115 protein-coding genes and 1 pseudogene (2 of these 116 only partly in view) are annotated in these 111,474 nt (G+C 71.8%); 71 read left to right on the top strand and 45 right to left on the bottom strand.

Annotated elements, in window-relative coordinates; all coding sequences use genetic code 11:
* The 3 genes in view from ABH929_RS01730 to ABH929_RS01720 are tightly spaced (at most 58 nt apart) and all read right to left on the bottom strand, a layout consistent with a single transcriptional unit that may run on beyond the window.
* Window positions 1-539, bottom strand: partial view of an FAD-binding oxidoreductase gene (locus ABH929_RS01730; protein ID WP_404559900.1) — the beginning only. Its footprint begins 1,012 nt before the window's first position; 539 of the gene's 1,551 nt are visible here — the first part of the coding sequence; the start codon lies at window positions 537-539; the stop codon falls past the left edge of the window.
* Entirely contained in the window at window positions 536-772 is a 237-nt protein-coding gene (locus ABH929_RS01725) for a hypothetical protein (RefSeq protein WP_205463416.1), read from the bottom strand. Before ABH929_RS01725 ends, ABH929_RS01730 begins: the two co-directional genes overlap by 4 nt.
* Before the next feature lie 58 nt (window positions 773-830).
* Window positions 831-1,370 (bottom strand): acyl-CoA thioesterase, encoded by a 540-nt coding sequence (locus ABH929_RS01720; RefSeq protein WP_404559898.1) that lies wholly within the window; start codon window positions 1,368-1,370, stop codon window positions 831-833.
* A 128-nt stretch (window positions 1,371-1,498) separates the two neighbouring features.
* Between ABH929_RS01720 and ABH929_RS01715 the strand changes: the two genes are divergently transcribed.
* Together ABH929_RS01715 and ABH929_RS01710 are read left to right on the top strand one after the other, a co-directional pair.
* A complete protein-coding gene (locus ABH929_RS01715) occupies window positions 1,499-2,485 on the top strand; it encodes an aldo/keto reductase (protein WP_404559896.1) in 987 nt (328 codons plus the stop codon).
* 178 nt (window positions 2,486-2,663) lie between these two features.
* Entirely contained in the window at window positions 2,664-4,094 is a 1,431-nt protein-coding gene (locus ABH929_RS01710; protein ID WP_263055293.1) for a nucleobase:cation symporter-2 family protein, read from the top strand.
* On the opposite strand, the gene pucL is transcribed toward ABH929_RS01710, so the two are convergent.
* The 7 genes from pucL to ABH929_RS01675 form a co-directional block, all read right to left on the bottom strand.
* The gene (gene pucL / locus ABH929_RS01705; protein WP_404559894.1) at window positions 4,091-5,008 is read right to left on the bottom strand and encodes a factor-independent urate hydroxylase; all 918 of its coding nucleotides are present in this window, start codon (window positions 5,006-5,008) and stop codon (window positions 4,091-4,093) included. The two genes, ABH929_RS01710 and pucL, sit on opposite strands and share 4 nt — an antisense overlap.
* A 6-nt stretch (window positions 5,009-5,014) precedes the next feature.
* Window positions 5,015-5,812 (bottom strand): 2-oxo-4-hydroxy-4-carboxy-5-ureidoimidazoline decarboxylase, encoded by a 798-nt coding sequence (gene uraD, locus ABH929_RS01700; RefSeq protein WP_404559893.1) that lies wholly within the window; start codon window positions 5,810-5,812, stop codon window positions 5,015-5,017.
* Between the two features lie 167 nt (window positions 5,813-5,979).
* Entirely contained in the window at window positions 5,980-6,462 is a 483-nt protein-coding gene (locus tag ABH929_RS01695) for an FBP domain-containing protein (protein WP_404559892.1), read from the bottom strand.
* Between the two features lie 181 nt (window positions 6,463-6,643).
* A complete protein-coding gene (locus tag ABH929_RS01690) occupies window positions 6,644-7,426 on the bottom strand; it encodes a class I SAM-dependent methyltransferase (protein ID WP_404559890.1) in 783 nt (260 codons plus the stop codon).
* 40 nt (window positions 7,427-7,466) lie between these two features.
* A complete protein-coding gene (locus ABH929_RS01685; RefSeq protein ID WP_404559889.1) occupies window positions 7,467-8,378 on the bottom strand; it encodes a helix-turn-helix transcriptional regulator in 912 nt (303 codons plus the stop codon).
* Window positions 8,379-8,492: 114 nt separating this feature from the next.
* The gene (locus tag ABH929_RS01680; RefSeq protein ID WP_111083594.1) at window positions 8,493-9,752 is read right to left on the bottom strand and encodes a hemolysin family protein; all 1,260 of its coding nucleotides are present in this window, start codon (window positions 9,750-9,752) and stop codon (window positions 8,493-8,495) included.
* Between the two features lie 153 nt (window positions 9,753-9,905).
* Window positions 9,906-10,949, bottom strand: coding sequence for a M23 family metallopeptidase (locus ABH929_RS01675; protein ID WP_404559888.1), 1,044 nt, complete (start codon window positions 10,947-10,949; stop codon window positions 9,906-9,908).
* Window positions 10,950-11,110: 161 nt separating this feature from the next.
* Between ABH929_RS01675 and ABH929_RS01670 the strand changes: the two genes are divergently transcribed.
* Complete coding sequence (locus ABH929_RS01670; protein WP_111083592.1) at window positions 11,111-11,605, top strand: hypothetical protein; 495 nt, start codon at window positions 11,111-11,113, stop codon at window positions 11,603-11,605.
* A 33-nt stretch (window positions 11,606-11,638) separates the two neighbouring features.
* Here ABH929_RS01670 and ABH929_RS01665 read toward each other — a convergent pair whose 3' ends face one another.
* Together ABH929_RS01665 and ABH929_RS01660 are read right to left on the bottom strand one after the other, a co-directional pair.
* Window positions 11,639-13,330 (bottom strand): cation:proton antiporter, encoded by a 1,692-nt coding sequence (locus ABH929_RS01665; RefSeq protein ID WP_404559886.1) that lies wholly within the window; start codon window positions 13,328-13,330, stop codon window positions 11,639-11,641.
* Between the two features lie 27 nt (window positions 13,331-13,357).
* Complete coding sequence (locus ABH929_RS01660) at window positions 13,358-13,723, bottom strand: hypothetical protein (RefSeq protein WP_404559885.1); 366 nt, start codon at window positions 13,721-13,723, stop codon at window positions 13,358-13,360.
* Between the two features lie 193 nt (window positions 13,724-13,916).
* On the opposite strand from ABH929_RS01660, the gene ABH929_RS01655 reads away from it, so the two are divergent.
* On the top strand, window positions 13,917-16,127 hold the full coding sequence (locus ABH929_RS01655) for an NADP-dependent isocitrate dehydrogenase (protein ID WP_404559883.1): 2,211 nt from the start codon (window positions 13,917-13,919) through the stop codon (window positions 16,125-16,127).
* Window positions 16,128-16,435: 308 nt separating this feature from the next.
* Here ABH929_RS01655 and ABH929_RS01650 read toward each other — a convergent pair whose 3' ends face one another.
* Window positions 16,436-16,888 (bottom strand): DUF3817 domain-containing protein, encoded by a 453-nt coding sequence (locus ABH929_RS01650; RefSeq protein WP_404559881.1) that lies wholly within the window; start codon window positions 16,886-16,888, stop codon window positions 16,436-16,438.
* 89 nt (window positions 16,889-16,977) lie between these two features.
* On the opposite strand from ABH929_RS01650, the gene ABH929_RS01645 reads away from it, so the two are divergent.
* Window positions 16,978-17,754: a ThuA domain-containing protein gene (locus tag ABH929_RS01645; RefSeq protein WP_404559880.1), complete on the top strand. Its 777-nt coding sequence runs from the start codon at window positions 16,978-16,980 to the stop codon at window positions 17,752-17,754.
* Window positions 17,751-18,908 carry a PP2C family protein-serine/threonine phosphatase gene (locus ABH929_RS01640; RefSeq protein WP_404559878.1) on the top strand — a complete coding sequence of 386 codons (1,158 nt, stop codon included), beginning with the start codon at window positions 17,751-17,753 and terminating at the stop codon, window positions 18,906-18,908. Before ABH929_RS01645 ends, ABH929_RS01640 begins: the two co-directional genes overlap by 4 nt.
* 22 nt (window positions 18,909-18,930) lie before the next feature.
* Here ABH929_RS01640 and ABH929_RS01635 read toward each other — a convergent pair whose 3' ends face one another.
* Window positions 18,931-19,374: a hypothetical protein gene (locus ABH929_RS01635; protein WP_205463403.1), complete on the bottom strand. Its 444-nt coding sequence runs from the start codon at window positions 19,372-19,374 to the stop codon at window positions 18,931-18,933.
* 73 nt (window positions 19,375-19,447) lie between these two features.
* On the opposite strand from ABH929_RS01635, the gene ABH929_RS01630 reads away from it, so the two are divergent.
* The 8 genes from ABH929_RS01630 (at window position 19,448) to ABH929_RS01595 (ending at window position 26,349) form a co-directional block, all read left to right on the top strand.
* Window positions 19,448-20,098 (top strand): ScbR family autoregulator-binding transcription factor, encoded by a 651-nt coding sequence (locus ABH929_RS01630; protein ID WP_404559876.1) that lies wholly within the window; start codon window positions 19,448-19,450, stop codon window positions 20,096-20,098.
* 116 nt (window positions 20,099-20,214) lie between these two features.
* The gene (locus ABH929_RS01625) at window positions 20,215-21,093 is read left to right on the top strand and encodes an aminoglycoside phosphotransferase family protein (protein ID WP_404559874.1); all 879 of its coding nucleotides are present in this window, start codon (window positions 20,215-20,217) and stop codon (window positions 21,091-21,093) included.
* 58 nt (window positions 21,094-21,151) lie between these two features.
* Window positions 21,152-21,763: a hypothetical protein gene (locus ABH929_RS01620; protein ID WP_404559872.1), complete on the top strand. Its 612-nt coding sequence runs from the start codon at window positions 21,152-21,154 to the stop codon at window positions 21,761-21,763.
* Entirely contained in the window at window positions 21,760-22,464 is a 705-nt protein-coding gene (locus ABH929_RS01615) for a DinB family protein (RefSeq protein ID WP_404559870.1), read from the top strand. Before ABH929_RS01620 ends, ABH929_RS01615 begins: the two co-directional genes overlap by 4 nt.
* Before the next feature lie 208 nt (window positions 22,465-22,672).
* A complete protein-coding gene (locus tag ABH929_RS01610) occupies window positions 22,673-23,320 on the top strand; it encodes an ABC transporter permease (protein ID WP_404559868.1) in 648 nt (215 codons plus the stop codon).
* Window positions 23,307-24,584: an ABC transporter ATP-binding protein gene (locus ABH929_RS01605; protein WP_111083580.1), complete on the top strand. Its 1,278-nt coding sequence runs from the start codon at window positions 23,307-23,309 to the stop codon at window positions 24,582-24,584. Before ABH929_RS01610 ends, ABH929_RS01605 begins: the two co-directional genes overlap by 14 nt.
* Window positions 24,581-25,342 (top strand): ABC transporter permease, encoded by a 762-nt coding sequence (locus ABH929_RS01600; RefSeq protein WP_111083579.1) that lies wholly within the window; start codon window positions 24,581-24,583, stop codon window positions 25,340-25,342. The genes ABH929_RS01605 and ABH929_RS01600 overlap by 4 nt, the downstream gene beginning before the upstream one ends.
* Window positions 25,339-26,349 carry a glycine betaine ABC transporter substrate-binding protein gene (locus ABH929_RS01595; RefSeq protein ID WP_263055409.1) on the top strand — a complete coding sequence of 337 codons (1,011 nt, stop codon included), beginning with the start codon at window positions 25,339-25,341 and terminating at the stop codon, window positions 26,347-26,349. Before ABH929_RS01600 ends, ABH929_RS01595 begins: the two co-directional genes overlap by 4 nt.
* Here the strand turns inward: ABH929_RS01595 and ABH929_RS01590 are convergent.
* Entirely contained in the window at window positions 26,336-26,965 is a 630-nt protein-coding gene (locus ABH929_RS01590) for a TetR/AcrR family transcriptional regulator (RefSeq protein ID WP_404559865.1), read from the bottom strand. The two genes, ABH929_RS01595 and ABH929_RS01590, sit on opposite strands and share 14 nt — an antisense overlap.
* Before the next feature lie 80 nt (window positions 26,966-27,045).
* Here ABH929_RS01590 and ABH929_RS01585 point away from each other — a divergent pair, with 80 nt between their 5' ends.
* From ABH929_RS01585 to ABH929_RS01575, 3 genes are read left to right on the top strand one after another with little or no spacing between them, the layout of a single operon-like run.
* Complete coding sequence (locus tag ABH929_RS01585; protein WP_404559863.1) at window positions 27,046-27,792, top strand: ABC transporter ATP-binding protein; 747 nt, start codon at window positions 27,046-27,048, stop codon at window positions 27,790-27,792.
* Window positions 27,789-29,066: an ABC transporter permease gene (locus ABH929_RS01580; RefSeq protein WP_404559861.1), complete on the top strand. Its 1,278-nt coding sequence runs from the start codon at window positions 27,789-27,791 to the stop codon at window positions 29,064-29,066. Before ABH929_RS01585 ends, ABH929_RS01580 begins: the two co-directional genes overlap by 4 nt.
* Window positions 29,067-29,092: 26 nt before the next feature.
* Window positions 29,093-29,620: a GNAT family N-acetyltransferase gene (locus tag ABH929_RS01575; protein ID WP_404559859.1), complete on the top strand. Its 528-nt coding sequence runs from the start codon at window positions 29,093-29,095 to the stop codon at window positions 29,618-29,620.
* A gap of 32 nt (window positions 29,621-29,652) precedes the next feature.
* Here ABH929_RS01575 and ABH929_RS01570 read toward each other — a convergent pair whose 3' ends face one another.
* The gene (locus tag ABH929_RS01570) at window positions 29,653-29,928 is read right to left on the bottom strand and encodes a hypothetical protein (RefSeq protein ID WP_123671362.1); all 276 of its coding nucleotides are present in this window, start codon (window positions 29,926-29,928) and stop codon (window positions 29,653-29,655) included.
* A gap of 102 nt (window positions 29,929-30,030) precedes the next feature.
* Here ABH929_RS01570 and ABH929_RS01565 point away from each other — a divergent pair, with 102 nt between their 5' ends.
* The 3 genes from ABH929_RS01565 to ABH929_RS01555 are packed head-to-tail and all read left to right on the top strand — an operon-like array spanning window position 30,031 to window position 32,634.
* Window positions 30,031-30,699, top strand: coding sequence for a hypothetical protein (locus tag ABH929_RS01565; RefSeq protein WP_111083572.1), 669 nt, complete (start codon window positions 30,031-30,033; stop codon window positions 30,697-30,699).
* A 40-nt stretch (window positions 30,700-30,739) separates the two neighbouring features.
* A complete protein-coding gene (locus tag ABH929_RS01560) occupies window positions 30,740-32,185 on the top strand; it encodes a phytoene desaturase family protein (protein ID WP_404559857.1) in 1,446 nt (481 codons plus the stop codon).
* A gap of 5 nt (window positions 32,186-32,190) precedes the next feature.
* Window positions 32,191-32,634 carry an SRPBCC family protein gene (locus ABH929_RS01555; protein WP_205463395.1) on the top strand — a complete coding sequence of 148 codons (444 nt, stop codon included), beginning with the start codon at window positions 32,191-32,193 and terminating at the stop codon, window positions 32,632-32,634.
* Window positions 32,635-32,709: 75 nt separating this feature from the next.
* Here ABH929_RS01555 and ABH929_RS01550 read toward each other — a convergent pair whose 3' ends face one another.
* Complete coding sequence (locus ABH929_RS01550; RefSeq protein WP_404559855.1) at window positions 32,710-33,528, bottom strand: shikimate 5-dehydrogenase; 819 nt, start codon at window positions 33,526-33,528, stop codon at window positions 32,710-32,712.
* 78 nt (window positions 33,529-33,606) lie between these two features.
* On the opposite strand from ABH929_RS01550, the gene ABH929_RS01545 reads away from it, so the two are divergent.
* From ABH929_RS01545 to ABH929_RS01535, 3 genes are all read left to right on the top strand, one after another.
* Window positions 33,607-34,545, top strand: coding sequence for an NADP-dependent oxidoreductase (locus ABH929_RS01545; RefSeq protein ID WP_404559854.1), 939 nt, complete (start codon window positions 33,607-33,609; stop codon window positions 34,543-34,545).
* Between the two features lie 92 nt (window positions 34,546-34,637).
* A complete protein-coding gene (locus ABH929_RS01540; protein WP_111083567.1) occupies window positions 34,638-34,832 on the top strand; it encodes a PspC domain-containing protein in 195 nt (64 codons plus the stop codon).
* Window positions 34,833-34,959: 127 nt separating this feature from the next.
* Window positions 34,960-36,357, top strand: a complete 1,398-nt coding sequence (locus ABH929_RS01535; protein WP_404559852.1) for an L-serine ammonia-lyase — start codon at window positions 34,960-34,962, stop codon at window positions 36,355-36,357.
* Between the two features lie 28 nt (window positions 36,358-36,385).
* Here ABH929_RS01535 and ABH929_RS01530 read toward each other — a convergent pair whose 3' ends face one another.
* The 5 genes from ABH929_RS01530 to ABH929_RS01510 are packed head-to-tail and all read right to left on the bottom strand — an operon-like array spanning window position 36,386 to window position 41,061.
* Window positions 36,386-37,222, bottom strand: a complete 837-nt coding sequence (locus tag ABH929_RS01530) for a class II fructose-bisphosphate aldolase (protein ID WP_404559850.1) — start codon at window positions 37,220-37,222, stop codon at window positions 36,386-36,388.
* Window positions 37,219-38,166 (bottom strand): 1-phosphofructokinase family hexose kinase, encoded by a 948-nt coding sequence (locus tag ABH929_RS01525; protein ID WP_404559849.1) that lies wholly within the window; start codon window positions 38,164-38,166, stop codon window positions 37,219-37,221. Before ABH929_RS01525 ends, ABH929_RS01530 begins: the two co-directional genes overlap by 4 nt.
* Complete coding sequence (gene nagA / locus ABH929_RS01520) at window positions 38,163-39,281, bottom strand: N-acetylglucosamine-6-phosphate deacetylase (protein WP_404559848.1); 1,119 nt, start codon at window positions 39,279-39,281, stop codon at window positions 38,163-38,165. The genes ABH929_RS01525 and nagA overlap by 4 nt, the downstream gene beginning before the upstream one ends.
* Window positions 39,278-40,183, bottom strand: coding sequence for an ROK family protein (locus tag ABH929_RS01515; protein WP_404559846.1), 906 nt, complete (start codon window positions 40,181-40,183; stop codon window positions 39,278-39,280). The genes nagA and ABH929_RS01515 overlap by 4 nt, the downstream gene beginning before the upstream one ends.
* Window positions 40,183-41,061: an SIS domain-containing protein gene (locus ABH929_RS01510; protein WP_404559845.1), complete on the bottom strand. Its 879-nt coding sequence runs from the start codon at window positions 41,059-41,061 to the stop codon at window positions 40,183-40,185. The genes ABH929_RS01515 and ABH929_RS01510 overlap by 1 nt, the downstream gene beginning before the upstream one ends.
* Before the next feature lie 132 nt (window positions 41,062-41,193).
* Between ABH929_RS01510 and ABH929_RS01505 the strand changes: the two genes are divergently transcribed.
* From ABH929_RS01505 to ABH929_RS01450, 12 genes are all read left to right on the top strand, one after another.
* Window positions 41,194-41,982 carry a DeoR/GlpR family DNA-binding transcription regulator gene (locus ABH929_RS01505; protein ID WP_165901013.1) on the top strand — a complete coding sequence of 263 codons (789 nt, stop codon included), beginning with the start codon at window positions 41,194-41,196 and terminating at the stop codon, window positions 41,980-41,982.
* 148 nt (window positions 41,983-42,130) lie between these two features.
* Entirely contained in the window at window positions 42,131-43,381 is a 1,251-nt protein-coding gene (locus tag ABH929_RS01500; protein ID WP_205463389.1) for a Gfo/Idh/MocA family protein, read from the top strand.
* 23 nt (window positions 43,382-43,404) lie between these two features.
* Window positions 43,405-44,730: a sugar ABC transporter substrate-binding protein gene (locus ABH929_RS01495; protein WP_263089344.1), complete on the top strand. Its 1,326-nt coding sequence runs from the start codon at window positions 43,405-43,407 to the stop codon at window positions 44,728-44,730.
* On the top strand, window positions 44,727-45,719 hold the full coding sequence (locus ABH929_RS01490; RefSeq protein WP_404559842.1) for a carbohydrate ABC transporter permease: 993 nt from the start codon (window positions 44,727-44,729) through the stop codon (window positions 45,717-45,719). The genes ABH929_RS01495 and ABH929_RS01490 overlap by 4 nt, the downstream gene beginning before the upstream one ends.
* The gene (locus ABH929_RS01485) at window positions 45,716-46,576 is read left to right on the top strand and encodes a carbohydrate ABC transporter permease (protein WP_165901014.1); all 861 of its coding nucleotides are present in this window, start codon (window positions 45,716-45,718) and stop codon (window positions 46,574-46,576) included. The genes ABH929_RS01490 and ABH929_RS01485 overlap by 4 nt, the downstream gene beginning before the upstream one ends.
* Window positions 46,573-47,346: a hypothetical protein gene (locus tag ABH929_RS01480; protein WP_404559840.1), complete on the top strand. Its 774-nt coding sequence runs from the start codon at window positions 46,573-46,575 to the stop codon at window positions 47,344-47,346. Before ABH929_RS01485 ends, ABH929_RS01480 begins: the two co-directional genes overlap by 4 nt.
* A gap of 34 nt (window positions 47,347-47,380) precedes the next feature.
* Window positions 47,381-47,587: a hypothetical protein gene (locus tag ABH929_RS01475; RefSeq protein WP_111083557.1), complete on the top strand. Its 207-nt coding sequence runs from the start codon at window positions 47,381-47,383 to the stop codon at window positions 47,585-47,587.
* A 48-nt stretch (window positions 47,588-47,635) separates the two neighbouring features.
* Entirely contained in the window at window positions 47,636-49,321 is a 1,686-nt protein-coding gene (locus ABH929_RS01470) for a bifunctional 3'-5' exonuclease/DNA polymerase (RefSeq protein WP_404559838.1), read from the top strand.
* Between the two features lie 48 nt (window positions 49,322-49,369).
* Complete coding sequence (locus tag ABH929_RS01465) at window positions 49,370-50,170, top strand: phosphatase PAP2 family protein (protein WP_263055080.1); 801 nt, start codon at window positions 49,370-49,372, stop codon at window positions 50,168-50,170.
* Window positions 50,171-50,256: 86 nt separating this feature from the next.
* Entirely contained in the window at window positions 50,257-51,864 is a 1,608-nt protein-coding gene (locus tag ABH929_RS01460) for a protein kinase (protein WP_404559837.1), read from the top strand.
* A gap of 47 nt (window positions 51,865-51,911) precedes the next feature.
* Window positions 51,912-55,064: a GH92 family glycosyl hydrolase gene (locus tag ABH929_RS01455; RefSeq protein WP_404559836.1), complete on the top strand. Its 3,153-nt coding sequence runs from the start codon at window positions 51,912-51,914 to the stop codon at window positions 55,062-55,064.
* 60 nt (window positions 55,065-55,124) lie between these two features.
* Entirely contained in the window at window positions 55,125-55,343 is a 219-nt protein-coding gene (locus tag ABH929_RS01450) for a hypothetical protein (protein ID WP_205463379.1), read from the top strand.
* 93 nt (window positions 55,344-55,436) lie between these two features.
* On the opposite strand, the gene ABH929_RS01445 is transcribed toward ABH929_RS01450, so the two are convergent.
* From ABH929_RS01445 to ABH929_RS01425, 5 genes and pseudogenes are all read right to left on the bottom strand, one after another.
* Complete coding sequence (locus ABH929_RS01445) at window positions 55,437-55,964, bottom strand: GNAT family N-acetyltransferase (protein ID WP_404559835.1); 528 nt, start codon at window positions 55,962-55,964, stop codon at window positions 55,437-55,439.
* 22 nt (window positions 55,965-55,986) lie between these two features.
* Window positions 55,987-56,925, bottom strand: a complete 939-nt coding sequence (locus ABH929_RS01440; protein WP_404559834.1) for an aldo/keto reductase family oxidoreductase — start codon at window positions 56,923-56,925, stop codon at window positions 55,987-55,989.
* Between the two features lie 74 nt (window positions 56,926-56,999).
* Window positions 57,000-57,260: an SDR family oxidoreductase gene (locus tag ABH929_RS01435; protein ID WP_404560466.1), complete on the bottom strand. Its 261-nt coding sequence runs from the start codon at window positions 57,258-57,260 to the stop codon at window positions 57,000-57,002.
* Window positions 57,261-57,388: 128 nt separating this feature from the next.
* Window positions 57,389-57,517, bottom strand: a pseudogene (locus tag ABH929_RS01430) (SDR family NAD(P)-dependent oxidoreductase); the annotation flags it as partial.
* A 29-nt stretch (window positions 57,518-57,546) separates the two neighbouring features.
* On the bottom strand, window positions 57,547-57,813 hold the full coding sequence (locus ABH929_RS01425; RefSeq protein ID WP_263055074.1) for an SDR family NAD(P)-dependent oxidoreductase: 267 nt from the start codon (window positions 57,811-57,813) through the stop codon (window positions 57,547-57,549).
* Window positions 57,814-57,848: 35 nt separating this feature from the next.
* On the opposite strand from ABH929_RS01425, the gene ABH929_RS01420 reads away from it, so the two are divergent.
* Window positions 57,849-58,658 carry a putative RNA methyltransferase gene (locus tag ABH929_RS01420; RefSeq protein WP_404559833.1) on the top strand — a complete coding sequence of 270 codons (810 nt, stop codon included), beginning with the start codon at window positions 57,849-57,851 and terminating at the stop codon, window positions 58,656-58,658.
* A gap of 13 nt (window positions 58,659-58,671) precedes the next feature.
* On the opposite strand, the gene ABH929_RS01415 is transcribed toward ABH929_RS01420, so the two are convergent.
* The gene (locus tag ABH929_RS01415; protein ID WP_404559832.1) at window positions 58,672-59,205 is read right to left on the bottom strand and encodes a hypothetical protein; all 534 of its coding nucleotides are present in this window, start codon (window positions 59,203-59,205) and stop codon (window positions 58,672-58,674) included.
* A gap of 96 nt (window positions 59,206-59,301) precedes the next feature.
* Window positions 59,302-59,721: a VOC family protein gene (locus tag ABH929_RS01410; RefSeq protein ID WP_404559831.1), complete on the bottom strand. Its 420-nt coding sequence runs from the start codon at window positions 59,719-59,721 to the stop codon at window positions 59,302-59,304.
* A 62-nt stretch (window positions 59,722-59,783) separates the two neighbouring features.
* Between ABH929_RS01410 and ABH929_RS01405 the strand changes: the two genes are divergently transcribed.
* Window positions 59,784-60,731, top strand: coding sequence for a helix-turn-helix transcriptional regulator (locus ABH929_RS01405; protein WP_404559830.1), 948 nt, complete (start codon window positions 59,784-59,786; stop codon window positions 60,729-60,731).
* A 19-nt stretch (window positions 60,732-60,750) separates the two neighbouring features.
* On the opposite strand, the gene ABH929_RS01400 is transcribed toward ABH929_RS01405, so the two are convergent.
* Window positions 60,751-61,101: a hypothetical protein gene (locus ABH929_RS01400; protein WP_263089347.1), complete on the bottom strand. Its 351-nt coding sequence runs from the start codon at window positions 61,099-61,101 to the stop codon at window positions 60,751-60,753.
* A gap of 93 nt (window positions 61,102-61,194) precedes the next feature.
* On the opposite strand from ABH929_RS01400, the gene ABH929_RS01395 reads away from it, so the two are divergent.
* From ABH929_RS01395 to ABH929_RS01360, 8 genes are all read left to right on the top strand, one after another.
* Window positions 61,195-61,365, top strand: a complete 171-nt coding sequence (locus ABH929_RS01395; RefSeq protein ID WP_181437361.1) for a hypothetical protein — start codon at window positions 61,195-61,197, stop codon at window positions 61,363-61,365.
* Window positions 61,362-61,451: a potassium-transporting ATPase subunit F gene (locus tag ABH929_RS01390; RefSeq protein ID WP_017887940.1), complete on the top strand. Its 90-nt coding sequence runs from the start codon at window positions 61,362-61,364 to the stop codon at window positions 61,449-61,451. Before ABH929_RS01395 ends, ABH929_RS01390 begins: the two co-directional genes overlap by 4 nt.
* Entirely contained in the window at window positions 61,451-63,139 is a 1,689-nt protein-coding gene (kdpA, locus tag ABH929_RS01385; protein WP_263055068.1) for a potassium-transporting ATPase subunit KdpA, read from the top strand. The genes ABH929_RS01390 and kdpA overlap by 1 nt, the downstream gene beginning before the upstream one ends.
* Window positions 63,136-65,229 (top strand): potassium-transporting ATPase subunit KdpB, encoded by a 2,094-nt coding sequence (gene kdpB / locus ABH929_RS01380; RefSeq protein ID WP_263055067.1) that lies wholly within the window; start codon window positions 63,136-63,138, stop codon window positions 65,227-65,229. Before kdpA ends, kdpB begins: the two co-directional genes overlap by 4 nt.
* Window positions 65,230-65,231: 2 nt before the next feature.
* Window positions 65,232-65,837: a potassium-transporting ATPase subunit KdpC gene (kdpC, locus tag ABH929_RS01375; protein WP_404559829.1), complete on the top strand. Its 606-nt coding sequence runs from the start codon at window positions 65,232-65,234 to the stop codon at window positions 65,835-65,837.
* Window positions 65,838-65,963: 126 nt separating this feature from the next.
* Window positions 65,964-68,456, top strand: coding sequence for an ATP-binding protein (locus tag ABH929_RS01370; RefSeq protein ID WP_263055065.1), 2,493 nt, complete (start codon window positions 65,964-65,966; stop codon window positions 68,454-68,456).
* The gene (locus ABH929_RS01365; RefSeq protein ID WP_263055064.1) at window positions 68,453-69,133 is read left to right on the top strand and encodes a response regulator; all 681 of its coding nucleotides are present in this window, start codon (window positions 68,453-68,455) and stop codon (window positions 69,131-69,133) included. Before ABH929_RS01370 ends, ABH929_RS01365 begins: the two co-directional genes overlap by 4 nt.
* A gap of 252 nt (window positions 69,134-69,385) precedes the next feature.
* The gene (locus ABH929_RS01360) at window positions 69,386-72,874 is read left to right on the top strand and encodes an SdrD B-like domain-containing protein (protein WP_263089348.1); all 3,489 of its coding nucleotides are present in this window, start codon (window positions 69,386-69,388) and stop codon (window positions 72,872-72,874) included.
* A 3-nt stretch (window positions 72,875-72,877) separates the two neighbouring features.
* Here the strand turns inward: ABH929_RS01360 and ABH929_RS01355 are convergent, their stop codons facing one another.
* Complete coding sequence (locus ABH929_RS01355; protein WP_263055062.1) at window positions 72,878-73,723, bottom strand: LuxR C-terminal-related transcriptional regulator; 846 nt, start codon at window positions 73,721-73,723, stop codon at window positions 72,878-72,880.
* Between the two features lie 111 nt (window positions 73,724-73,834).
* Here ABH929_RS01355 and hxlB point away from each other — a divergent pair, with 111 nt between their 5' ends.
* The 5 genes from hxlB to ABH929_RS01330 all read left to right on the top strand — a co-directional run bounded on the left by hxlB (window position 73,835) and on the right by ABH929_RS01330 (window position 79,338).
* Window positions 73,835-74,398 carry a 6-phospho-3-hexuloisomerase gene (gene hxlB / locus ABH929_RS01350; RefSeq protein ID WP_205463368.1) on the top strand — a complete coding sequence of 188 codons (564 nt, stop codon included), beginning with the start codon at window positions 73,835-73,837 and terminating at the stop codon, window positions 74,396-74,398.
* An 11-nt stretch (window positions 74,399-74,409) separates the two neighbouring features.
* A complete protein-coding gene (hxlA, locus tag ABH929_RS01345; protein ID WP_263089349.1) occupies window positions 74,410-75,033 on the top strand; it encodes a 3-hexulose-6-phosphate synthase in 624 nt (207 codons plus the stop codon).
* Window positions 75,034-75,156: 123 nt separating this feature from the next.
* Window positions 75,157-75,897, top strand: a complete 741-nt coding sequence (locus tag ABH929_RS01340) for an alpha/beta hydrolase (protein WP_263055060.1) — start codon at window positions 75,157-75,159, stop codon at window positions 75,895-75,897.
* An 85-nt stretch (window positions 75,898-75,982) separates the two neighbouring features.
* The gene (locus ABH929_RS01335; protein ID WP_263055059.1) at window positions 75,983-76,750 is read left to right on the top strand and encodes an HAD family phosphatase; all 768 of its coding nucleotides are present in this window, start codon (window positions 75,983-75,985) and stop codon (window positions 76,748-76,750) included.
* Between the two features lie 77 nt (window positions 76,751-76,827).
* Window positions 76,828-79,338 carry a glycoside hydrolase family 65 protein gene (locus ABH929_RS01330; RefSeq protein ID WP_263055058.1) on the top strand — a complete coding sequence of 837 codons (2,511 nt, stop codon included), beginning with the start codon at window positions 76,828-76,830 and terminating at the stop codon, window positions 79,336-79,338.
* Between the two features lie 40 nt (window positions 79,339-79,378).
* Here ABH929_RS01330 and ABH929_RS01325 read toward each other — a convergent pair whose 3' ends face one another.
* Both ABH929_RS01325 and ABH929_RS01320 read right to left on the bottom strand, forming a co-directional pair.
* Window positions 79,379-79,765 carry a VOC family protein gene (locus ABH929_RS01325; protein ID WP_263055057.1) on the bottom strand — a complete coding sequence of 129 codons (387 nt, stop codon included), beginning with the start codon at window positions 79,763-79,765 and terminating at the stop codon, window positions 79,379-79,381.
* The gene (locus ABH929_RS01320; protein ID WP_263055056.1) at window positions 79,762-80,277 is read right to left on the bottom strand and encodes a DUF1697 domain-containing protein; all 516 of its coding nucleotides are present in this window, start codon (window positions 80,275-80,277) and stop codon (window positions 79,762-79,764) included. The genes ABH929_RS01325 and ABH929_RS01320 overlap by 4 nt, the downstream gene beginning before the upstream one ends.
* 90 nt (window positions 80,278-80,367) lie before the next feature.
* Here ABH929_RS01320 and ABH929_RS01315 point away from each other — a divergent pair, with 90 nt between their 5' ends.
* Complete coding sequence (locus tag ABH929_RS01315; RefSeq protein ID WP_263089350.1) at window positions 80,368-80,940, top strand: transcriptional regulator; 573 nt, start codon at window positions 80,368-80,370, stop codon at window positions 80,938-80,940.
* Entirely contained in the window at window positions 80,937-82,196 is a 1,260-nt protein-coding gene (locus ABH929_RS01310) for an MFS transporter (RefSeq protein WP_263055054.1), read from the top strand. The genes ABH929_RS01315 and ABH929_RS01310 overlap by 4 nt, the downstream gene beginning before the upstream one ends.
* Before the next feature lie 19 nt (window positions 82,197-82,215).
* On the opposite strand, the gene ABH929_RS01305 is transcribed toward ABH929_RS01310, so the two are convergent.
* Window positions 82,216-82,479 (bottom strand): hypothetical protein, encoded by a 264-nt coding sequence (locus tag ABH929_RS01305; protein ID WP_111083527.1) that lies wholly within the window; start codon window positions 82,477-82,479, stop codon window positions 82,216-82,218.
* Between the two features lie 132 nt (window positions 82,480-82,611).
* On the opposite strand from ABH929_RS01305, the gene ABH929_RS01300 reads away from it, so the two are divergent.
* Window positions 82,612-83,064, top strand: a complete 453-nt coding sequence (locus ABH929_RS01300; RefSeq protein WP_205463359.1) for a hypothetical protein — start codon at window positions 82,612-82,614, stop codon at window positions 83,062-83,064.
* A 142-nt stretch (window positions 83,065-83,206) separates the two neighbouring features.
* Here the strand turns inward: ABH929_RS01300 and ABH929_RS01295 are convergent, their stop codons facing one another.
* On the bottom strand, window positions 83,207-84,679 hold the full coding sequence (locus tag ABH929_RS01295) for an NCS2 family permease (protein ID WP_404559828.1): 1,473 nt from the start codon (window positions 84,677-84,679) through the stop codon (window positions 83,207-83,209).
* Between the two features lie 275 nt (window positions 84,680-84,954).
* Here ABH929_RS01295 and ABH929_RS01290 point away from each other — a divergent pair, with 275 nt between their 5' ends.
* From ABH929_RS01290 to ABH929_RS01265, 6 genes are all read left to right on the top strand, one after another.
* The gene (locus ABH929_RS01290) at window positions 84,955-85,878 is read left to right on the top strand and encodes a hypothetical protein (protein WP_404559827.1); all 924 of its coding nucleotides are present in this window, start codon (window positions 84,955-84,957) and stop codon (window positions 85,876-85,878) included.
* Between the two features lie 114 nt (window positions 85,879-85,992).
* The gene (gene folE / locus ABH929_RS01285; RefSeq protein ID WP_404560465.1) at window positions 85,993-86,586 is read left to right on the top strand and encodes a GTP cyclohydrolase I; all 594 of its coding nucleotides are present in this window, start codon (window positions 85,993-85,995) and stop codon (window positions 86,584-86,586) included.
* Window positions 86,583-87,521 carry a dihydropteroate synthase gene (gene folP / locus ABH929_RS01280; RefSeq protein WP_404559826.1) on the top strand — a complete coding sequence of 313 codons (939 nt, stop codon included), beginning with the start codon at window positions 86,583-86,585 and terminating at the stop codon, window positions 87,519-87,521. The genes folE and folP overlap by 4 nt, the downstream gene beginning before the upstream one ends.
* Window positions 87,518-88,288 (top strand): pyrimidine reductase family protein, encoded by a 771-nt coding sequence (locus ABH929_RS01275; RefSeq protein ID WP_404559825.1) that lies wholly within the window; start codon window positions 87,518-87,520, stop codon window positions 88,286-88,288. The genes folP and ABH929_RS01275 overlap by 4 nt, the downstream gene beginning before the upstream one ends.
* 150 nt (window positions 88,289-88,438) lie before the next feature.
* Window positions 88,439-89,092, top strand: a complete 654-nt coding sequence (locus tag ABH929_RS01270; protein WP_205463356.1) for an HAD-IA family hydrolase — start codon at window positions 88,439-88,441, stop codon at window positions 89,090-89,092.
* A 115-nt stretch (window positions 89,093-89,207) separates the two neighbouring features.
* Window positions 89,208-89,750, top strand: coding sequence for a type 1 glutamine amidotransferase domain-containing protein (locus ABH929_RS01265; RefSeq protein ID WP_404559824.1), 543 nt, complete (start codon window positions 89,208-89,210; stop codon window positions 89,748-89,750).
* Window positions 89,751-89,784: 34 nt separating this feature from the next.
* On the opposite strand, the gene ABH929_RS01260 is transcribed toward ABH929_RS01265, so the two are convergent.
* Entirely contained in the window at window positions 89,785-90,342 is a 558-nt protein-coding gene (locus tag ABH929_RS01260; protein WP_404560464.1) for a molybdenum cofactor biosysynthesis protein, read from the bottom strand.
* A 303-nt stretch (window positions 90,343-90,645) separates the two neighbouring features.
* On the opposite strand from ABH929_RS01260, the gene ABH929_RS01255 reads away from it, so the two are divergent.
* The 7 genes from ABH929_RS01255 (at window position 90,646) to ABH929_RS01225 (ending at window position 96,872) form a co-directional block, all read left to right on the top strand.
* Window positions 90,646-92,244 carry an AlkA N-terminal domain-containing protein gene (locus ABH929_RS01255; protein ID WP_404559823.1) on the top strand — a complete coding sequence of 533 codons (1,599 nt, stop codon included), beginning with the start codon at window positions 90,646-90,648 and terminating at the stop codon, window positions 92,242-92,244.
* A complete protein-coding gene (locus ABH929_RS01250; protein ID WP_404559822.1) occupies window positions 92,241-92,753 on the top strand; it encodes a methylated-DNA--[protein]-cysteine S-methyltransferase in 513 nt (170 codons plus the stop codon). Before ABH929_RS01255 ends, ABH929_RS01250 begins: the two co-directional genes overlap by 4 nt.
* Before the next feature lie 28 nt (window positions 92,754-92,781).
* Window positions 92,782-93,042: a type II toxin-antitoxin system Phd/YefM family antitoxin gene (locus tag ABH929_RS01245; protein ID WP_404559821.1), complete on the top strand. Its 261-nt coding sequence runs from the start codon at window positions 92,782-92,784 to the stop codon at window positions 93,040-93,042.
* Window positions 93,039-93,299 carry a type II toxin-antitoxin system RelE/ParE family toxin gene (locus tag ABH929_RS01240; protein ID WP_263055045.1) on the top strand — a complete coding sequence of 87 codons (261 nt, stop codon included), beginning with the start codon at window positions 93,039-93,041 and terminating at the stop codon, window positions 93,297-93,299. The genes ABH929_RS01245 and ABH929_RS01240 overlap by 4 nt, the downstream gene beginning before the upstream one ends.
* A 152-nt stretch (window positions 93,300-93,451) precedes the next feature.
* Window positions 93,452-94,270, top strand: coding sequence for an alpha/beta fold hydrolase (locus ABH929_RS01235; protein WP_404559820.1), 819 nt, complete (start codon window positions 93,452-93,454; stop codon window positions 94,268-94,270).
* A gap of 62 nt (window positions 94,271-94,332) precedes the next feature.
* Window positions 94,333-95,205, top strand: a complete 873-nt coding sequence (locus tag ABH929_RS01230; RefSeq protein ID WP_404559819.1) for a hypothetical protein — start codon at window positions 94,333-94,335, stop codon at window positions 95,203-95,205.
* A 191-nt stretch (window positions 95,206-95,396) separates the two neighbouring features.
* Window positions 95,397-96,872, top strand: a complete 1,476-nt coding sequence (locus ABH929_RS01225; RefSeq protein WP_111083514.1) for an APC family permease — start codon at window positions 95,397-95,399, stop codon at window positions 96,870-96,872.
* A gap of 14 nt (window positions 96,873-96,886) precedes the next feature.
* Here ABH929_RS01225 and ABH929_RS01220 read toward each other — a convergent pair whose 3' ends face one another.
* Window positions 96,887-97,606: a LysE/ArgO family amino acid transporter gene (locus ABH929_RS01220; protein ID WP_404559818.1), complete on the bottom strand. Its 720-nt coding sequence runs from the start codon at window positions 97,604-97,606 to the stop codon at window positions 96,887-96,889.
* A 70-nt stretch (window positions 97,607-97,676) separates the two neighbouring features.
* On the opposite strand from ABH929_RS01220, the gene ABH929_RS01215 reads away from it, so the two are divergent.
* On the top strand, window positions 97,677-98,603 hold the full coding sequence (locus tag ABH929_RS01215) for a LysR family transcriptional regulator ArgP (RefSeq protein ID WP_263055041.1): 927 nt from the start codon (window positions 97,677-97,679) through the stop codon (window positions 98,601-98,603).
* A 31-nt stretch (window positions 98,604-98,634) separates the two neighbouring features.
* On the opposite strand, the gene ABH929_RS01210 is transcribed toward ABH929_RS01215, so the two are convergent.
* Window positions 98,635-99,414: an Fpg/Nei family DNA glycosylase gene (locus ABH929_RS01210; RefSeq protein ID WP_404559817.1), complete on the bottom strand. Its 780-nt coding sequence runs from the start codon at window positions 99,412-99,414 to the stop codon at window positions 98,635-98,637.
* Entirely contained in the window at window positions 99,407-104,197 is a 4,791-nt protein-coding gene (locus ABH929_RS01205) for a DEAD/DEAH box helicase (RefSeq protein ID WP_404559816.1), read from the bottom strand. Before ABH929_RS01205 ends, ABH929_RS01210 begins: the two co-directional genes overlap by 8 nt.
* A gap of 162 nt (window positions 104,198-104,359) precedes the next feature.
* Here ABH929_RS01205 and ABH929_RS01200 point away from each other — a divergent pair, with 162 nt between their 5' ends.
* Window positions 104,360-105,016: a PadR family transcriptional regulator gene (locus tag ABH929_RS01200; RefSeq protein ID WP_404559815.1), complete on the top strand. Its 657-nt coding sequence runs from the start codon at window positions 104,360-104,362 to the stop codon at window positions 105,014-105,016.
* Between the two features lie 138 nt (window positions 105,017-105,154).
* On the opposite strand, the gene ABH929_RS01195 is transcribed toward ABH929_RS01200, so the two are convergent.
* Entirely contained in the window at window positions 105,155-105,775 is a 621-nt protein-coding gene (locus ABH929_RS01195; RefSeq protein ID WP_404559814.1) for an alpha/beta hydrolase, read from the bottom strand.
* 73 nt (window positions 105,776-105,848) lie between these two features.
* Here ABH929_RS01195 and ABH929_RS01190 point away from each other — a divergent pair, with 73 nt between their 5' ends.
* Window positions 105,849-106,391 carry an NUDIX hydrolase family protein gene (locus tag ABH929_RS01190; protein WP_205463352.1) on the top strand — a complete coding sequence of 181 codons (543 nt, stop codon included), beginning with the start codon at window positions 105,849-105,851 and terminating at the stop codon, window positions 106,389-106,391.
* A 102-nt stretch (window positions 106,392-106,493) separates the two neighbouring features.
* Here the strand turns inward: ABH929_RS01190 and ABH929_RS01185 are convergent, their stop codons facing one another.
* Both ABH929_RS01185 and ABH929_RS01180 read right to left on the bottom strand, forming a co-directional pair.
* Window positions 106,494-106,703 (bottom strand): CsbD family protein, encoded by a 210-nt coding sequence (locus ABH929_RS01185; protein WP_111083508.1) that lies wholly within the window; start codon window positions 106,701-106,703, stop codon window positions 106,494-106,496.
* A 142-nt stretch (window positions 106,704-106,845) separates the two neighbouring features.
* Window positions 106,846-108,453 carry a DEAD/DEAH box helicase gene (locus ABH929_RS01180; protein WP_404559813.1) on the bottom strand — a complete coding sequence of 536 codons (1,608 nt, stop codon included), beginning with the start codon at window positions 108,451-108,453 and terminating at the stop codon, window positions 106,846-106,848.
* Between the two features lie 288 nt (window positions 108,454-108,741).
* On the opposite strand from ABH929_RS01180, the gene ABH929_RS01175 reads away from it, so the two are divergent.
* Window positions 108,742-109,575, top strand: coding sequence for an endo alpha-1,4 polygalactosaminidase (locus tag ABH929_RS01175; protein ID WP_404559812.1), 834 nt, complete (start codon window positions 108,742-108,744; stop codon window positions 109,573-109,575).
* 115 nt (window positions 109,576-109,690) lie between these two features.
* Here the strand turns inward: ABH929_RS01175 and ABH929_RS01170 are convergent, their stop codons facing one another.
* The 3 genes from ABH929_RS01170 to ABH929_RS01160 all read right to left on the bottom strand — a co-directional run bounded on the left by ABH929_RS01170 (window position 109,691) and on the right by ABH929_RS01160 (window position 111,247).
* Window positions 109,691-110,050, bottom strand: a complete 360-nt coding sequence (locus tag ABH929_RS01170; protein WP_165901018.1) for a GntR family transcriptional regulator — start codon at window positions 110,048-110,050, stop codon at window positions 109,691-109,693.
* A 10-nt stretch (window positions 110,051-110,060) separates the two neighbouring features.
* On the bottom strand, window positions 110,061-110,633 hold the full coding sequence (locus ABH929_RS01165) for a DUF1684 domain-containing protein (protein WP_404560463.1): 573 nt from the start codon (window positions 110,631-110,633) through the stop codon (window positions 110,061-110,063).
* A gap of 131 nt (window positions 110,634-110,764) precedes the next feature.
* Window positions 110,765-111,247: a hypothetical protein gene (locus ABH929_RS01160; protein ID WP_173168952.1), complete on the bottom strand. Its 483-nt coding sequence runs from the start codon at window positions 111,245-111,247 to the stop codon at window positions 110,765-110,767.
* 74 nt (window positions 111,248-111,321) lie between these two features.
* Here ABH929_RS01160 and ABH929_RS01155 point away from each other — a divergent pair, with 74 nt between their 5' ends.
* Window positions 111,322-111,474: the 5' end (the start) of a carbonic anhydrase gene (locus tag ABH929_RS01155; protein WP_404559811.1), read on the top strand. The gene runs 615 nt beyond the window's last position; 153 of the gene's 768 nt are visible here — the first part of the coding sequence; the start codon lies at window positions 111,322-111,324; the stop codon falls past the right edge of the window.

The following is a 111,474-nucleotide window of genomic DNA, read 5'->3' as shown; positions in this document are numbered from 1 at the left end:
TAGACGTCACCGAGCTGCGCACCCGGGCCGATCGTGACGGTGTCGTCGTCGTGCAGTTCGATGCCGTCGAGGTCCTGCGTGCTGATCACGAGCGACCGCGGGACGTCGGTGCCTGGGGCGCCGCCGGCCGACCAGCCCGTGTACGAGTGTCCGCCCGCGCGCAGTGCGACGGGGGTGCGGGTGTTCCGCGCGAACGCGAGACCGGCCTGCACGTCGGCCACGCCGGCAGCGCGCAGGATGCCCTGCGGGTCGGCGTCGTCGTAGCGCGGGTTCTCGAGCACGCGGGCGCTGTCCCAGCCGTTCGATCCGGACCGGAGCACCGTGCCCGAGACGGCGGCGGCGAGGGCGTCCCACGAGTCGGGGCCGCCGGGCGTCGGCGTGCTCGACGGCGTCCTGGTCGGCTGTGCGGAGCCGCTCGAGGTCGGTCGCGGCGAACCCGACGGAGCGGGGCTCGGCCGGCTGCACGCTGCCAGGACCCCGGCGAGCCCGAGTCCGACGCCCCCGGCGAGCAGGATCCGCCTGGTCGGGCGGTGCGTCACGACCCGGCGAGTCCGCCGCCGGCACCGGTGATGCCGGGGTGTGCGGACTTCGCGAGGCCCTCGGTCATCGAGTGCGCCGCTTCGGCGTCGGCGAGGGATCGGGCTCCGAGGGTCGGGTCGACGGGTTCGAGGTGGGCGAGGCGCTTCGCACGACGACGGTTCTGCACCTCGAGCACGGTGAGCAGCGCGGCGATGGCCACGACCACTCCGATGACGATCCACACCACGACCATGACGTTCCCCTTCCGTCCCGGGGTGTCCACCCCGTCCCCGAGCGTACCGCCGCCGTGACTACGCCGCGCTGCTGATCCGGACGGCGCCAGCCCACCCGTGCACCCACTCGGGCAGGTCGCGGTCGGCCGGTGCTCCGCCCACGGCGTCGAGCAGGTCCGTCATCGGGACGGTCCCGCCGGAGCGTCGCAGGAACCGCGCCTGCACGACGGCACGGGCGACGACGGCTCCGCGACGGACGAAGGTCTGCTCCAGGTACACGGCCCGGTCGTCGACGCCGAGCACCCGGGTCACGAGCTCGAACCGCTGCCCGAGCGTCAGGGACCGCTTGTACGTGATGGTCTGCGCCGAGACGACCGGGTACCAGCCGCGCTCCGCGATCGCGCCCCAGAACCCCGACCGCAGCATCAGGTCGAGCCGCCCGAGGTCGAGCATCGACAGGTACTTCCCGTTGTTGACGTGCCGCAGCGGGTCGAGGTCGGTCAGGGTCACGCGGAACGGGGTGCGGACCTCGTCCCAGAGCGACGGCCGCCGTCCACCGATCGTCGGGCGGAGCCGGACACGCAGGCGCAGCAGGAACAGCCGGAAGTACAGGTTCACGCCCCGATCACACCAGAAGGCCGCGCTGCCCCGCGTGGACCTTGGAGGATCCACACGAAGGGCGCCCGTGTCTGACCGGCACCGGCAGTGCCTTCCTCCGAGCGGCGCACCCGGAGTAGACCTGCACCATGCAGACACGCAAGCTCGCAGACCTCGAGGTCGGACCCGTCGGCCTCGGCACCATGGGCATGAGCGCCTTCTACACGGGCGCCGGCACCGACGACGCGGGGTCGATCCGCACGATCCACCGCGCGATCGACCTCGGCGTCACCCTGTTCGACACGGCCGAGGCGTACGGCCCCTACACGAACGAGGACCTGCTCCGCCGGGCCCTCGCCGACCGCCGCGACGACGTCGTGATCGCGACGAAGTTCGGCCTCATCACTCACACCATCGGTGAGGAGACGCCCGCCACCGGCCGCGGCATCAGCTCCGCACCCGAGTCCGTGCGCGAGGCGCTCGAGGGGTCCCTCCGTCGGCTCGGCACCGACCACATCGACCTGTACTACCAGCACCGCGTCGACCCGGCCGTCCCGATCGAGGACGTCATCGGGCAGCTCGCCGGCTTCGTGCAGGAGGGCAAGATCCGGCACATCGGCCTGTCCGAGGCCGGTCCGGAGACGATCCGCAAGGCCCACGCCGTGCACCCGATCACGGCCCTGCAGAGCGAGTACTCGCTGTGGACGCGCGACCCCGAGGGTGCGGTGCTCGACACCCTGCGCGAGCTCGGCATCGGACTGGTGCCGTACTCGCCGCTCGGCCGCGGGTTCCTGACCGGTGCGATCACGAAGCCGTCCGACCTGGACTCCGACGACTTCCGCCTGGCGAACCCCCGGTTCCAGGAGGAGGCGTTCGCGCAGAACATGCGCATCGTCGACGCCGTCAAGGAGATCGCCGCCGAGGCCGAGGCGACCCCGGCACAGATCTCCCTCGCCTGGCTGCTCGCCCAGGGCGACGACATCGTGCCGATCCCGGGCACGAAGCGTGTGTCGCGCCTCGAGGAGAACGTCGGAGCCGCCGACCTGACCCTCACCGCGGACCAGGTCGCGCGCCTGTCGGCGCTCCCGGTCCCGACCGGCGACCGCTACCCCGACATGTCGACCATCGGTCGCTGACACAACCGGATGACGGCCGGGAGGCCCGTGGCGGATCCGCCACGGGCCTCCCGTCTCGTCTCGGCGTGCGTTTCGGGCCGGAGCCCGGTGACCGACGCGACCCACGCCCGTCATCCCGGGGAAACACGGGCTGCATAGCGTCCGGAGCACAGGGAAACCACCGCTCGAAGGGGACGCCATGACGACCGAGAAGACACCGCGCACGACCCGGAGTGACGACGGCGTCGACTCCGTCCCACCGCTCGCCAGGCTCCTGCCGCTCGGACTGCAGCACGTGCTCGCGATGTACGCGGGCGCGATCGCCGTCCCGCTCATCGTCGGCGGAGCCCTCGGCTTCGACAGCGCCGACCTGGCCTTCCTCATCAGCGCCGACCTGTTCGTCGCGGGCCTCGCCACGATCGTGCAGTCCGTCGGCTTCTGGCGGTTCGGGGTCCGGCTGCCGCTCGTGCAGGGCGTCACGTTCGCCGCGGTCGGCCCGATGATCGCGATCGGCACCGAGCACGGCATCACCGCCGTCTACGGGGCGACGATCGCGTGCGGGGTCTTCATGGTGGTGGTCGCGCCGTGGTTCGCGCAGCTCGTCCGGCTGTTCCCGCCGATCGTCACCGGCACGGTCATCCTCATCATCGGTCTGTCGCTCATGAGCGTCGCGGCCGGCTGGGTCACCGACGGTGGGAAGGACGGTGCTGCGGACCCGCTCGACGTGGCGTTCGCGGCCGGGGTGCTGCTCGCGATCGTCCTGGTCGAACGGTTCGCACCGCGCGGCCTCGCGCGGGTGTCGGTGCTGTTCGGGCTGCTGCTCGGTACCGTCGTGGCGCTGTTCGTCCCCGGCATGGTCGACGGGTCGGGCATCGGCGACGCGGGCTGGTTCGCCTTCGTCACGCCGTTCCACTTCGGGCTGCCGACGTTCGACCTCGCCTCGATCGTGTCGATGCTCGTCGTCGGGCTCGTGATCATGACCGAGACCACCGGCGACATGATCGCGGTCGGCGAGGTCACCGGGCGTCCCGTGTCGAAGCGCACGCTCGCCGACGGCCTGCGGGCGGACGGACTCGGCACCGTCGTCGGCGGGGTGTTCAACACGTTCCCGTACACGGCGTTCGCGCAGAACGTCGGGCTCGTCGCACTGACCGGCGTGCGCTCCCGGTACGTGGCGACGGCGGCCGGCGGCATCCTCGTCGTGCTCGGCCTGGTGCCGAAGGTGGCCGCGGTGGTCGAGGCGATCCCGCACGCGGTGCTCGGCGGCGCCGGCGTCGCCCTGTTCGGCATGGTGGCGGCGTCGGGCATCAGGACGCTGTCGAAGGTGCGGTTCGACAACCGGAACGTGCTCGTCGTGGCGCTGCCCCTCGGTATCGCGCTGCTGCCGACCGTCGCCCCGGAGATCTACGGGCAGTTCCCGACCTGGTTCACCCTGGTGTTCGACTCGGGGATCTCGGCCGGTGCCGTCGCGGCGATCCTGCTCAACCTGCTGCTCGGCTCGCGTTCCGTGGCCGAGCGGTACGGCGAGGACCCGGCGGTCGGTTCGTACGACGGGGTGCGGTCGACGGCGCCGATCGCACTGCCCGACCCGCACGGATCGCGCGAGCCGAGCAGCGAGCCCTCGGCCTAGACGAAGGCGGGCAGGTGCTCCCACGCACCGGGCGCCTCGGCCACGCCGTCGCGGACGACCGTCCCCTCGATCAGCCCGTAGGGACGGTCGGCCGCGATGAACACCTCGTTCTCGTTCGTCAGGTCGAACGGCGACAGGTCCACGACGAAGTGGTGCTTGTTCGGCATCGCGAACCGCACCTCGGCGAGCTCCGGCCGCAGCTCGATCGCCGCGCGGCCCATCTCCCACAGCGTCTGCTGCAGGGCGAGTGAGTGCACGGTGGCGAACTGCTCGAGCATCACCGCGACGACCTCCTCGTACAGGGCGTCGTAGGCGATCCCGGCCTCGACGGCGGACGGCAGGTACCGCCACCGCGCCGTGACCTCGGTCGCCATGATCCGGTCGGTCGTCTCCGGCAGGGTCGTGAACCGCGACCGCGGGAAGCCGTGGAACTCGGAGCCGGTCGACTTCAGGACGACCAGGTCCTTCACGCCGCCGGTGACGTGGCGCTCGCCGGCCTCGACGTGCACCGTCGCCAGGCGGGTGCCGGTGCCGGTGCGGCGGAACGAGTGGTCGTGCGGCTGCCCGTCGACCGTGATGCGTTCCCACGGGTGCACCTCGGCCTGCCAGAGCCCGCCCTCGACCCAGTCGAACTCGCTCGTGAACTGGTCGGCGAGCAGTGCGAGGAAGTCCTCCGGGGCGCCGACCCCGTGCTCCTTCGCCAGGGCGAACACGGTGTTCTTCTGGGTGTCCGTCGCGACGATCCGGGAGTTGTCGCCGCTGGTGAACGACCCGGCGAACGCCTCGCCGATGAGCTGCGACGTCACGGTCAGGTCGGCGATCTCGTGCCGGTCACCGTGCCGGGTCACCCGCACCAGGCGGTTCTCGGCCTTGCCGTACTTGTTCGGTCCCAGGTGGACGGTGGTCTCCGACATGGCGGGTCAACTCCCTCGGTAGGTGCTGTAGGCGAAGGGGCTCAGCAGCAGTGGGACGTGCAGGTGCTCGGTTCCCGTGACGCGGAACGCCACGGTCACGAACGGGTGGAAGGTCGGCACCCCGGCAGCGGCGAAGTACGCCCCGGTGTCGAAGCGCAGCACGTGGTCGGTGCGCGCGAGCACGTCGGGGCCGAGTGCCGCACGGCCGTCGGCGTCGGTCGAGCCGGTCGCGACGACGTCACCGTCGACGGTGCTGAGGGTCAGGCCGACGCCGACCGCCGGGGTCCCGGTGGTGGCGTCGAGCACGTGCGTGGTCAGGTGCGGCACGGCGAAGGTCGCACGGATGCGGTGCAGGGCGATGTCGGACAGGGCAGCGGCGGCCTCGCGCGTCTCGACCGCCGGGTCGCCCGCGAGGCGCCGGTCGAGCTCGGCCAGCAGCTCCTCGGGGGTCCGGCCGGCGGCCCGCACCAGGAACACCCGCCCGAACCGCTGCTCGTACGCGGCGTTGCCGTCGGCGATCCGACCGGTCACCGCGTCGTCGGCGCTGCGCATCGACGACTGTTCGCGGGCCGACGAGGCATCGGTCGTCCGTTCGCCGATCCGCGGGTGCTGCGCGAGGGCGTGGTCGAGCTCGGGCACACCCCACGACGCCGACTCGGCACGCGCCCGGTCGAGCAGCGCCGGCACCGTGCCGAACGGGCGCGCGGCCACCAGGGCGTCGACCCACGCGGGCACGTCGGCCCAGCGCCGGATCACCGCGGCAGCGTCGGGGGCGGTCGCGTCGTCGAGGTCGCCGAGATCCATGTGCCGAGGCTATGGAACGCCCGTTTCACCCGCGTTACCGGGCGGTTTCCCCCGCAACGCGACCGGCGGCCCTGAAACGCCCCCGGGGAGACGTTCCGCGCGTACGAGGACGGAAGAAACGTCCTCCGACGCGCGGAACGTCCTCCGACGCGCGGAACGGCCCCGGCTCAGACCTCCGTGGCGAAGGACGCTGCGCGCAGCTGCAGGTCCTCGATGCGCCGCAGGCGCGCGGCCTCGACGTCGTAGCCCTCGTAGGCGGGCGGCGGCAGCTTCCGGACGTTCCGCGAGCACTGGAAGTCCTGGCAGACGAGCGTGCCGACGGTGTCGCCGTTCCGTCCCGCCTTGCCGGACCGCTTCGCGCTGTAGAACACGACGTCGTTCGGCAGCTTGACGTCCTGGCACCACGAGCACTGGGCCCGTGAGCGCGACGAGGCCTCGGCCTGCCGGAACACGATGCCGACGAGCGTTCCGTCGAGCGTCGGCAGGACGGCGTACGCACGCCGACCGATCTTCGGGTCGCGCCAGCCGAGGAAGTCGAGCGCGTCCCAGTCGATCGTCTCGAAGTCGGCGGGCAGCGTGATGTCGGTCGTCTCCTTGCGGGAGGCGTTGACGAAGGACGTGCGGAGGGTCTTCTCCGTGATGGGGAGCATGGTGCATCGCTTTCGAGCGGGCCCGGGGCGTGCGGAAGCACACCGCACCGGGCGGAAGGAGGTCAGGGTTCGACGAGGGCGGCCGTGCCTGCGGCACGACCGGGGGCCTCACGCCCTGATGCCGGCGTCACGGGCGCCGACCACCTCCTGGAAGCTCACCCGACCAGCCTACGTCGACGTGTCAAGCGGCGGGGACGGCCGTCACGAGGACGAGGGCGCCCTCGTAGGTCGGCCGGATCCGCAGCGCCCCGTGGCGCCGGTCCCACTCGCCGGAGTCGAGCGCGGTGCGGAGGGCGGCCACCGATCGCCGTGCGGTGAGCTCGTCGACGAAGCTCCACGCCGAGTTCGCCTTCCGGGCGCCCGGGTCGAGCAGGCGCTCCGGTCGGGCGTAGTACGCCTCGGAGAAGCCGTCGACGCACGTGAACGGGATCGGCAGCGGGGTGGTCGTGACGGTGTCGTCGCCAAGTGCGGCGGCGATGCGGTCGAGCGCGGGGTAGCGCCGGGCCTCGGTCGCCATCACCTCTGGTGCGTACTCCGCGAGCCAGAAGTCCTCGACGCGGGCCGGGTCGCACGTCAGGATCACGATCGGACCCCGGGTCACCCGGCGCAGCTCGGCGAGCCCGCGTTCGAGGTCGCCCCACTGGTGCACCGAGAACGTCGTCATCGCCGCGTCGAACGAGTCGTCGTCGAAGGGCAGGTCATCGGCGGTCGCGTCGATCGCCGTCGACAGGGTGTCCGGTCGTTGGGCGCGCATCGACGCCGAGGGTTCGACGGCCGTGACCTGTCGGTCGGTCGGCTCGTAGGACCCGGCACCGGCCCCCACGTTGAGCACGGTGCGAGCGTCGCCGAGGGCCTTCGCGATCGCCCGTGCGAACGTCGGTTCGGGACGGCGGTACTGCCGGTAATCCTGGCCGATGCGGGAGTAGTCGGCGTCCCCCGCTGATCCGTCCGTCGTCCTGGTCACGTCCCCAGCCTACGAACCCCGCACCGGGCCGACCAGCGGTTCAGTCGACCGACTCGGACTCGGACTCCGCCGCGCGCAGGGCCGCGTACTGCTCGGCCCGTTCCGTCGCGGCCCAGGTGCCGAGCAGGGCCAGTGACCGCTCGGACTCGCTGCCCGGCTCGGCCGAGTACGTGAACAGGGTCAGGCCGGGGTCGGCGACCAGGTCAAGCGCCTCGTACGACAACCGGAGCTCGCCGACGATCGGGTGGTCGATGCGCTTCCCGCCGGCGCGCTGCAGCCGGACGTCGTGCGCGGCCCACCAGCCGCGGAACTCCTCGCTGCGCGTGGAGAGCTCTCCGACCAGGGTGATGAGTCCGGGCTCGCACGGGTTCGACACCGCGGCTGCCCGGAGCACGGCGACGGCGTCCTTCGCGGTCTGCGCCCAGTCCGGGAAGAAGTCGCGGGCCGCGGGGTCGAGGAACGTGAAGCGTGCGGTGTTCACGGGGCGCCCCGGGCCGGCGAACATCGGCGAGTACAGCGCGCGACCGAGCTCGTTCGTCGCGACGACGTCACCGCGTTCGTTCCGCACCCAGGCAGGCGCTCCGGTGATGGCGTCGAGCAGGCGCTGGACGCCGGGGCGGACCCGGGTGGGGACGGTGCGGTGCATCGTCTTGGCGCCGGAGTTCGCCAGTCGGGTGAGGTCCCACAGGTGGACGCGCTCGTCCTCGTCGAGCTGCAGGGCGCTCGCGAGGCCCTCGAGCACGCTGTCCGAGACCCCCTTGAGCGATCCGCGCTCGAGGCGTGTGTAGTAGTCGACGCTCACACCGGCGAGCATCGCGACCTCGTGCCGCCGCAGCCCGGGGACGCGTCGGACCCCGCCGCCGAACGACGGCATGCCGACCTGCTCGGGGGTGAGCCGCGCTCGCCGGGAGGACAGGAAGTCGCGGATCTCGTTGCGCACGTCGATACCCATGGGGAGAGCGTACGTGGCAGTGCTGTCCGTCCGGCAGGCCCTGGCGGTACCCGCCGGGCGGACGGGAGGCCCGTGGCGGCGCCGCCACGGGCCTCCCGGTCAGCTGCGCGGAGTTCAGAGCGTGACGTCGGCCGTGATCCGCACGCGCGCCACCCGGTGACCGTCCATGGCGGTCACCTCGAGGCGGTGTCCGCCGGCGGCGACCACGTCGCCGACCTCCGGCACGCGGTCCAGGTGGACCTGGACGAGCCCGCCGACGGTCTCGTAGTCGCCGTCGGGCAGTGCCGGGCCGCCGTCGGCGACGAGGTCCTCGAGCACCGTGGACCCGTCCACGCCGTCGTGCTCGGCCGTCGGTTCGTCGTACTCGTCGCGAATGCGGCCGACGAGGTCCTCGAGCAGCGCCTCGAGCGTGACCATGCCCGCGCTGCCGCCGTACTCGTCCACGACCAGGGCGATCTGGTGCCCGTCGGTCCGCATGTCCGCGATCGCGCTCGACAACGACTTCGTCTCCGGCAGTGCGAGCACCGGGCGCACCAGGGTCGACACCGGTGCGGACGGGTCGCTCGGCCGGAGCAGGTCGCGGAGGTGCACGAAGCCGTCGACCTCGTCGCGTCCGCCGGAGGTCACGAGGTACCGGGTGTGTCCGACCTCGATCGCGTGGTCGGTGGCCTCGGCGATGGTCAGTGCGGCGTCGATCGTGGACACGTCGTACCAGGGGCGCATCGACTCGCGCAGGATCCGGTCACCGGCGTCCAGCGCGCTCCGGGCGATCCGGCGGCCCTGCTCGTCGACACCCGTGTGCTCGTCGACGAGGCCGCGGAGCTCCTCGGTGCTCATCGACTCGCTGCGGGCGTTCGGGTCGCCGCCGAGTGCGCGGACGACGAGGTTCGTCGAGGCCGACAGCACCCAGATCACGGGGCGCATCAGGGTCGCGAAGCGGTCGAGGGTCGGCGCGACGAGCATCGAGAAGCCCTCGGCCCGCTGCAGGGCGAGTCGCTTCGGCACCAGCTCGCCGAACACGAGCGACAGGTAGGCGATGACGAGGGTCATCAGCACGAGGGCGACCGTCTCGGCGGCTCCCTGGCCGAGTCCGAGCCCGGTGAACAGGGGCGCGACGTCGGGCGCGATCGACGAGGCGCCGTACGCGGCGGAGAAGAACCCGGCGACGGTCACACCGATCTGCACGGCCGCGAGGAACCGGTTCGGGTCACGCCCGAGTTCGGCGACCCGCAGGCCACGGGAGCCCCGGCGTTCGAGCTGCTGCAGCTGCGACTCACGGAGCGAGACGAGCGCGATCTCGGCGGCGGCGAAGACCCCGCCGACGAGCACGAAGAGGATGACGAGCCCGAAGGCGATCCAGGTGTCGGCGCCCATCAGCGGGCAGCTTCCTCGGATCGACGACGGGCGGGCGGTCTGTGGTGATCGTCCATGCCTGTGAGTCTGCACAGGGCGGCTGGGACGTCACCCCACCAGCGCTCGACGTCTGCTGTGCATCCGGGGTGCGTGCGGGGTGGGTGGTGTCGGGGGCTACGTCGTCAGCGAGCGGCCGATGCGAGCTTCGAGCCACGCCTCGGGGTCGATCGGGGTCACGCCGTCCATCAGGACCTCGAGGTGCAGGTGCGCGCCGGTCGAGACGCCGGAGGAACCCACGAGTCCGATGAACTCACCGGCCTCGACCTGGTCGCCGACCTTGAGCGGTGACGACCCCGGGATCATGTGCCCGTAGAGCGTCGACACCTGGCGGCCGTCGATCTCGTGGTCGATGATCACGGCGTTGCCGTACGAGAAGTACGTGCCCGAGATCCGGACGGTGCCCGCGGCGACGGCACCGATGGCCGTGCCCATACCGGGCGTGAAGTCGAGGCCCTGGTGCAGCGAGGAGCACGCGCCGCACGGTGCCGAGCGGTAGCCGAAGCCCGAGCTCATCTGCACCGGGCCGGGGAACGGGGAGCGGACCGCGCCGCCGTACGAGACGGCTTCGCCGGCGATGCCACTCGTGTCGGCCGTGCCGCCGGTGGTGACGACCCGGCGCGGAGTGCCGCCGCCGACGGTGAACCCGTCGCGGTCGAGCCCGGTCGCGGTGACCGCCTGGGTGACCGCGTAGTCCTGGGTGCGCACGATCGGCGCGATGGTCGAGGTCGCCATCGAGGTGCCGGCGCTGGCGTGGGCGGGCATCGCCGAGGCGGCGAACATCGCGATCGCAGCGGCCGCGCTGGTCAGGGTGATCCGTCCGGCACGACCGGACCGGGAGGCCCGTGGGGCCTTCGCGACGCTCGTCACGGCGGCAGCGGGGCGGCGGACCACGCGCGTGATGCGGGTGTCGACGTGCTCGGTCGTCGCGCGGGCTGCGGTGGCGCGGCGGCCGACGGACTTCGCGACCGTTGCTGCCTTGGCGGGCTTCGCGACCTGCACTGCCTTGGCCGGCTTCGCGACCTTGGCGGGCTTCTCCGGCTTGTCCGCTCGGCGCTGGGGCTTCCGGGCTGCAGCGCGCTCGGCCTCGAGGGCAGCGCGACGGGACAGGTGCACCACCGGGGTCTCCGGGTGCTGGTCGAGTTCGGGTGCAGTCGTCATGGCCGCCCACCATTCTGCACGACTCTGTCGCTTTGTACAGGCCCCACCGTGATCTTTTCGTTACCGCGGGGCTGGGAGGCACCTGATCACCGAGAGCTCGGACGTCCCCCGACCGTCCGCCATCGGTACCGTCGTGGGAAAGCGACGGAAGGACCCGCACCATGGCCCGATCGCCGCGAGAGCGGCCCGCGCAGGTCGACCTCGGCACCGCCGACGTCGTGCTCGCCGGCACCCAGGAACTCCTGCCCGTGCTCCGCGCCGCCGCGGTGCGCGCGGGCATCGACGCCGCCCGCATGCGGGTCATCGGTGTCGACGACCTGCCGGATCCCGAGGAGACCTGGGACGCCGAACTCGCGGTCATCGCGATCCGGCGCCCCGGTGACGACCCCGCGTTCCACCGTGCGCAGGCAGCCGCTGAGCTCATCGATCCGCTGCTCGTGCCGCACGCCGTCCGGATCGTGGTGACGGTCTCGGGGCTGACACGGTTGGCACCCAAGGTCGAGCGCACCCTGACGTCCGAGGTGCTCCACCAGATCGACGCCGCATCGGCGCCGTCGGGGTTCGAGCGGCCGTTCCGCAGCATGCGCATGCGGCTCGGGCTCGCAGCACTCCGGGCCGCCGGCGTCCGGGTGTTCCGGGTGTCGATCGGTACCTGATCGGCCAGACGGGGCCTGATCGGCTGGCCGTCGTCAGCGGGCAGGCGCCCCGCGGAGCTCGAGGGCGATCTGCTCGGCGTCGAGGTTCTGCAGCATCGACTCGAGCACCTCGGCGTCGAAGGAACCGTCGTCGCGGGCGTCGAGGATCGCCGCGCGCTGCGCCTCGAGCACCGCGAGTCGTCGGGCCTTCTCGCGTCCCATCCACGCCCGGAGCTCGGCCGGGTCGGCTGCCTCGAGTTCTTCGCGTGCCCGAGGGCCGGCCTCGCGGGTCCCGGGGACGTCCTCTGCCGCCGTCCGCATGAGCTCGAGCAGCCGCTTGCGCTCCTCGGTGTCCTGCGCCGATGTGTCGGGTGCGGGGGCGGCGATCCGACGGAGCAGTGGGCCGATCGTGCCGCCCTGGACCACGAGCGAGAGCAGTGCCACCGCGAACGCGATGAACACCAGGAGCGATCGTTGCGGCGTCCCCTCGGGCAGGGTCTGCGCGGCGGCGACGGTCACCGCCCCGCGCATGCCGGCCCAGACCACGGCGGTGCCCTCGCGCCAGCCCAGTGGCGCCTTCGTGTAGTACGCGATGTCCGCCAGGGTGCGGCGGACGCGCGTCGTGAACCGGTCGAGTTCCCGCTCCGAGGGTGCTCGGTTGCCCGGCCGGTGCTCGCGGATCACCTCGCTCATCGCGTCGCGGTCGCCGGCGTGCATCTCGGCGAAGCGTTCCTGCATCCGCTCGCCGCGCTTGGCGGCCGCCGACAGCGCGAACAGCAGCGGGACGACGTACGCGGCCCGTACCAGCACGGTGAGCACGAGGGCCCCGACGGCGATGAGCAGCGCGGGACCGATGCCCGCGTGCTCCCGCTGCACGTCGCCGAGGATCCTCGCGAGTTCGAGCCCCATCGTCAGGAACACCGCGCCCTCGAGCACGAGCTCGATGGTCTGCCAGTTCTGCGCGTCCGACAGGCGGTGCCCCGGCGGGAGCCTGCGCGGCCCGACGATCCCGGTGAACAGGCCGGCGACGACCGCGGCCACGAGCCCGGACCCACCGAAGTGCTCGGTCGGCAGGGCGGCGACGAACGGCACCGCGAAGGACAGTGCCGTGTTCACCGCGGCGTTCGGCACCCGGGCACGGACGAACACGTTCACCCAACCGACGAACCAGCCGATGACCACGGCGATGGCGACGGCCTTGGCGAAGTCGCCGAGCGCACCCCAGAACGAGAACGATGCACCAGCGGTGAAGACGGCCGTGCGCAGGAGGACCAGGGCGGTGGCGTCGTTGAGCAGCGATTCGCCGTCGAGGATCGAGATCGCCCGGCGCGACACCGAGGTCTGCTTGACGATCGAGGTGGCGACGGCGTCGGTGGGACTGACGATCGCACCGAGGGCGATCCCCCACCAGAACCCGAGGTCCGGCACCACCCAGGCGAAGAACAGGCCGAGCACCAGGCTCGACGCGATGACGAGCAGCACCGACAGGCCACTGATGGCGCCGAACTCGCGCCGGAAGTTCATCGACGGCATCGACACCGCCGACGAGTACAACAACGGCGGCAGGACCCCGGCGAGGATCCACTCCGGCTCGATCTCTGCGTCCGGGATGAACGGCAGCAGGCTCGCGATGATCCCGACGACGACGAGCACCAACGGTGCCGCGACCCCGATGCGGGGCCCGAGCACGGCGGCACCGGCGATGGCGATCAGGGCGATGACGCCCACGACGAGGAGTTCGGTCACCGGTCCAGCGTGGCACCGTGCGCGCGATCAGGTCCCGTCGGGTCCGGCGCTGTGGACTGCCCCCGCCTGGACGGACGGGTGTGGAGGGGCGGCGTGGGCGACGACCGCGACGCTGCCGACCGCGAGCACGAGCGCCAGGGCCCCGGCGCTCACCGCTGTGCCGATGCGGCGGAGTCGGGAGCGTCCACCGCGGTCGCGTGGGGCGAACCGGGCCAGCCCGCGGCGGGGTTCCGGCCCGACGAGCCACGGACCGGATCCGTCGACGTCGTACGAGAACGGCCCGCTGCCGTCCGGCGCGTACCGGAACGGACCGCTGCCGTCCGAGGCGTAGGCCGAGCGGAGGTCCTCCGCGGTCCACCCGAAGTCCTCCGGTGTCGCACGTGTCGTCGCCATGATCGCCCTCCTGCGGCTCTGGAACTGCGGAAGACCAGTCCACCGAGCGTTCCTATGAATCGACAGTGCGCCTCCAGGACGTCTGCCGTGTCCCTGCCGGACGCAGGCCGGACCATGTATCTTGATGTCGAGACATCCCGCACCACGAGTAGCGTGGACGTACCGACGGTCGAACAAGGGAGTACCCGCCAGCATGGCCAAGATCATCTACACCCTCACGGACGAGGCGCCGTTCCTCGCCACCCACTCCTTCCTCCCGGTCATCCAGGCCTTCGCCGGCACCGCTGGTGTCGACGTCGAGACCCGCGACATCTCGCTCGCCGGCCGGATCATCGCCCAGTTCCCGGAGCGGCTCACCGACGAGCAGCGCGTGGACGATGCCCTGGCCGAGCTCGGCGAGCTCGCGAAGACCCCCGAGGCGAACATCATCAAGCTGCCGAACATCTCGGCGTCGATCCCGCAGCTCAAGGTCGCGATCAAGGAACTGCAGTCGCAGGGCTACGACCTGCCCGACTACCCCGACGAGCCGAAGACGGACGAGGAGCGCGACGCCCGCGCCCGTTACGGCCGCGTCCAGGGCAGCGCCGTCAACCCCGTGCTGCGCGAGGGCAACTCCGACCGCCGCGCTCCCCTGTCCGTCAAGAACTACGCCCGGAAGCACCCGCACCGCATGGGTGCGTGGAGCGGCGACTCGAAGACGAACGTCGTCACGATGGGCGTCGACGACTTCCGCTCGAACGAGAAGTCCTGGATCGCCCCCGCCGACGACGTCCTGACGATCACGTTCGTCGCCGAGGGTGGCGAGACCCAGGTCCTCAAGCAGTCGATCCCCGTCGTGCAGGGCGAGGTCGTCGACGGCACCGTGCTGCACGTCGCGGCGCTCGAGGCCTTCCTGCAGGACCAGATCCAGCGCGCCGCGGCCGAGGACATCCTGTTCTCCGTGCACCTCAAGGCGACGATGATGAAGGTCTCCGACCCGATCATCTTCGGCCACGTCATCAAGGCGTTCTTCCCGTCGGTGTTCGAGCGCTTCGGTGCCGACCTCGCCGCCGCCGGGCTCACCCCGAACGACGGTCTCGGCTCGATCCTCGCCGGGCTCGACGCCCTGCCGAACGGCGCGGAGATCAAGCAGGCCTTCACCGACGGCATCGCCGCGGGCCCCGAGCTCGCGATGGTCGACTCGGACAAGGGCATCACGAACCTGCACGTCCCGAGCGACGTCATCGTGGACGCCTCGATGCCCGCGATGATCCGCACCTCCGGCCACATGTGGGGCCCGGACGGCGACGAGCACGACACCCTCGCCGTGATCCCGGACTCGAGCTACGCCGGCATCTACCAGACCGTGATCGACGACTGCCGCGTCAACGGTGCCTTCGACCCGGCGACGATGGGCTCCGTGCCCAACGTCGGGCTCATGGCGCTGAAGGCCGAGGAGTACGGCTCGCACGACAAGACCTTCGAGGTCCCCGGCGCGGGCGCCGTCCGCGTGACGAACGCTGCCGGTGACGTCGTCATCGAGCACGACGTCGAGCCCGGTGACATCTGGCGTGCCTGCCAGACCAAGGACGTCGCCATCCGCGACTGGGTCAAGCTCGCCGTCACCCGTGCCCGCGCCTCGGAGACCCCGGCCGTCTTCTGGCTCGACGAGACCCGTGCGCACGACGCGAACCTGATCGGTCTGGTCCGCCAGTACCTGGGCGAGCTCGACACCGAGGGCCTGCAGATCGAGATCCTCTCGCCGGAGGACGCCATGCGCTTCTCGCTCGAGCGCATCCGCCGCGGCGAGGACACCATCTCCGTCACGGGCAACGTCCTGCGCGACTACCTGACCGACCTGTTCCCGATCATGGAGCTCGGCACCTCGGCGAAGATGCTCTCCGTCGTCCCGCTGCTCGGCGGTGGTGGCCTGTTCGAGACCGGTGCCGGTGGTTCGGCGCCGAAGCACGTGCAGCAGCTCGTGCAGCAGAACTACCTGCGCTGGGACAGCCTCGGCGAGTTCCTGGCCCTGGCGGTCAGCCTCGAGCACCTCGCCGGTGTGACGGGCAACGACCGGGCGAAGATCCTCGGTGAGACGCTCGACCGTGCCACCGGGACCTTCCTCGAACAGGACAAGTCGCCGGGCCGCAAGCTCGGCTCGATCGACAACCGCGGCAGCCACTTCTACCTCGCCAAGTACTGGGCGGAAGAGCTCGCAGCGCAGACGACGGACACCGAGCTCGCCGCGTCGTTCGCCGAGATCGCGGGCAAGCTCGACGCGCAGGAGCAGCAGATCGTCGAGGAGCTGAACGGCGTGCAGGGCCACCCGGCCGACATCGGCGGCTACTACCGTCCCGACGACGCCAAGACGAGCGCGGTCATGCGCCCGTCCGCCACGTTGAACGCGACGCTCGCCGCGCTCTAGACGCACGCACCTGACGGACGGGAGGCCCGGTGCCAGCCGGCACCGGGCCTCCCGTCCGTCGTCGCGCGCGTCCACCGCGACCGCCCCGCCCCGTCCCCGCCCCGTCCCCGCCCGTCGTCCCGCGCAGCGCCCCTCGAGGTTCCGAAATCTCGGCATCTCGCGCCGCGAACGGGCCGTCTCTGGAACCTCGGCGAACCTGAGCGGCGTGTTGTGGAACCTCGCGACGGCGCGACCTCGCGGCCGCACGAACTCGGGGCAGCGCGACCTCGCGACGGCGCGCCCTCGCGACGCCAGAGCCAGAACGAGGCTCAGGAGCGCGGGACGGGCGGCCCCGCCGCCAGCAGCACCACGAAGACCAGGACGACCGCCACGACCCCGATGACGACCGCGATCGCGGGGCGACGCACCACGAAGAACAACAGACGGTCCCAGAAGCCCGAGCGCGCGTCGGGTGAGCGGCGCCACGGGCCCTCGAGCATGCCTCGGCGGGCGACCGCGACCTCGAACGGCACCGTGGCGTACGGCACGACGGCACTCGCCCAGCCGAGCACGAGCGCCCCGAACGACCACCGCTGGTTGACCGCGACGACGGTCGTCACGACGAGGTAGGCCAGGAACACGAAGCCGTGCACCCCACCGCCGATCCGGACGCCCCAGTCGCCGGCGTCCAGGCCGTACTTGAGCACCATCCCGGCGATGAGCATGGTCCAGGTCACGAGTTCGGCGACCGCGGCGGCACGGAACAGGGAGCGGGGAGTCATGCCCACATCGTCGCGGACGCGTCCCGGGAAACCCCCGACACTCCGGTGGTCGTATCGATTCGACGCCCGGGGAGGCTAGCGTTGGAGCCATGTCAGTGCCGACCGAGAACCGTCCCCTGAACATCGTCGTCTGGAACGAGAACGTGCACGAGACCCGCGGTGACGCGACGGTCATCGGGCACTACCCCGACGGCATGCACACCGTGATCGCGGCAGCGCTCCGTGAGCACCACCCCGACGCCACCGTGAGCACCGCGACGCTGCAGGAGCCCGACCACGGCATCACCGCCGAGCGCCTGGCCACGACCGACGTCCTGTTCTGGTGGGGCCACGCCGCCCACGACGAGGTCAGCGACGCCGTGGTCGACCTGGTCGTCGACGCCGTGCACGCCGGCATGGGCCTGGTGGTGCTGCACTCCGGGCACTACTCGAAGCCGTTCAAGCGCCTGATGGGCACCACCTGCTCGCTGAAGTGGCGCAACGACGGTGAGCGCGAACTCGTCTGGACGATCGCGCCGGAGCACCCGATCGCCGCCGGGGTGCCGCACCCGATCGTGATCGAGCGCCAGGAGATGTACGGCGAGTACTTCGACATCCCGCGCCCCGACGAAGAGGTCTTCCTGTCGACCTTCGCCGGCGGCGAGGTCTTCCGGTCCGGGGTCGCCTACCGCCGCGGTCTGGGCAAGGTCTTCTACTTCTCCCCCGGCGACCAGGAGTACCCCGTCTACCACCACCCGGACATCCAGCGGGTGCTGTCGAACGCGGCGGCGTGGGCGGCCCCGGTCTCCGAGCGGCGCACGCTCAGCGCCGACCCCCACCCGCGGGACTGGTTCCTGACGGACCGAGCGGGTAGACAGGGCGTGTGACCAACCATCTCGACGGTGCGGACCGACGCACCGCGGTGATCGAGGCGCTCGAGGTCTTGGGGGCAGGCCCCGAGGAGCGTTTCGACCGCATCACCCGCATGACCCACGAGGCGTTCGGCGTGCCGCTGACCTTCCTCAACCTCGTCCACAGTGACGTCGTCACGTCGCAGTCGACGTTCGGCTGGCACCAGGGCTCGAGCGTGCCCGCGAGCGAGCAGTTCTGCGCGACGACGGTGCTCAGTCCGGAGCCGATGGTGATCCCCGACACCTCGCTCGACGCCCGGTTCGCGCACACCGCGGCGGTGGTGGAGCACGGGATCCGCTTCTACGCGGGGGCGCCGCTGACGATGCACGACGGCACCAGGGTCGGCACGCTCTGCATCATGGACGCGACCCCGCGCGAGCTGTCGGTCGAGGACCTCGAGCTGCTCCGTGACCTCGCCCGCTGGGCCGAACGGGAGCTCGGGCACGCGATCGACCGCAGTCGGGTCAACCGTGTGCTCGAGGGCCTGGTGTCCGAACCGGTCGACGTCCCCGGGTACGACCTGGACACCCTCGCGATCCGGCGTGAGCCGGGCGGCGGGGACGTCGCCGACTGGCGGCTCGCCACCGACGGTGTGCTGCACGTCACCGTGGGCGGCGTGTCGGCAGCGGGACGAGCGTCGGGTCTCCTCGCCTCGGCAGTGCGCGGTGCCGTGGTGGCGCGCACCGAGACCGCCTTGCAGGACGCGATCGGCGGCCTGGAGGCCCAGATCACCGCCGACCTGTCCGCTGCGGACGCCGTCGGCTCGCTCTTCCACCTGCGGCTCGACCCGACGTCGGGGCACGTCGACTTCGGGGACGCCGGGCACGGCCTCGCGGTGCTCGTCCGCGCCGACGGCACCAGCCGGGCGCTGCACTCGCTCGACCTGCCGCTCGGCCTGCAGCCGGAGTCCGTGCCGCGGTCCCCCGCAACGCTCGACCTGGCGGCGGGCGACCGGCTGGTGCTGTGCACCGAGGGCGTCCTGGCGCTCGAGGGCATCCGGCACCTCGACGACCTGGCCGACCTGGTGCGGTCCGAGCCGACCGGTACCGCGGCGGTCGAGCGTATCCGCGCGCTCGTGCCGGCGGACAGCCGCCGGGACGTCACCGTCGTGCTGCTGCGCCGCCGCTGAACGACGTGCCGCTGCGCCGCCGTCAGGAGCGGAAGCGGTCCTGCCGTGATCGCGGTGCGCCCGTCAGCGCGACGACGAGCAACGTGGCCAGCATGCCGAAGCCCGCGAGCTCGATGCCGAGGCCGGCGAGCTGCCAGTAGGCACTGCCGACCACCTGCGGTTGCGTGATCGACTCGGGCCACCACGCGTCGATCAGCGGGAACGAGCCGGGGAACGGGTCGAGGCCGAACACCACGAGCCCGCCGAGCAGCAGCACGACACCGAGCAGCGCCATCGCACCGCGGGAGCGCCCGAGCATGTGCACGACGAGCGCGGCTGCCATCCCGGCGAGCCCGACGACGGCGATCAGGAACGCGAGCACGACGATGGTCTGCGGCGCGAGGGCCACCCAGTCCAGCACCGCGATCGGCAGCAGTAGCCACCGTCCGGTCCGCGCCCACCGCGCGGGGTTCCGCCATCCGTCCATGGCGGCCAACCGTAGGGCACCCGCCCGGACGCGGGCCGTGCGCAGCCTCGGAGCGGACTACGATCGGCAGGTGATGGCCCAGGACGGACGCACCCGGCAGCAGCGGGCGCTCGAGACCCGCGCGGCGATCATCGGGGCCGCGGCCGCCGAGTTCGACGAGCGCGGGTACCTCGGTGCGTCGATGGACGGCGTCGCCGAGCGGATCGGGCTGACCAAGGGCGCGCTGTACTTCCACTTCGCGTCGAAGGCCGACCTCGCCGGTGCCGTGATCGCGCAGCAGCACGAGGTCTCGCGGCGCTACGGCGAAGCCGCGGTCGCCCGGAGCCGGACGCCGCTCGAAGCCCTCATGTGGATGTCACAGGGACTGGCGACCCAGATGGTCACCGAGGTGGTCGTGAGCGCCGGCATCCGTCTGTCGACCGAGGTCGCGACGCACGACGTCCCCCGTCAGGACCCGTACACCGACTGGATGTCGCTCATCGCACAGACCGTGCGCCAGGCGATCGACGCCGGCGAGGTCGACCCGCGGTGGGACCCGGAGTTGGTCGGACGCGTCGTCATCCCCGCGTACACGGGCGTGCAGACGGTGTCGGACGTGCTCGCCGACCGCACCGACCTGTACGAACGCCTGCGGGAACTCTGGACGGTGCTGCTCGCCGCGCTCGTCACCGAACGCCTCCGGCCAGAGGTCCCGCGACTCGTCGCCATCATCGCGCCGGAATGACGCGGGTCCCCCCAGGGAAACACCCACGTCACCGCTCCACGAGGATACCCAGCGGTCGGTTTCCGCACCCGCCCCCGTTCGCGGGCATGTGTCCACCGGCCCACTAGCCTGAGCCGGTGCCCACACCACCGGCAGAGGTCGACGTCGACGTCCCACTCGTCCGGGCCCTGCTGCGAGACCAGCACCCCGACCTGGCGGACCTGCCGCTCGTGGTCGTCGCGAACGGCTGGGACAACGTCATCGTGCGGCTCGGCGACGAGTACGCCGTGCGCTTGCCGCGTCGGGAGCTCGCGGCACGCCTGGTCGAGCACGAGCAGCGGTGGCTTCCGGAGACCGCGGCCCGCGTCGCACCGGTCGTCCCGGTGCCGGCTCCGGTGCGCGTGGGCCGTCCGGCGCTCGGGTACCCCTGGTCGTGGAGCATCGTCCCGTGGCTCCCGGGAGCACCCGTCGGTGAGCGTGCTGCCGGTGTCCGGGTCGCCGGGGCCCTCGCGGAGTTCGTGCGACTGCTGCACGTGCCGGCGCCGGCTGATGCTCCGGCGAACCCGTTCCGTGCGGTGCCGTTGGCGACGCGCAGCGACGCCGTCCTGACGCGACTCGCCACGCAGGACGTGCCCCGGGCCGTGGAGCTGGCAGCGGTCTGGCGGACCGCGGCGGCGCTGCCGACGCACACCGGGCCTCCCGTCTGGGTGCACGGCGACCTGCACCCGTTCAACCTGCTCGTGGACCGCACGCCGGACGGCGACGAACGCCTGTCGGCGGTCGTCGACTTCGGCGACGTGACCTCGGGGGACCCCGCCGTCGACCTCGCCACCGCCTGGCTGACGCTCGACCGGGAGGCCCGCCACGCGTTCCGGACGTTGGTCGCCGCTCCGGACGTCACCTGGGGACGCGCGCGCGGGTGGGCGATCGCGCTCGCCTCCGCGCTCGCGTCGTCCGACGAACGCGCCTTCCGGAGCGTCGCGCGGCGCAGCATCGACGCGGTGCTGGACGGCTGAGACCCCGCGGGGCTATCGTGACCGCACCATCCGTGCACAGCCGATCGGAGGGGCCCTCATGACCCTCGAGTTCCGCGTCCAGCACGACGTCGCCACCGACGCCTCTCCCGCCCCCACCCGATCCGAGCGAACCGGCCTCCGCGGGTTCCTCGACCGCCTCGCCGAGCGCCGCGCCGCCGCACGCGTCCGACGGGTCGAAGCCCGGCTGCAGGAACTCGGCGAGCTCGAGCACCTGCTGTCCGACGCGCGCGGCGTCGTCGAACGCGGCTGGATCCAGCACGCCTGGTTCGCGTACCTCGACGAGCACGGCCGGATGCGGAAGGCCACGAGTGCCGCCGCGATGGACGTGCAGGGGCGGCCGCTCGTCGCCGCCTGCCTGGTCGGCGCGGTCGTCTCGGCCGCTGGCGGGCCGCACGCCGTGCACTCGCCGCGGGTCCAGCACTCGCTCGACCTGGTCTGGCACGCGCTCGCCGCGGACGAGGGTGCGCCGGTGCTCTGGTGTCCGGCGCCCGACGTCCGGATGGGCCGCGTGCGTGACCTGACGAGCTGGAACGACGCCCCTGCGCGCACCTCGGCCGAGGTCGCCGGGCTGCTGCTCACCGCGGAGCGTGTGGCCGTGCAGGAATCGGCACGCCTGCAGGACGTCGTGGTGGCACGATCGAGGGCATGAGCAGCACCGACGCCGTCCCCGAGGTCCACCCCGCGACGACCACCGGTCTCGCGTCCAGCGGGAACTCGGTCCTGTCGGACGAGGGTGCGTCATCGGCCACCGATCCCCTGGCCTCGGCTGCTGCGGTGAAGCGGACGCTGCACCGGTACCTGCAGAAGCACCGTGCCGCACTGCTCGGCAAGCTCGACGGTCTGGCCGAACGGCAAGCCCGCTGGCCGGTGACCCCGACCGGCACGAACGTGCTCGGGTTGGTGAAGCACGTCGCCGGTGTGCAGGCCGGGTACTTCGGCGAGGTCTTCGGCCGGCCGCTGCCCGACCCGCCCGCCTGGCTCGAATCAGAGGACGGCGAGGACATGTACGCGACGCTCGACGAGACCCTCGACGACGTCGTGGCCTTCCACCACCGCAGCGCTGCACACGCCGACGCGACCATCGAAGCGCTCGACCTCGACGCCCGCGGCACCGTCCCCTGGTGGCCGGAGGAGCACCGCGAGGTCACGCTCCACCGCATCCTGGTGCACATGGCGTACGAGACGGCCCGGCACGCGGGGCACGCCGACATCGTCCGCGAGATGCTCGACGGACTGGCGGGCGACGGGGACGGCAACCTGGCCGACAAGAGCCCGGAAGCGTGGGTCCTCTGGCGCGAGCAGCTCGTCGACATCGCCGAGCGGTCCGGCCTGCGGGGCCTGGCCACGTAGCCGATGGCCCCTCACGATCGTTACCGTTCTCTCAGGCTCGACGCTCGAACTGCCCGTTGACCAGGGGTTCTCGCTCGGCTGTCTGCACAGGAATCGGTCGTCTCCGCTGCGCTTCGTCGTGCGACCGGTCCGTGCCCTGCGTAGCTTTGGCGCAGCTTGTGCCCCGACCCGTGGGCAGTTCGGCCGACCGGAAGGGGAGCGCCCACCCGTGTTCCAGTACGTCGTGGAGCGATGGAGCCAGATCTGGTTCTCGTCGTGGCAGCACTTCTCACTGGTGGTCCAGTGCACGGTGCTCGCCACGGTCATCGCCGTGGTGCTCGCCACACTCGTCTACCGCAGTCCCCGCCTGACCTCCGTCGCGAACGGGGTGTCCGCCATCGGCCTCACCCTGCCGTCCTTCGCGGTCATCGGCCTGCTCATCGTCCCGCTCGGCTTCGGCGTGCTGCCGTCCGTCGTGACGGTCGTCTTCTTCGCCGCGCTCCCCATCCTGCGCAACGCGGTCGTCGGCCTCGCCGAGATCCCGCCGAGCGTGGTGGAGTCCGCGCGCGGCATCGGCATGAGCCGGTTCCGGACCCTTGTGCAGGTCGAACTGCCGATGGCCTGGCCGATCATCCTGAGCGGCGTCCGCGTGTCCGCCCAGATGGTGATGGGCATCGCAGCCATCGCCGCCTACGCGCTCGGCCCCGGGCTCGGCGGCTTCATCTTCTCCGGACTCTCGCGCCTCGGCGGCGCGAACGCCCTGTACTCCGTGGTCGTCGGGGTGGTCGGCGTCGTCCTGCTCGCCCTCATCCTCGACCTGCTCCTCCTCGGCCTCGGCCGCCTGACCATCTCGAGAGGTATCCGTGTCCAGCACTGACTCCGCCACCACCACCGCGCCCGACGGGGACGTCACCGGCCGCAGCATCCTGCTCGACGAGGTCACCAAGCGGTACCCCGGGCAGTCGAAGCCCGCCGTCGACGGCATCACCCTCGAGATCCCGGCCGGCAAGATCGTCATGCTCGTCGGCCCGTCCGGCTGCGGCAAGACGACGACCCTCAAGATGATCAACCGTCTGATCGAGCCCACCGAGGGCCGCATCGTCGTCGGTGACGACGACGTGACCGGCATCGACGCCGACGAGCTCCGCCGCCGGATGGGCTACGTGATCCAGGCCGGCGGGCTCTTCCCGCACATGACCGTCGCCGCGAACATCGCGATCGTGCCGAAGATGCTCGGCTGGTCGAAGGAGAAGATCGCGGCGCGCGTCGACGAGCTGCTCGACCTCGTCTCGCTCGACCCCGACACCTACCGTGACCGCTACCCCCGCGAACTCTCCGGCGGCCAGCAGCAGCGCGTCGGTGTCGCTCGTGCGCTCGCCGCGGACCCGCCCGTCCTGCTGATGGACGAGCCGTTCGGTGCGGTCGACCCGATCACCCGGCAGCGGCTGCAGGACGAGCTCCTGCGGATCCAGGAAGAACTGCACAAGACGATCGTCATCGTCAGCCACGACTTCGACGAGGCCGTGAAGCTCGGCGACTGGATCGTCATCTTCACCGAGGGTGCACACATCGTGCAGTACGACACCCCGGAGCGGATCCTGGCGGAGCCGGCGAACGAGTTCGTCGAGAACTTCATCGGCTCGGGCGCCGGCTTGAAGCAGCTCACCCTGAACCGCGTCCGCGACGTCGAGGTCGTCTCCGCGGTGACCTGCTCCCCCGGCGAGGAGGCGAAGGCCGTCCTGCAGCGCATGCAGGAGGCAGGAGGTCACGGGCACGCCGTCGTGGTCGACCGTCGGCAGCGGCCGATCGGCTGGCCGTCGCGCCGGCAGCTCGAGCGTCTCGACCGGATCCCGGACGGCGTCGACCCGGAGCTGCCCATCGTGGGCGAGGCCTCGACGCTCAACGACGCGCTCGACACCATGCTCGTCTCGAGCGCCGGGGCCGCACTGGTCACCGGTCGGGGCGAGGCGTTCCGCGGTGTCATCACGGTCGAGGTCGTCATGGAGGCCATCACCCGGTCGCGTGCGGCAGCCGCCGACGACCGTGCGTACACGCCGGTCGGCACGAACACCAACCAGATCGAGACGCTGCCGTCCTCGCCGGCCGCGCCCGTGATCGCGCCCTCCGGGGAAGACCTGTGAGTGCTGTCGCCGCCGGACCCGCCACCGGCGCCAGCACGTCCTGGAAGGGCCTGTTGTTCCAGCCGATCGCGATCCTCGTCGTGCTCGCCGGGTTCGCGATCTGGCTCGCCACGGCGGACCTGACCCCGACCGAGCGCACGACGCTCAACCCGTCGGACATCCTCGCGCTCACCGGGCAGCACCTGGTGCTCACGCTGCAGTCGACGGTGCTCGTGCTCGTGATCGGCATCCCGCTCGGCATCGTCCTCACGCGCGGACCGCTGCGTCGGGCGAGCCCGTACGTCCTCGCCGTCGCGAACTTCGGGCAGGCCGCCCCCGCTGTCGGCCTGATCGTGCTGCTCGCCGCGTGGCTCGGCCTGAACAGCTGGTCCGCCGTGGTCGCACTCGTGCTCTACGCGATCCTGCCGGTCCTCCGGAACACCATGATCGGCGTGCAGAGCGTCGACTCGCGGCTCGTCGAGGCCGGCCGTGGCATGGGCATGAGCGCGTTCAGCGTGCTGATGCGCGTCGAGCTGCCCCTCGCCGTGCCGGTCATGCTCTCCGGCATCCGGACGGCGCTCGTGCTGCTCGTCGGCACCGCGAGCCTAGCCACCTTCGTCGGCGCTGGTGGCCTCGGTCTCCTCATCACCACGGGCGTGACGCTCTTCCTGCCGAAGGTGCTCGTCGCCGGGGCGCTGCTCGTGGCGCTCCTCGCCCTCTCCATCGACTGGCTCGGCCGCGTGGTCGAGACCGTCGCACGTCCGAAGGGACTCCGATGAACCGCCGTACCCGCCGCCTCCGCCGCGGGGCCGCCGTCGCGCTCGCCGGCACCACTGCGCTCGTCCTGGCCGGCTGTGGCCTGCAGCCCGCGACGTCCTTCGTCCCCGAGGCCGGTCCCGGCACCATCGAGCGCATCGACGACCTGCCGGACGGTGCCCACATCACCGTGACGTCGAAGAACTTCACCGAGCAGCTCGTGCTCGGCAAGATCGCCGTGCTCGCCGCGAAGGCCGCCGGGTTCGACGTCACCGACGAGACCAACGTGCCGGGCAGCGTCGCGGTCCGCGAGTTGATGACCTCGCACGGTGCGGACTTCACGTACGAGTACACCGGCACCGCCTGGCTGACCTTCATGGGCCACACCGAGGGGATCCCGGACAAGACCGAGCAGTGGGAAGCGGTCAAGAAGGAGGACGCCGGCAACGGGCTCACGTGGCTCGACCCGGCGCCGATGAACAACACCTACGCGTTCGCGGTGCGGGACGAGGCGGTCAAGGAGCTCGGCGACGTCACGACCCTGTCCGACATAGCGAAGCTGCCGGTCGACGAACGCACCTTCTGCGTGGAGTCGGAGTTCAACTCGCGTGCCGACGGGTTCAAGCCGATGCTGAAGAAGTACGGCCTGGAGCTCGGCGGTTCGGGCGACAACGGGATCCCGAGCGACAACGTCAGCATCCTCGACACCGGCACGGTCTACACGGCCACCGACCGCGGCAAGTGCAACTTCGGCGAGGTCTTCACCACCGACGGCCGCATCAAGTCGCTCGGCCTGACCGTGCTCGAGGACGACAAGGGCTTCTTCCCGGCGTACAACGTCGCCCCGGTGCTCGACTCGGCCACCCTGAAGGAGTACCCGCAGCTCGCGGACGTCTACGACCAGATCTCGCCGAAGCTCACCGACGCCGTGCTGCAGGAGTTGAACCGTCAGGTCGACGTCGAGGGGCGCGAGCCGGCCGACGTCGCGTTCGACTGGATGGTGAAGGAGGGCTTCATCACGAAGCCGTGACCCGCGCAGCCGTGTCGCGGATCGACGCGACGACGCGGGCGCGGACCTCTTCCGGGTCGGAACCCTCGTGCCGCGCCGAACTCCGCAGGCCGGTCATGCACATGCCGAGCAGCATCTCGGCGGCCTGCGGGGTCGCGGCGTCCGGTCCCCACGCCGGATCGCGTTCGAGGATCGTGCGCACCGCACCCGTCATCGCCTCGGCCACGGTCGTCATCCGGCTGACCTGGCGGCGCATGAGCTGCGGGAAGCGCACGATGACCTCCTTCCGGGCGAGCCGCTCGTGCTCGTCGCCGAACGACGAGCCGAACACCAGGAACGCCAGGTCGACCACGGCCTGCGCAGCCGGCTCCCCCGCGACGGTCTCGAGGTGCGCTGCCAGGGTCTCGGCATCCAGGTCGAGCTCGGTGTGCCCGAGGACCGCGTCCTCCTTGCTCTCGAAGTAGTTGAAGAACGTGCGGGGCGACACCTCGGCGCGTGCGGCGATCTGTTCGATCGTGGTGCGGTCGATGTCCTGCTCGAGCGCGAGCGACCGAGCCGCCTCCGCGATGCGGTGGCGTGTCTCGATGCGCTTGCGGTCGCGCAGACCCATCTCGGTGGCGGGCGCGGTGTCGGGCATGGCCCGACTGTAACCGGAACGTCACATGATCTACAGCAAACGCAAACTTGCAGTCGTGCAGCGGACACTACGGTGGGGCCATGACCCCTCCCGTGCTCGAGGCCCGTGACCTCGCCAGGACCTACGGCCGAGGCCCGACGCGGTTCGACGCGCTCAAGGGGGTGTCACTCCAGGTGCACCAGGGCGAGAGCCTGGCGATCGTCGGCAAGTCCGGCTCGGGCAAGTCGACGCTCATGCACCTGCTCGCACTGCTCGACAAGCCGTCGACCGGGCAGGTCCTGCTCGACGGCACCGACGCGGCGACGCTCGGCGCCCGCCAGGTGAACCGCACGCGCAACAGCACCTTCGGGTTCGTGTTCCAGCAGTTCTTCCTGACCCCCAAGACCTCGGTCCTCGACAACGTCGTGCTGCCGCTCAAGATCGCGGGCGTCTCCGGGGCCGAACGGAAGCGCCGCGGCATGGCGGCGCTCGACTCCCTCGGTCTGGCCGACAAGGCGAAGAACGACGCCAACGACCTGTCCGGCGGGCAGAAGCAGCGCGTGGTCATCGCACGCGCGCTGGTCGGCGAGCCGAGCGTCATCTTCGCCGACGAGCCGACCGGCAACCTCGACACGAACACCGGGCAGGTGGTCGAGGACATGCTCTTCGGCCTGCAGCGCGAACGCGGGATCACGCTCGTCGTGGTCACGCACGACGAAGAACTCGCCGCCCGCTGCGACCGCAGCGTCAACGTCCGCGACGGACTCATCGTCGGGGGATCGGACGGCACGCCCACCGCCGGTGCCGCCGTCGACCAGCAGGCCACGCACGGAAGGCACTCCGCATGAACTTCCTCGACCTGCTCCGCACCGCGGTCTCGAACACCTTCCGGTCGAAGCTGCGCACGACCCTGACCGTCATCGCGATCTTCATCGGCGCCTTCACGATCACACTGACCTCGGCGATCGGCACGGGGGTCAGCAACTACATCGACACCCAGGTCTCGTCGATCGGCGACACCGGTTCCCTGACCATCACGAAGGCCGTCGACGCCACGTCGACGGACAGCGGGCCGGCGGAGTACGACCCCGACGAGTCCGGCCAGAGCGTCGACCGCGGTCCGGCGTCGTTCTCGTACCTGTCGCAGTCCGACGTCGACGACATCCGCGCGATCGACGGCATCAAGAGCATCCGTCCAGCGGTCGCCCTGGCGCCGAAGTACGCCGAGCACGGCGACGACGGCAAGTACGTCGTCTCCCTGACCGCCAACGCGGGGGAGCTCGACGCCGACCTGGCGAGCGGGAAGCAGCTCGACGACGACACCGACGCGAACCAGGTGATCCTGCCGACGAACTACCTGGAGAACCTCGGTCTCGGCAGCGCGAAGGCCGCCGTCGGCGAGGAGCTCACCTTCGCGGTGGACGACTACCAGGGCAAGGAGCACACCCTCACCGCGACGGTGGTCGGTGTGCAGAACGAGTCGCTGTTCGGCGGCGGTGCCGGGGCGAACGCCGCACTCACCGACGCGATGCAGGCCGCGCAGGAGATCGGCAAGCCGGACTCGATCGCGACCTCGTACGCCAGCGCCACCGCGACGCTCGACTCCGGGGCCTCCGCGACCACGGTCAAGAAGGCGCTGTCGGACGACGGGTTCCTCGGGCAGACCATCCAGGACCAGCTCGGACAGTTCCAGACCGTCATCAGCGGCATCGTCGGGGTCCTGAACGCCTTCGCCGTCATCGCCCTGGTGGCTGCGGGCTTCGGCATCATCAACACGCTGCTGATGAGCGTGCAGGAACGCACCCGCGAGATCGGCCTGATGAAGGCGATGGGCATGGGCGGCGGCAAGGTCTACACGCTGTTCTCGCTCGAGGCGGTCTTCATCGGCTTCCTCGGCAGCGCCATCGGAGCCGGTGTCGCGATCCTGCTCGGGACGGGCATCTCGAACGTGCTCGCGGGCACGCTGCTCAAGGACCTGCCTGGCCTGCAGATCATGCAGTTCGCGCCGAGCTCGGTGGCGACGATCATCCTCGTCGTGATGTTCATCGCGTTCCTCGCCGGCACCCTCCCCGCACGCCGCGCCGCACGGCAGAACCCGATCGAGGCGCTCCGGTACGAGTAGGCCCGGGCGTGCATAGTCTCTGACGGGTGGCGGCATTCGGGCGGGACCTCGGCGACGGGTACACGCTGACGCTGCGCGACCTGACGACGGTCGACCCGGTGCTGGAACTCGTGCGCGCGAACCTGGACCGGCTGCGTGCGGCCGAACCGTGGGCGTGGGATCCGCAGGACCGCGACACGATCGGCCTGCACACCGAACGGCTGCTCGGCCAGTTCGCGATGGACCGCGCGCTCCCCTGCGTCATCCGCTCCGACGACCGCATCGTCGGGGTGGCGTCGCTGACCTTCGACCCGTACCTGGGCCAGGCGTCACTCGGCTACTGGGTGGACGCCGGACACGAGGGTCGTGGTGTCGCGGGGCGGGCCGCCCGGGTCCTGGTCGAGGTCGCGCGGACACGCGGCACGGCACGGCTCGAGATCCGGACCGGGGTCGACAACGTCCGTAGCCGCGCGCTCGCCGAACGGCTCGGGTTCGCCCACGAGGGGACCTTGCGGGGTGCGCTGCCGCTCGGCCCCGTCCGCGCCGACGTCGCCGTCTACGGCCTGCTGCTCTAGGTGAGACCCCCCGCCTCCGCCGTGCGTGCGCGTCAGGAGCTGTGCGTCGCGCCCTGCCAGACCGCGAACACCCCGCCGACGACCGCCAGCACGAGCAGCAGGATCCAGACGGCGAGCGCGATGAGGTTCAGGAAGATCCCCCAGCCCGCGCGACCACGGGCGAGCGGCTCCCGGCTGCGCGACGCGACGCCCAGGCACAGCCCGACGATCGGCGCGACGAACGTCCAACCGGCGAGCAGCGAACAGATCCCGAGGACGAGGCTCGCGGTGCCGAGACCGGTGCGGGGGGACTCCGTGTACGTGACCATGCACCCGACGCTACGGAACCACTCGGGGCGTGTCGTCCCTCCAGGGCGTGATGCGGGTCCACCTGCCGACGGATGGTCACCGGACGCCGGTATCGTCGGAGCATGGCCTTGTTCGGACGACGCAACCACGACGTGCGCGATCGACCCATCAGCCAGGTCGAACTGAAGCGTGCCGTCGACGAGGGGTTCCTCATCGCGAAGGCCGCGGTCACGATCGCGGTCGGCAACCGGATCATCACCAATGCGCTGCGCGACCAGGGGTACTTCGACCACGCGCTGATCGCCGAGGCCGCGCGCGAGGAGCTCCACCGCATGGCCGAGGAGCAGCGTGGCGACGCCGCGCGCATGCGGGAGATCCGGTCGACGTCGAGCAAGTCGAAGGGCCGCTCACGGCACCAGCACGACTACCGCCGGGGTGACGACCTCAAGCTGCGCACGCGTGAGGCGACGTACGAGCAACTCGCGACGATGCTCGACAAGCGCCGTGACGACCAGCACTTCGTCGACGGCATCGTGCTCGCCGCCCGTGCCCGAGCCTGGGACGACATCGGCACCACGGTGGTCGGGCGCCTCGGCTGGGCGCAGCGTCCAGCCGACGACTACGAGATCGGCCGCGACGACCGCCTGCAGCAGATGCTCGACGAGGACTTCGCGACGTTGCTCGCCGAGCACCCCGTGGGCTCGACGCCGGTCGACGCCGACGAGCCGGACGACGCCGACGGCGACGAGGACGGTTCCGACCCCGCAGACCCCGACGTCGCCCGCCCCTGAACCGGGACCACGCGCAGACACGAGTCCCTAGGCTCGGACCATGGTTGATGCGGTCGTGGTCGGTGCCGGTCCGAACGGACTCGCGGCGGCGGTGACACTCGCCCGCGCGGGCCTGTCCGTCGAGGTGGTCGAACGGAACGACACCATCGGCGGCGGCGCCCGCACCGAGGAACTCACGCTGCCGGGGTTCCTGCACGACGTCTGCTCGGCCGTGCACCCGATGGCACTGCAGTCCGAGTTCTTCCGACTGTTCCGCATGGAGGAGCGCATCGAGCTCCGTCTGCCCGAGGTGCAGTACGGGCACCCGCTCGACGGCGGTCGCGCGGGCATCGCGTACCAGGACCTCGAACGGACGGCCGCCGAGCTCGGCGTGGACGGCCCGGCCTTCCGGAACCTGATGGGGCCGCTCGCCCGCGCGGCCGACCAGGTCGCCGACTTCGCCACCGACGCCCTCCTGCACGTGCCGCGACACCCGCTCACGGTGCTGCGGTTCGGCCTCCGCGCTTTCGAGCAGGGCAGCAGTGCCTGGAACGCCCGCTTCCGGCAGGACGCCGCGCCGGCGATGGTGTCCGGCGTCGCCGCGCACTCCATCCAGCACATGCCCTCGCTGTCGACGGCCGCCGCGGCGCTGTCGCTCGGCGCCTACGCGCACGCCCGCGGCTGGCCCGTGCCGATCGGCGGCAGCCAGGCGATCGTCGACGCGCTCGCCGACGACCTCGTCGCGCACGGCGGACGGATCGTCACCGGGCACGAGGTCCGGTCGCTCGGCGACCTCACCCCGGCGAAGGCGGTGCTGTTCGACACGAGTGTCCCCGGCATGCTGCGGATCGCCGGGTCGCAGATCCCCACGCCGAAGCGCGGTGCGCTCCGCCGGTTCCGGTTCGGCAACGCGGCCGCGAAGGTCGACTTCGCACTGTCCGACCCGGTGCCGTGGACGAACGAGGCGCTGCGCCGGGCCGGCACCGTGCACATCGGTGGGACACGAGCAGAGATCGCGGCGGCGGAGGGCTCCGTCGCGCGCGGTCAGCACGCCGAACGGCCGTACGTGCTCGGCTCCGAGCCGACCGTCGTCGACCGGACCCGTGCGCCGGAGGGGAAGCACGTCTTCTGGGCCTACGCGCACGTGCCGTCGGGGTCCGACGTCGACCAGACCGAGGCGATCACGCGCCAGGTCGAACGGTTCGCGCCGGGCTTCCGCGACACGATCCTGCACACGTCGAGCCGCACGGCTGCGCACATGTCGGACCACAACCCGAACTACGTCGGCGGTGACATCGCCGCCGGGGCCGCGAGCTTCTGGCAGCTCGTGAAGCGCCCGGTGCTGTCCAGTGACCCGTGGCGGATGGGCGGTGGCATGTACCTGTGCTCCGAGTCGTCCGCCCCCGGCCCCGGCGTGCACGGCATGGCTGGTTGGCGTGCCGCGAAGAGTGCGCTCCGGCACACCTTCGGGCTGCCCGACGACGTCGACCTCACCCCGGAAGGCTGATCACCATGGCGAAGAACGTCCGCATCCTGCACTGCGCTCCCGAGGACGTCTTCGACGTGCTCGGCGACGGCTGGCTCTACACGACCTGGGTGGTCGGTGCCTCGCGTATGCGTGGTGAGGAACCCGGTTGGCCAGCGGTCGGCACGCACCTGCACCACTCGTTCGGTGCGTGGCCGATCGTCATCGACGACGTCACGACGTCCTTGGTGTGGGACCCGCCCCACCGCATGGTGATCCAGCCGAAGGGGTGGCCGATCGGCGAGGCCCGTGTGGAAATCACCGTGGAGCCGCACCGCAAGGGCTGCAAGGTCACGATCGTCGAGAACGCCGTCGCCGGTCCGGGCGCCCACGTCCCCGACTTCCTCATGCAGCCGCTCATCTGGGTGCGCAACCACGAGACGCTGCGCCGGCTCGGGTGGGTGGCCGTCGGACGCGCGGCGAACGCCTGAGACGTCCCACGAGACGGACGGGAGGCCCGTGGCGGCGCCGCCACGGGCCTCCCGTCCGTCTTCTGGTCGCGTCGACTACTCGGCGCGCGAGAACTCGCTGGCGCGCGCCACCTGGTCGTCGGTCAGGGCGACGCCCGTGTAGCGCTCGAACTGGCGGGCCGCCTGCAGCGCGATGACCTCCGCTCCGGTGATGACGTGCTTGCCGGCATCCCGCCCCGCACGGACCAACGGGGTCTCCGACGGGAACGCGACCACGTCGAAGACCGTGTGGGCCGCCTCGATCCGGCCCTGCGCGAAGGCGAGCGCGTCCTGCTGGTCGCCCCGCATGCCGAGGGGCGTGACGTTGACCACCAGGTCGGACTCCCCCGCCTCGCGCTCCTCGGCGACCCACTCGTAGCCGTACTGCGACGCGAGCGCCGAACCGGTCTGCTCGTTGCGGGCGACGACCGTCAGGCGGTCGAAGCCGGCGCCGCGGAAGGCAGCGGTCACGGCCTTCGCCATGCCGCCGGAGCCGCGGAGCAGCACGCGGGACGCGGTGTCGACGTCGTGCGAGGCGAGCAGCGCGGCGATCGCCTCGTAGTCGGTGTTCGACGCGGTGAGCACGCCGTCGTCGTTCACGACCGTGTTCACCGACTGGATGGCGGCGGCGGACTCCTCGATGTGGTCGACCAGCGGGATGATCGCCTCCTTGAAGGGCATCGACACCGAGCAGCCGCGGATGCCGAGGGCGCGGATGCCGGCCACGGCGCCGGGCAGGTCGGTCGTGGTGAACGCCTTGTACAAGAAGTTGAGCCCGAGCTCGTCGTACAGGAAGTTGTGGAACCGGGTGCCGATGTTGCTCGGCCGGGCCGCGAGCGACATGCAGACCTGCATGTCCTTGTTGAGGATGGGCATGGGGTCAGTCTCCCACCGTTGTCGCGATGGAGCGGTCCACGCGGACTGTTCGTGGGGCTCGGGGTACCGTCGGACGCGATGACTGAGATCCCGGAGACCATGCGCGCTGTCCGCTTCGACGAGTGGGGTGACCGCTCCGTGCTGCACGTCGCCGAGGTCCCTGTCCCCGAGGCCACCGCCGGTCGGGTGCTCGTGCGCGTCCGTGCCGCCGGCATCAACCCGGGCGAGTCGGCGATCCGCCAGGGGCTGTTCGACGGCGGGTCCTCCGACGCGCTGCCGTCCGGTCAGGGCACCGACTTCGCCGGCATCGTCGTGGCCGTCGGCGAGGGCGTCGACGGCGTCGACGAGGGCGAAGAGGTCCTCGGGTGGTCGTGGGACCGCGCGAGCCAGGCCGAGTACGTCTCGGTGCCGGCCGAACAGGTCGTGCAGAAGCCGCGACTGCTCGACTGGACCGTCGCCGGCGGGCTCGACATCGTCGCCACCACCGCTGCCGCAGCCGTCCGAGCCGTCGACCCCCGACCCGGCGAGACCGTCGTCGTGTCCGGTGCCGCCGGTGGTGTCGGCGGGTTCGTCACGCAGCTGCTGACGAACGAGGGCATCGACGTGATCGCGATCGCGTCCGAGGCGAACCACGAGTGGCTCCGGTCGAAGCATGCACGGCCCGTTGCCTACGGCGAGGGCCTGCACGAGCGGATCACCGAGCTCGCCACCAACGGCATCGACGCCCTCATCGACACGTACGGTCCGGAGTACCTGCACCTCGGGATCGCCCTGGGTGTGCCGGTCGACCGCATCGAGACGATCATCGCCTTCGAGGCTGCCGCCGAGGTCGGTGCGAAGGCCTCCGGCAGCGCGGACACGGCCGACCCGGAGATCCTCGGCGCCCTGGCGATGCAGGTGGCGAACGGCGAGGTCGAGGTGCCGATCGCGGCGACCTACCCGCTCGACCGGGTGCAGGACGCCTACGAGCAGCTGGAGCAGCGGCACACCCGCGGGAAGATCGTGCTGATCCCCTGACGGCTGTCCGGGCCGTTCGGGGGTTGTCCCCACCGTGCTCCGGGGTACTGCCCGGATGCCCTCGCTCGTCGCCGGTGCGTAACGTCGTCCCCATGAGCACACTCTCCCGGCCCCGCAACGGCCGCATCCTCGCCGGTGTCTGCGCCGGCCTCGCCGATCGCTTCGGCCTGTCCCGGACCCTCGTCCGGATCGGCTGGGTGATCCTGAGCCTGTTCCCCGGGCCGCTGTGGATCGCCTACGTCGTCCTGTGGTTCGTGGTGCCGGCGGAGGGCAACACCCGCCGCTGATCCTGGAGGCCGAGTCTCGCGGTGAGCGACAGTTCTCGTGCTCGTGAGCCCGTGAGTTGTCGCTCAGCCCGAGACTCGGCGCGGCCAGCTCGAGACCCGGTCCGTCCGGACGGGTTAGTGTGGCGGCGTGCCGGTCTCCGTCTTCGATCTGTTCAGCGTGGGTGTCGGTCCCTCGAGCTCGCACACCGTCGGGCCGATGCGGGCCGGCGCCGAGTTCGCGTCCCTGATCGCCGGGCTGCCCGTCGCTTCCGTGGCCGTCGACCTGTACGGCTCACTGGCGTCGACCGGGCAGGGCCACGGCACCCTCGGCGCCGTGGTCGCCGGCCTGATGGGGTCCCACCCCGAGACGGTCGACCCGGACGCGATGTCGTCGGCGCTCGACGCCCTCGAACGCGACGGCCTGCTCCGGCTCGACGGTGGGGCGACCGTGCCGTTCCGGATCGCCGACATCGTGCTGCACCCCCTCACGATGCTGCCCCGGCACCCGAACGCCATGCGGCTGCGAGCCCGTGACGCGTCCGGTGCCGACCTGGCTGACGAGACGTACTACTCGATCGGTGGCGGCTTCATCGCGCGCGACGGCGTTGACGACGGTGCCGAGGACGACGGCGCCGTGGTCGCGGGGGCGGCGATCCCGGTCGACGACCGCGTCCCGTTCGCGTTCTCGAGCGGTGCCGAGCTGCTGGCCGCCTGCGCTTCCTCCGGTCTGCCGATCAGCGGGGTGGCGCTCGCCAACGAGTCGGTCACCCGGTCCGACGCCGACGTCCGCACCGGGCTGCTCGACATCCACACCGTCATGGACTCGTGCGTCGAACGCTCCGTCCGCCGTGACGGGTGCCTGCCCGGCGGGCTCGACGTCCGGCGTCGTGCAGCCACGTGGTACGAGCAGCTCACGCGCGAGGACCCCGACCACGACCCGCTGTTCGCCATGGAGTGGGTGAACCTCGTCGCCATGGCGGTGAACGAGGAGAACGCCACCGGCGGCCGGGTCGTCACCGCACCCACCAACGGCGCCGCCGGCATCATCCCCGCGGTGCTGTACTACGCGCTCACCTACGTCCCCGCGATCACCGCTGCCGACCGGGACGACGCAGTCGTGCGGTTCCTGCTCACAGCCGGCGCCGTCGGGTCGATCTACAAGGAGCGCGCATCGATCTCCGGTGCCGAGGTCGGTTGCCAGGGCGAGGTCGGCTCGGCCGCGTCGATGGCGGCCGCCGGACTCGCCGAGGTCCTCGGGGGCACCCCGGAACAGGTCGAGAACGCCGCGGAGATCGCGATGGAGCACAACCTCGGGCTCACCTGCGACCCGATCGGTGGCCTGGTGCAGATCCCGTGCATCGAGCGGAACGCGATCGCGGCGAACAAGGCGATCAACGCCGCACGGATGGCCCTGCGCGGGGACGGCGTGCACCACGTGTCGCTCGACCAGGTCGTCGAGACGATGCGGCAGACCGGGGCGGACATGTCGACGAAGTACAAGGAGACCGCCATGGGCGGGCTCGCGGTGAACGTCCCGCTCTGCTGAGGACTGCGGCTGCCCGGGCCACCACCGCTCAGCCGTGCAGGAGCATCAGCAGCCGTGCGGTCTCGCTGGAGATCGCCTCGCGCCCCGCCGACACGTACTTCCGGGGGTCGACCAGGTCGGGCCGCTCATCGAGCACGGTGCGCAGGGCACGGGTGAACAGGCCGTTCAGATGGGTCGAGATGTTGATCTTCGTCATGCCGGCCTGCACCGCGCCGCGCAGTTCGTCGTCGGACAGCCCGGACGAACCGTGCAGGACCAGCGGGACCGGCACCGCGTCACGCAGGCGTTCCACCAGGTCGCGGTCGACCGAGGCCTCGCGGGTCTGCATCGCGTGCGAGGTCCCGACGGCGACGGCCAGGGCGTCCACCCCGGTGTCGGCCACGAACGCGGCGGCGTCGGTGGGGTCGGTGCGGACACCCGGAGCGTGCACGCCGTCCTTGCCGCCCACCTCGCCGAGTTCGGCCTCGATGGCGACGCCGGCGGCGTGACACCGGACCGCGAGGTCACGGGTGGCAGCGACGTTCGCCGCGAAGTCCAGGTGCGAGCCGTCGTACATGACGGAGTCCACGCCCAGGTCGATGCCGGCGGTGACCAGGTCCGGGTCCTCGATGTGGTCGAGGTGGACCAGGACGTCGACGTCGGCGGCCCGGGCGATCGCCTGGGTGGCGGTCGTGATCGGTGCGAGACCGCCGTGGTACCGGACGCAGTTCTCGCTGATCTGCAGGATGACGGGCAGTCCGGCCCGCTCGGCCCCGGTGACGATGGCCTCGGCGTGCTCGAGCAGGACGACGTTGAACGCGCCGACGCCGCGGTGTGCCGTCCGGGCGGTGTCGAGCAGGCCCGTCAGGGCGAGGTCGGTGATCATGCTGGGGTCCTCGTTCGGTCGGGGTGGGTCAGGAAGCGGTGGACGTCGGCGGGGTCGACCTCGCCGGCCACCGGGCGCAGGACGGCGGCGGCCCCGTGGGCGGCGGCGGACCGGAGCGCCCGGAGCAGGGTGTCGTCGGCGAACGGGGCACCGGTCCCCGCGTCGACCAGGGCACCGACCAGACCGGCGGTCGCTGCGTCGCCCGCCCCGGTCGGGTTGCCCGAGACGCCGGGCACCGCTGGGACCTCGAGCACGCGGTCCGTGGTGTGGGCGGCGATGCCGTGCGCTCCGCGGGAGACCACGACGACGCCGGCGCCGCGTTCCAGCAGCCGGAGGGCGGCGGTGCGTTCGTCCGCGGCGCCGGTGGCTTCGAGCAGTTCCTCGCGGTTGGGCTTGCAGACGGTGGCACCCGCGCTCGCCGCCGCCAGCAGCGCGGCACCGGAGCAGTCCACGACGCTCAGCACGCCGTGCTCGTGGGCCGTGGCGACCCAGCGTGCGACGACATCGGGTGCGGCACCGCCGGGCAGCGAACCGGACACCACGAGGGCGGTGGCGTCGTGGCGGCCGAGCAGTCCGTCGACCGCTGCGGCGACGGCGTCCCACTCGGAGCCGGTGAGCACCGGGCCGGGCTCACCGAACATCGTCGGGTGGGCGACGTCGTCGACCACGGTGACGGTCGTGCGGGTCGTACCGGACACCACGACGTCGGTGTGGTCGAGGCCGAGGTCGTCGAGCGCATCCGAGATCCATTGGCCGGGCGTCTCCCCGAGGGGCAGGACGGCGTGCGTCGCGACACCCGTCGCCGCCAGGACCCGGCCGACGTTCAGGCCCTTGCCGCCCGGGTGCCGTGCGACGTCGAGGACCCGCTGGGTCTCGCCGATGCGCTGTTCGGCGACCCGGTACGTCACGTCGACGGCCGGGTTCGGGGTGACGACGACGATCACGAGGCCACCGCCGTCGGGAGGGGGTCCCGCACCGCACCGGTGTCGGGGTCGAGGACGAGGAGGTCGGCGGGTGCGCCGACCGTGAGCGGCGCCGGCCGACCGAGCAGCCGAGCCGCACGCGTGGCGGAGGCGGCGACGACCTCGGGCACCGTGACCCCGCTCGTCAGCAGCCCGCGGACGGCGTCGGCGACGGTGATCGTGCTGCCCGCCAACGACGACCCGTCGGCGAGCACGGCGACCCCGCCGCGGACCGTGACCGCGGACCCGGCGATGGTGTGGTCACCGTCGGGGCAGCCCGTCGCCGACATCGCGTCGGACACGAGCACCAGGCGGCCTGGCGCACTCCGCTGGACGAGCCCGATCGTGGTCGGGTCGAGGTGGTGTCCGTCGACGATGCACTCGAGCAGGACGCGGTCGTCGGTCAGGGCAGCCCCGACCGGCCCCGGCGTGCGGTGGTGGAGCGGTGGCATGCCGTTGAACAGGTGCGTGACGAGCGTGGCGCCGGCGTCGATGGCGCGGCGGGTCTGCTCGGCGGTGGCGTCGGTGTGCCCGATCGCCACGACGACCCCGGCGGCGACGAACCGCGCCACGGTGTCGAGGGCGCCGGGGAGCTCGGGGGCGAGTGTCACGACCCGCAGCGCGCCGTCGGCGGCCGCCAGGTACGCGTCGACCTCGAGCGGGTCCGGGGCGTGGAGCAGGTCCACCCGGTGGGCTCCGCGGCGGGCCGGGGACAACCACGGCCCTTCGAGGTGCAGGCCCGCCAGCGTGCCGTCCGAGGTGAGCGGGCGCAGGCGCGTGAGCGCTGCGACGGTGTCGTCGTGACGCCCGGTCGCGATCGAGGCGACGAGGGTCGTGGTCCCCCGTGACCGGTGGTGCGCGGCCGCCGCTCGGGCGTCCGCTGCGGAACACGTGGCGAAGTCGTGGCCGAGTGCGCCGTGGGCGTGCAGGTCGACGAGGCCCGGCACGACGGTGCCCTCGACGGTGACCGCGGAGTCCGCGCGCGGCGGTGTGCCGGCACCGACCGCGAGCACGGTGTCGTCGTCGAGGACGAGCCACCCGTCGTGCAGGTCGTGGGCGGCGGTCACGATGCGTGGCGCGCGGACGAGCGTGGTCACAGCAGGACCCCGGTCTCGAGCACCCGCCGTGCGAGCAGACCCGCGCCGATGGCTCCGGCGGCGTCGCCGTGGGCGGCCGGCAGGATCTCCGGTGCGCGGACCCCGACGAGTCGCTCGGCCACCGCCGTGCGGAGCGGCCCGAACAGCAGCGGGCCGGACTCGGCGAGTCCCCCGCCGACGATGACGGTGTGGCAGCCGGCGACCGCGGTCGTCCAGGCGAGGGCGTCCGCGAGCACGGCGACGCAGTCGTCCCAGACGGCGGTCGCCACGGGGTCGCCGTCGCGCACTCGGAGCATGGCTGCGTGCGCCGATGCCGACCCGAAGCGGCGTGCGACTCCCCCGGCCGATGCGATCTCCTCGACCCGGAGCCCCGCGTGCGGTCCGGACGGGATCAGCACCTGGCCGATCTCCCCCGCCCATCCGCCGCCGGACACGACCTGGCCGTCGACGACCAGCGCGCTGGCCAGGCCGGTACCGACGGGCACGAACGCGACCGATCCGCGGGACAGTGCCGAGTCGCCGGTGTGGGTCTCGGCGAGGGCACCGGCGCGGACGTCGTGGCCGAAGGCGATCGGGACGTCGACACCGCGCCGGATGAGCTCGGCCCGCACGAGGTCGCGGACCGGCACGTCCCGCCACCCGAGGTTCACCGCGAGGACGACGGTGCCGGCGGATTCGTCGACGACACCCGGCGTGACGAGCCCGACGGCGTCGAGCCGACCGCGGTCGAGTGCCCGCACTGCCAGGTCGGCGACGGCGACGGCCAGTCGGAGCCCCGACGGATCGTCGCGCGGCGTCGGGACCCGGGTGTCGTCCAGGACGCGTCCGTCGGCGTCGGTCAGTCGGGCCTTGGTGCCCGTGCCGCCGACGTCGACCCCGAGCACCGCGCCTGCGCCCGCCATCAGGTGAGGATGACCGACCGCGTCAGCGAACGGGGGTTGTCCGGGTCCAGCCCACGGCCCTCGGCCAGGGCGACGGCGAACCGGTGCACGACGACGAGGCCGGCGATCGGGTCGAGGTCGTGCTGCACGAAGCGCGCACCGGTGGCGGCGACCTCGTCGGCCAGCCCCTGCGGTGCGGCACCGAGCGACCAGACGAGCCGGCCGGGCTGTGCGATGGCGATCGGCCCGTGCCGGTAGTCCATCGCCGGGTAGGACTCGGCCCAGAACTGCGCGGCCTCCCGCGTCTTGAGTGCGGCCTCGAACGTCAGGCCGACGGCGGCACCGCGGCCCACGAACGAGACCTGCTCGGCGTCGAGCAGGTCGTCGATCGGCAGGGTCAGCGCGATCTCGGCCTGGGCGGCGAGGGCCTCGACGTCGTCGCCGATCGACCCGCGCAGCAGGGCGAGCGCCGTGGTGGCGAACCGCGTCTGCACGACGGAGCGCTCGTCGGCGAAGGGCAGTGCGACCACGTCGTCGGCGACGGCCGCGGCGGGACTGTCCGCGACGGCCGTGATCAGGACGGTGCGCTGCGACGGCAGGGCCTGCAGCAGGTCGACGATCTCGGTCGTGGTGCCCGAGCGGCTGATGGTGAGCACGCGGTCGTACTCGCGCGATGCGGGGTACTCGGAGCCGGCGAAGGCGTCGGTGACCCCGAGGCCGGCCTGCTCACGGGCGACGGCGTAGCTCATCGCGATGAACCAGCTCGTGCCGCAGCCGATCACGGCGACGCGTTCACCGGGCTGGGGGAGCGCGTCCGAGAAGGTCGGCAGGAGTGCTGCGGCAGCGCGCCAGGTCTCCGGCTGGGAGGCCAGTTCGGCGCTCACGAAGGTGTCGGTCATGGGAGCCTTCCGGTCCGGTTCGATCCGGGTGATCGATGATCAGGAAGCGTAGCGAGCGATCGTGCGCGATGGAAGCCCAAAGCGTCAATTCCGAGCACCGGGCAGTCGCGATGGCCACGTAGGATGGCCGTCATGACCCCCCAACAGCGGCTGAACGCCCTGCTCGAACTGGTGAGCGAACGCGGCAACGTGTCGATCGCCGAGATCGGGGAGCTGCTGGGGATCTCGGCCGCCACGGCCCGACGCGACCTCACGACGCTCGCCGACCAGCGGCTCGTCACGCGCACGCACGGCGGCGCCGCGGCGCTCGGTGCCGGCTACGAACTGCCCCTGCAGTACAAGATCGCGCGCCAGGCGGAGGCGAAGACCGCCATCGCCCGCGCCGCCGCGCGACTGGTGCAGCCGGGTGAGACCGTCGGGTTGAACGGTGGGACCACCACGACCGAGGTCGCTCGTGAACTCGGCAAGAGCGAGCGGTTCATCCGTGCCGACGGCGAGTTCGGGATCACCATCGTGACGAACGCGCTCAACGTCGGGTACGAACTGTCCGTCCGCGCCAACGTCAAGATCGTGGTCACGGGCGGGGTGGCGCGTCGGCAGTCGTACGAGCTCGTCGGCCCGCTCGTCCGCGACACCCTCGACGAGTTCGCACTCGACCTCGTGGTCCTCGGGGTGGACGGGCTCACCGGGCAGTACGGCGCCACGACCATGCACGAGGGCGAGGCCGAGGTCAGCCGGCACTTCGCCTCGGTCGGCCGACGGGTCATCGTGGTCGCCGACTCGACCAAGATCGAGCGATCGACGTTCGCCAGGATCTGTCCGCTGGACCGCATCGACGTCCTGGTCACCGACCAGCCCGTCCCGCCGGCCTTCGCAGCCGACCTCGCCAGCGCCGGCGTGGAGCTCGTCGTCGCCGACTGAGCCGACCGACGAGCGCCCGGATCCCGGGCGCGACGTTTCGATCGTGTAAAACCCTCCCGCCGTGGACCCATGAGCGATCCGTGAGCGCCTATTGTGCATTCATGATCGATTCGGCATCATGGGCGTCACAATCACGCAAGGGAGCGAGATGAGCATGGGCGTTGACAACGGGATCCTCCGCGTCGCGGTGATCGGCATGGGCCAGCGGTCCGCCATCGCGCGGCACGTCGCCGAGGCGGTCGCCGCGGACCCGGCACTGCGGGCGCAGGTCGTCGCCGTGGCGGACGTCACCGCAGCGGGCCGCGAGCGCGGGCGGGCCGAGTACCCCGATGCGCTGGTGGTCGAGCACCACCGGGACCTCACCGGCCAGGTCGACGCCGCGATCGTGACCACTCCGGACCGGACGCACGCCGAGATCGCGATCGAGCTGCTCCGCGCGGGCATCGCCGTCTACCTCGAGAAGCCCCTCGCCATCACGGTCGAGGACGCCGACGCGGTGCTCAACACCGCGGCCGAGACGGGCACCCCGCTCTACGTCGGCCACAACTTCCGCCACGCGGCCGTCGTCCGCCTGATGCGCGAGATCGTCGACCGCGGCGAGATCGGTGCGGTCAAGGCCGTCTGGTGCCGCCACTTCGTCGGCAACGGCGGGGACTACTACTTCAAGGACTGGCACGCCGACCGTGCGAACGTCAACTCCCTGCTCCTGCAGAAGGCCAGCCACGACCTGGACGTCATCCACGCGCTCGGCGGCGGGGACACCAGCCGCGTCGTCGGCATGGGGTCGCTGTCGGTCTACGGCGACGTCACCGACCGACGGGACCGCAGCGGCGAGCTGATGGGGGACTGGTTCTCCCACGACAACTGGCCGCCGCTCGCCCAGACCGGGCTGAACCCCGTCGTCGACGTCGAGGACGTCTCGATGGTGATGATGACGCTCGACAACGGCGTGCAGGCCAGCTACGAGCAGTGCCACTTCACCCCGGACTACTGGCGGAACTACACGGTCATCGGCACCGAGGGCCGCCTCGAGAACATCGGCGACACCGGCGGTGGCGTCGTGAAGGTCTGGACGCACCGTCGTGGCTGGGACACCGCGGGGGACCGCGAGTACCCGATCGACGGCGTCGAGGACGGCCACGCCGACGCCGACCTGATCACCATGACCGAGTTCCTGCGGTCCGTCGCCCTCGGCGAACCGACGGAGCTGTCCCCGATCGCGGCGCGCGCCGCGGTCGCCGCCGGTGCCCTGGCGACCCGCTCGCTGCGCACCGGTTCCGTCCCCATCGACGTCCCGCCGCTGCCGGCCGAGACGATCGCGCACTTCAGCCGGCCCGCCACACCCGCCACACGACCCGCTCCGCACCCCACCCACCCCGCCCAGACCGTCGGTTCCTGACGGCCGTGCGAAAGGACCTCCCGATGACCGCACACATCCCCGCCCGAGGAGCCGGCGTCCGCCGACTCCTCGTCGGCGCCGTCGCCGCCCTCGGCGCGGCCGCACTCCTCACCGGGTGCTCCACGTCCTCCGGGGCGTCGAGCTCCGGCGGCGACTACACCGCCGCCGCGAAGGACACCAAGGCGAACCTGACGTACGCCGTCTGGGACGAGAACCAGGTCAAGGCGATCAAGGCCAACCTCGAGGGCTTCAACGAGGAGTACCCGGACATCAAGGTCAGCGTCGACGTCACGCCGTTCGCCAACTACTGGACGAAGCTGCAGACCCAGGGCTCGAGCAACACGCTTCCCGACCTGTTCTGGATGAACGGCCCGAACTTCCAGCTGTACGCGGCCAACGGCAAGCTCGCGCCGATCACCGGCGAGGTCGAGGCCGGCGACATCGACCCCGCGAAGTACTCGAGCGCGCTGAACGACCTGTACACGTACGACGACACCCAGTACGGCGTGCCGAAGGACTTCGACACCATCGGCGTCTGGGTCAACAAGGCCCTGTTCGCGAAGGCCGGCATGGACCTGCCGTCGAAGGACTGGACCTGGGACGACTTCCAGAAGACCGGCGCCGAGCTCAGCGAGAAGCTCGAGGCCGACGGCGCGTACGGCGCGGCCGGCGGCATGGACGGCCAGACGACCTACTACGACACGATCTTCCAGGCCGGGGGATCCGTCGTGAACGCGGACGGCACGAAGTCCGAGTACGACTCGAAGGCATCGGAAGCGGGCCTGCAGTTCTGGACGGACCTGATCGACTCGGGCGCTTCGCCGTCGATCAAGCAGCTCACCGACACCACCGCCGACCAGTGGTTCACCTCGGGCAAGCTCGCGATGTACCAGGGCGGCAGCTGGTTCCGCTCGGCCCTGACCGGCACCGCGATGGAGAAGGACATCGTCGTGTACCCGCTGCCGAAGGGCAAGGAGCAGGCGACCGTCATCCACGGTGTCTCGAACGTCGTGTCCGAGGCGAGCAAGAACAAGGCCGCGGCGCAGGCGCTCCAGGTCTACCTCGCCGGCAAGACCGCCCAGCAGCAGCAGGGCGACATGGGCGCCGTCATCCCCGCCTACGAGGGCACGCAGTCCGCCTTCACGAAGACGATGCCGGACGCCGACCTGCAGGTGTTCCTCGACGCCGTCGACTACGCCAAGCCCCTGCCGGTGTCGAAGAACACCGCCGCGTGGAACACCCTCGAGACCAACCTCCTGCCGAACGCCTTCGACGGTTCGACCCCGGTCGACGACGTCGCGAAGCAGCTCGCGCAGAAGATGGACGCCGCCCTCGCCAAGGAACAGTGAGTCCCGAGCCGATGACGATCAACACCGAGCGGCCGCCGGCCGCCTCCACCCCCGCCCGGACGACGCGTTCGTCCGGGCGGGGCGCCCCCGGCCCGACGGCCGGCGGCAAGCGCGCACCCCGACGGACCGACGGCTGGTGGCCGTGGCTGTTCGTCCTCCCGCTGCTCATCGGCGTCGGCACCTTCTACATCTGGCCGATCATCCAGACGTTCTGGTACTCCTTCACCAGCTGGGGCGTGTTCGGCGGTGCGACGTTCAGCGGTGTCGCGAACTACGTCCGCCTCGCCGGTGACCCGCAGCTGTACCAGTCGCTGCTCAACACGATCGTCTACACGGTCATCGTGCTGGCCGGCATCCCGATCGCGGTGTGGCTCGCCAGCCTGCTGAACACCCCGGGCCTGCGGTTCGCGCAGTTCTACCGGGTGCTCTTCTTCCTGCCCTACGTCGCCATGCCTGCCGCGATCGCCCTCGTCTGGCGCATCATGTTCAACGGCGACTACGGCATCGTGAACTGGTTCATCGGACTGTTCGGCATCGACGGTCCGTACTGGATCTCGACGCCCGGGTTCGCGCTCGTCGCGGTGAGCTTCGTCGGCCTGTGGTCGTCCCTCGGGTTCTCGATGATCATCCTCGGCGCGGGCCTCAAGGACATCCCCCCGGAGCTGTACGAGGCCGCCGAACTCGACGGCGCGAGCCGCTGGCGGCAGTTCCGCTCCGTCACGGTCCCGCTGCTCAGCCCGAGCATCTTCTTCGTGGTCATCGTCACGACGATCTCGAGCTTCCAGCTGTTCGACCTGCTCTACGCCATCCTCGGCAGCACCAACCCGGTGATCCCGAAGACGATGTCGCTCGTCTTCTACTTCTACAGCGCTGGGTTCATCGACAACGACAAGGGCTTCGCGGCTGCGATCGCCATGGTGATCTTCCTGCTCATCGGCATCGTCACGCTCGTGCAGTTCCGCGTCCAACGGAAGTGGGTGCAGGCATGACCGCAACCGTCACACCGCCACGGGCAGCACGACGGCCCGGTCGTCGTGGCGGCAGCCACTGGTGGATCCACGTCGTCCTCGGCGTCGGCGGCTTCGCGATGGCGTTCCCGTTCGTGTGGCAGATCATCATGTCGCTGTCCACGAACGCCCAGGTGCAGTCCGTCACGCCGACGTTCTGGCCGGGGGAGCTGCAGTGGCAGAACTACGCGCAGGTGTTCGAGCGTCTGCCGTTCCTCAGCCAGCTCGGCACGTCCGTGTACGTCACGATCATCCGCACCCTCGCGCAGATCGTGCTCTGTACGCTCGCCGGCTACGCCTTCGCCCGCATGCGGTTCCGCGGCCGGGCGATCCTGCTCGCGATCGTGTTGTCGATCCTGCTCGTGCCGTCGCAGGTCTACCTGATCTCGCAGTACCAGATCGTGCAGGGGCTCGGATGGCTCGACACCCTGATGGGGATCGTCGCGCCGGGCCTGTTCAGCGCGTTCGGCACCTTCCTGATGCGGACGGCGTTCCTGAACATGCCGCCCGAGCTCGAAGAGGCTGCGCGCATGGACGGCGCGAACCCGTTCCAGACCTTCTGGCGGATCATGCTGCCGCTCGCACGTCCCTCGATCAGCGTGCTCGCGATCACGACGGTGCTGTGGTCGTGGAACGAGCTGCTCTGGCCGCTCGTCGTCTCGACCCGGGCCGAGGACATGCCCCTCGCCGCAGGACTCGCGACGCTGTCGAGCGACCGGACGATCGACTACCCGGTGCTCATGGCCGCGAGCCTGATGGCCATGGCCCCGGTGCTCATCATGTTCATCGTCCTGCAGCGGCGGGTGATGGACGGGCTCGCCTCGTCCGGTCTGAAGTGACCGCCGACACCCCCGGCCAGGAGGCCCGTCCCGCCTCCGTCGCGGTCCTCGCCGCCGCCGTGGGGTCGCCGGACGACTCCGCCACGGTGGCGGCCGCACTGGCCGCCACCGTGGTCGACGCGGAGCCCGCCCAGCGGGACGCCCTGCTGATCGCCGCGTTCCGCGCGTCCGTGCCCGGCAACGCCGCGGCGCTCGAGGCGCGGGGACTCCCGCGCAGCCTGGCTGAGGCGTCCGTCGCCGACGTCGACCGGAAACTCGACCGGTACGGCCTGCGTGGCACGGGGGTGGACTGGCTCGTCGCGGTGGCGACCGGTCGCGTGGTGGCCGTGGGGCGCCTCCAGTACGAACTCGGCGACCACCTGCCGGACGGCCAGCCGGCCTACGGTGTCCACGTCCCGGAGACCGGGCCGCTCGATCCGGACGCCTGCGACCGGTCATTCGCCCGCGCGCCGGAGGTCCTGCGGGCTCTCGCACCGGCGCACGCCGCCGAACGGTGGCAGTGCCGCTCGTGGATCCTCGACCCCGGTCTGGCCACGGTGCTCGGTCCCGACGCGAACCTGGTGCGCTTCGCGCGACGGTTCCGGCTCGCGCCACCCGGCCCGCACGACGCCGCCGAGGGGGACGAGAGCGTGGCGAAGTTCGTGTTCGGTGTGCCGTTGGCCACCGCGCGGGCCTCGAACGCGTCCGGTCGTCTGGCCCGGGCGGTGCTCGACCGGTGGGCGGCGGGCGCGCACTGGACCGAACGGACCGGCACCGCGCCCGTCGTCTGATCGCGCGCAGCGGTCAGCGCGTACCGTGCAGCGCATGACGAAGCCCGACCACGACCACCTCGACGACGGCGTGGACATGACGTTCGAGGAACGACGCCAGGACACCTTCCGACGCATGTCCGGGTCCGACGCGCACGACGCCGACCCCCGGGTCGAGGTGTCCCGTGCCGAGGACGGCGACGTCCGCATCGACGTCGCCGACACCGCAGCCGTGCGCCCCGGCGGTCCGAAGCGCGCCTGATCCGTCACCCCGTCAGCCGGTGACGGTGGGGCACGGCATGATCGTTCCGTGCACCTCGTCCTCCGCCGCGTCGACGGCGGCGTCCTCGCGACGCCCCTGACCGACGCGGGGACCGCTGCCGGCGAGCCGATGCGCGTGGACGAGTCGGGCCTCCCGACCTTCGTCGCAGCGCACGACGCACCGGGCGTGCGCTGGGTGTGGGACGACACCGCACGCTGGTACCCGGCCGTGCTCGCCGCCGGCGGACGCGTGGGCCGCTGCGTCGACCTGCGGTTGTGTCGGCGGATCCTGCGTGCAGCGCTGGCCGCGCGCGGGTCCGCACTCGCTGCGGCACCGGCGGACGCGCTCGACGCTCCGGTGGCGGAGGCTCGGGTCCTCCGGCCGACGCAGGCCCAGCTCTTCGACGACGCCCTGTTCACCGCGTCGGTGCCGGACGACGACGTCGACCCGGTTGCCGAGTTCCGGGCACAGCTCGCCGCGGTCGCGGGGTCGACGTCGCCCGGTGCCCTCCGCCTGCTGACGACGGCGGAGTCCGCCGGAGCCCTCGTCGCGGCGGAGATGCTGCACGCCGGGCTGCCGTGGCGTGCCGACGTGCACGAGCGACTGCTCGAGGAGACGCTCGGGCCGCGCGTCCCCTACGGCGTGCGGCCGCGGCGGCTCGAGGAGATCGCCGCCGTCGTGCGCGAGCGCCTCGACGACCCGACGCTCAACCCGGACTCACCGGCCGACGTCCTGCGCTCGCTGCGCCGTGCGGGGCTCATGGTGACGAGTACCCGCAAGTGGGAGCTGCAGGAGATCGAGCACCCCGTCATCGAACCGCTGCTCGAGTACAAGCGACTCGCGCGGCTCCTGACGGCGAACGGCTGGACGTGGCTCGACGACTGGGTGCGCGACGGCCGGTTCCACCCGAAGTACGTGGTCGGCGGCGTCGTCACCGGACGCTGGGCGGCCGACGGCGGGGGAGCGATGCAGCTGCCGAAGGGGATCCGCGGGGCGGTCATCGCCGACCCGGGCTGGAAGCTCGTCGTGGCCGACGCTGCGCAGCTGGAGCCACGCGTGCTCGCCGCGATGGCCGGTGACCGGGCGATGGCCTCGGCGGGCGACGGACGTGACCTGTACGACGGCGTCGTGGCCTCGGGCGCCGTCGAGACCCGGCAGCAGGCGAAGGTGGCCATGCTCGGCGCGATGTACGGCGCCACCCAGGGTGAGGGCGGTCGGCTCGTCCCGCGCCTGGTGCGGGCGTTCCCGCGCGCGCTCGACCTGGTCGAACGCGCCGCTCGCGCGGGGGAGCGGGGCGAACCCGTCACGACGTTGCTCGGACGGACGTCGCCCGTGCCGGAGTCGTCGTGGTTCGAGGCCAGGAACCAGGCCTACACGGTCGAGGGGACCCCGGCGATGCAGCGTGCCGTCGAGTCCCGGGCGCGGAGCTGGGGACGGTTCACCCGGAACTTCGTGGTGCAGGGGACCGCGGCCGAGTGGGCGCTCGCGTGGATGGGGGCGTTGCGGTCCCGGCTCACCGCGCGGTTCCCCGGGGCCGTGACGGACGGCCCGCACCTGGTGTTCTTCGTGCACGACGAGATCGTGGTGCACGCGCCGGAGGAGCACGCCGAGTGGGTGGCGACGCAGATCCGTGAAGCCGCGGTCGATGCTGGTCGGCTGTTGTTCCAGGACTTCCCGGTGACGTTCCCGCTGTCAGTCGCGGTGGTGGGGGCGTACTCCGAGGCGAAGGACTGACCGGTACCTGCCTCGGCGGTTCCCGGGCGCTTCGGGCAGGGTGGACGGATGGACACCGAACGCGGGGACGCCGCCGACCGCACCGTCGGCGAGGTCGACCTCACCCGCTGGCGCACCCGCGCGGGTCGGGCGACCGCGCAGGGGTGGACCACGCTCGGCCACCGGTACGGCGCGATGCCGCTCCTGCTGCTCACGCTGGCCGTCGGGATCGGCATCGCCGTCGTCGCGACCTGGCTCGCGTCTGAGGTCTACGACGCCGTCCGCGAAGCCGACGACGTCGCGGTGCTCGACCGTCCGGTGCTCGACTGGGCACTCACCCTCCGGTCGCCTGTGGGGGATCGCCTGGTCACGTGGTGGACCGACATCGCCGGCACGATCGGCATGCCCATCGTCGCCCTCGGCTTCCTGGTCGGGTTCACCGTCCAGCGTCGGGCGTGGACCCCGTTGGTGCTGCTCGTCGCGGCGAGTGGCGGCTCGCTGCTGATGACGATCGCGGGCAAGGACCTCATCGGTCGGGCGCGTCCGCCGCTCTCCGACGCGGTGCCGCCGTACGAGCACTCGCCGTCGTTCCCGTCCGGCCACACCCTCAACGCGACGGTGATCGTGGGGACGATCGTGTACCTGCTGCTCCTGCGGCAGTCGCGGGTCGTCACGCGGGTGTGGACGATCGTCGTGGGGACCCTGTTCGTGCTGTCGGTCGGGGCCTCGAGGGTGTTCCTCGGGCACCACTGGCTCACCGACGTGCTGGCGGCGTGGGCGCTGGGGCTCGCCTGGCTCGCCCTCGTGATCACGGCGCACCGGCTGTACCTGACGGCGCTCCGCCACGGCGCCGAGCCCACCCCGGACTGAGCCGGGTGCGGGACCCCGCCCCGGACTGAGCCGGGTGGGGGACCGGCGGCAGAGGCCCGTCAGCCGCTACCGGTAGGTTGCCCCGCATGGGAGAACGGGTCTTCGGCGGCAGGTACCGCGTCACGGGCACGCTCGGACACGGTGGCATGGCGTCCGTGTACCGAGCGGTCGACGAGCAACTCGGCCGCGAGGTCGCCGTCAAGGTGTTCCGCATCGGACCGGTCGACCACGGTGAACGCGCCCGAGCCGAGTCGGAGATCCAGACCCTCGCGACACTGCGGAGCCCGGCCCTCGTCACCCTGTACGACGCCGCGCTCGACGACGAGGACGGGGACTCGTACCTCGTCATGGAGCTCGTCCCCGGCAGCGACCTCGCCACCCGACTGCGCGAGGGACCGCTCGACCCCACGACCGCGGCCCGTGTCGGCTCGCAGGTGGCCGACGGGCTGAGCGCCGTGCACGCGCAGGGCATCGTCCACCGCGACGTGAAGCCCGCCAACGTGCTGCTCGAACGCGACGGCACCCACGTCAAGCTCGCCGACTTCGGCATCGCCCTGCTCCGTGACGCCTCGCGCGTGACCGGCACCGGCACCGTGATGGGGACGGCCGCGTACCTGGCGCCGGAGCAGGTCCTCGCGCAGGAGATCACCGGCAAGGCCGACGTCTACGCGCTCGGGCTGGTGCTGCTCGAGTGCATGACCGGCAAGACGCCGTTCCCGGGCAGCGCGATCGAGTCCGCGACCGCGCGGCTGACCCGCAGCCCGGAGATCGACCAGCACCTGCCGACGGCCTGGCGCACGCTCCTGCACGTGATGACCGCGCAGGACGCGTCCGAGCGCCCGAGCGCGGCCGAGGCAGCCGAACGACTGCGCGCCCTGGGCCGCGACGAGCCGTCCACCGCCACGCAGCTCCTGCCCGGCGGGCCCGGAACACTCACGCCGGCCGCCGCGGCCGCGGCCGCGGCCGGCGCGGCCGCGGCCGGTGCCGCCGCCGCAGCCACGGCTCCGATGGCCGCGCACGCGGACGACGCGACCCGCGTGATGCCGGCGAGCGGCGCCTCCCGTCCGGGTGGACAGCCTGGTGCGGACGACGCGACCCGCGTGATGGACGCCCAGCAGCCGAACGTCGCGGACGACGTGTCGACCACCGTCCTCGGTGCCCAGCGTGGCACCGGCGGCCCGACCGGCGGTGGTGGTGGCGTGCCACCCGCGGCCCCGCCCGTCCGCCCGGGCGCCGGTGACGACCCGGCGCAGCGCGAGAAGCGGCGCAAGGGGCCGATCATCACGGCGATCGTCGTGGTCGTCCTGGTGCTGATCGGCATCGGCGTCGCGGTCTTCGCCCTGAACGGTGACGGCGACAGCACGCCCGCACCGACGGACTCGACCTCGACCGCACCGCCCGAGGACCAGCCGAGCGAGGACCAACAGCCGAGCGACGAGCAGCAACAGCCGAGCGAACCGGCCGAGCAGCAGCCGTCCGAACCGGCCGAACAGCCGTCCGAGCCCGCTGAGCAGCCGAGCGAGGAACCGAGCGAACCGGCGCAACCGACGCAGGACCCGCCGGTCGGTCCCGAGCCGAGCAGCCCGGCGTCCAACCCGGTGCAGCAACCCCAGGACGGCACCGGCGCGGCGGACACCGCGGTCGACTCCGGGCCCGGCAAGTCCGAGAACGCCCCCGGGCAGAACAAGGGCTGACACGCCGAGCGTTTTCGTCCAGACACTGGACCAAATACGCTGGTCCCGTGCGAGAACTGCAACGGAGCGGTGGGCCGACGACGGCCGTCGCGGCGCGGAACGGTGTCGGCTTCGGATCGTCGGAGGGGTGGCTGGTCGAACGACCCGCGGGCGACGGCGCCGTCGTGGCGATCGTCCCCGGCTCCGGAGGCCGGGTGGTCGCACCCGGCGACGAACTGTCGTGGGTCTGGTTCCCGGAACGCACGCTGCCGCAGGGCGCAGCCGAGCCCACCGAGGCGGACCTGCCGCACTTCTGGGACGCCACGGCCTTCGCCGTCGACGTCGTCTTCACCGACGGCACACGACTGAGCGAGCACGCGGCCGCGCACGGCGGACAGGCTCGCGACCAGTACGGCGACGCGCTCACGCCCGAGGCGCAGGACGCGGCCCGCAAGCAGTGGGTCGACCAGTGGAACCGTCGCGCGGTGGACCTCACGCCGTTCGCGGGGCTGGTCGTCGACCGACTGGAGGCCCGGCTCGGCTCCGACACGCAGCCGTCGGGCGCCGCCGGGGAGCGTCCAGCCCTGCGCGGCTGGCTCGACGACGTCCGGATCGCCCCGGCGCGCCCGGCACCGACCACGCCGCTCGACCACGTCCGCACGACCCGTGGCACCCAGGCGTCGTCCCGGTTCTCCCGCGGCAACAACGCGCCGCTCGTCGGCATCCCCCACGGCGGGGTCTTCGGCCTGCCGATGACCGACGCGTCGAGCAACCGGTGGCCGTACGCCTACCAGCAGCACGCGCGCACCGACGCCGACGGACGGGTCCGACCGGCGATCCAGGCCTTCGCGACGAGTCACATCCCGTCGCCGTGGATGGGGGACCGCGGGGTGTTCCAGGTCATGCCGTCGCCGCTCGACGCCCCCGACGTCGACCGGGCAGCCCGCGCGCTCGGCTTCGACCACGACGACGAGATCGACGCTCCGCACCGGTACCGGGTCGCCCTCGACCAGGGTGTGACGGCCGAGGTGACCGCGGGGGAGTTCGCCCTCGGCTTCCGGTTCACCGGTACCCGCAGCATCGTGCTCGACCACCACGGGTGGGTCTCCGACGTCTCCGTGACCGTGACCGACGGCACCGCCGTGGTGGAGGCCCTGCTCGACGACCGCCCCGGCACCCCGCCGCACCACGTGCACGTCCGGGTCCCGCACGTGACCGCGGACCACACGAGCACCGGCGAGCACGAGCTGCGCGGCTGGCTGGCCGTGGACGGCACCGGTGTCGTCGACGTCCTGCTCGGCATCTCGACCGTCTCCATCGAGGACGCCCGCGCGAACCTCGACGACGCCGGCTCCTTCGACGCCATGTGCACCCGCGCCGAGGCGCTCTGGACGGAGAAGCTCGCGACCCTCTCCTTCGACGGAGCCACCCCGGACCAGCTGACGAGCCTGTACTCCGGCCTGTACCGGCTGTTCCTCTACCCGAACCGTGCCGGCGAGACCGCCCTGACCGGGGCACCGCACCACCGCTCCCCGTACGGGGCCGTCCTCGCCGACCCGATCCGCGACGAGCCCGGCCCGGAGGTCGTCGTGGGGCCGTTCACCACCACGAACGGGTTCTGGGACACCTACCGCACCGCGTGGCCGCTCCTCGGGCTCCTCACCCCGGAGACCGCCGGCGAGCTCGCGCAGGGCTTCGTCGAGCACCACCACGACGGCGGGTGGACCCCGCGCTGGAGCGCCCCCGGCGCCGAGGACTGCATGACGGGCACCACGAGCGACACCGTCTTCGCCGACCTCGCGGCGAAGGGCGTCACCGGGTTCGACCTCGCCGAGGCGTACCGGAGCGCGGTGCGGAACGCGACCGTCCCGCCGCGCGACGAGCGCGTCGGACGCAAGGGGAGCCTCCCGGGCGCCTTCCGCGGCCACGTCGACACCGCGACGTCCGAGGGGATGTCCTGGACCCTGGACGCCGCCATCAACGACTGGGGACTCGCGGTGATGGCGGGGCTGCTCGCATCGCGGGCGGCGACGCCCGCCGACCTGTCCCGGTACGAGGCCGAGGCGGAGTGGTTCGCCCGGCGGTCCCTGCAGTACCGGCACGTGTTCGACTCCGAGCGGGGCTTCTTCATCGGGCGCGACCCCGACGGCTCGTGGCGGGTCGGCACCGAGTTCGACCCGCGCGACTGGGGCGACGACTACACCGAGACGAACGCGTGGGGCACGGCCTTCACCGCTCCCCACGACGGTGCCGGCATCGTGGACCTGCACGGCGGACCAGCCCGGTTCGACGCCGCACTCGACGCCTTCTTCGCGACACCCGAGACCGGCGCGACCGTCCGATCCGGCGCGTACGGCTTCCCCATCCACGAGATGACCGAGGCCCGCGACGTCCGGATGGGCATGCTCGGCCTGTCCAACCAGCCGGCGCACCACATCCCGTTCTTCCCGATGTTCACCGGTCGGCACGACGACGCGCACCGCATCGTCCGCGAATCGCTGGAGCGGCTGTTCGTCGGCTCCGACCTCGGCCAGGGCTACCCCGGCGACGAGGACAACGGCGAGATGAGCGCCTGGTACGTCTTCGCGACGATCGGCCTGTACCCCCTGGCGCCGTCCACGGGCACCTACGTGCTCGTGCCGCCGTCGGTCCGCAGGACGGCGCTGCACCAGCCGGGAGGAACGCCCACCGTCATCGAGGTCGCCGACGGTTCCGCAGGCGCGTACGTGGCGTCGGTGACGGTCGACGGCTCGCCCTGGACATCGGTGAGCATCCCGCACCACGTGGTGGTGTCGGCGTCGCACATCGTCTTCACGCTGTCCTCCGAACCGCAGGGCTGGGCATCGGACACCCGCCCCGTCTCGGCGTCCGAGGTGCACGGCTACCGGGACGCCCCGGTCGACCTGCTGCCCGTCGGGGCGTCGCCGCTCACGGATGACACCGGGCGCACGGTCACGGCGCTCGCCGCGGGGGAGTCGGTGTCGTTCGACGTGGACTGCCCCGCAGCGTCGTTGTACACGGTGACGGTGGCGACCCCGGGTTCGTACTCGTGGCAGGTGTCCCTCGGCGAGACGGTCACGGCGGTCGACGGTGCCGAGTTCACGTGGGCCGGGCAGACCCGGGTGTTCCGGATCATCGGCGGCGGTTCGTCGTTCGTCTTCACCGCTGGCACCGACGTCGCCCTGACGCAGCTCGAGCTGATCGCGGCGGACGGTGCCTGACCTCGACCGCTGATCGGAGCTTCTGCGGCGGTTCAGAGGCGTCACTCAAGGTCGCCCGGCATGCTCGTCGGCATGTCGATCGCGAACTCGTGGGACCCGTCTGGTGGCCGTGCAATCCCGGAGGACCAGGTCCGCGAGGACGGGCTGGAGCTCGACGAGGACCCGGCGATGCTCGGGATCTCCTTCGACGTCGTCGGTGGCGCCTCCGCCGACCCCGCCGCGGTGTCCCCGGTCGACGTGCGCGTCCCGACGGCGCGGTCTGCTGACTCCGCCGACTGAGGCGTACCTGGTCGAATCGGGCGTACCTGGTCGGAAGTTTCGACCAGGTACGCCCGAAACCGTCTTCCATCGCGCGCGTTCTGGGAAAGAACGTCAGCGCGCGGAAGAGTCTGGGACGCGGTACTTGAAGCCGACGTGCGATCCGGTGAACCCGAGGCGCTCGTAGAACCGGTGCGCGTCCGTGCGGGCGGCGTCCGATGTGAGCTGCACGAGCGGGGTTCCGAGCTCCGGTGCTGCGACGTCGGTCACCCACCGCATCATCGCGCTGCCGATGCCGCCGGAGCCGAGCGCGCTGCTCACGCGGACGGCCTCGACGAGCAGCCGGGTTGCTCCTCGACGAGCCATGCCCGGGATCCGGGTGAGCTGCAGCGTGCCGACGAGCCGACCGGACTCGTCCTCGGCGACCAGCAGCGCGTTCGCTGGGTCGTCGGTGATCGCTCGGAGGGCCGCGGCGTACTGCGGACGGTCCTCCGGGGCGGCGACGTCCCCGCGGGCCGCACTGATCGGGTCGTCGGACAGCAACGCCATCAGTGCGTCGAGGTCGTCGTCGGCCGCGTTCCGCACCACCACCGAACCGGCGCGGGCGGACAGGCGGACGGGCAGGGTGAGGTCGGGGAGCACGGCCCCACCCTGCCCGATGGGCTCACGGAACGGTGTGCCCCGCAGCGGTGAAGATCCGGTACCACTCCTCACGCGACAGCTCGACGTCCGAGCCGGCCGCTGAGTCGCGGACACGCTGCGGGTTCGTCGTGCCGAGGACGACCTGGAAGTGTGCGGGGTGGCGGGTGATCCAGGCGACGGCGATGCCCGTCGGGGTGACCCCGTGCGCGGCGGCGATCTCCTCGAGGGCGTCGTTCAGGTCGGCGTACTGCTCGCGGTCGCCGAGGAAGACGCCGTCGAAGAAGCCCTTCTGGAACGGCGACCATGCCTGCAGCGTGATGTCGTTGATCCGCGAGTAGTTGAGGATGTCGTTGTCGCGGGAGATCGACTGGTCGAGGCCACCCATGTTCGCCGTGAGGCCCTGCGAGATGACGTTGGCGTGCGTGATGCTGAGCTGCACTTGGTTGAAGGCGAGCGGCTGCTGGACGTGCTTCTTGAGCAGGTCCACCTGACCGGGGGTGTGGTTCGAGACCCCGAAGTAGTGCACCTTGCCGGCGGCGTGCAGCTCGTCGAAGGCCTTCGCGACCTCTTCCGGCTCCACCAGGGCGTCGGGGCGGTGCAGGAGCAGGACGTCGACGTAGTCGGTCTGCAGCGCGGTGAGCGATTCCTCGACCGACTCGAGGATGTGCTCGTACGAGAAGTCGAAGTACGCGCCGTTCGGGGTCGGACGGATGCCGACCTTGGTCTGCAGCACGATCTCGGCACGCTCCGTCGGCGACAGCGTCACGGCGGAACCGAACCGCTCTTCGCAGCCGTGCCACTCGCCGTACACCGCGGCGTGGTCGAACATGTTCACGCCCGCGTCGCGCGAGGCGCTGTAGAGCGCGCGGATGTCCTCGTCGCTCATGTCGTTGATCCGCATCAGTCCGACGACGACGTCGGATGCGGTGAGGTCCGTCTGTGGCAACTCCAGTGTCTTCACACCGTCGATCCTGCCAGCCGGACCCCGGCGCAGGCAGGCCCTGCCAGTACCCCAGGCCGGCGCATCAGACACCCTCAGTGGACGGAGAACCCGCCGTCGACCGCGATCGACTGCCCGGTGACGTAGGCCGACCCGGGGCCGGCGAGGAACACCGCCGCCGCGGCGAAGTCCGACGCCAGGCCGTTCCGGCCGACCAGCGTCCGCGCCGCGAGGGCGGACACCGCCGCCGGGTCGGAACCGAGCCGCTCGTTGAGCGGGGTGCGCACGAAACCGGGGACGAGGACGTTGGAGGTGACCCCCTGCGCGGACCAGGCCTCCGCTTGGGACCGGGCCAGTGCCTCTCCCCACCGGCACGGCCGGCCCGCCGCTGGCGCGTCGGTCCGGAACCGGCGGCGGGGCCCCGACCGGCCTTGGAGACCCCGTACGCGCCACTCGCGGCGAACGGACGGTGCGCCTGCTGCGAGCTGATGCTGATGATCCGGCCGTGGCCACGCGCTGCCATGCCGGGCGCGAGCCGCTGCCCGAGCACGAAGGGTGCGTCGAGGTTCACGGCCATCGTGGCGTCCCAGGTGTCCTCGTCGAGATCGGCCATCGGCGGCCGGAGGTTGATCCCGGCGGAGTTCACGAGGACGTCGACGTCCCAACCGCGTCGGCGAGTGCGTGGGCTCCGGCGCGCGAGGACAGGTCCGCGACGACGCCGTCGGCCGAGCCACCCGCCTGCCGGATCGCGGCGACGGTGGAGTCGATGGTCGCACCCGTCCGAGCCGCTACCAGCACGTGTGCTCCGGCGTCCGCCAGGGCGACCGCGATGGCCTGCCCGATACCAGAACTGCCTCCCGTCACCAGGGCGGTGCGTCCGTCGAGACCGAAGAGCTGCTGCAGCGACATCCGGCCAGGCGAGCGAGGCCCCGTACGCTGGGCCGGTGCGTGACGACCTGCTGCCGATGCTCGCCTGCCCCGTGTGCGCCGAGCCCCTCGGCCGGGTCGACGGCCAGGTCGGCTGCGCGACCGGACACCGGTTCGACGAGGCCAGGCAGGGGCACCTGACGCTCCTGCCGGCGAAGCGTCGCGCGCTCACGGCGGACACCCCGGAGATGGTCGACGCCCGGCTGCGGTTCCTGGGGCGCGGGCACTACGCGCCCGTCGAGCGGGCGCTCGCCGAGGTCGTCGCCGAGGCGACGGCACCCGGCATCGTGCTCGACGTCGGCTCCGGTCCGGGGACCTACCTGGCGCATGCGCTGCGCGCGGCGGACGGGAGGCTCGGGGTTGCGCTGGACCTGTCGGCGATTGCGATCCGACGGGCGGCCCGCGTCCACGAACGGGCCGGAGCCGTCGTCGGGGACGTGACCGAGCGCCTCCCGGTCGTCGACGACGCTGCCGCCGTCGTCCTCGACGTCTTCGCACCGCGCAACCAGACCGAGTACGCGCGCGTCCTGCACCCCGACGGGGTGCTGGTCGTCGTGACCCCGCGCACCGGACACCTGGCGGAGCTGGCCGAGGCGACGATCTCAGTCGATCCGGAGAAGGAGCGGCGGCTGCACGACTCGCTCACGCCGTCGTTCGTCCTGCGGTCCTCCGAGGACCTGACGTGGACGATGGACCTCTCCGCCGAGGACGTCCACGACGTCGTGCACATGGGGCCGAGCCACCACCACGTCGCTCCGGAGCAGGTGTTCGCGCCGACGAGCGTGACCGCGACCGTGACGGTCAGCACCTGGAGCCGCTCGGGCTGATCCTCCGACCGGGTCAGCGCTCGCCCAGGTCCCGCGGACTGTCCTGTTCGGCCCGCCGACGGGCGGTGTGGGCTCGCCCGCGAACACGGTCGACGGCCATCCCGGTCCGGGCGAGCAGGAGGACGGCGCCCACGCTCCCGGCTCCGATCGGCGTCACGAACAGCCCGAGGTCGATCCCGGGCATCCGCCACCAGTCGATCGACCACGCGGCGACGAGTGCGAACCCGAGCAGGAGCGCGCCCGTCCACCACCACCGCCCGGGGACCCGGACGGTACCGAGCCCGGCGAGCACGAGGAGCGCCCAGCACCCCTCCGGCGCGAAGGACCGCGGGTCGTTCGTGCCGCAGGTGGACACCGCGCACTCCCACTCGACCTGGTCGGCCACGCCCGCGTACCAGCGGAACAGCAGGACGGCCGCGACGGCGGCGAGGAGCGCGACCGGCGGGCCGACCCAGCGCCACACGCGGCCGAACCGGGAGCGGCGTCGGCGGGCGGCCACCCATCCTTCGCCGAGCTCGTAGCCGGGCATCGGACGGAACTCGGGCATGCCAGCACGCTAGCGGCGGCCGGTTTCCGTGGGGAAGTGGTTCACAAACGTCCGAGCGTCGGTGCGGCGCAGGCCCTTCCCGGCCGCACCGCCGCGTCACTCGGTCGGAGCCGCGACGTCGAGCTGCCAGACCACACCGAAGCGGTCACGCAGCTGCCCGGCCAATGGTGCCCAGGCCGAGGGTTCCAGGGGCTGTCGAACCTCGGCGTCCTCGGACAGTGCGGCCCAGTACCGTTCGATCTCGGCGGAGTCGTCGCCGTGCACGAACACGTAGAAGGCGTTCGATCCCTGGTCGTAGGGCTGTCCGGGCCAGACGTCGAACGCCATGACCCGGAACCCGGCGTCGGTGGAGACCTGGCCGAAGACGACGCGGTCCGTCCAGGCGGGATCGTCCAGGGCGCCCATCTGCCCGTAGGTGGCGGCGGTGACATCGCCGCCGAAGACCGTTGCGTAGAAGTCGAGGGCCTCGCGGGCGTTGCCGTCGAAGTTGAGGTGGGTTGTCGTTTCGATGCTCATGGAACGAGGATGACCGTCGATGCGGTCAGATCGTGTCCGCTTCTTCGGCGAGGATGATCGACATGTCCGGACCCTCCTCGCGCATGCTCACGCTGCTGTCGCTGTTGCAGGTGCACCGCGACTGGCCGGGCGACGAGCTCGCCGGACGCCTCGAGGTCAGCCCTCGCACGGTCCGCCGCGACGTCGACCGCCTCCGCGAGTTCGGGTACCGGGTCGAGGCACTGCGCGGTCCCGCCGGTGGGTACCGGCTCGCAGCGGGTTCGGACCTGCCGCCCCTGCTGTTCGACGACGACCAGGCCGTGGCGATCGCCCTGGCACTCGCCGTCGCGCCCGCGTCGGGCGCGGACATCGCCGAGTCGGCTGCCCGAGCACTGGCGACGGTCCGGCAGGTGATGCCCGCGCGGCTCCGGTCACGGGTCGACGCGGTGCAGGCCGTGACCGCGACGAGCCGGACCACGACCGACCCGGACGTCCTGGTGGCGGTGAGCGAGGTCGTCCACCTGCGCGAGGTGTTCCGCTTCGGGTACGGCGAGAACGAGACCCCGCACCGCGTCGAACCCCACGCCGTGATCGCGCGGAACGGCCGCTGGTACCTGCTCGACTGGGACCTCGACCGCGACGACTGGAGCACCCACCGCATCGACCGGATCACGCCGCGGATGCGCACGCGCGTGCCGTTCACGCCCCGACCGGTGCCCGGTGGCGACCCCGTGGCCTTCGTGTCGGCGCGGTTCAAGGGATCGGCGCGGGCCGACGTGTGGCCGTGCGTCGGTTCGGTCACCATGACGGCCGCCGACGCACGGACGATCGGGCCCTACCTGCCCGAGGACGCCGTCGTCGAACCCCTGTCCGACGAGCGGAGCCGGGTGGCGCTCGGCTCGTGGTCCTGGCCGGGTCTCGCCGGAGCGTTCGCCGCGTTCGCGGTGGACTTCGTCGTCGAGGGCCCCGAGGACCTCGCCTGCTCGGTCCGCGCGCTGTCCGCACGACTCAGCGCCTCGGCCGCGGACTGAGCACGGACCCGTTCGGGCCTCAGACCGAGGTGTCGACGAGCGCGCTACCCGGCCCGAACAGCATCGCGATCGGTGCCAGCAGGACGACCACGGCGCAGCAGACGGCCAACGCCGCGCGCTTCCGCCCGCGCCCGCGCGACCACCCCACCAGTGCGAGGACGAGCGCCGCGATCGCGGCCAGCCACGGCACGAACGCCAGGGGAACGGCCCAGAACCACAGCAGGAGTTGTCGCTGCTCGCCGAAGAGCCAGAGCGGCCCGAAGACGACCGCCCACAGCGCGCCGATCGACACCACGGCTGTGGCGAGCAGGCTCCCGGCGACGGTGGACGCCCTCGTGCCCGGGCGGGTCGGGGGAGCGGGGATCACCATGGTCCGATCGTAGGACGGCGAGCGCGTGTTAGCGGGGCGCATGCGTCCGCCAGGGCGGCGTGAGGAAACCGTTAGGAGCGGCCTGGAGGCCCGGTGCAGGACCCAGCATCGGTCTCGGCACCACACGTGGTGCCGTCCGCGTCGCCCGGCGCGGACACCGCAGACCTTCTGGAGTCCCTCGTGTTCGACGTGTTCGTCGTCGCCGGTGTCCTCGCCGTGTTCGGCGTGGTGGCACTGATCGCCAAGGGGGTGGAACGGCTGTGATCGGCATCACCATCGCGGCCGCCGTCCTCGGCATCGCCGCAGTCGTGTACCTCGTCTGGGCGCTCGTGCGTCCGGAGCGGTTCTGATGGGCGCGGGCACCGCGGACGTCTGGGCGGGGATCGTCCAGGTCGCCACGCTGGTCCTGCTGCTCGTCGTCGCCTACCGGCCGCTCGGCGACTGGATGGCCCGGGTCTTCACACCCGTCCGGCACAACCGGGTCGAGCGTGGGGTCTACCGGCTGATCGGGGTCGACCCGGACGCCGAACAGTCGTGGCCCGTGTACCTGCGCGGCGTGCTGCTCTTCAGCGTCGTCGGCCTCCTGCTCGTCTACCTGCTGCAGCGCATCCAGGTCGTCCTGCCCGGCGACCTCGGGCTGCCCGCCGTGGGCCCGTCGCTCGCGTTCAACACCGCGGCGTCGTTCGTCGCGAACACGAACTGGCAGTCGTACTCACCCGAGGTCACCGTCGGGTACAGCGTGCAGATGGCCGGCCTCGCGGTGCAGAACTTCCTGTCCGCAGCCGTCGGCCTCGCCGTCGCCGTGGCACTGGTGCGCGGGTTCGCCCGGCGCAAGTCCGGCACGCTCGGCAACGTGTGGGTCGACGTCGTCCGCGGCGTCGGTCGACTGCTGCTGCCCGGTGCGTTCGTCTTCGCGATCGTGCTCGTCGCCGGCGGCGTCATCCAGTCGTGGGGGAGCGGCACCGACGTCACCACGCTGGTCGGCGGCACGCAGCACCTGCCCGACGGGTTCGTGGCGTCGCAGGAGGCGATCAAGGAACTCGGCACGAACGGCGGCGGCTACTTCAACGCCAACTCGGCGCACCCGTTCGAGAACCCGCAGGCGTGGACGAACCTGGTCGAGGTCTTCCTGATGCTCGTCATCCCGTTCTCCCTGCCGCGCACCTTCGGCCGGATGGTCGGCGACGACCGCCAGGGCTACGCGATCCTCGCCGTGATGGGCGCGATCTTCCTCGTGTCCCTGTCGGTGATGTCGATCGCCGAGCTCGGTGGCGGCGGACTCGCCACGCACGCAGCCGGCGCCGCGATGGAGGGCAAGGAGACCCGGTTCGGGATCCTCGGCACCACGTTGTTCGGCACGACGTCGACCGCGACGTCGACCGGTGCGGTGAACGGCATGTTCGACAGCTTCACCCCGATCGGCGGGATGATGGCGATGCTCAACATGATGCTCGGCGAGGTCACCCCGGGCGGCGTCGGTTCCGGCCTGTACGGCATGCTCGTGCTCGCCGTCATCACGGTGTTCATCGGCGGCCTGCTCGTCGGCCGGACCCCGGAGTACCTCGGCAAGAAGATCCGCGCGAAGGAGATGACCTTCGCGGCGCTGTACATCCTGGTCACGCCGACTCTCGTGCTCCTCGCCACCGGACTGTCCCTGGTCATCCCCGGCGTCCGCGAACAGGTGCTCGGCACGTCGATCTTCAACCCCGGCAACCACGGGCTGTCCGAGTTGCTCTACGCCTTCACCTCGGGTGCGAACAACAACGGGTCGGCCTTCGGCGGGCTCACCGCGAACACCACGTGGATGAACTCCGCGCTCGGCGTCGTGATGCTGCTCGGCCGCTTCGTGCCGATGGTGTTCGTCCTGGCGCTCGCCGGGTCGCTCGCCGCCCAGGACCGCGTGCCCGAGACCGCCGGCACCCTGCCCACCCACCGCCCGCTGTTCATCGGGCTGCTCGGCGGCGTCGCCGTCATCGTCACCGCACTCACCTACTTCCCGGTGCTCGCACTGGGCCCGCTCGCAGAAGGACTGTCATGACCGTGACCACCGAGCCGGAACCGCGCACCGCAGTGGAGCCGGCCACCCGCTCGTCCGCATTCGGGCCCCGCCAACTGGTGGCGGGCCTCCCGGGAGCCCTGCGGAAACTCGATCCGCGACTGATGTGGCGGAACCCCGTCATGTTCATCGTCGAGGTCGGCGCAGCGCTGACGACGGCCGCCGCCGTCGTCGAACCGTCCGCGTTCACCATCGCCATCGCGGTGTGGCTCTGGCTCACCGTCGTCTTCGCGAACCTGGCGGAGTCGGTCGCCGAGGGGCGGGGCAAGGCGCAGGCCGACACGCTGCGGAAGACCCGCTCGACCACGAGCGCCCGCCGGGTGCTCGGCTACGACCCGGTCGACGCAGCGGCGACCGGCAACGTGACCGAGGAGGTCGCGTCGGTCGACCTGGCCAAGGGTGACGTGGTCGTGGTCGTCGCAGGCGAGGTGATCCCGGGCGACGGCGACGTCGTCGACGGCATCGCGTCGGTCGACGAGTCAGCCGTCACCGGTGAGTCCGCGCCCGTCATCCGCGAGTCCGGCGGCGACCGCAGTGCCGTCACCGGCGGCACCCGGGTGCTGTCCGACCGGATCATCGTGCGCATCACCTCGACCCCTGGTGAGACCTTCATCGACCGGATGATCCGTCTGGTCGAGGGTGCTGCCCGGCAGAAGACGCCGAACGAGATCGCGCTGAACATCCTGCTCGCCTCGCTGTCGATCGTCTTCGTGATCGTCTGCCTGACGATGCAGCCCATCGCGGGACTCGTCGGTGCGACCGTCAGCGTGCCGGTGCTCATCGCCCTGCTCGTCTGCCTCATCCCGACCACCATCGGCGCCCTGCTCTCCGCGATCGGCATCGCCGGCATGGACCGGCTCGTGCAGCACAACGTGCTGGCGATGTCGGGTCGCGCGGTCGAGGCCGCCGGTGACATCACCACCCTGCTGCTCGACAAGACCGGCACCATCACGTACGGCAACCGCCGGGCCTCCCGCGTGGTGCCGGTGCCGGGTGTGAGCGAGGCCTCGCTGATGGAGGCAGCAGCCCTGTCGAGCGCTGCGGACTCGACGCCCGAAGGTCGTTCGATCGTGTCGCTCGCTGCTGACGCCGGGGTGACGCCGGCCCTGCCGGACGGGGCCGTCGAGGTGCCGTTCACGGCGCAGACGCGCATGTCGGGTCTCGACCTGCCGGACGGGTCGCAGATCCGGAAGGGCGCCGCTGCTGCAGTGCTCGCCTGGGCCGACACCCCCGACGCCGGTTTGGTCGCCGCGATCGACTCCACCGTCGCCGAGATCTCCGACCAGGGCGGGACCCCGCTCGTCGTCGGTCGCCGCTCCTCGGACGGCGCGGTCACGTTGCTCGGCGTCGTGCACCTGAAGGACGTCGTCAAGGACGGCATGGCGTCACGGTTCGCCGAGCTCCGGTCGATGGGCATCCGCACGGTGATGATCACCGGCGACAACCCCCGGACCGCGGCCGCGATCGCGCACGAGGCCGGCGTCGACGACTTCCTCGCCGAGGCCACCCCGGAGGACAAGCTCGCGTACATCAAGCGCGAGCAGGAGGGCGGCAACCTCGTCGCGATGACCGGTGACGGCACCAACGACGCCCCGGCCCTGGCGCAGGCGGACGTCGGCGTCGCGATGAACACCGGCACGACGGCGGCGAAGGAGGCGGGCAACATGGTCGACCTCGACTCCGACCCGACCAAGCTCATCGACGTCGTCCGCATCGGCAAGCAGCTGCTCATCACCCGCGGGGCCCTGACCACCTTCTCCATCGCCAACGACGTCGCGAAGTACTTCGCGATCATCCCGGCGATGTTCCAGGCGGCGTTCCCCGGGCTCGCGGCCCTGAACATCATGGGGCTGCACAGCCCGTCGTCCGCGATCCTGTCGGCCGTCGTCTTCAACGCGCTCGTCATCGTGGCGCTCATCCCGCTGTCCCTGCGCGGCGTCAAGTACCGCGCCGCCGCAGCGTCGTCGATCCTCGGCCGCAACCTGCTCGTCTACGGGCTCGGCGGCGTGATCGTCCCCTTCATCGGCATCAAACTGATCGACCTCGTGGTCGGTCTCATCCCGGGGTTCTAGTCATGGCATCTGCACGTTCCACCGTCCGTTCCGCTGGTGTGGCCATCCGCCTCACCCTGCTCGCCACCGTCGTGCTCGGCGTCGGCTACCCGCTCGCCGTCTGGGGGGTCGGCCAGGGGGTGTTCCACGAGCAGGCCAACGGTTCTATGGTCACCTCGTCCGACGGCAAGGTCGTCGGGTCGTCGCTGGTCGGGCAGTCGTTCGACGGGAAGTCCGCCGACGAGTGGTTCCAGTCGCGGCCGAGCGCCGCGGGTGAGAAGGGCTACGACGCGAACGCGTCCAGTGGCTCGAACCTCGGCCCGAACAACCCCGACTTGCTCAAGGCCGTCAAGGAGCGGCAGCAGGCGGTCGCGAAGGCCGACGGCGTGCCCGTGTCCGAGGTCCCGGCCGACGCCGTGACGGCCTCGGGCTCGGGTCTCGACCCGGACATCAGCCCCGAGTACGCGCTGCAGCAAGTGCAGCGGGTGGCCTCGGCGCGGGGCATGTCGGCCGACGACGTGCGGGCGCTCGTGACGGAGCACACCGAGTCGCGGCAGCTCGGGTTCCTCGGGGAACCCGTGGTGAACGTGCTCGAGCTGAACCTGGCCCTGGCGAAGTCGTCCTCGTGATCGATCGCACCCCGCGGTGGTCATCGCGCCCCGACTCACCGGGGCGCGATGACCACACGAGGGCGCGATCCCGCCCTGCGCCCGGCTTCGCACCTGCTGCGGAACTCGACGCGAGAGGATGAGCACGTGAAGCGCGGCAAGCTACGGGTCCTGCTCGGTGCCGCACCGGGTGTCGGCAAGACGTTCACCATGCTCGAGGAGGGCCGCCGGCTGCTCGACGAGGGCCGGGACGTCGTCGTCGCCGTGGTCGAGACGCACGAACGCGCCGCCACCGCCGCGCTCGTCGACGGCCTCGAGGTCATCCCGCGCCGCACCGTCTCGCACCGCGGTGTCGACCTGGACGACCTCGATCTCGACGCCGTCATCGCCCGGGCACCCGAGGTCGCCCTCGTCGACGAACTCGCGCACACGAACGCTCCCGGCAGTGCGAACGAGAAGCGCTGGCAGGACGTCGAAGCGCTGCGCGACGCCGGGATCGACGTCATCTCGACGGTGAACGTGCAGCACATGCAGTCCCTCGGCGACGTGGTCCGCGAGATCACCGGCACCGTGCAGCGCGAGACCGTCCCCGACGCCGTCGTGCGTGCGGCCGACCAGATCGAGGTCGTCGACCTGGCGCCGGCTGCCCTGCGCGAGCGGCTCTCCGACGGACTCGTGTACCCAGCGGCCCGCATCGACGCGGCGCTGTCCAACTACTTCCGGCTCGGCAACCTCACCGCGCTGCGCGAGATCGCCCTGCTCTGGTTGGCCGACGAGGTCGACGACGCGCTCAAGGCCTACCGTGCCGAGCACGGCATCGAGCACCGCTGGGAGACGCGCGAGCGGGTGCTCGTCGCCCTGACCGGCGGGCCCGAGGGCGAGACCCTGCTGCGCCGCGGGGCCCGCATCGCTGCCCGCAGTGCCGGGGGCGAACTCGCGGCCGTGCACGTGACGACGAACGACGGCCTGCGCGAGCGGCACCCGGGGGCGCTCGGTGCCCAGCGCACCCTGCTCGAACAGCTCGGCGGGACGTACCACCAGGTGGTCGGCGACGACGTGCCGTCGACCCTCGTGCGGTTCGCGCGGTCGATCGACGCGACCCAGATCGTCATCGGCGTCAGCCGTCGCAGTCGGCTCGCCGCGGCCCTGACCGGCCCGGGCATCGGCAACACCGTGATCCGTGAGTCCGGCGACATCGACGTGCACGTCGTCACGCACGAGCGCGCCGGTGGTGGCTTCGCCCTGCCGAAGCTCGGCGGCAGTCTGTCCCGCGGACGGGTCCTCGCCGCGTTCGTACTCTCGGTCCTGGTCGGGCCCCTGCTCACCTGGGTCCTGTCGATCGGCAGCGACCCCGACGCCATCACCGTGGACGTCCTGGCGTACCAGTTGCTGGTGCTCGTCGTGGCGCTCGTCGGCGGGATGTGGCCAGCGGTGTTCACCGCGGTGCTGTCCGGACTGAGCCTCGACTTCTTCTTCGTCCAACCCCTGCACATGGTCACGGTGCAGCAGCCGTGGCACCTCTTCGCCCTCGTCATGTACGTCATCAGCGCCGTGCTCGTCAGCTTCGTGGTCGACCGGTCCGCCAGACGTTCGCGTGCTGCCCGTCGCGCCGCGGCGGAGTCCGGCCTGTTGATGGGGATCGCCGGCAGCGTCCTCCGTGGCGACGACGCCCTGCAGGCCCTGCTCGACCGCACCCGCGAGGCCTTCGGGTTTGCCGGCGTCCGGATCCGGCAGGGGAACGAGGAACCCGCCACGTCGGGGACGTTCGGCGAGACGCCGGACGCGGCCACGAGCCTCCCGTCCGGCGCCGTGCTCGAGTTCGCGGGCGCTGCGGACGACCCGACCCAGCGCCGGTTGCTGCGTGTCGTCGAGCAGCAGCTCGACGCCGCGGTCGAACACCGCTCGTTGACGCGCACCGCGTTGGACGCGGAGCGGATCGCGGCGGCGGACCGCGTCCGCAGCGCGATCCTCGCGGCCGTCGGCCACGACGTGCGTCGGCCGATCGCGGCCGCCTCGGCCGCCGTCCAGTCGTTGCGTGCGCTGGACGTCGACCTGTCCAGGGCCGACCGGGAGGCACTGCTCGCGACCGCCGACGAGAGCCTCGGTCAGCTGGCGGTGCTGTTGGCTGACCTGTTGGACGTCAGCCGGGTGCAGGCGGGTGTGCTCGCGGTCGCGTCCGGGCCGCTGGCCCTCGACACGGTGGTCGCCCCCGCGCTCGACGAGCTCGAGCTCGGGCCCGACGACGTCGACCTCGACCTGCCGGCCGACCTGCCGCCGGTGCTCGCCGACCCGGTCCTGCTGCAGCGGGTCGTCGTGAACCTGCTCGCGAACGCCGTCCGCTACGCTCCCGACGGCACCCGTGTGCGCGTCGCGGCGAGCGCCTTCGGCGGCGGGGTCGAGCTCCGGATCGCCGACCACGGTCCGGGTATCCCGTCGGACCGGGTCGACGAGGTCTTCCAGCCGTTCCAGCGCCTCGGCGACACCGACAACGAGACGGGCCTCGGGCTCGGTCTCGCACTCGCGCGGGGCTTCACCGAGGGCATGGGCGGCACGATCGAGGTCGATGACACCCCGGGTGGTGGGCTCACCGTCGTGGTGCGGCTGCCGATCGCCGGGCACGTGGGAGTGGAGCTCCGGTGAAGGTCCTGATCGCGGACGACGACGCGCAACTGGTCCGGGCCCTCTCCGTCACGCTCGCCGCCCGCGGGTACGAGGTCGTGACGGCGAAGGACGGCCGTGCGGCGATCGACGCCGTCATCACCGAACGGCCCGACCTGGTGCTGCTCGACCTGGGCATGCCCCGGCTCGACGGCATCGGGGTGCTCGAGGGCATCCGGGGGTGGTCGCAGGTCCCGGTGCTCGTGCTGTCCGGACGGACCGACTCGTCCGACAAGGTCGACGCACTCGACGCCGGCGCGGACGACTACGTGACGAAGCCGTTCCAGATGGACGAGCTGCTGGCGCGGTTGCGGGCTCTCGGGCGACGCCGTGCCCCGGCCGGTGTCGACAGCGCGCCGACGATCCGGATCGGCGACCTCGTCGTGGACCTCGTCGCGAAGCAGGTCACCCCGGCCAGCGGTCCCGCGATCCGGCTGACCCCGACCGAGTGGCGCCTGCTCGAGGTGCTCGTCACGAACCCCGACCGGCTGATGACCCGCGAGATGCTCCTGACCGAGGTGTGGGGGCCTTCACACGGCAACGACTCCGGGTACCTGCGGCTGTACATGGCGCAGCTGCGGCGGAAGCTCGAACCGGACCCGGCGCATCCGCGCTACCTGCTCACCGAGTCCGGCATGGGCTACCGCTTCGCGCCGTGAGGGCGATGCCCGCTGAGCTGCTCTCGCAGTTCGTGATGGTCAGCGTCGTCGAGCCATCGCTCGACCGTCGGTACCCGTTGTCGCGGTCGCGCCGGGTCACGCCCGCGAAGTGAACGGAGCGAGTTCCGAGCAGACCTTGGCGGTCGCAATGTGTTGCGTGTGAGATATCGCACTCATATGATCCTGAGCGGGGGCTGATCTGCTCCCTCGAATCGGCAGCCGATTCCGGCGTCGACGAAGACTTGGAGTCACATGCGATCCCGCAGTCCTGCACGCACGGCCCTCGCGATGTCGGCCGCACTCGGCATCGTCCCCGGACTCGTGTTCGCCGCAGTCCCGGCCCAGGCGGTCGGAGGGGACAGCACGGCCGCCGCCGAACGCCCCGCGGGCACGGTCGACAGCACCGTCGCCGTCGCCGTCGACGTCCTCACGGACGGGAACGGCCCCTTCACACCGGACGCGGTGCCGGGTGGTGACACCGGTTCGAAGAACGGAACCGTCCGGACGATGGACGCGATCACCTACCGCGTCTCCTTGAACTCGAACGACGGCAGCAGCACCAACGAGCGGTTCACCGCCACCGCACCGAGCGGGACGACCTGGGCCGGCGTGCCGAGCCGCTGCACGGGTGCCGGCTCGGCGATCGCCGGCGCGGAGCTGCTCTGCAACATCGGGACACTCACCGAGGGCAACACCGTCTTCGTGCCCATCGTCCTCAACGTCTCCGGCGACATGCGGAACGGGGACGCGATCAGCGTGCCCGTCACGGCCACCGCCGACGGCGCTGAGAACGGCTCCGTCGGCGCCACGTCCGACACCGTCACCGTCTCGGCCGCGGCCCGCTACAACCTGAGCAAGGACGTCCACGCAAGTCGGCTCATCACCGACGCCGTCGGCCCGGACGGCTCGCCGGGCCTGCAGGTCACGTACCCGATCGCCGTCGACTGGCAGCCCCTGGTCGCTGGTCAGGGCCTGCTCGGGTTCGAGAAGAGCGCAGGGCCGATGACGTTCACGGACGACCTGTCGAAGATCCTGGGCGATCTGCCCTCCGGTGCCGTGCTCTGGAACGCGGGGCGCCCGGTCTGCGGACACAACACGAGCGGACCCGGCGTCCTGCCGGGCCTGCCCGCAGGAGCCGGCGGGGGCGCGACCGGGGTCGTCGACTCCGGCCGCATCACCTGCGTGCAGGACGCCCCGGGGAGCGCTGTGGAGGTCACGATCACCGGGACCATCACCGACCCGACCCAGTTCCCGACCAAGAACGTCGACGGCGGCCCCGTCGTGGGCGGCGACAGGAACTACGTCGTGTCCGGCTACATCAGCCTGTGGATGCCGAACCCACCGACCGGCACGAGCGTCGATTCCGTGAACACCTTCACGCCGCTCCGGACGACCTCGATCAGCGGTGCGCAGAACTACCCCGGCGGCACCGAACCCACCTCGGACAACAGTGCAGCGCGCACCATCACGGAGTACGGCTCCGGAGGGATCTCCAAGCAGCTCTACCGCGTGACGAACGACACGGGCGACGTCATCCCTGGTTCGGCCAAGGCCGGTGAGCCCTGGCACACCCCTGGTGACGCGGTACGCAGCGACATCGGCATGTGGAACGACGGTCTCACCCCGTACGAGAACGCGATCCTGTGCGACACGTTCGACCGCAGCACCCAGCGCCTCACGCAGGTGGACGGGCAGTACAGCTGGGTCTCCGGCATGACGGGTGACGTGAAGGTGCAGTACGCGGCGTACGAGATGTCGAGCCCGGCGGCCGGGCAGCGCCAGGCGACCTGTGAGGACGATGCGGGCCCGTGGTTCGAGGATCCGGCTGACGTTCCCGGCGGCATCGACGCGATCGGCGCCGTCCGTGCCGTCGGCGACGTGCCCGGCGGGAGCACCGGGGCGCTCTACAGCTTCACGGAACTCCAGGACGCTGCGGACGGCACACGGGCGTACGACTTCGGTCACGGGTGGTTCGGCGATCGAGATCCGCGCTGGCAGCACGACACCTGGTCCGACGCCGACCTCGGGGCCGGCCCCCTGTCGGACAGTGTGCTGATCACCGAGAACCTGGCGCGCATCCAGAAGAAGGTCGTCGATCCCGGGCACGACGCCGGCGACACCCCCAACGAGACCAGCTTCGCCCTCGCCGGCGACACCGTCGACTACGCCCTGTACCCGTCGCTCACGAACGGGAAGGCCAGCGGCAGAGCGTCCACGGTCACCGTCCGCGATGTCCTGCCGCACCTCACGCGCTACGTGCCCGACAGCGCGTCCGTCACCCCGGAGATCGACACCACGACGGACGAGCGCGGCAGGGACGTCCAGCGACTCACCTGGACGTTCGACACGGAGCCGAACCAGCAGGTCGCGCCGATCACCTACCGGGTCCAGATCTCCGAGCTCTTCCCCCCGGGCGCGATCACGAACGTCGCCGGCATCGACTCGCCGACCGACAGGTCTCCGACCGATCTCCGCACCGCCGCGCGTGCCCTCCAGATCGTCAACACCGGCGGCGTCGGGGTCGAGAAGACCGCCGTCGAGCCGGTCGTCATCACCGGCGACCGCCTCGAGTGGACCCTCGGGTACACGAACATCGACGCCACCCCGATCGACGGCATCGACGTCATCGACGTCATCCCCCACCGCGGGGATGCCGGCCGCTCGACCTTCCACGGAACGTCCGGCCTCGCCGAGGTCGTCACGGTGGACGCTGCTGCCGGCGAGCGGGCGCTGTACACCAGCCGTGCCCCGCGGGACGTCGTCAACGACGCCGCCGACCCGTCCAACGCACCCGGTGGCGCGACCAGGTGGTGCACGGAGGCCGAGCTCGGTGCCGTCGGCTGCCCGACCGACCTGGCTGACGTGACCGCCTTCCGCATCCAACGCTCGGCCCCGGTCGGTGTCGGCGAGACGGTGACGCACGAGGTCGCGGTCGCCACCGACGGCCAGCAGGACGGCGACACGCACACCAACCGCTTCGGCCTCCGCGCGTCGAACCTGGCGCTCCCCGTGCAGTCCAACCCGGCCACCATCACCGTCGTCGCTGGCTCGATCGGCGATCTGGTGTGGTCCGACGATGACCGCGACGGCCTGCAGGACGACGACGAACCCGGTGTCCCCGGTGCGACTGTCCACCTCGCCGGCATCGACGACACGGGCGCCGCCGTGGACCAGCGCACCACCACGAACGCTGCGGGCGCGTACGCGTTCGACGGGCTGCGCCCGGGCACCTACACCGTGCGCTGGACCGCGGTCGACGGCCGCGACTTCACGACGGCGCTGGTCGGCGACGACCGGTCGGTCGACTCCGATGCTGCCGGTGACGGCACCACCCGCGCGATCACGATCGCGACGTCGGAGTCCGCCGAGGGCAGGATCGAGGGGGTCGAGCAGGACCGCACCATCGACGCCGGACTCCTGCCGGCTCCGGAGGGACCGGTGGAACCGCCGGTGGGCCCGGAGGAACCCGAGGGGCCGGGGGTTCCCGGAGACCCGGAGGGCCCCGGGGACACGGGAGGCGATGCTGCTCCCGAGGTGCCGCCAGGTCCTGCGGACTCGGGGAGCCCCGTGGGTGCGGATCGTGGGGCGGCAGCCTCCGCGACGGGCTCGGAGGGTGCGCTCGCGTTCACCGGAGCCGCGGGGCTCAGCCTGATCGCCGGTGCCGCCGCCCTGCTCCTCGTCCTGGGGGCAGCGGTGCTGGGGTTCCGCCGTCATCGCGCAGACCACGTGCCCGAGGAATGAGCATCAGCGTGCGTGACCGAGGGCCGCGAGCTCGGCGCGGGTCCGGGCGCCGTGCTTCCGGAGCAGGTTCGCCACGTGGTACTTCACGGTGTTCACACTGATGCCCAGGCCCTCGGCGATCTCGCGGTTGCCGACGCCCGTCGCCACAAGGCGCAGGACGTCGCGCTCCCGCGGGGTGAGGTCGTCGTCCGCGACCGAGTCCACCTCGGTCGGCGACGGGTCGAGGGGCAACGAGATGTCGAGCACCGAGCCCCAGTCCGGCGTGCTCGAGACCTGCACCCGGCCGTCGAGCGTGACGACCCGCTCCGCGATCGGCCGCATGGCGTCGTCGTGCACGTCGAGGGTGCCGGAGCCGTCGTCGCGGAGCTGCATGAGCAGGTTCCGGCCGTCGCAGTCCCACTGGATGCGGACCCGCTTGGCCGCACCACCGTCGACCAGGGCGAGCACGGCGGTCCGGACGATGGCCCGGGCCGCGTGGGCGACGTCGCCGGGCAGCGCGCGGCCGGTGGTCGGCGGCTCGACGAACTGCACGTCGAGGTCGCCGAACCGGACGAGCGGGCGCAGGTCGGCTCGGAGGCGCGAGAACGCCCCGGTGACCGGCTCGAGCAGGGTGCTGCGCTGGTGGTCGGTCTCGGTGCGCAGGTCGACGAGTGCTGCCGACGCGATCTCGACGGCCTCGGCCCGCGCGGCGGCATCGGACACCCGCGGCGACCGGAGCACGGCGAGCACGGACTCGAGGGTGAGCGCCTGACGGTCCGCCTGCTCGGCGACGGTCCGGGCGTGCTCCGAGGCGGCGAGCCGACTGGCGGGCTCGCCGCGGGCCTCCCGGTCGGGTGCGATGGCGTCCATGGGTGCCGAACCTACCTGTCCCACCCGTGCGGACGGGGCCACCCGATCGGGTGGGATGCCTGCCGACGCGGGTAGCGGTGCGGCGGGCCGCGTGACGGCATGATCGTGGACATGGCAGAACCCACCGTCCCCGCAGCGTTCGACGTGATCGTGCGTGAGGTCACCGACCTCGCCGCGAACGTCGACGACGCGTCGGCTGAGCGCGCCCTCGACCTGATCGACCGCTCCGACCGTGTCTTCGTGCACGGCGCCGGCCGTTCCGGACTCGCACTGCGCATGACCGCGATGCGGCTCATGCACCTCGGTCGCGACGTCCACGTCGTCGGCGAGGTCACCACGCCCGCGATCCGGCCCGGGGACGTGCTCCTCGTCGCGAGCGGGTCCGGCACGACCACCGGCATCGTGCAGGCGGCCCGCACCGCGCACGACGTCGGCGCGTCCGTCGTCGCCCTGTCGACCACCGACGACTCCCCGTTGTCCGAGGTCGCGGACACCACCCTCGTGCTGCCGGCAGCGACGAAGACCGACCGCTCCGGCACGGCCTCGGCGCAGTACGCCGGCAGCCTCTTCGAACAGGCCGTCGCCCTGGTCGGCGACGCCCTGTTCCACACGCTCTGGTCCCGCGGCGGGCAGTCCGCCGACGACCTCTGGCCCCGACACGCAAACCTCGAATGAAAGGCATCCACATGCAGCTCCAGTTCGCCATGGACACCCTGACCACCGAAGCCGCCCTCGAACTCGCCGCAGCGGCCGCGCCCCACGTCGACGTCCTCGAGCTCGGCACGCCCCTGATCAAGAGCGCCGGCCTGTCCGCCGTCACCGCGATCAAGGAAGCCCACCCGGACAAGATCGTCTTCGCCGACCTCAAGACGATGGACGCCGGCGAGCTCGAGGCCGACATCGCGTTCTCGGCGGGTGCCGACCTCGTCACCGTCCTCGGTGTCGCCGGCGACTCGACGATCGTCGGCGCCGTCAAGGCCGCGAAGAAGCACGGCAAGGGCATCGTCGTCGACCTGATCGGCGTCCACGACAAGGCCGCCCGTGCCCGCGAGGTCGTCGCGCTCGGTGCCGAGTTCGTCGAGGTCCACGCCGGGCTCGACGAGCAGGCGGAAGAGGGCTTCACGTTCTCCACGCTGCTCGACGCCGGCAAGGAGTCGGGTGTGCCGTTCTCGATCGCCGGTGGCGTGAACGCGTCGTCCGTCGCCTCGGTGCAGGAGGCCGGTGCCCGCATCGCCGTCGCCGGCAGCGCGATCTACAGCGCGTCGGACGTCGGCGCAGCAGCCGCCGAGATCCGCGCCGCGATCAAGTAGCGGGTCACGGTCGCCCATCTCGGGCGACATCGTGAGCAGGAATGGTCGGGTGTGCACGCCGCACCCGACCATTCCTGCTCACGAAGCGAACGCCGCCGTGCCGATGCGCCGTACGGTGGTCGCATGAACCGAGCACTGCGGTGGACCGCGTGGATCGTCGCCGTGCTGCTGCTGGTCGTGGTGGTGTTCCTCGTCTGGGCGCACATCGTCATGCAGGGCACCCGGAGCGCTGCGCTGCAGGTCTGGCGCGACGACCGTGTGTCGGTCCAGGACGCCGGTGACTCCGTGGTGATGACGCCGACGGGGCAGGCCGACGGCAAGGGCATCGTGTTCATCCCGGGTGCCAAGGTCGATCCGTACGCGTACATGGCGACCTTCCGGCAGGTGGTCGCGAACGGCACGACCGTCGTCATCACGAAGCCGACGCTCAACCTCGCGTTCTTCGACACCCGGCCGCTCTCGACCTTCGAGGCGCACGCGCCGGACGTCGCGACCTGGGCAGTCGGCGGGCACTCGCTGGGCGGGGTCCGCGCCTGCCAGCTCGCGCAGGACGCGGACGGCCTGCTGCTGCTCGGCAGCTACTGCGCGAACGACATCAGCAGCTCGTACATCGACGTGCTGAGCGTCTCGGGCTCGCGTGACGGGCTCTCGACGCCCGACAAGGTCGACGCAGCCCGGCACCTGCTGCCGTCGACCGCGACGATGACCGAGGTCCAGGGGTCGAACCACGCCGACTTCGGCGCCTACGGGGACCAGCCGGGCGACCGCACGGCGACCATCAGCCGCGAGGCCGCCCGCGAGCAGATCTCCTCGGCGATCGAGGAGTGGGCGCGCGACCTGCCGCCGGCCCCTGGCCTGCGCTGACGGCGCGGCCTGAGCACCCGTGCTGGAGCGGTCCTAGACTCGACGAGAGCAACGTCCACGAACCCGGTTCCCTGAAGGGCTGCAGATGACGACGCCGACCCGGCGCACACCCGCGCGACTCGCGGACACGCGAGCGCTCCTGTTCGACCTGGACGGTGTCCTCACCCCCACCGCCGACGTGCACATGCGCGCCTGGAGCCGGCTCTTCACGCCGTACCTCGACGCGCACGGGGTCGCGCCGTACACGCAGGCCGACTACTTCGCGTACATCGACGGCAAGCCGCGGTACGACGGCGTGCGGTCGCTCCTCGAGTCACGGGGCATCGACCTGCCGCAGGGCACCCCGGACGACGGTGCGGACGACGACACCGTGTGTGGTCTCGGCAACCGGAAGAACGCCGAGTTCACCGCCGAGCTCGACGAGCACGGCGTCGAGCCGTACCCCGGCTCGCTCCGGTTCCTCACCGCCGCGATCGACGCCGGCTTCCACGTCGCGGTCGTCTCGAGTTCCGCGAACGCCGTCTCGGTGCTGCGGACCGCCGGCATCCTCGACCGGTTCACCGTCGTGGTCGACGGGCTCGTCGCCCGCCAGGACGGCCTCGCCGGCAAGCCCGCTCCCGACACCTACCTGGACGCCGCCGGGCGCTTCGGACTGACCGCCGCCGAGTGCGTCGTGGTCGAGGACGCCACCAGTGGTGTCGAAGCCGGCCGGAACGGGGCCTTCGGGCTCGTCGTCGGGGTCGACCGCGGAGCGGGCGCCGATGCGCTGCGTGAACACGGTGCCGACGTCGTCGTGACGGACCTCGCCGACCTGGTCGCTGACCTTCCCCGGGCGACCACCAGCACCACGTAGGCCAGCGGACCGGAGGCGATCCGCGCCTCCCGGTCGAACCGACGTCCCCACGCCACTCTCCCTTCCCACGGAGCACCATGAACCCCATCACCTCGGACCCGCTCGACCGCGTCCGGTACCCGGTCGACGAGTGGGCACTCGTCGAGACCGAGTACACCCCCGACCAGCAGGGCGTCGCCGAGACGAACTTCGCCGTCGGCAACGGGTACCTCGGCCTGCGCGGCAACCTTGACGAGGGCCGTGGCGGTGTGCAGTACGGCACGTACATCAACGGGTTCCACGAGACCTGGCCGATCCGGCACGCCGAAGACGCCTTCGGGTTCGCCAAGACCGGCCAGACCATCATCAACGCGCCCGACGCCAAGGTGATCCGCCTCTACGTCGACGACGAACCCCTGGTGCTGGCCGAGGCCGACATCCTCCGCCACACGCGGCGCCTCGAGTTCCGCGGCGGCTACCTGTTCCGCGAGACCGAGTGGTCGACGCCGTCCGGCAAGCGCGTGCTCATCCGGTCCCGCCGCCTGGTGTCGTTCACCGATCGACACCTCGCCGTCATCGACTACGAGGTCACCGTGCTCGACGCGGACGCCTCGATCCTGCTGTCCAGCCAGATCCTCAACCGCCAGGACGTGCAGGACGAGTACCACGCGGGGATGCGGGCAGCCGCGAACGCCTTCGACCCGCGCAAGGCCGAGGCCTTCACCGACCGGGTGCTCGAACCGAAGCTCAAGCGCAGCACCGGCGCCCGTTCCCTGCTCGGGTACCAGGCGTCGAGCTCCGGCATGACGATCTGCGTCGGTGTGGAACACCACCTCGAGACGGAGAACAGCTGGGACGAGTCGTCGTCGATCGACGACGACCTGGCGAAGCACGTCTACCGCGTCCAGGCGCGCGCCGGGCAGCCGATCCGACTCGTCAAGCACGTGGTGTACCACACCTCCCGCGGTGTCCCGGTGCGCGAACTCGCCGACCGCTGCGACCGCACGCTCGACCGGGCGCACGCCGAGAACATCGACGAGACGTTCGAGAAGCAGCGCGTCTGGCTCGACGACTACTGGGCCCGGAGCGACGTCGAGATCGCCGGGCAGCCGGAGATCCAGCAGGCGGTCCGGTGGAACCTGTTCATGCTCGCGCAGGCCACGGCCCGCACCGACGGGCACGGCATCGCCGCCAAGGGCGTCACCGGCTCTGGCTACGGCGGGCACTACTTCTGGGACATGGAGATCTACGTCCTGCCGTTCCTGTCGTACACGGCGCCGATCGTCGCCCGGAACGCGCTGCGGTTCCGCTACAACATGCTCGACGCCGCACGCTCGCGGGCACGCGAGCTGAACCAGCGGGGGGCCCTGTTCCCCTGGCGAACGATCAACGGTGAGGAGTCGAGCGCGTACTACGCCGCCGGCACCGCGCAGTACCACATCGACGCCGACATCGCCCATGCCCTGATGCAGTACGTGCGGGCCTCCGGTGACACCGAGTTCCTGAAGCGCGGGGCGATCGACGTGCTCGTCGAGACCGCTCGGCTGTGGGCGGACCTCGGCTTCTGGCGCTCCAACGGCGACAAGAAGTTCCACATCGACGGCGTCACCGGACCCGACGAGTACACGACCGTCGTCGACGACAACCTCTACACGAACGTCATGGCGCGGGCGAACCTGTGGTTCGCGGTCAACGCGTGCCGCGAACTCGCGGCAGACGACGTCGAAGAGTACGACCGGATGATCCGGCGCACCGGTCTGCGCCCCGACGAGCTCGTCGAGTGGGAGCACGCCGCCGAGTCGATGGAGATCCCCTTCGACCCGCACCGTGGCATCCACCCGCAGGACGCCCAGTTCCTCGACAAGGAACTCTGGGACCTCGAGAACACCCCCGAGTCCAAGCGCCCGCTGCTGCTGCACTACCACCCGCTGGTCATCTACCGGTTCCAGGTGCTCAAGCAGGCCGACGTCGTGCTCGCGCTGTTCCTGCAGGGGCACGAGTTCACCGCGGCCGAGAAGCGCCGCGACTTCGACTACTACGACGCGCTCACCACGGGCGACTCGACGCTGTCGGCGGTCGTGCAGTCGATCATGGCGGCCGAGGTCGGCTACCACGACCTTGCCGACCAGTACTTCCAGACGGCGCTCTACGTCGACCTGGCCGACCTGCACGGCAACACCTCGGACGGCGTGCACATCGCGTCGACCGGTGGCATCTGGGGTGCGCTCGTCAACGGGTTCGGCGGCATGCGCGACCACGGCGGCCGGATGACGTTCAACCCGCGACTGCCGCGGCACTGGGACTCGCTGACCTACCGACTGACCGTGCGCGGGTCGCGGGTCCGGGTCGACCTCGGGCAGGACGCCATGACCTTCACGGTCGAGACGGGTTCGGGCTTCACCGCGTGGGTGCACAACCAGCAGTGGGACATCGAGGCCGGCGAGCCGACCGTGGTCCCGCTCCCGCACCAGGGGCCGCGGATGTCCGGGCACGCACCGACCACGAGCGACATCCAGGGCACGCTCCGCGCCGACGGCTCCGTGATCACGGCGTCGATCCCGACGATCTCGCTCCAGCGCGACTTCGACGTGGACGAGACGACCGCGTAGGGCGTCACGTCGGCTGTCGGCTGGGGCCCGCTCGACCCGGTCAGCTCGCGACGAGCTCGACCTTGAAGCGTTCGGTGTCCTCCAAGAAGGCTGCACGGTGGTCCGGTCCGCCGGCGAACGGGTGCCGGTCCTCGTACAGGCGGGTCCACCCGTGCCTCGGCGCGTCCGTCCACAGTTGCTCGACCTGCTCGGCATCGCCGGCGTGGAACGCGAGGTGGCTCAGTCCGGGCCGTCGACGGTCGTGCGTGCCGTCGAGCGGCGCGGTCTCGAGCACGACGTAGACGTCTCCGAGTCGCCAGCTCCGGCCCGCTGGCCACTCCTGGAACGGCGTGTACCCGAGCTCGCCGAGCAGCCAGCCCCACGCGCTGCTCGCCGTGTCGAGGTGGGCGGTGCGGAGCTCGACGTGGTGCAGGGCGCCTCGGGTCACAGGAGCTTCCGGAGCGTGTTCGTGTTGCGCGTCGTGGTCGTGCGCTTGAAGCGTGCTGCTCCGGCCCGTTTCGCGAACACGGTGTCCGTGCTCGACCCCTTCGGGCAGGACCAGTACACGACCCCGCCACCCCGGGCGACCTGCTCGACCGTGGTGTCCAGCGCGAGGTCGGCGAGCAGCGCGTCGAGGGCGTCGTCGTCGGAGCCGAACACCACGTAGTCGTGCCGATCGTCGGCCCGGTCGAACGGGAACCGTTCGACGATGCCTTCGAGGTCGTCGTGCGGGACGAGCACGATCCACGCGTCGTAGCCGAAGCGCTCGCGGAGCGCCTGTTCGATCGTGGCCTTCAGGGTCCGCGCGTCGGCGTCCGCGCCGAACACCACGTTGCCGGACGCGAGCACCGTGCGGACGTCGTCGAAGCCGAGTCCGCGGAGCAGTTCCGCGAGGTCGGCGTTCTTGATCGTGATGCCGTTGACGTTCACTCCGCGCAGCAGCGCGATCCACTTCGCCATGCCGGAACCGTAGCGCGGTGGCGGCGGTCCCAGTCGATCAACTGCACAAGAAGCATTGCGCAAGAGTTCTTGTGCATATATTCTCAGAGCATGACCGTGCGCAGACTCGACGACGCCGCCCACATGCGCGCCCTCGCCCACCCGACCCGACTGCGGATCGTCGGGCTCCTGCGATCCGGTGGACCGCAGACCGCCGCGATGCTCGGCGACGAGATCGACGAGGCGCCCGGCACGATCAGCTACCACTGCAAGCGTCTGGCCGACGCGGACTTCATCGAGCCGGCGCCGGAGCTCGGCTCCGACCGGCGGGAGCGGTGGTGGCGTGCCACTGCGGACCACACGTCGTGGGACCTCGCCGATGCGTTCGACGACCCGGAACGGATGCTCGCCACGACGGCACTCGACCACACCGTCGCCGATGCGTACGCGGCCGAGTACGGGCGGTTCATCGACCAGGCGCCCGTGCTCGGCCGCGAGTGGGTCGCGGCGTCGACCAGTTCCGACGAGGTGCTGCGACTGACCGCCGACGAACTCACCGGGCTCGGCGCCGAACTGCGCGCCGTCGTCGAGCGATGGACGGCCGTGAGCGACGCGCACACACCGGGCGACGGGTCGGAGCGCGTCATCGCCGTCACCCAGAGCTACCGGATGGGGCGACCGTGAACGCCCGGGCACGGTTGCGTGCACTGCTCGCGGTCCAGGTCGTCTCGCGGACCGGCAACGTCGTCACGACCGTGGCCGTGCCGTTCGCCGTGCTGGCCCGGGGTGGCTCGGCGACGGACGTCGGGATCGCCGCCTTCGCCGCGACGGTCCCCATCGTCCTCGGCGGCCCGTTCGGCGGGGCGCTCGTCGAGCGGGTCGGGTTCGTCCGTTCGAGCGTGGCGTCGGACCTCGTCAGCGGTGCGACCCTGCTGGCGATGCCGGTCCTCGCCTGGACGGTGGGTCTGCCGTTCTGGGCGCTCCTGGCCCTCGTGTTCGTGAGCGGCCTGTTCGACCTGCCCGGGGAGTCCGCACGTCGAGTCCTGCTCCCGGGTCTCGCACGATCGGCCGGCGTGCCGCTGGAGCGCGCGGTCGGTCACTTCGAGGCGTCCCAGCGACTCTCGGTGCTCATCGGCGCGCCGCTCGGCGGGGTGCTCGTCGCGGCTGCGGGACCGATGGCCGCGCTCGTCTGCACCGCGGTGGCGTTCGGCACCGCAGCCCTGCTCGCTGCGGTGCTGGTCCGGCCGGCGGGCGACGACGCTGCGGCCGCGAGCGCTGAGGCGGCTCCGACCAGCGGGTACTGGCGGGACATCGCCGAGGGCTTCCGGTTCTGCGTCCGCGACCCGTTCTTCCGGCTCGTGATCGCCCTCGTGCTGATCACGAACCTGCTCGACGCGGCCCGATCGACGACGTTGCTCCCGCTCTACGCCGCCGACACCCTCGGTGGGGCGCAGGCGCTGGGCTTCGTGACGGGGACCTTCGGGGGTGCGGCGTTCCTCGGGTCGGTGGCCTTCGGGTACGTCGCACACCGCGTGCCCCGTCGGATCACGTTCGTCGTGTGCTTCGTGCTCGCGGGTGGGCCCTCGCTCCTGGTGCCGGCGCTCGGCCTCGGGCTGCCGTGGATGCTCGCGGCTTCGGCGGTGTCGGGCCTCGCCGCCGGGTCACTCAACCCGATCCTCGGAGCCGTCGAGCTCGAGCGCATCCCGGAGCACATGCGCGCTCGGGTGTTCGGGCTGCTCGGAGCCGGGTCGTGGGCGGGGATCCCGCTCGGCGGACTGCTCGCCGGGTTCGCGGCCGAGGGTGTCGGTGTGCAGGCGACGTTCGGGGTGGTCGTCGTGCTCTACACCGTCGTGACGCTCGCGCCGCTGACGGGTGGCGCCTGGCGTCTCATGGAACGACCGGCGCCGGAGCGGGCGCCGGTCGACCGCGTGACGACGTAGTCCGCATCCGGGGCGGCGCTCACGTCCACGTCCGCGCGACGCCCCAGCCGCTGCCCTCGGGCACGATGTCGACCACCAGCGTGTCCCCGTCGTCGGCCGTGGCCTGGAACCGCCAGCCGACCGTGCGCTCGGGGGCGTGGGTGATTGCGGTCGGCAGCTCGGCCCGCGTCACGGTCAGACGGGTCGGGGTGTCGCTCACCCGCCAACGGCGCCCGCCCCAGACCAGCCGGCTCGGTGCGCCCTCGGACCACCACACCGTGGCAGCCGTCTCCGTGATCATCATCGGGCCTCCTCGTTCGAACGTGTGTTCGAATGCTAGGTCGCCGGGCGAGACCCCGCAAGCGCTCGCCGACGTGACGGCGGGTCGCGGACGACACCGTCCGCGGTCGCAGACGCCCTCGTGTAGACGGGGAGCATGACGAACGATGATCACGGCCCCGACGCGCAGCACCAGGTCCCAGAGGGAGTGTCCGAGGCCACGGTCGAGGCGCTCGGCACACTGTCGGCCGCGGTCGAGGTCATCGAGCACGCCCGCGGCCTGCTCTACGGCTTCCACCGTCTGACGGGCACCGCCGACCTGAACCTCGGCGAAGCCGTCGAGCAGCTCCGGAAGGCAGGCCACACCGAACTGGCCGACCGCGTCGACACGGAGCTCGTGGGCCGCAACGTCATCGCCGGCCGCTGGACGTTCCAGGTCGTCGAGGACTACGACGACGGGTACTACGCCCTGGCGAAGGAGCTCGAGCGCACTGCGCGGGACGAGCTCGTGCAGGGGCGCCGCCACCTGTTCGAGGCGGGCATGAAGGAGGACCGGCGGTCCGGCGGTCGACGTCACCACGAGGCGACGCCGAGCGACCTGCCGGACTGAGCACGGGCCTCCCGGCCGAACGTCGGCACTCCCTGCACGACGGAAATCGGCTCGCACCACGGAATTCCGTGGCGCGAGCCGATTTCGGTTGTGCGGGAGGCAAGCGCACCGTAGGAGCGGACCGCGCGCGGTCCGCCCGGCCTCAGCCGACGCCGAGCAGCGCCTCGAGCGGCCCCCGCGCGAAGTACAGCAGGAAGCCCGCAGCGACGACGTAGAGCAGCCACGACACCTCGCGACCCCGGCCGGACAGCAGCTTGATGAGGACCCAGCTGATGAAGCCCACGCCGATGCCGTTCGCGATCGAGTAGGTGAGCGGCATGACGACGATCGTCAGGAACGCGGGCAGGGCCGACCCGAAGTCCGTCCAGGAGATGTCTGCCACCTGCGCCACCATCAGGGCGCCGACGACGACGAGCCCGGCAGCGGCGACCTCGAGCGGCACGACCTGTGTGAGCGGGGTGAGGAACATCGACGCCAGGAACAGCAGGCCGGTGACGACCGACGCCATGCCGGTGCGTGCGCCCTCGCCGATGCCGGCGGCGGAGTCGATGAAGACGGTGTTCGACGACACCGAGGCGCCGCCGCCGGCGATCGCGCCGACGCCTTCGACGACGAGCGCCGACTTCAGGCGGGGGAACGTGCCGTCGGGCTTCGCGACGCCGGCAGCCTTCGCCAGGCCGGTCATGGTGCCCATCGCGTCGAAGAAGTTCGTGAACACGAGGGTGAAGACGAGCATCGACGCGGCCAACGGCCCGATGCGGCTGAACGCGCCGAACAGGTCGGCGTGGCCGACGAGCGAGAGGTCGGGGAACGCGAACAGCGCGCTCGGCAGACCGGGGGCGTTGAGGTTCCAGCCCGTCTTCGAGTCGACCGACGTCGGCACCTGGAAGATTGCCTGCAGGATGATCGCGATGATCGTCGTGGCGACGATCCCGATGAGCAGGGCGCCCTTGACCTTGCGGGCCATGAGTGTGCCGATGATGACGAGGCCGATCAGGAACACGATGGTCGGCAGGGCGCCGACGGAGCCGTCCTCACCGAGCTGCAGTGGCGGCGACGCGAGCCCGGACGAGCGCACGAAGCCCGAGTCGACGAGGCCGATGAAGGCGATGAACAGGCCGATGCCGACGGTGATCGCGGCCTTCAGCTGCGCCGGGACGGCGGTGAAGATCATCGTCCGGATCCCCGTCAACGCCAGGATCACGATGATCACGCCGTTGATGACGACGAGTCCCATCGCCTCGGCCCAGGTGACCTGCTGCACGACGCTGACGGCCAGGAACGAGTTGATCCCGAGGCCCGCGGCGATGCCGAACGGCAGGTTCGCGATGACGCCCATGGCGATCGTCATCAGGCCGGCGACGAGGCCGGTCGCGGCGGCGACCTGCGCGTTCTCGAGCCAGCCGCCGGAGACGTCCTTGGCGGCCTGGTCGGCGCTGAACCCGCCGAGGATCAGCGGGTTGAGGATGACGATGTACGCCATCGTCACGAACGAGACGACTCCGCCTCGCACCTCGCGCGGGATCGTGGATCCGCGCTTCGTGATGGAGAAGTATCGATCGAGGCCGGTCGCGAAGCGGTTCCGGGGTGGGGTGTCGGTCTGCGGGGCGCTCACCGAGCAAGTTTAAAGCCTGCTGGGTTTCCGGCATGTCACAGGATCCTCACAGAGCGCGAGCTTCAGCGCGATATACGAACTCTTGGGCGCTGGTGCAGGACGCTCCTTAGCCTGTGTGGATGCACAGCAACCAGTCGAGTCACCGGCCCGCGATGCCCCGCCGTCGCACGCTCCTCCAAGCGGCGGGGGCCACCCTGCTCGGCGGATCGCTCGCTTCCGGGGGACCGCGATCGGCCGCGGGCGCGTCCGGCACGGCGGGACCGAGAGCGCGCGGGATGCCGTTGCGGTTCGGCGTCGGAGCACACCACCCCTGGATCGACGGCTTCTCCTACCCGGCAGCCGACGTGGTGCAGCAACTCCAACTCGCCAAGGTGTTCGGGTGCGACTCCTACCGGGTGGACTGGTTCGTGCCGCAGGCCATGTCCAGCCGATGGGACTGGCAGTGGTACGACACCGTCGTCGACACCGCCGAGCAGCTCGACCTCGAGCTGCTCTGCGTCCTCACGCCCGAGGGCGGGTACCGACGGTCGTACGAGTCGCTCCTCGACAACTGCGTGCCCGTGGTGGAGCGCTACGCGGGCCGGATCCCCTGGTTCCAGTTGGCGAACGAACTCGACAACGTGGCGATCAGGAAGGGGGTGGACGGATCCCGGCCCGAGCACTTCGACACCGAGGCGTTACCGATGGTCCGCAACGTGCAGTCGGCGCTCCGGGACGGCGTCCGGCTCGGTGACCCGGCTGCGCGCACCGTGGCGAACGTGGCCTGGAAGCACACCGGATTCCTCGAACGCCTCCACGAGGACGGCGTCCTCTGGGACGTCAACTCACTCAACTGGTACGTCCAGCGGGAGCAGAACGAGCTGACCGGCGACGACCAACTGCTCGCTGTGATCGAGCGGCTGGGGGCGCTGCCGCAGGAGCAGGTGCTCATCACCGAACTCAACCTCGAGGGCGGTGCCGGGACGGACCGCTCCCGGCTCGCCGCCCAGTCGGGCCGACTCGAGGAGGTCATCGTCGCCCTCCGCGACCGAGCCCCCAGCGCACTGACGCACGTGTTCCTCTACGAGCTCCTCGACCAGCCCACCGCCGCCCCCGGACAGGACGTCTACGGCTTGGTGCCCGTCGATCGTGACACCGGCCTGTGGGGTGCGCAGAAGCCGGTCGCGACGACCTTCGCCCGGCACACCGCGTCCGACTGACGAAGTCGTCGTCCGACCGGGAGGCCCGCCCCGCGCGATCGGGGGACGTCACGGTGTGCGTCGGCTCGCGTTCTCCGGCTACGGCTGGTGTTGGATGGTCGGGTGACGTCACGCATGGACCGTGCCCGCGTCGAGGCCGCGGTGCGCGAACTCCTGCTCGGCATCGGCGAGGATCCCGACCGCCCCGAACTCGAACGCACCCCCGCTCGGGTCGCCGACTCGTACGCCGAGTTCTTCGCCGGCATCGGCACGGACGCCGTGGCCATCGCCCGCGACGGCACCGTGCACGCCGAGGACGGCGAACGCGGTCGGCTCGTCATCGTCCGCGACGTGAAGTTCCGGTCCGTCTGCGAGCACCACCTGCTGCCGCTCCTCGGGGTCGCGCACCTGGCCTACGCGCCGGGCGACCGGCTGATCGGGCTCGGCACCCTCTCGCGTGTGCTCGACGCCGTGGCCTCGCGTCCGCAGCTGCAGGAACGACTGGGCGAGCAGGTCGCCGCGACGATCGCCGAGGGGCTCGGCGCCGAGGGGGTCCTCGTGGTCCTCGACGCGCAGCACCAGTGCGTGACGACGCGTGGGGAGCGCCAGACCGGGTCGACGACCGTCACCGTCGCGGCGAACGGTTCGCTGGCCGACGCCGCGGGCCGGGCCGAGGCGATCGCGCTCATCGGTGCGGGGCGTGTGACGGACACCGGGGCGGACGCATGACGACCGACGGGCGCGCCACGGGCCTCCCCGACGGCACGGCTGGACACGGCTGGGTGGTGCCCGACCTGCGCGACCCGGTCCGCACGATCGGACGCCGTTCGTTCGACTTCGACCACCGCATCGCCGTGATGGCGATCGTGAACCGCACGCCCGACTCGTTCCACGACCGCGGTGCCACCTTCGAGCTCGACCGCGCCGTCGTCGCCGCCGTCCGGGCTGCCGAACAGGGCGCCGACTGGGTCGACATCGGCGGCGTGAAGTTCGCTCCGGGGCCCGAGCTCCCCGCTGCGGACGAGGTCGACCGCGTCGTGCCCGTCGTCGAGCAGCTCGCCCAGGAGTCCGACGTCACCGTCAGCGTCGACACGTTCCGCCCCGAGGTCGCCGCAGCGGCGATCGCGGCCGGTGCGAGTGTCATCAACGACACCACCGGCCTGTCGGACCCCCGGATGGCTGCCGTCGTCGCGGATTCCGAAGCCACGATCGTCATCACGCACTCCACCGCCCCGCCGCGCCAGCAGCTGCCGGAGCCGCCCCGGTACGACGACGTCACGGCGTCCGTCGTCGGGTTCCTTCGGGAGCGCGTCGACCGGGCGCTCACCGCGGGGATCCCGGAGTCGCGGATCGTCGTCGACCCCGGCCACGACCTCAACAAGAACACCGTGCACACGCTCGAGGTGACCCGGCGCCTGCCCGAGGTCGTGGCGCTCGGGTACCCGGTGCTCGCGGCGGTGTCGAACAAGGACTTCGTGGGGGAGTCGCTCGGACGCCCGCGCGGCGAACGCCTGGCGGGGTCGCTCGCCGTCGCGACCGTGAGCGCGATGCTCGGGGCGCGGATCGTCCGGATGCACGACGTCGTCGAGAGCGTCGACGCGATGCGCATGGTCGAGGCGACGCTCGGTTGGCGCGCGCCGGTGGAAGCGCGGCACAACACGTGAACCTCCTGCCCCCGTCGATCGCTGACCTGTCCGACGACGACTTGATCGACCTGTACACCGCGGGTGCGTCGGCGTCGTGGCTGCGGGTGAACTTCGTGGCGACGCTCGACGGGTCCGCCTCGGCCGCCGGGGTCTCGGGGTCGCTCGGCGGTCCGGACGACCTGCGCGTGTTCGACCTGCTCCGCCGGGTGGCCGACGTGGTGCTCGTCGCCGCGGGCACCGTGCGCGACGAGGGCTACGGGCCGATGGTCCTGCACGACGCCGACGTGGCCTGGCGTCGGGCGCACGGCATGCCCGACCACCCGGTGTTCGCGATCGTCTCACGGTCGCTGTCGCTCGATCCTGCTTCGCGGGTGTTCACCGAGGCCCCGGTCCGGCCCGTCGTCCTGACCTCCGCGGCTGCGGCGCCGTCGGACGCCGGGGTCGCGCTGTCGTCCGTCGCCGACGTCGTGCCGTGCAGCTCCGCGGCCGATCCCGAGTCGGTCGACGTGTCGCTCGTCCGCGACGCAGTGGTGGCGCGGGGGCTCGGCACGATCCACTGCGAGGGCGGCCCGACGTTCCTCGGGTCGCTCATCGCCGCGGACGCCGTCGACGAGCTGACCCTGACGATCGACCCGTCGCTCGAGGGCGGCACCGGGCCGCGGATCGCCCGCGGCGGTTCCCCGGAGCTGCGGCGGATGCGCCCCGCGCACGTGCTCCGCGGTGCGGGTGACGTGCTGCTGACCCGGTACGTCCGGGCGGTGCCGTCTGCCCGAGTCTCGGCCTGAGCGACACTCCTCGCGCTCCGGAGGCCGCGAAGTGTCGCCGGGGACGAGTCTCGGGGCCGACCACCCGAGTCTCGGAGCCGCCCGCCCGAGTCTCGGGGCCGACCGCCCGAGTCTCGGTACCGGTCGACCGCGTCGGCTAGGGTCGGGCGCGTGATCGACATCGTGGCGTCCGGGGTCCTCTTCGACATGGACGGGACCCTCGTCGACTCGACCGCGGTGGTCGAGGCGACCTGGACCCGCTTCGGTCAGGACCGCGGCATCGACCCGGCCGACATCCTCGCCTTCTCGCACGGCCGTCAGGCGATCAGCACGATCGAGCACTTCCTGCCCGACCTGGACCGCGACGAGCAGCTCCGCATCGCCGCCGGACTGGTCGCCGAGGAGAGCGCGAGCAGCGAGGGCATCTTCGAGATCCCCGGGGCCGCCGCCTTCGTGGACCGGCTCCTGGACGCCGGGGTCCCGGTGGCGCTCGTGACGAGTGCACCGCGCGACCTGGCCGCCGGCCGGATGGCGGCAGCGGGCCTGACCATGCCGACGGCGTTCGTGCCGTCCGAGGACGTCGAGCACGGCAAGCCGCACCCCGACGGGTACCTGCGCGGTGCTGCGCTGCTCGGTGTCGCGGCCACCGACTGCGTCGCGTTCGAGGACGCCCCCGCCGGCCTCGAGTCGGCCATCGCCTCGGGAGCGACCACGGTCGTCGTCGGCCCGCACGAGTCGGACGTCACGGCCGGGCTCTACCGGGTGTCGGGGTACGACGGCATCACCGTCGAGCCCGAAGGGTCCGCTTTCCGCATCCGCGGCTGAGGACCCGCTGCGTCCTTCGGGCACGCCCAGCGCTCCCCGACGACCCTCGGGTGTGCGGCCGGAACAACCGGGCCGCAGGTGCGGCCGGAACCACCGGGCCGCGGAAGGAGCGACCATGGCAACCCTGGACGGCAAGAAGGTCCTCGTCATCGCGACGAACTACGGCGTGGAGCAGGACGAGATCGTCGTGCCCGTCGACCAGCTCCGCGAGCGCGGCGCGACGGTGACCGTGGCGGCGCAGGACTCCGGTTCGATCGCGACCCTCGTCGGCGACAAGGACCCCGGCAAGTCCCTCGACCCCGACACCACCATCGCCGGTGTCAACGTGACCGGGTACGACGCGCTCGTGGTCCCCGGAGGCACCATCAACGCGGACACCATGCGACAGGACAACTCGGCGGTCTCCCTGGTGACGGCCTTCGTCGAGGCGAACAAGCCCGTCGCGGCGATCTGCCACGGCCCGTGGACCCTCATCGAGGCCGGTGTGCTGCGCGGACGGACGATCACCTCGTTCCCGTCGCTGCAGACCGATGTCCGGAACGCCGGCGCCGAGTGGGTCGACCAGGAGGTCCAGGTCGACGGCGGCATCATCACCTCGCGGAATCCCGACGACCTGCCGGCCTTCGTCGATGCGATCGAGAGCGCGCTGACCGCGTGAGCGCAGGGCGCTGCCGCTGACGGCGCTGCCGCTGTCAGCGCAGCGCGACGGGGCGGGTCGTCCGGAGCACCGCGGGTCCGAGGGCGAGCACGCCGTCGGACTCGGGGTCGCACCGCACCCCGCCCCGTCCACGCATCGCCCGGAACGCCCCCGGCGCGACCTCGTGGTCCATCCAGGCGCACGGGTTCGCCGGCCGGTACCCGCGGAACAGCACGGCACCGCTGCCGGGGTTCTGCAGCGAGAACGGCTCGCCCCGGAGCGCCTCGACGTCGGCGCCCCGCAGGAACACATTCCGCCGGGTCGCCACGGGATCGACCGGCACGCCGAGTGATCGTCCGACCTCCTCGAGGCCCTCGAGCCCGATGACCGTCACCGAGGCGTGCACGTGCGCCCGCGCCGCGAAGTACCGGTCGCCGACGATGCCGAGCCCGGTGCGGAGTTCGACGCGGTCCCGCAGCTCGTCCGGCTCGTCCGGCAGCACCGGCAAGGCGCCGTCGGCCGGCCTGCCCTCGTAGCGGTGGCGGCGCGACACGAGCAGCAGTGCGATCTCGACCTCGGTCCGGAACGGCAGGTCGACGGAGTCGGCGAGCACGTCGGAGCCGACCCGGTGGTCAGACCCGGCCACGTCGTCTCCGGAGGTCACCCGCCCAACGCTAGCCGGGCCTCCCGGTCGACGCCGTGCCGTCGTCGGTACCGCGGCGCCAAGGTTCCGCAACACGCCGTCGGTGCCGCGCCGAGGTTCCACGGGCGGGCGCACGGAGCGCCGACATGCCGAGATCTCGGAACCTCGGGCCCGCCCGCCCACGCGACGCGCCACGGAGGCCCGCCCGCACGCGTCCGCCGCGGCGTCCGATTTCCGCCAGTCGCGGTCGGTGGCGCGTGTCAGGCTGGGCCCGTGACCATCCCCGGAACCGACCAACTGCACGCCGAGCGCTACCGCGTCGTCGCCTCGCGCGACGCGCGCTTCGACGGCCAGTTCGTCACCGCCGTGCACTCCACGGGCATCTACTGCCGACCGAGCTGCCCGGCACGCACGCCCCGCGAGACCGGCGTCACCTTCTACCGCACGAGCGCGGCGGCGCACCTGGCCGGCTTCCGCGCCTGCAAGCGCTGCCTGCCCGAGGCGACCCCCGGCAGCCCCGAGTGGGACCTGCGCGAGGACGTCGCCGGTCGCGCCATGCGCCTCGTCCTCGACGGCGTCGTCGAGCGCGACGGCGTCCCGGGGCTCGCCGCACGGGTCGGCTACTCCGAACGCCAGCTCAACCGCATCATGACGGCCGAACTCGGCGCCGGTCCGAAGGCGCTCAGTCGCGCGCACCGCGCCCAGACGGCACGCACGCTGCTGACGTCGTCGGACCTGCCCATCGCGGACGTCGCCTTCGCCGCCGGGTTCGCGAGCGTCCGCCAGTTCAACGAGACCGTCCGCGAGGTCTTCGCCGTCACCCCGTCCGAGCTGCGCGCCCGTCGGACGCTCCGTCCCGCGTCCGACGGCGCACTGCACGTGCACCTGCCCGCGCGGCCGCCGTTCGACGCGCAGGGGCTGCTCGACTGGCACGCGCTGCACGCCCTGCCGGGCCTGGAGCAGGTGGACACCGACGAATCCGGTCGGGTCACCTCGTACGGGCGGTTGCTCGACCTGCCGGGAGGCCCGGGCTGGTTCAGCGCATCGGCCGCGGTCGCTGGGGCCCCCGGCTCCACCGCAGCCGGTCGCGGCACCGGGATCGACCTGCGGGTGCGCGTCACCGACCTGTCCGACCTGCCGACGCTCGTCGCCCGCGTCCGGTCGTACTTCGACCTCGATGCCGACCCGGTCGCCGTCGACGCGGTGCTCGGTTCCGTGCCCGAGCTCGCCGCGGCCGTGCAGTGGGTCCCCGGGCTGCGGCTGCCCGGTGCCGTCGACGCGCACGAGATCGTGTTCCGCACACTCATCGGGCAGCAGGTCTCCGTCGCCGCGGCCCGGACGGCCCAGACGCGGCTCGTGGCGGCGCTCGGTCCCGCCGTGCCGTCGGCGATCCTGCCGGACGGCCTGCTGTTCCCGTCCGCCGAGGTCATCGCCGCCCGCGGCCACGAGGTGCTGCGCGGTCCGGCCGCCCGCGTCGACACGATCCTGCGGGTCGCCGCGGCGCTCGCCGACGGGTCGCTCGTGGTCGACGGTGGACAGTCCCTCGACGAGCTGCGCGAGCGGTTGCTGGCGGTGAAGGGCATCGGGCCGTGGACCGCTGACTACGTGGCGCTCCGGGTCCGGCACCACCCCGACGTGTTCCTCCACAGCGACCTCGCGGTGCGCAACGGTGCACAGGAACTCGGACTGCCCGGTACGGCGCGCGAGCTCTCCCTATGGTCGGAGCAGGTGGCGCCCTGGCGGAGCTACCTGACGATGCACTGCTGGCGACCGATCATCGACCGCGCGATCACGACGGCCGCCGGCGCACGGGCGCACGGCACCGGCCGTGCGCGGCACGCAGACGAGAACCCTCGGAAGGACGAACGATGACCGACGCAACCATCCAGACCCTGGACACCCCCGACGGGGCCTTCACCGTGCTCGAGGACGCCGAGGGCCGTGTCCTCGCCTCGGGCTGGACCGACTCCGTCGACCGGATCCTCGGGCGGCTCGCCGACCGGTACCGACCCACCCGCATCGTCGACGGCACGGTCGCCGCCGCCGATGCCGTGGACGCCTTCTACTCGGGCGAGGTCGAGCACGCCATGCAGGTGCCGGTGCGGCAGTTCGGCACCGACCTGTTCACCGAGGGGTGGCGGCAGCTCCGCCGCATCCCCGCCGGCGGCACCCTGACCTACACCGAGTTCGCCGGGGCGATGGGTCGTCCGGACGCCGTGCGGGCCGCCGCCAGCGTGTGCGCACGGAACGCTCCCGCACTGTTCGTGCCGTGCCACCGGGTGCTGCGATCCGACGGCACACTCGGGGGCTTCGCATGGGGGCTCGACGTCAAGCGATCGTTGCTCGAGCGGGAATCAGTCGGCACCACGGCGCTCGTCTGAGTTGTACAAAACGCTCTAGAATGTACAGGTGAGCGAAGTGTCGATCTCCGAAGCGCGTGGCCGCCTGGCGTCGATCATCGACGACGCCCGGAACGAACCCGTCTACCTGACCCGGCGCAACAAGCGCGTCGCGGCGGTGGTGGACGCGGATGTCCTGGACCGCCTGCTCGAGGCGGCCGAGGACCTCGACGACCTGATCGCGTACGACGCTGCCATCGCGGAGAGCAAGCGCATCGGCGGCGAGAACGTGCAGTGGGACGATCTCAAGCGCGAGCTCGGGCTCGGATGACCTGGTCGGTCGAGGTCATCCCGTCCGCGCAACGCGTCATCCGCAAGCTCCCGCCCGACGGTCGTCGGCGGATCGAGGGCCTCCTCGCGATCCTCGCCGACCACCCGCGGCCCCCGGCAGCTCGGAAGCTCGTGAACCGACCCGGTTGGCGGGTCCGATCGGGCGACTACCGCCTGATCTACGAGATCGACGACGGCCGACTCATCGTGGTGGTCGTCGATGCCGGCCACCGCCGAGCGATCTACCGCGACCGCTGAGCGTGGCACGAGCAGGAGTCGGACCGGTCGTCTCCCCCTGGTTGTGGGTGTCGACGTGGGAGCGCTCCGATGCCATGCTTCGAGGACCGACCCGCCCGGTCCCTCCCGAGGACCCGACGCAGCGCCGTCGAACCACCCTCGGAAGGCCCCCAATGGACCAGCACGTCGACCGCACGGTCGTCTCCGCCGACGGCACGGTGATCGCCGTGTCCGACGCGGGCACCGGTCCGGCGCTCGTCGTGGTCGGTGGCGCCTTCGACCACCACGGCACCCCCACCGTCGAGCGCCTGACCGAAGCGCTGCAGGACCGCTACCGGGTCATCACGTACGACCGGCGGGGCCGCGGTGCGAGCGGCGACACCACCCCGTGGATGATCGAGCGCGAGGTCGAGGACCTCGCGGCCGTCGTCGGGAGCGTGGACGGACCCGTCGCCGCGCTCGGCCTCTGCGTCGGCGCGGGGGTGGTCCTCCGGGGCCTCGCCGCCGGTGTCCCGCTCGGGGCCGCCGTGCTGTGGGAGCCGCCGTACCGCGCGACCGTCGACCCGCACGCCGACGACGTCGTCTTCGCCGACCTGCTCGACGAGCACGTCGCCGCCGGCCGCCGTGCCCAGGCCGTCCGGGCGTTCCTCGCGCACGTCCTGGGGGTGCCGATGGGGCAGATCTCGGCGCTGCGGCTGCGGGGTGCGCTCTGGCGGTCCCTCGTCGTCGACGCCCACGTGCTCAGCCGCGACGTGCGGGTGCTCAACGGTCTGGCGATCCCGGAGCGGGTCGCCGCAGCGGTCGGTGTCCCGGTGCTCGTCGCCGCGGGCAGCGACGGCCACGAGTGGATGCGGCAGGCGTCCCGTGCGGTCGTCGAGGCCGTGCCGGGGTCGGACTACGTCGAGGTCCCCGGGCAGGGCCACGTGCCCGACCCGGCTGCGATCGGCGCCGTGCTCGACGGGTTCACCGCGAGGGCGGTCACGCGGGGCTGAGAGGATGGCGTGGTGAACCCAGCTCGTGCTGGGGAGTTCAGCTCTCCTGCGAAGATGGTGGCGTGAACGCACCTCGTCTCGGTCTCCTGCTCGACGTCGACGGGCCCATCGCCAGCCCCGTCTCCCGTACCATCGCGATCCCGAGCATCATCGAGGACCTCGTCGCCCTCGCCGCCGAGGGCGTCCCCGTCGTCTTCAACACCGGCCGGAGCGACGCCTTCATCCGGAGCGAGGTGGTCGGTCCGCTGCTGGCGGGTGGTCTCGCCGAGGGTGGCCGCGTGCACGCCGTCTGCGAGAAGGGCGCCGTCTGGTGCTCGATCGGCCCGCAGTACGAGGGTGGCATGAGCGAGCTCACCGTCGCCGACGACCTGGCGCTCCCGCGCGACTACGCCGACGAGATGCGCGAGCTCGTCCGCTCCGAGTACGCCGACCTGGTGTTCTTCGACGAGACGAAGCGCGCCATGGTGTCGATCGAGCAGCGGGTGGAGGTGCCGAACGCCACGTACCTGGCTCGGCAGCCCGAGGTCGACGCGAAGGCGATGGCGGCCCTCGAGCGCCGCGGCCTGGGCGTGCGCCGTCTCGCCGACGTCCGACCCGACGCCGACGGCGCCGTGCAGTGGCGGATCGACCCGACGATCATCTCGACTGACGTCGAGTCCGACCGCAGCGGCAAGGACATGGGCGCCGAGCGGTCGCTCGAGCTCCTGGCGCAGGACGGCGAGCTGCCGACGGCCTGGCGCACGATGGGCGACTCGCGCAGCGACTACGCGATGGCGGACTGGCTGCACGCGAACGGCCACGAGGTCGCGCACGTCGACGTCCGTCCCTCGGACGGCGTCCCGGTGACGCCGTACCCGGTGCTCACCGCACCCGACGGGGTGATCCACGACGAAGCCGGAGCGCGGTTCCTGCGCAACTGGCGCCGATCCGCCTGAGCCGAGCCGGGCCTCCCGGTCGACCCGCCCTGCGCACGGAACCTGGTTCCGGACACGGCACCGCGCCGTTCCCTGGTTCCACGTCCGGAACCTGGTTCCCGCGCGCCCAGCGGCTCCGCTGTTTGCGTGTCGGGGTGGTACACCAGTAATGTCACGGGGTCCGCCGCCCAGCCGATGACGGGATCCACCCCATGGCAACGAAGCTCCGCATCAAGTCGATCGAGGCCTCACTGGCCGACTCCGAGGAGCAGGGGCGATCCCTGAAACGCTCCCTGAAGACGTTCGACATCGCCGCGATGGGCATCGCGGTCGCGGTCGGCGCCGGCATCTTCTCGGTCGGCGCGAACGCCGCCGCGAACTTCGCCGGGCCCGGCGTCATCATCTCGTTCCTGCTCGCCGCCGTCACGTGCGGCCTGGCGATCATGTGCTACGCCGAGTTCGCCTCGACGATCCCCGTCGCCGGCTCGGCCTACACGTTCACCTACGCCACGATGGGCGAGCTGCTCGCCTGGATCGTCGGCTGGGACCTCATCCTCGAGACCCTCACGGCGAGTGCCGTCATCGCGAAGTACTGGGGCATCTACCTCAGCACCGCGTTCGACGTGTTCGGGGTGAGCCTGCCGAGCACGATCCAGCTCGGCCCGATCCCGTTCACCTGGGGCCCGGTCCTGATCGTCGGCATCTTCACGGTGCTGCTCGCTTTCGGCACCCGCCTGTCGTCGCGGGTCTCGGCGGTCATCACCATCATCAAGGTCGCCATCGTGGTGTTCGTCATCGTCGCCGGTGCGTTCTTCGTCAAGGCCGCGAACTTCACCCCCTTCATCCCGCCGTCGGAGCCCGCAAAGGGCGCCGAGGGCAGCGTCTGGACCCAGTCGCTCGTGTCCTGGTTCACCGGTTCCGAGCCCGCGCAGTACGGCGTCTTCGGGCTGCTCGCCGCGGCGTCGCTCGTGTTCTTCGCGTTCATCGGCTTCGACGTCGTCGCGACCAGCGCGGAGGAGACCGAGAACCCGCAGAAGACGCTGCCCCGCGGCATCTTCATCGGCCTGGGCATCGTGACGCTGCTGTACGTCGGCGTCAGCATCGTCATCACCGGCATGGTCTCCTACCAGCGCCTGGCGCAGGAGGACGCGCCGTCCCTGGCCTCGGCCTTCGACATCGTCGGGCTGCCGTGGGCGGCCGGCATCATCGCCATCGGCTCCCTGATCGGTCTGACGACCGTCGTCATGGTGCTGCTGCTCGGTCTGTCCCGCATCGTCTTCGCGATGAGCCGTGACGGTCTGCTGCCGCGCTGGTTCTCGAAGACGAACCCGAAGACGCAGACGCCGGTGCGCGTCCAGGTCGTCGCGGGGGTCGTCGTCGCGCTGCTCGCCGGGTTCACGGCGGTCGACAAGCTCGAGGGCATGATCAACATCGGCACGCTGTCGGCCTTCGTGCTCGTGTCGATCGGCATCATCGTGCTCCGCAAGTCGCGCCCGGACGCCCCGCGCTCGTTCCGGGTGCCGTGGTCGCCGGTGATCCCGATCCTGTCGGCCGTGCTGTGCTTCTGGCTGATGCTGAACCTCGAGGTCGAGACCTGGCTGCGGTTCGTCGTCTGGCTCGTCATCGGCTTCGCGATCTACTTCGGCTACAGCCGCCGCAACAGCCGGGTCGGCAAGGGCCAGCAGTAGCGGGCTCCGGCCTCCTAGGCGCCGACGACCAGCAGCAAGCCGAAGCCCAGCATCACGACGGCGACCAGGCCGTCGAACACCCGCCACGTCACCGGCTTCGCGAACAGCGGCCGGAGCAGTCGCCCGCCGAACCCGAGCGCGCCGAACCACAGGCAGCTCGCCGCGACGGCGCCGACGGTCCACAGCCAGCGGTCGTCCGGCCCCTGCTGGTTCGCGACGGAACCGAGGAACACCAGCGTGTCCAGGTACACGTGCGGGTTGGCCCACGTGAAGACGAGCATGGTCGCCACCGCCGTGCGCATGGTCACCGCCTGGCCGGGAGGCACGGTGCGCGTCCGCCCGGCCACCACCGTCGCGGTGCGGTCGGGTCCACTGCCCGCGGCCGACTCCGGCACGCCGTCGTCCGTCGCCTCGTCGGCCACTCGCATGGCGTCGCTCGACGGCCGCAGCGCCCGTCGCGCGGCGAGCACGCCGTAGGTCACGAGGAACGCGGCCCCGACGAACCGTACGACGACGAGCGCCACCGGGAACCGCTCGACCACGGCCCCGACGCCGAGCACCCCGGCGACGATGAGCACGGCGTCCGACACCGCGCACACGACGACCGCCGCCGTCACCACCCGCAGCCCTGAGCTGACCGCCAACCGGAGCAGGTAGGTGTTCTGCACACCGATCGCGACGATCAGGGCGAGTCCGGTGCCGAGGCCGGCGAGCAGGGGGAGGAGTGCGGTCACGTCCACGACGCTAGGTGCGCCGTGGTCTGTAGACCAGCTCACGTTCCTTCAGCACCGTAAGCTGCACTGCATGGTCCGGTTCCAGCGCGAGCACCTCGAGACCCTGTTGGCCGCCGTCGACCACGGCACGCTCGACGCGGCCGCCCGGGCCCTGGCGATCACCCCGTCGGCGGTCTCGCAGCGCATCAAGTCGATGGAGCAGCAGGTCGGTCGGGTCCTGCTGCAACGGACGACCCCGGTCACCCCGACGGCCGACGGCGCGGTCGTGCTCCGGCACGCACGTCAGGTGCGGTTGCTCGACGACGAGACCGCCCGCGCCCTCGGCGAGACCGATGCCCGGGGTGCGGGGTCCGCGGTGCCGTCGATCCCGCTCGCCGTCAACGCCGACTCGCTCGGCACGTGGTTCCTCGATGCGCTCGCACTCGTCCGTGTCGACACCGAGGTGGTCTTCGACCTGCACCGCGAGGACCAGGACCGCACCGCCGAGCTCTTGCGCGCCGGCACGGTGATGGGTGCCGTGACGGCCGAGGCGGACCCCGTGCAGGGCTGCTCGTCGGTGCCGCTCGGCATCGACCGGTACCGGGCGGTGGCATCGCCGGCGTTCGTGGACCGCTACCTGTCCGACGCCGACACCGAGCGGCGGATGCTGAGCCGCCTCGACCGGGTGCCGCTCGTCGACTACGACCGTGATGACGACCTGCAGCAGGGCTACCTCCGCCGGGTGCTCGGCCACGCGCCCTCCGGCCCACGCCACTTCGTCCCGACGTCGGCCGACTTCGCACGGGCGGTCTCGCTCGGCTTCGGGTGGGGGATGCTGCCCGAGGCGCAGTGCCTCGATGCCCTGACACGGGGCGAGCTGCTCGAGCTCACCCCGACGCGCCGGGCCGACGTCGCCCTGTGGTGGCAACGGTGGAACCTGGCGTCGCCGCTGCTCGAGCGGGTGACGGACGCCGTGCGGACGACTGCCGCCGAGCGGCTGCACCCCGTCGCCCGGTGAGCACGCCGGTGCTCGTCCCTGCGCCCGTGGCTCAGGTCTGGCAGCGCGGGCACCAGTAGGTGTCCCGCAGGGTGAGCTCCGAATCGCCGAGGTCTCCTCGTCGGATCCGGGTGCCGCACCGCAGACACGGCTTGTCCGCTCGTCCGTAGACCCAGAACCGACGCCCCGGGCGGTCGATCCCCGTCGTCACCCGGTGGCTGCGGTCCCGGTTCGCCAGGATGAGTCGGCTCGCCAGGGCGATCGTGCGGCCGGCGTCGTGCACCTCGGCCACCGGGCGGGTCGGCAGGACCCCGCGCAGGAAGCAGAGCTCGTTGCGGTAGACGTTGCCGAGGCCGGCGAGCACCCGCTGGTCGAGCAGGGCGAGTCCGACCGGACGTGCAGGATCCCGCGTCAGGTTCTCGAGTGCCAGGTCGGCGTCCCAGTCGGGCCCGAGCAGGTCCGGGCCGAGGTGCCCGACGACCTCGGACTCCTGGTCGCGGGGGATCACCTCGAGCACCCCGAGCGTGAAGCCGACGGTCGAGACGTCCTCGGCGTCGAGGATCGCGCGCGCCTGGTGCGCCGGGCGTCGCCAGCGCTCTCCGGGGGCGTAGACGTCCCACCGCCCCTCCATCTTGAGGTGCGAGTGCACGGTCAGGTCCCCGATCCGGTGCAGCAGGTGCTTGCCGCGGGGCACGACCTCGTCGACGGTGCGGCCGACCAGGTCGACGGTCGCGAACGCGGGCACCCGGAAGTCGCTCCGGGTCAGGACCTTGCCCGCGAGCGCCGTGTGCAACCGATGTGCCGCTCGGTAGACGGTGTCGCCCTCAGGCACGGAGCCGGAGTCCCTGCGGTGTGGCGGTGAACCCGGCGTCGCCCAGTGCGGTGCCGAGCGGGGTGCCGAGCACGAACTCGCCGTCGACGCGCTCGACCGCGAGCTTCCGCAGCCCGGTGCGCACGATGCCCGCGATCGACGCCGCTGCGACGGCAAGGTCGGCGGGGTCGTCGGTGAAGGTCAGCACCGACTTGCCGCCCCGCTCGACGTACACCGCGAGCCGGCCGTCGACCGTGGTGACGAGCGCTCCGGCCTTGCGCCCGGGCCGGTGCCCGCGCACGCCCGTGGCAGTCGGTGCCGGGGCCTTCTGCGCAGCCGCACCCGCAGGGGTGGCGTCGGCGGAAGTGTCGTCCGGATCGGCGGCCGCGCGGTCGTCGGACGGCCAGGGCAGCGATGCTCCGTACGGGTTCGCGGGGTCGGTCGCAGCCAGGGTCAGTGCTTCGCGCTTCCGGTCCGGATCGACACGTTCGTCGTCGTCGAGTTCACGGGCGTAGGTGCGGAGCCGGTCGATCGTCGGGCCGGTGGCGAACTGTGCTGCCCCGAGCCCCTCGATGAAGTACCCGCGTCGCGCCCGCCCGGACTCCTCGAACCGCGACAGCACCCGGTACACGCCCGCGAACCCACCCCGGACCCCCTCGACCTGGACGGCACCGCGCGTCACGACCCCGTACCGCTCGAGCAGCTGTTCGGCGGTCGCCGCAGCCCGCACGGTCGAGTCGGACTCGGCGAGCGGCAGCAGGGACCAGCGACCGCCGACGGACGGCGGACCGGACTGCGTCGGCATCGTCGGACGGCGGCGCCCGCGGTAGGCGCGGGCCCGAGGCGCACTGGTGCTCTTCGCCTTGCCGCCGAGCATCGATCGCAGCGGGGCGAACGTGTCGTTCGTGATCTGTCCGGCCCAGACCAGGTCCCACAGCGCCGTCGTCATGGCCGGGTCGTCGGTGCTGCCGACGGCCTGCCCGAGCTGGCGGAAGAAGTACGCGCCACCGCCGGCCAGGGCCCCGAGCACGTCGCGCTGCAGCTCGGTGGTCTCGTCGCCGGAGGGCTCCGCGAGGGTCGTCGAGGCGGTCTCGGCCAGGTGCAGGCGCACCCAGCCGTCGTTGCCGGGCAGGGTCCCGCCGCCGGACCACAGGACCTCGCCGGTGGCGGTGAGCTCGTCGAGCATGTTCGTCGAGTAGTCGGTCACGCGCGCGGGCAGCACCAGGGTCTCCCAGGCGCTGGCGGGCAGGGCGACACCGGCGAGCTGGTCGATCACCTGCAGGACTCCGTCGACCCCGCGCAGGCCGCCGCGGGTGCCGGGGGTCTGCACGTGCTGCCAGGCGGGCAGGAAGCGCGCGAGCGTGTCCGGTGACACCGGCTCGACCTCGTGGCGGAGCGCGGCGAGCGACTTCGTGCGGATCCGCCGCAGGACTTCGGCGTCACACCACTCGGCGCCCTGCCGATCCGGGCGGAACTCGCCCTCGACCACACGCCGGTCGGCGACCAGACGGCGAAGGGTGTCCTGCACGACGGCGACCCCGAGGCCGAGGCGCCCCGCGGCCTCCTGCGCCGAGAACGGCCCGTGCGACCGGGCGTACCGGCCGACCAGGTCACCGAGCGGGTCGGCGACGGGTTCGACGAACGCGGTCGGTACACCGATCGGCAGCGGGACCCCGAGGGCGTCACGCAGGCGCGAGGCGTCCTCGATGACGGCCCAACGGGTGGACCCGGCGTGCGAGAACGACAGGACGCGGCGGTCCCGTTCGAGCGCGGTGAGCACGGTCTGCACCTCGGTCGTAGCGGCGGTGCGGTCGTCCGACGCCGCCAGCCAGCTGCGGTCGACGGCTTCGTCGACGTCGAGCGCGCCGACGAGCCGCAGCACGTCGACCAGCCCCTCGGCGTCGCGGGCGCGGCGGTCCGGCGAGAGCCGCTGCAGGTCCTGTTCGACCGAGGCGATGACCGCCGGGTCCAGCAGCTCCCGCAGCTCGGCCCGACCGAGTAGTTCGCCGAGCAGCGTCGAGTCGAGCGAGAGCGCCGCAGCCCGACGCTCGGCGAGCGGGGAGTCGCCCTCGTACATGAACGCGGCGACGTACCCGAACAGGATCGACCGTGCGAAGGGGGACGGCGTCTCGGTCTCGGTCTCGACCAGGCGGACGCGGCGGCCGGCGATCTGGTCGGCGATGCCGAGCAGGGCGGGCACGTCGTAGACGTCCTGCAGCACCTCGCGCACGGTCTCGAGCACGATCGGGAACGACGGGTACTTCCTGGCCACCTCGAGCAGCTGCGAGGCCCGTTGCCGCTGCTGCCACAGGGGCGACCGCTGCCCGGGGTTCCGACGGGGCAGCAGCAGGGCGCGCGCCGCACACTCGCGGAACCGCGCGGCGAACAGCGCCGACCCACCGACCTCGTCCGTGACGAGTGCCTCGAGGTCGTCGCGCTCGAACACGAACAGGTCGGCACCCGGCGGTTCGGCGTCGGTCTCGGGGATGCGCACCACGATGCCGTCGTCGGCGGCCATCGCGTCGCCGTCGATGCCGTGGCGTTCCCGCAGACGCGCCGCGACGGCCAGGGCCCACGGCGCGTGCACCTGCATGCCGTACGGCGAGTGCAGGATGAGCCGCCAGTCGCCGAGTTCGTCGCGGAAGCGCTCGACCACGAGCGTGGTGTCGTTGGGGACGTGACCGGTGGCCGCGCGCTGGTCGCGCAGGAAGGTCAGCAGGTTCGTGACGGCACGCTCGTCGAGGCCGCCGGCGGCGACCCGGGCCCGGGCGTCGTCGTCCGAGGCGCCCTCGACCTCGCGCACGAACGCCCCTGTCGCGCGACCGAGTTCGGCGGGGCGGCCGATGCCGTCGCCCTTCCAGAACGGCACCCGACCGGGCTGTCCGAACGCCGGGCTCACGATGACCCGGTCGTGGGTGATCTCCTCGATCCGCCAGCTCGTGGCACCGAGGGCGAAGACGTCGCCGACGCGGGACTCGTAGACCATCTCCTCGTCGAGCTCGCCGACCCGGGACGCCTTCTCGCCGACCATGAACACGCCGAACATGCCGCGGTCCGGGATCGTGCCACCGCTCGTCACCGCGAGCCGCTGGGCACCGGGGCGTCCGGTCAGGGTGCCGTGCACGCGGTCCCACACCAGCCGCGGGCGGAGTTCGGCGAACTCGTCGCTCGGGTACCGCCCGGTCACCAGGTCGAGCGTGGCGTCGAACGCCGACCGGGGCAGGCCGCTGAACGGAGCGCTGCGCCGGACCAGGTCGAACCACTGCTCGACGTCGACGGTGTCGATCGCCCCGGCGGCGACGGTGTGCTGCGCCAGGACGTCGAGGGGGTTCGCCGGCACCGAGATCGACTCGATCTGCCCCGAGACCATCCGTTCCACCGTGACCGCACTGTTGACGAGGTCGGCGCGGTGCTTCGGGAACAGCACCCCGCGGGAGATCTCGCCCACCTGGTGCCCGGCACGCCCGACGCGCTGCAGGCCGCTCGCGACCGAGGGCGGCGCCTCGACCTGGACGACGAGGTCGACCTCGCCCATGTCGATCCCGAGCTCGAGCGAACTGGTCGCGACCACGCACCGCAGTCGACCGGACTTCAGGTCGTCCTCGATGATGGCGCGCTGGTCCTTCGACACCGAGCCGTGGTGGGCGCGGGCGAGCACGGGCACTGCGGTGTCGGAGCCGCCGCCACCGGTCTGCCCGGATGCGCCGATCACCTGCGCCGGCGGTCGCTTCGTGCCCTGGGGTGCGACCGCGTGTGCCGAGGTCCGCGCGGGCGACTGCGGGCGACCCCGCGCCACCGGCAGCCCGTCGTCGGCCGGCGAGACACCTGCCGGCACCAGCGCATCGCCCATCGCGGCCGAAGCCGGAGCCGCCGCAGCGAGGACGCGCTCTTCGTGGATCTCGTTCAGCCGCGCGGTGAGTCGCTCGGCCAGTCGCCGCGAGTTCGCGAACACGATCGTCGACCGGTGCTCCTCGACGAGGTCGACCACACGTTCTTCGACGTGCGGCCAGATCGAGCCGTTCGAGGGTGCGTCGGACGCGTCCGCACCGACCGGCGGAGCACCGAGCTCGGCCATGTCGTCGACCGGCACGACGACGCGCAGGTCGAAGGTCTTCTGCGCCGGCGGCGCGATGATCGTCACCGGTGCCCGACCCCCGAGGAACCGGGCGACCTCTTCCGGCGGCCGGACCGTGGCGGACAGCCCGATGCGCTGCACCGGCTTGTCGAGCAGGTCGTCGAGCCGTTCGAGCGAGACGGCCAGGTGCGCCCCGCGCTTGGTCGACGCGACGGCGTGGACCTCGTCGACGATGACGGTGTCGACGTTCACCAGGGTCTCGCGCGCTTGCGAGGTGAGCATGAGGTACAGCGACTCGGGCGTGGTGATGAGGATGTCCGGCGGCTGGCGGAGCAGCTTCTGCCGGTCCGACGACGGGGTGTCGCCACTGCGCACCCCGACGGTGACCTCGGGTGGTTCGGTGCCGAGCCGCCGGGCCGTCTGCGTGATGCCGACGAGCGGGCTGCGCAGGTTCCGCTCGACGTCGACGCCGAGGGCCTTGAGCGGCGAGACGTACAGGACCCGCGTGCGCTGCTTGGCCGGGGGCCGTTCGGTCGCGCTGATGAGCCGGTCGATCGACCACAGGAACGAGGCCAGGGTCTTGCCGGAACCGGTCGGCGCGATGACGAGTGCGTGCTGCCCCGTCGAGATGGCGTCCCACGCGCCCGCCTGTGCAGGAGTGGGGGCGTCGAACGCACCACGGAACCACTCCGCGGTCGCGGGGGAGAAGCGCTCGAAGACGTCCGTCATGGTCCGTCCCATCCTGCCCGTCACCACCGACAGCAGCCCGAGCGGGGAGTACCCCTTGACAAGACGACAGTTAGCGATCTATCGTAAACACATCGCGATACGACGAAGACGAAACCAGTCAGACCGATCGCGAGCCGACTCAGCAACAAGGAAGGACGCACCATGCGCCCCATGCACAACGACAACGACAGCAACCACCACCCGCGCGGCCCCCGTTTCGGCGGCGCGCGGCAGCACCACGGCGCCGGCTTCCCCGGCCGCGACCGCGGTGACCACGAGCACGGCGGCCGAGGTGGCCGTGGCTTCGGCCCGGGCTTCGGGCCGGGCATGGGCTTCGGCCCCGGCTTCGGTGGCTTCGGCGGACCCGGCTTCGGTCGCGAACGCCGCCGCCGCGGTGACGTCCGCCTCGCGATCCTCGGCCTGCTGGCCGAGGGGCCGCAAAACGGCTACGCCGTGATCAAGACCATCGCCGAGCGCACCGGCGGCGCCTGGAAGCCGAGCCCCGGCTCGGTCTACCCGACGCTCCAGCAGCTCGTCGACGAAGACCTCGTGGTCTCGTCGGGCGACGGCCGCAAGACGCTCTTCGAGCTCACCGACGCCGGCAAGGCCGAGGCCGAGGCGAAGGCCGACGAGATCGCAGCGGCGCTCGACGCGGCCCCCGGGATCCCGGGCGCGCAGCGCGAGTTCTTCGAGGCGCTCCGGAAGACCATGGGCGTCCTGCAGATGTACCGGACGACCGCGACGGAGGACCAGGCCAAGGCCGCCACCGCCAAGGTCGACCAGCTCCGCAAGGACCTCCTGCAGATCCTCGCCGACTGACGGACAGGAGGCACGGCGCCAGCCCGCACCGTGCCTCCCGTCGATCGTCTGGTCCCGCCCACCGCGAGACTCGGCCTGAGCGGCATCACTCGCGCTCGCGAGCGCGAGTGACGCCGCCGAGCCCGAGTCTCGGGGCTCCTACGCGCCGTCCATGAAGGCCGCGACGTCCGACAGCTCCGCTGCCGACACCGCGTGCGGCAGGCCCTCGTACGTCCGATCGGTCACGGTGGTGTTCGCCGCCGCCCACGCCTGCGTCCGCGCAGTGGCCTCCGCCGGGATCACCGGGTCGAGGTCACCGTGCCCCAGGAAGACCCGCGGGCGGACGGCGGCGACGGCCTCGTCACGCGGGTCCGTCACCCCCGGCACGACGAACCCGGACAGCGACACCGCGAACGCGAACGCAGCCGGTCGTGCACGCAGCAGCTGCAGCGCCATCGACCCGCCCTGCGAGAACCCGAGCAACCCGATCCGCTGGTGGTCGGCGGCGACGGAGTCGACCCACGCGAGCACCTCGGCGACCGCGGCGTCGACGGGCTCGAGTGCGGGGGAGCCCGGCGTCCCGAGCGGGTACCAGCTGAACCCCTGGCCCCACGGCATCGGTGCCCGCAGTGACGCCATCGTCCAGGCCGCCGGCAGCGCGGGGGCGAGTCCGAGCAGGTCGCGTTCGTTCGACCCCACCCCGTGCATGGTCACGAGCAGCGGTGTCCCTGCGCGTTCTTCCTCGGGACGGGTCCACTGCACCAGGTCTGCATCGATCATGTGGACAACGCTAACCATCCCCAAGTCCCGCGCCTTCCGCCGAACTCGACGCCGTCCCTGGTAGACACGGTGCATGGCCTCGTTGCAAACCCCCGACCCCGACTCCGGCTGGCTGTCCGACGAGGAACTCGCCAACGCGCGTCGTCGACTCCCCATCTGCTACGTCGAGGCGATCCCCGTCCGCACCGACGGGCTCGGCGTCGTGACCGAGGTCGGGGTGCTCCTGCGCGTGGCCCCGAGCGGCTCGATCGTCCGCACCCTGGTGTCCGGTCGTGTGATGTTCGGCGAGTCCATCCGCACGGCGCTCTTCCGTCACCTCGAGAAGGACCTCGGCCCGATGGCGTTCCCGCAGCTGCCGTCGAGTCCGACGCCGTTCACGGTGGCCGAGTACTTCCCGCTGCCCGGCGCCTCGGTGTACACCGATGAGCGGCAGCACGCGATCTCGCTGGCCTACGTCGTCCCGGTCACCGGCACGTGCGAGCCCCGGCAGGACGCCCTCGAGCTCACCTGGATGACCCCGTCGGAAGCGGCGTCGGACGGCGTCGCCGACGACATGGAGGGTGGCCGCGGCGCCCTCCTGCGCGCGGGCCTCGCGTCGGTCGGCGCGCTCATGTAGCGACCCGCCCCGTTCCCGTACACGACGGAGCACCCGCACACGACGAAGCCCCCGGATCCGATCGGATCCGGGGGCTTCGCAGCGCGGTACTGGACCGGCTTGTTACTTCGTGTCGCGGTCGCTCTTGAGGCTGTCGGCGACGCCGGAAGCGGCGTCCTTGACGTTCGTACCCGCCTGCTTGGTGTCGGCCTTGACCTGATCGGTCTTGCCCTCGGCCTTGAGGTGGTCGTTGTCCGTCGCGTTCCCGACGGCCTCCTTGACCTTGCCTGCCGCCTTCTCAGCGGCGTTCTTGATGTCTTCGATCCCAGCCATAGGCACTCCTTCCAACAGCGGACGTTTCCCCGTCAGCCGCTCGCGCGGCATCCGGTGAAGGAGAACCTACGCCTCGGGGGCGTCCGCTTCGCAGGCGCCGCCAAGGTTGTCCCCCGCTGGTCAGCGCGGCCGGGTCGACAGGTCAGTGGCGGTCGGCAGCGCCGGCCGGACGGGAGGCACGGCGCGACGAGCCACGACGGCCCCCGCCCGACTCCTGGCCGGCTCCACGGCCCGCGGCGTAGCCACCGTCCGAGGACCAGACGGCAGAGGACCCACCGCGCACGGTGTCGCTGCCGGCGCGACGGCTGCCGCCGCTGCGGCGACCACCCGTCGAGCCCGCGCCCGCGGCGGCGGAGCGCCCGGTGCCCTCGGAACGTGCGCCGCGAGCCGGACGGCCCTGACGGCCCCCGGCCGAACCGGCGGACTCGGAAGCCGAGCCGGCACGCGCGGGCTGGCCCGAGCCTCCCGGACGGCCGCCGCGACCACGACGACCACGGTCACCGGCGGAATCGGCGGAACGCTGCTTCGGCTGACGCTGCTGCTGCGCGGGCTGGTCCTCGGCGACGTGGCGGATCGGGGCGACCTCGCCGACGAGCGTGGTGACCGCCGGGGAGGTCGCGGTGACCTGCTGCGGGGTGACCTTGATCGCTGCGGCACGCATCATCTGCGCGACGTCGCGACGCTCGGCGGGCATCGTCACCGTGACGACGTCACCGGACGAACCGGCACGGGCGGTACGGCCCGAGCGGTGCAGGTACGCCTTGTGCTCGGTGGGCGGGTCGACGTGCACGACGAGCTCGACGTTGTCGACGTGCACACCACGGGCGGCGACGTCGGTGGCGACGAGGACGAGGGCCTCGCCGGACGAGAACTTCGCCAGGTTCCGCTCACGGGCGCCCTGCGACAGGTTGCCCTGCAGGTCGACGGCCGGGATCCCCTGGCTGCTGAGCTGCTTTGCGAGGCGCTTGGCGTGGTGCTTCGTGCGCATGAAGAGGATGCGGCGACCGTTGCCCGAGGCGAGGGTGCTCACGAGGTGCTTCTTCGCGTCGGCGTCGGCGACCTCGAACAGGTGGTGGGTCATCGCCTCGACGGGGCTGTTCGCCTCGTCGACGGAGTGCATCACCGGGTTGTGCAGGAACTTCTTGACGAGCTTGTCCACGCCGTTGTCGAGCGTGGCGGAGAACAGCAGACGCTGCCCCTGCTCGGGCGTCGCCTGCATGATCTTGGTCACGCCAGGCAGGAAGCCCATGTCGGCCATGTGGTCGGCCTCGTCGAGGACGGTCACCTCGATGTCACCGAGGTTGACGTGGCCCTGCTGCATGAGGTCGGCGAGACGGCCAGGGCACGCCACGACGACGTCCACGCCGCCGCGCAGGGCGTCGACCTGACGGCCCTGTCCGACGCCACCGAAGATGGTCGTGGTGTTGAGGCCCATGGCCTTCGCGAGCGGGGCGAGGGCGACGTCGATCTGGGTCGCGAGCTCACGGGTGGGGGCGAGCACCAGGGCGCGCGGGCGGCCGGCGCGGCGCTTGCGGCCACTGGCGGCGAGGCGGGCCACGAGCGGGATCGCGAACGCGATCGTCTTGCCGGAGCCGGTGCGGCCACGGCCGAGGACGTCCTTGCCCTGCAGGGAGTCGGGGAGCGTGTCCTCCTGGATCGGGAACGCGGTCTCCTTGCCCTGGTCGGCGAGGACGGCGACCATCGGCGCGGGGACGCCCAGGTCGGAGAAACGGAGGTCATTGGTGGTCATGGTGACCTTTCGAGCCGGATGAGACCGGCTGTGGGCGCGCTCTGAGGCAGCGCGCGGGCGGGATGCGCGCCAACAGAGGTGGCTGGCGCAGTCGCCGCAGCAGAGAAGCCTGGGCACCTTCGGGAGGTGCTCGATCATCGACCAGAGGATCAGTGGAACGTGGTCGGGAGTTCGGGGCGTCCGTACGACGCACGAGACGATCGGCGTCTCGAGTACCACCAGCATAGCGTGTGGACCCCGCAGAACCCAGGACCGGCCCGTTCGCCGTGCGCATGCGAGGATTCCCGGGTGCGTACGCGAACCGTCCTGATCACCACCGCGATGGCCCTGGTGGCCGTCCTCGGCACGGCCGGCTGCGCCGAGGCTGCTCCGACCAGCGCTGCGGCGAGCTACCGCAACCTGCCGACCTCGGGGCGCCCGGACTACCAGCTCGGCGGCTCCTACACGCCGCCGTCCGGTGTGACGATCGTCGAGCGGGACAGCACCGCGAAGCCCGCGAAGGGCAAGTACGACATCTGCTACGTCAACGGGTTCCAGACGCAGCCCGAGTCCGCCCGCACGTGGACGAAGTCGTACCCGTCGGCGATCCTGCGCGACCGGGCCGGCAAGCCGGTGTCCGACCCGGGCTGGCCGGACGAGATGCTCCTCGACACCCGGACGGCGGCGAAGCGCGCGCTCATCACGAAGGTGCTCGCGAAGTCCATCGCCCGCTGCGGCGACCGCGGGTTCGACGCGGTCGAGTTCGACAACCTCGACTCGTGGACCCGGAGCGGGAAGCGGCTGACGCGCGCCGGCAACCTGGCGCTCGCGAAGTCACTCGTCGACACCGGGCACCGCCACGGCCTGGCCGTCGGGCAGAAGAACACGCCGCAGCTCGGGGCCTCCGGCCGGAAGCAGACCGGGTTCGACTTCGTCGTCGCCGAGGAGTGCGTGCAGTACCGGGAGTGCTCGGCGTACACGAAGGCCTACGGCAAGCGGGTCATCGACATCGAGTACGCGGACACCCTCGAGCGCTCGTGGGCATCGGTGTGCGGGCTGGAGGACCGGCCCGCGATGACGATCCTCCGCGACCGCGACCTGGTGACACCGACGGACGACGCCTACGTCTTCGAGCACTGCTGAGCGCGGGTGTTCCTTCCCAGAACGCCCGCGATGGAACGTCGAATCGGGCGTACTGGGTCGGAACTTCGGACCAGGTACGCCCGGAAGCACCAGGTACGCCCCCGAAGCCCCGCGCCTACGCGGGCCAGGCGTCCTTGAGCGCCGTCGCTGCCTGGTCGGCGGACAGCCCCGCAGCGCGGGCAGCGGCTGCCAGCGCGCGGGCCGCATCGGCCACGGCGTCCGGCACCTCGGCCGGCCGCACCACCCGGGTGCCGGCACCACGCGCGGTGTGCACGAGCCCGGCCTCCTCGAGCAGCTGGTAGGCCTTCGCGACCGTCCCGGCCGCCAGCCCGAGCTCGTCGGCCAGCCCTCGCACGCTCGGCAGCCGTTCGCCGTCGACGAGGTACCCCGCGCCGATCTGCGCCGCGATCTGCGAGCGGACCTGCTCGAAGGGCGGTACGCGTCCGCCGGCGTCGAGTGCGACCAGTCCTGCCATGCGTTCCACCCTAGAAGTCGTACTGCTCGCCGACCGGGATCGGCACCGGCACGGTGTTGCCGGGAGGCGCGAGCGGGCACGCCCACGCCGGGTCGTACGCGCACGACGGGTTGTACGCGAAGTTGAAGTCCAGCACGAGCGAGTCGGCGTCGTCGCCGCCCAGGTCCGAGCCCTTGATCGTGTCGAGCAGGTAGCGTCCGCCGCCGTACGTGCCACGGGCCTTGCCGGCGCTGGAGTCCTTCACCGGGACGAACAGCCCGCCCGCGTAGCCGCCGTGCGACCAGACGTCGAGCGTCCCGACGCCCGGGACCGTCACGACGCCGAGGCGGTCGAAGTGCACGGTGCCGTCGGTTCCGGTCTCGTAGTCGAACGCGGCGGCCTCGGCCGGTTCGATGCGCACCTGGAACCGCCAGGCGGGGTCGTAGTCCGGAACGGGCAGGGACTCGAAGTCGCGGGCGTCCTCGTCCAGGAGCGGCGACGCGGGGTGTTCGGCGAACATCGCGTCGCGGGTCTCCCGCCACAGTGCGTGCGCCGTCTGGGGGTCCGGCGTCGCGCGGATACGGCGGTACAGGTCGAACGTCATGCGCCGCCAGTCCACGGTCGCCAGCGTGCTGCGCACACGGTCGTCGGTCGTCGGCTCCTGGGGGCGCGTCTGGCTCACGTGGTCGAGGCTACGCCCGCTCCGCGGTGGACGGGAGGCCCGACTCGCCTCGGTCAGGCGGCATCCGTCCGCCAGGTGGGCGCGAGCGCACGCATCCGGTACGCCCGCCACTGCCAGATGACCCACATCCCCGGCCACAGCAGTGCGCCGAGGGCCCACGGCCGCATCCGGTAGGTCAGGCGGTCGATGAGCAGCGTCCGGTCGCCAGGAGCCGGCACGACCGCCATCCGGTGGCGCATCGTCATCCGGCCGAACAGCCCGCTCGTGCCACCGCCGTTGTCACGCTGCACGGGGACGCCGTCGATCTCGTACAGGTCGAGGTCGACGTGCGTGTCGCCGCTGGGCACGAGGCCGAACGCACTCGCGGTGATCGGGTGCGGGTGCCCCGGTTCCCACCGCTCGGGGAACCCCTCGGGGCTGCGCGAGCGGTACACCAGGAACGGCTTCGTCACCGCGACCATCACGGACGGGGACAGCAGGGCATCGCGCACGGCGTCGACCGGCGCATCGAGGACGATCCGGATACCGACGTGCATGCCCAGGACCCTACGCTCGCGGCCGACGACCACTCTCGGCAAATGTGAAATACGAGTATGTGAGTGTGGACAGCATGCGATCCACTCACCCCCGCCTCCCCTTGCTCGTCGCCCCAGCAGTCCTCCTCGCCCTCGCCGGCTGCGCGGCCGAGACGCCTCCCGAGGCCGACGCACACGACGCCGGCACGTCGTGGTCGTACGAGGGAGCGAGTGCCCCGCAGCACTGG

It is taken from the genome of Curtobacterium sp. AB7 (genome assembly GCF_044909335.1).
Lineage (GTDB): Bacteria > Actinomycetota > Actinomycetes > Actinomycetales > Microbacteriaceae > Curtobacterium.
This window is presented reverse-complemented; position numbering and strand designations above follow the sequence as displayed.

What these genes read in the sequence shown, in the direction of transcription:
- ABH929_RS01650 (WP_404559881.1), bottom strand. Translation starts at nt 16,888, where the DNA reads ATGACTCCCCGCTCCCTGTTCCGTGCCGCCGCGGTCGCCGAACTCGTG.
- ABH929_RS01555 (WP_205463395.1), top strand. Translation starts at nt 32,191, where the DNA reads ATGGCGAAGAACGTCCGCATCCTGCACTGCGCTCCCGAGGACGTCTTC.
- ABH929_RS01315 (WP_263089350.1), top strand. Translation starts at nt 80,368, where the DNA reads ATGACCGTGCGCAGACTCGACGACGCCGCCCACATGCGCGCCCTCGCC.
- ABH929_RS01475 (WP_111083557.1), top strand. Translation starts at nt 47,381, where the DNA reads ATGACGAAGCCCGACCACGACCACCTCGACGACGGCGTGGACATGACG.
- ABH929_RS01305 (WP_111083527.1), bottom strand. Translation starts at nt 82,479, where the DNA reads ATGATGATCACGGAGACGGCTGCCACGGTGTGGTGGTCCGAGGGCGCA.
- folE (WP_404560465.1), top strand. Translation starts at nt 85,993, where the DNA reads ATGGACCGTGCCCGCGTCGAGGCCGCGGTGCGCGAACTCCTGCTCGGC.
- ABH929_RS01340 (WP_263055060.1), top strand. Translation starts at nt 75,157, where the DNA reads ATGAACCGAGCACTGCGGTGGACCGCGTGGATCGTCGCCGTGCTGCTG.
- ABH929_RS01485 (WP_165901014.1), top strand. Translation starts at nt 45,716, where the DNA reads ATGACCGCAACCGTCACACCGCCACGGGCAGCACGACGGCCCGGTCGT.
- ABH929_RS01675 (WP_404559888.1), bottom strand. Translation starts at nt 10,949, where the DNA reads ATGACGACTGCACCCGAACTCGACCAGCACCCGGAGACCCCGGTGGTG.
- ABH929_RS01405 (WP_404559830.1), top strand. Translation starts at nt 59,784, where the DNA reads ATGTCCGGACCCTCCTCGCGCATGCTCACGCTGCTGTCGCTGTTGCAG.
- ABH929_RS01695 (WP_404559892.1), bottom strand. Translation starts at nt 6,462, where the DNA reads ATGCTCCCCATCACGGAGAAGACCCTCCGCACGTCCTTCGTCAACGCC.
- ABH929_RS01290 (WP_404559827.1), top strand. Translation starts at nt 84,955, where the DNA reads ATGCCGTTGCGGTTCGGCGTCGGAGCACACCACCCCTGGATCGACGGC.
- ABH929_RS01495 (WP_263089344.1), top strand. Translation starts at nt 43,405, where the DNA reads ATGACCGCACACATCCCCGCCCGAGGAGCCGGCGTCCGCCGACTCCTC.
- ABH929_RS01225 (WP_111083514.1), top strand. Translation starts at nt 95,397, where the DNA reads ATGGCAACGAAGCTCCGCATCAAGTCGATCGAGGCCTCACTGGCCGAC.
- ABH929_RS01670 (WP_111083592.1), top strand. Translation starts at nt 11,111, where the DNA reads ATGGCCCGATCGCCGCGAGAGCGGCCCGCGCAGGTCGACCTCGGCACC.
- ABH929_RS01530 (WP_404559850.1), bottom strand. Translation starts at nt 37,222, where the DNA reads ATGATCACCGACCTCGCCCTGACGGGCCTGCTCGACACCGCCCGGACG.
- ABH929_RS01240 (WP_263055045.1), top strand. Translation starts at nt 93,039, where the DNA reads ATGACCTGGTCGGTCGAGGTCATCCCGTCCGCGCAACGCGTCATCCGC.
- folP (WP_404559826.1), top strand. Translation starts at nt 86,583, where the DNA reads ATGACGACCGACGGGCGCGCCACGGGCCTCCCCGACGGCACGGCTGGA.
- ABH929_RS01195 (WP_404559814.1), bottom strand. Translation starts at nt 105,775, where the DNA reads ATGATCGATGCAGACCTGGTGCAGTGGACCCGTCCCGAGGAAGAACGC.
- ABH929_RS01585 (WP_404559863.1), top strand. Translation starts at nt 27,046, where the DNA reads ATGACCCCTCCCGTGCTCGAGGCCCGTGACCTCGCCAGGACCTACGGC.
- ABH929_RS01425 (WP_263055074.1), bottom strand. Translation starts at nt 57,813, where the DNA reads ATGTCGCTGCAGCAGCTCTTCGGTCTCGACGGACGCACCGCCCTGGTG.
- ABH929_RS01190 (WP_205463352.1), top strand. Translation starts at nt 105,849, where the DNA reads ATGGCCTCGTTGCAAACCCCCGACCCCGACTCCGGCTGGCTGTCCGAC.
- ABH929_RS01715 (WP_404559896.1), top strand. Translation starts at nt 1,499, where the DNA reads ATGCAGACACGCAAGCTCGCAGACCTCGAGGTCGGACCCGTCGGCCTC.
- ABH929_RS01655 (WP_404559883.1), top strand. Translation starts at nt 13,917, where the DNA reads ATGGCCAAGATCATCTACACCCTCACGGACGAGGCGCCGTTCCTCGCC.
- ABH929_RS01460 (WP_404559837.1), top strand. Translation starts at nt 50,257, where the DNA reads ATGGGAGAACGGGTCTTCGGCGGCAGGTACCGCGTCACGGGCACGCTC.
- ABH929_RS01545 (WP_404559854.1), top strand. Translation starts at nt 33,607, where the DNA reads ATGACTGAGATCCCGGAGACCATGCGCGCTGTCCGCTTCGACGAGTGG.
- ABH929_RS01415 (WP_404559832.1), bottom strand. Translation starts at nt 59,205, where the DNA reads ATGCCCGAGTTCCGTCCGATGCCCGGCTACGAGCTCGGCGAAGGATGG.
- ABH929_RS01570 (WP_123671362.1), bottom strand. Translation starts at nt 29,928, where the DNA reads ATGGTCACGTACACGGAGTCCCCCCGCACCGGTCTCGGCACCGCGAGC.
- ABH929_RS01590 (WP_404559865.1), bottom strand. Translation starts at nt 26,965, where the DNA reads ATGCCCGACACCGCGCCCGCCACCGAGATGGGTCTGCGCGACCGCAAG.
- ABH929_RS01515 (WP_404559846.1), bottom strand. Translation starts at nt 40,183, where the DNA reads ATGGCGGGCGCAGGCGCGGTGCTCGGGGTCGACGTCGGCGGCACGGGC.
- ABH929_RS01635 (WP_205463403.1), bottom strand. Translation starts at nt 19,374, where the DNA reads ATGGACGGATGGCGGAACCCCGCGCGGTGGGCGCGGACCGGACGGTGG.
- ABH929_RS01685 (WP_404559889.1), bottom strand. Translation starts at nt 8,378, where the DNA reads ATGGGTATCGACGTGCGCAACGAGATCCGCGACTTCCTGTCCTCCCGG.
- ABH929_RS01615 (WP_404559870.1), top strand. Translation starts at nt 21,760, where the DNA reads ATGAGCAGCACCGACGCCGTCCCCGAGGTCCACCCCGCGACGACCACC.
- ABH929_RS01215 (WP_263055041.1), top strand. Translation starts at nt 97,677, where the DNA reads ATGGTCCGGTTCCAGCGCGAGCACCTCGAGACCCTGTTGGCCGCCGTC.
- ABH929_RS01400 (WP_263089347.1), bottom strand. Translation starts at nt 61,101, where the DNA reads ATGGTGATCCCCGCTCCCCCGACCCGCCCGGGCACGAGGGCGTCCACC.
- ABH929_RS01680 (WP_111083594.1), bottom strand. Translation starts at nt 9,752, where the DNA reads ATGGGCGCCGACACCTGGATCGCCTTCGGGCTCGTCATCCTCTTCGTG.
- ABH929_RS01200 (WP_404559815.1), top strand. Translation starts at nt 104,360, where the DNA reads ATGCGCCCCATGCACAACGACAACGACAGCAACCACCACCCGCGCGGC.
- ABH929_RS01250 (WP_404559822.1), top strand. Translation starts at nt 92,241, where the DNA reads ATGACCGACGCAACCATCCAGACCCTGGACACCCCCGACGGGGCCTTC.
- ABH929_RS01500 (WP_205463389.1), top strand. Translation starts at nt 42,131, where the DNA reads ATGAGCATGGGCGTTGACAACGGGATCCTCCGCGTCGCGGTGATCGGC.
- hxlB (WP_205463368.1), top strand. Translation starts at nt 73,835, where the DNA reads ATGGCAGAACCCACCGTCCCCGCAGCGTTCGACGTGATCGTGCGTGAG.
- ABH929_RS01465 (WP_263055080.1), top strand. Translation starts at nt 49,370, where the DNA reads ATGGACACCGAACGCGGGGACGCCGCCGACCGCACCGTCGGCGAGGTC.
- ABH929_RS01265 (WP_404559824.1), top strand. Translation starts at nt 89,208, where the DNA reads ATGGCAACCCTGGACGGCAAGAAGGTCCTCGTCATCGCGACGAACTAC.
- kdpC (WP_404559829.1), top strand. Translation starts at nt 65,232, where the DNA reads ATGGCATCTGCACGTTCCACCGTCCGTTCCGCTGGTGTGGCCATCCGC.
- uraD (WP_404559893.1), bottom strand. Translation starts at nt 5,812, where the DNA reads ATGGATCTCGGCGACCTCGACGACGCGACCGCCCCCGACGCTGCCGCG.
- ABH929_RS01645 (WP_404559880.1), top strand. Translation starts at nt 16,978, where the DNA reads ATGTCAGTGCCGACCGAGAACCGTCCCCTGAACATCGTCGTCTGGAAC.
- ABH929_RS01620 (WP_404559872.1), top strand. Translation starts at nt 21,152, where the DNA reads ATGACCCTCGAGTTCCGCGTCCAGCACGACGTCGCCACCGACGCCTCT.
- ABH929_RS01580 (WP_404559861.1), top strand. Translation starts at nt 27,789, where the DNA reads ATGAACTTCCTCGACCTGCTCCGCACCGCGGTCTCGAACACCTTCCGG.
- ABH929_RS01160 (WP_173168952.1), bottom strand. Translation starts at nt 111,247, where the DNA reads ATGCACGTCGGTATCCGGATCGTCCTCGATGCGCCGGTCGACGCCGTG.
- ABH929_RS01205 (WP_404559816.1), bottom strand. Translation starts at nt 104,197, where the DNA reads ATGACGGACGTCTTCGAGCGCTTCTCCCCCGCGACCGCGGAGTGGTTC.
- kdpB (WP_263055067.1), top strand. Translation starts at nt 63,136, where the DNA reads ATGACCGTGACCACCGAGCCGGAACCGCGCACCGCAGTGGAGCCGGCC.
- ABH929_RS01320 (WP_263055056.1), bottom strand. Translation starts at nt 80,277, where the DNA reads ATGGCGAAGTGGATCGCGCTGCTGCGCGGAGTGAACGTCAACGGCATC.
- ABH929_RS01360 (WP_263089348.1), top strand. Translation starts at nt 69,386, where the DNA reads ATGCGATCCCGCAGTCCTGCACGCACGGCCCTCGCGATGTCGGCCGCA.
- ABH929_RS01540 (WP_111083567.1), top strand. Translation starts at nt 34,638, where the DNA reads ATGAGCACACTCTCCCGGCCCCGCAACGGCCGCATCCTCGCCGGTGTC.
- ABH929_RS01355 (WP_263055062.1), bottom strand. Translation starts at nt 73,723, where the DNA reads ATGGACGCCATCGCACCCGACCGGGAGGCCCGCGGCGAGCCCGCCAGT.
- ABH929_RS01335 (WP_263055059.1), top strand. Translation starts at nt 75,983, where the DNA reads ATGACGACGCCGACCCGGCGCACACCCGCGCGACTCGCGGACACGCGA.
- ABH929_RS01165 (WP_404560463.1), bottom strand. Translation starts at nt 110,633, where the DNA reads ATGACGTTCGACCTGTACCGCCGTATCCGCGCGACGCCGGACCCCCAG.
- ABH929_RS01235 (WP_404559820.1), top strand. Translation starts at nt 93,452, where the DNA reads ATGGACCAGCACGTCGACCGCACGGTCGTCTCCGCCGACGGCACGGTG.
- ABH929_RS01505 (WP_165901013.1), top strand. Translation starts at nt 41,194, where the DNA reads ATGACCCCCCAACAGCGGCTGAACGCCCTGCTCGAACTGGTGAGCGAA.
- ABH929_RS01450 (WP_205463379.1), top strand. Translation starts at nt 55,125, where the DNA reads ATGCTCGTCGGCATGTCGATCGCGAACTCGTGGGACCCGTCTGGTGGC.
- ABH929_RS01710 (WP_263055293.1), top strand. Translation starts at nt 2,664, where the DNA reads ATGACGACCGAGAAGACACCGCGCACGACCCGGAGTGACGACGGCGTC.
- ABH929_RS01595 (WP_263055409.1), top strand. Translation starts at nt 25,339, where the DNA reads ATGAACCGCCGTACCCGCCGCCTCCGCCGCGGGGCCGCCGTCGCGCTC.
- ABH929_RS01550 (WP_404559855.1), bottom strand. Translation starts at nt 33,528, where the DNA reads ATGCCCATCCTCAACAAGGACATGCAGGTCTGCATGTCGCTCGCGGCC.
- ABH929_RS01410 (WP_404559831.1), bottom strand. Translation starts at nt 59,721, where the DNA reads ATGAGCATCGAAACGACAACCCACCTCAACTTCGACGGCAACGCCCGC.
- ABH929_RS01170 (WP_165901018.1), bottom strand. Translation starts at nt 110,050, where the DNA reads ATGGCAGGACTGGTCGCACTCGACGCCGGCGGACGCGTACCGCCCTTC.
- ABH929_RS01330 (WP_263055058.1), top strand. Translation starts at nt 76,828, where the DNA reads ATGAACCCCATCACCTCGGACCCGCTCGACCGCGTCCGGTACCCGGTC.
- hxlA (WP_263089349.1), top strand. Translation starts at nt 74,410, where the DNA reads ATGCAGCTCCAGTTCGCCATGGACACCCTGACCACCGAAGCCGCCCTC.
- pucL (WP_404559894.1), bottom strand. Translation starts at nt 5,008, where the DNA reads ATGTCGGAGACCACCGTCCACCTGGGACCGAACAAGTACGGCAAGGCC.
- ABH929_RS01560 (WP_404559857.1), top strand. Translation starts at nt 30,740, where the DNA reads ATGGTTGATGCGGTCGTGGTCGGTGCCGGTCCGAACGGACTCGCGGCG.
- ABH929_RS01630 (WP_404559876.1), top strand. Translation starts at nt 19,448, where the DNA reads ATGGCCCAGGACGGACGCACCCGGCAGCAGCGGGCGCTCGAGACCCGC.
- ABH929_RS01300 (WP_205463359.1), top strand. Translation starts at nt 82,612, where the DNA reads ATGACGAACGATGATCACGGCCCCGACGCGCAGCACCAGGTCCCAGAG.
- ABH929_RS01180 (WP_404559813.1), bottom strand. Translation starts at nt 108,453, where the DNA reads ATGACCACCAATGACCTCCGTTTCTCCGACCTGGGCGTCCCCGCGCCG.
- ABH929_RS01725 (WP_205463416.1), bottom strand. Translation starts at nt 772, where the DNA reads ATGGTCGTGGTGTGGATCGTCATCGGAGTGGTCGTGGCCATCGCCGCG.
- ABH929_RS01660 (WP_404559885.1), bottom strand. Translation starts at nt 13,723, where the DNA reads ATGGCGACGACACGTGCGACACCGGAGGACTTCGGGTGGACCGCGGAG.
- ABH929_RS01510 (WP_404559845.1), bottom strand. Translation starts at nt 41,061, where the DNA reads ATGACCGACACCTTCGTGAGCGCCGAACTGGCCTCCCAGCCGGAGACC.
- ABH929_RS01185 (WP_111083508.1), bottom strand. Translation starts at nt 106,703, where the DNA reads ATGGCTGGGATCGAAGACATCAAGAACGCCGCTGAGAAGGCGGCAGGC.
- kdpA (WP_263055068.1), top strand. Translation starts at nt 61,451, where the DNA reads ATGGGCGCGGGCACCGCGGACGTCTGGGCGGGGATCGTCCAGGTCGCC.
- ABH929_RS01565 (WP_111083572.1), top strand. Translation starts at nt 30,031, where the DNA reads ATGGCCTTGTTCGGACGACGCAACCACGACGTGCGCGATCGACCCATC.